Genomic DNA, 113314 nt, shown 5'->3' with positions numbered 1-113314 from the left:
AACTTTCTTCGGCCGCGAGGCGCTCGTCATGTTCTTTGGTGCGCCGCGCTCACCGAGTGCGGGGGAAGGGCACGGCTTGGACCTGCTCGTGTGCAGTGCACGCATAGCTGCATTGCACAATATTTGTTTTCCAAGTGGTCAAAAATCAGGCATAAAGCACACAGCTGATGCACATGGCGGTTCTCCTCCCAATACCGCCGCAGCAGCTGTTCCCCTCTGGAGGTTTATTGACCTTCACACCTTATGGGCCGCGGTCTTCCGTCGGCCCTTTTTTCTTTCTTGGCCGCACCTCTTTTCTCCGCTTGAACCGCTTCGCAGGCGCTGTTGATGTGACGCGCACCAATTGCGTTTCGGCAAAACGCGTTCTGTAATGCTCGCGTCCTGGAGCGGGGGAGGCAGAGCGCGTGGAACCGACACATCTGTTCGAGCTGGTGATTGGCATGTTTGTGGCGATCATCGCGCTGCACTATGTCGCCCACAGGCTCGGGTTGCCGCCTTCCGTGGCACTCCTGGCCGGCGGGGCGCTGCTCGCCTTCGTGCCGGGCCTGCCGACGATCGAGGTGGATCCCGACCTGGTGCTCGTCATCTTCCTGCCGCCGCTGCTGCTTGACGGCGCATGGACGATCGCTCTCGGCCGCCTGCGCCGTCATCTCATCGGCATCGCCTCGCTGGCGATCGGCGCGGTATTTTTCACCTGTGCCTTGGTCGCCATGGTCACGCACCTGCTGTTCCCCTCGCTCCCCTGGGCTGCCTGCGCGGCGCTTGGAGCGATCGTCTCACCGCCCGATGCGGTTTCGGCCCGCGCCGTGCTGCAGCGCGTGCGGCTGCCACGGCGGTTGCAGATCCTGCTCGAGGGAGAAAGCCTGCTCAACGACGCGAGCGGCCTCGTGCTTTTCCGCTTCGCGATTGCCGCCGGCGTTACCGGGGCCTTCAGCGCCAGCGAAGCGGTCGGCAGCTTTTTCGTGCTCGCCATCGGCGGTGCCCTTGTCGGTACCGCCATCGGCACGGCCTGGGTCGTGCTAGCGCGCCGTCTTGGCGACGAATACCTGATCATCGCTGCCACGGCCCTGCTTTCCTGGACCTCCTACCTGCTCGGCGAGTTTCTGCATGTTTCAGGCGTCATTGCCACGGTCACCACCGGCCTGATCGCCAGCTGGCACCAGCACACCGTGCTCACCGCGGCCACACGCATGCGCGGCTCGTCATTCTGGACCGTCATCGTCTTCCTGATGGAGGCTGCCGTCTTCATTCTGATCGGCCTGTCGCTGCGCGGCGTCGTCGAGCGTGGAGGCGGCTTCGGGGTCGTTACCGCCACCATGTGGTGGCCAATCCTTGTTATCCTCGTCGCGCTCTCCGTCGCGCGCTTTGCCTGGGTGTTCGGGTCGGATTTCGTCATCCGCCTCGGCAACGCCCTTGGCATGGAGCGCTATCGCCCGCTTGGCGCACGCGCGGCAACGGTTGTCTCCTGGGCGGGCGTCCGCGGCGTGGTCACGCTGGCCTTGGCCCTCAGCATACCGGAGGGCTTCCCGGGTCGCGACTTCATCCTGGTGACGTCCTTTGCCGTCATCCTGGGGACCGTGCTCGTCCAGGGCACCACGCTCGGGCGGGTGATCGCCTGGGCGGGGCTCGTCGAGCCACCATCGGAAAAGGCGCGCCTCAGCATGAGCCAGGCCGAGGCGGCAATGGCACAGGCACAACTCGTGACCATTCAGAGCCGGGCCTATGATGGTGCAGGCACCCTCATCCATCCGCAACTGCTCGACAGGTATCAGCGCCGGGCGGTGTCGATCGTCGACTATGCCGAGCGCACGGAACACTACACGCCCATTCTTCATGCCCACTTCGACGTCGTGCTCGAAGCGGTCGCAACCGGACGGCGCGAACTCATCCGGCTCCATCGCGCCGGCGAGATCGACGACGAGACACTGCATGAATTGGAACGGGACCTCGACCTTGAAGAATTGAGCGCGCTCGCCGCCAAGGCGTGAGGAGCACTCCCAGCGGGTCCGGGAACAAAGCCCGTCGGCTATTGCTGACGCTACTTTGTCTCAGGCGAACCGGATCGCGTTTCTGGCGCGGGCCTTGGCTGCTTCTTCTTCGCGATTGCGCGGCGGCTGCGACGTTTCCAGTGAATAGAGCAATTCCCGGGCGCAGGCCGCGATCGAATTGACGGCCTGCTCGAAGGCGGCCTCGTTGCGCTTGGCCGGTTTGGTCGTTCCGCTCAGTTTGCGCACGAACTGCAACGCGGCGTCATGGATCTCCGCGTCCGTAGCCGGCGGCTCGAAGTTGAACAGGGGTTTTATGTTGCGGCACATGACGGGCTCCCGGTCCTCTTCATCTCGCTCCTGTAGAGGCCCGGATCTTAATGCCCGTTTCTCATTGGCGGAAGACCTTTGCCGTCTCTCACCAGCATTCCGACCGTAGGGTGTCTCCTGACAGGCGGACCCGTCAGGAACTCCTGCCGTTCTGCGCCAGGCGCATGCCGGCTGCGCGTCCGCCGCTCGGCACCACGACGATCTGCTTGACCTTGCCCTGTTTGAAGGCGGTAAGGAAACGCGGGTAGTCGGCGAAGGCGACGCAGCCATGGGATTCCGCCCGCTTGCCGCGCAGCAGGTAGCTGTGGGTCAGGAAGCCGTCGCGGCCGTGCTTGTTCCTGCCGTCGATCGGCAGCATGCGGATCGCTTCGACCCCATGGAAGCGCGTCTCGCGCATCCTGAGATTATAGGTGTGCGGCGGGGTCGGCCCGGTCATCTTGACATCCACGTAGCGCGGATTGTCGGCCATCTTGCCGATGCCGGAATGGGCCTCAAGCACGCTGCCATCGGGCATGTAGACTTTGGCAGCGGTGATGTCGTAGACGGCGACGCCATTGCCGGCCTTGGCTCCACCGCCGAACATGTTTCGCAGCGCCTGGCCGAAGCCGGTGCCGGAGCTGTTCTCCGTCGGATCTTCCGGCCGCGCATAGGCAACCTTCGGCTTTGCCGGCGTTTCGCGTTCGTCGGCCTTTCCGGTCTCTTCGGCCTTAGGTGCAGCCTCGATTTCTGCCTGCCCGGTCGCAGGTTTCTCGGTCTCGGCAACCGGCTTCTGCGCTTGCTCGCTGCGCGGGCGGAACTGCGGCATGGGACCGATGGACGGCGTGTCCTCATGGCTCGGCAGGGCGGCCGTGTCGTCAGCCGTGTCCGGTTCCGGTTGTTCCGCGACATCGTCCTCGGCCGGCGCGGTCAGCACGGCGGAGAACGCGCTGTCTTCCACATGGCTCTGAGAGGGGGTGGCATAGGCGAGCTGGACCGCCGGCTTGTCGGCGAGACCGCCGGTCATCGGGGCGAAACGTTCCGATGCGGGCATGTTCATCGTCGCCGTCTGGTGGCGAGAGTGCGGGGAAGCGGAGGGGGCAGAATTGCTGGCGAGCTTTTCCGATGCCAATACCGCTTGCTTGACGGCCGCCGCAAGGCGTGCGCTCTTGCCGAGCATTTCGGCATCCCGCGGGAATTCAGGATCGCTGGCGAATCTCGCTTCGCTGGGCGTCAGGCTTGCGACGATCACCGGCTGCGCTGCGGCAGCAGCGACGAGCTTCGTCGCCTGGTTGACCCTGGCGTGCTTGTCCCAGGCGCGCTCTTTCGCCTTCTCGGCCAGATGAAGCTGCGGTTTGGGCAGCAGCCGGCCGGAGCCATGCGCGTAGGAACTGTTCATCGCGACCATGCCGACGAGCGACCACGCAGCCGCGCCGACAAGAGCGGTGCCGCAGCAAGTGATCAGCAATGGACGCAACAGACGATTCAGTGACTGTGGGCGAATGATCTTACTCAACTACGCAATTCAAGCCAGAAATTCACGCAAAAGGCCCTCAGGCCGGCGAGCGACCACCGCTGCGCGACTTCCGGATTGTCCCCTTCTTGACGACTGATGGACAAAAGATGGAGAAGTATGGTTAAATTTTGCTTTCCAGGCGGCGAAAATCAGCATTTTTTCAGCGCCCGTACGAAATTGCTGAGCGAGTCTGCCCGTAGAAGTCGCCGCAGTGCTTCAGGGTCGACCACTGCTTGCGAAATGGCCGAACAGGCCAAGCGCGGGTGGCGGCAATTGTCCGTCACTGCGGATGCACACCGACAGCCGGCGCACGGCCCATGTCTCCTGAAGGCGGATGATGGCGATCCGAGCCCGACGGCAGGCTCTGAGACCCCTCTTTTGAAGCAGAGGCATGGTTGAATGTGCCGGTCCCCGCGTCGCGCCGCTTATCCCGCTTTGGTCGGCAACCGGTAGATTTCGGTCTGCTCCGTCCGGCCGGAAAGGCAGTGTTTGCCAAGCGGTGTAAGGTCGGAGCGGTCTACGGTCAGGAAATCGACGGTTTCACCGCTCAGGAGCACGACGATCTCCTCGTTCGGCGCAACCGACTTGCCGAACTGCTCCATGCGGTTGCACACATTCACCGCATCGCCGACGATCGTATAGGCGGACCGCCCGCTCATGCCGATATTGCCCGAGACGACCGGACCGGAATGGACGCCGATGCGCACCCGCAGAGGAGCTAGACCCTGCCGGCGCCGGTCTGCATTGTCCTCGCCAACCGCAAGCGCGATGGCGCGGGCGGCGCGCATGGCGCGATCGGCATGATCCGGCTGGTCGTCGGGAGCGCCCCAAAATGCCATCACGCAATCGCCGATGAACTTGTCGATCGTGCCGCCCTCATCTTCGATGCATTGGCCGAGCAGATCGAAATGCCTATTCAGAAGTGCGGCGACTTCGGCAGCAGTGGTCTTTTCGGCGGTAGCGGTGAAATCGACCACATCGGTAAACATGATGGTCACCGTGCGCTGGCTCGAGACGAGATCGCCGCTTCCAAGGAGATGGCGCACCAGTTTCTTCGGCACGTAGGTTTCGAGCCAGCGCAGCCCGTTCAACATAGTATTGTAGGCCCGCGCCTGTTCGTTCAACTCGGTAAACAGGCTGCCGGGTAGGGGGTGAAGGGCCGCGAAGTCGAGCATGCCAACGGCGCGGACCTCGTGCGCCATGCTGGTGACCGGGCGAACGATCAGACGGCTGACGACCCATGCGATGACGATCGCAGCGAGAAGCACCACGAGGCCGGCTACGCCGGCACGCAGCAGGTCCGAAATCGGCTTCTCCAGCGATTCGATCGGCACCTCGACGCCGACGATGAGAGGAGCAGGTGCATAGCCGCTGATCTCGCGGGTGAGAATGACACGACCTTTGTCGCCCACCTCCACGACACGCGCCTCCAGTGCTGAATCATGGAAGGTCTCGGGTTCCCCGTCCCACAATGCGGCAAGGAACGGATCGCCAAGTTCGCCAAGCTTCGGCAGCCGGTGCTCTGCCGACAGCAGCGGATGGCCCGATGCCATCATGGGATGGGCCAGCACCTGATCGCGGCCATAAAGCACGAAGGGTGTCGTCCCGGGATTGGAGACGGCGATCTGGCGCAGGAAGTCCGAAATGGCGTCGACCGTGATCGTTGCCCTGAAGACCCCGGAAAACTGGTCGCCGACGCTTGCCGGCTGCTGCAGGTTTGTGACCGACGTGCGTATCGCTGGGTCCGGAACGAAGTAGACCGGTCCCCATTCGGCCTTGCCGCTACGGCGCGCCTCCTCGATCTCCGTGCGCTCGTTGTCGGTCCTGATGGTGTCGGCGAAGGAAAAGACGCCCTTCGACCCTTGAGTCACGCCGAAGATTTCGCCATTTGGCTTGACGAAGGAGAGCACCCGCACCTGCGGGGTCGCCGCGAGCGCGCCGGTCATGACGCGCTCCAGCGCCAGCGGGTCCGCCGGATCGAGGCGCCCGGCCCCGACTTCCTTTGCCAGGAAGGCCAACTGGTCCTCAACCGGGGCGAAGCGGCTACCGATTTTCGTCTGGACGGCGTCGAGGCCGAGATGGGCCGACTGGGCGAGCAATTCGCGGGTAGCACCCGCCGACATGTACCAGACGACGGAGAGGATGACGGCGGCGGTCAGTGCCACCAGTGCCGCCATCACGATCGCCAGCGTGCGTGACAGGGAGATGGTTCGCTTTCGTGTGTCGGCGTCGGCCGCCCCGGTCTTCTGCAAAGACATGTCCCAAGTTGGAAACGGCGCCACGTACGTCGTGGCACTCGTAAGGATGATGGTTCTTCTAACGATTCCCGCCCTTTTTCCAAGCAGACCGTGGTCCGGTTGGGCAGGAGAAGGCTGCGACGTCATGTGCATCGCAATGGAGCGCTTTTGTGACGACGGTGCTGACGGCAGCCACGCCCGACGGGCCGGAACGGCCCGGTTCCAGGGCGTTGCGGCGGAACGCGATCACTGATCCTCGGCGAGCCGCCGGCTGATGGGGGCAAACTCCGGCGTCGACTTGCGCGGCGTCGTGTCGCGCTCATTGGCTTCCATCTGCTGCCAATATTTCCAGCCGACGGTCTTGGTGCCGAGTTCGTAGTCCATGCCATCCCAGGCATCTTCCCGGAAGCTGTAGAAGGCCCAGTGCAGATCGTCCTTGTCGAGCGCGGTCAACACGTCCTCGAGATAGGTCTTGCAGCCCGACCAGCGGCGCATGCAGCCGAATTCGCCGGCGACCAGACGATCGAGCGGGATGCTCCTGTCCCTCGCCCATTGCACCGGCTTTGCGAGATAGCCGGCCATTCGCGCCCTGTCCCAGGTCTCTTCGCCTTCGCCAAAGGGCACCTTGCCCGGGTAGGCATAGGGCTTGTCGCGCTTGATGTTGGGCGCGCTCGTCGCCGCATAGGGTTCGTACATGTGAAAGCTGTAGAGCACCTTCTGGTCCGTAAGCCCCGATGGCCAGTAGGAAAAGGCATCGGCCGCCGCATACCAGCCGGCATCGGCCATAATGGGGGTTGCCGGATCGACTTCGCGGATGGCGTCGATGACGGTTTCGTAGAAGGCTTTGAGATCCGAAGCGCTGCCTTGTTTGCCGTCGTACCAGGCCTGCATCGCCTGCGGATCAGCGTGTTCGGCAAGGCCATTGTTCTTTTCTGGTGCTGGTTCGTTGACAATATTGTAGGCGGCGACGGCCGGATGGTCCTTCAGTTCACGGGCCAGATCCCGCCAGAAGCTTGCCGCCTGGTCCCACCAGGCCTTGTCTCGCCAAAGCCGGCCGTCGAATTTGTTGCCGTTGTTCTGGGCCCAGCGCATGCCTGGCAGAGACAGCGGCGCGATTACGACCTTGAGCCCGGCCTTGTCGGCGCGGTCGAGCGTCCCTCTCAGCGTTTCGAGATCGGCGGCCGGAATGCCCGCATACTTGTCCGCGTCGCCGATCAGGTAATCGCGTTTCGCCGGTTTCCACTTGTCGTAGGAAAGGCGTACCCAGGTGGCGCCGTAGCCTGCCAGCGCCTTGAAATACGCCTCGTCCGGCGGCAGCCGGTTGAAGCTGTTGCCGCCGTGCTGGGGCTTGTCCCAGAAGGTCATGAGATCGGCCGCGCCAGCCGACCCGGCGAGGCTGAAAGCGAAGAGGGTGGCGGCAATCAGGCGCATGAGATCTGTCCTTCGGGGCTCTCGTTTAAGTGCCGGTAACCTACTGGCGCATCGCATCGCCGGTGTTCCCCAGGGAACAGTGCGAGATTTTGTCGGCTTGCAACGGTTCGATCCCATGCCCGTCTCTCGACGCGACATGCGCCCGGCGCTTTATTGGGGGCGGCTGAATGTTTCGGCGAGAAAATCGAGGAACGCCCGGATCTTCGGGGCGACGTGCTGCCGGGAGGGGTAGATGGCGTAGAGCGTGGTTTCGACCGTATCCCAGTCGGAAAGTACGCGTTGCAGTCGACCGCTCTTCAGATCGTCCTCCACATAGGGGCGGGGTATCAGGCTCACCCCGAAGCCGGCGCGCAACGCATCGCGCACGGCAAGGCTTGATGTCACCGAATAGCGGGCCTTTACGGCCACCTTCTCTGTGCGGCTGCCCTTGCGAAACTCCCATAGGTCCGCATGTCCCGAGAGACTGAAGCGGATACAGTTGTGCGATTTCAGGTCGGTGGGATCCAGCGGTTTGCCGTGCGCCTCGAAGTAGGCGGGCGCCGAACAGAGGACATGCGGCATGACCGCGAGCTTCCTGGCGATCAGGCTGGAATCCTCCAGCTTGTCGCTGCCGCGTATGGCGAGATCGAACCCCTCCCGGACAATATCGACGCGCCTGTCGTCGAGATGAAGGTCGAGCTTGAGGTCCGGGTAGCGGGCCAGGAATTCGGGGATGACGGACGAAAGCCGCATCAGCGTCACGGTCATGGGAGCGGCGACGCGCAACGTCCCTCCCGGTGTCTGCCGCACGGGCGAGAGTGCTGCGTCGGCATCCTTTAGCGCATCCAGTCCGCGCACGACATGCTCCAGATAGAGCTTCCCCTCGTCCGTCAGCGCCATGCGTCGCGTGGTGCGGTTGATGAGCCGCGCGCCGACGCTGGCTTCGAGTTCGGCAACGTTCTTGCTGATCGCCGCCGGTGACAGGCCGAGCTTGCGCCCCGCCCCTGCGAAGCTGCCGAGTTCGGCCACGTGGCGGAAGACCTGGAGGGCGGTGTAGCGGTCCACGATAATTTTCCAATGGTGAATGATGTCTTGTGAAACGGCAATATTATCAATGCTAGGTGAATTCAATAGGGTCGCTCCGACAGATATTCGATCGGATCGGAAGAATGACACATCCCATGATCGCCCTCATCGAACAGCGCGTGTCTGCCAATCGGTTCGATGCGACCCACGAGCTGGCGGACGCCGAAATCGAGGACCTGGTGCGGCTCGCAACCCGCGCGCCAACGGCCTACAACCTTCAGAACTGGCGGTTCATCGCCGTGCGCACGCGCGAAGGAAAAGCCAGGCTGCGTAATGTGGCTCACGGGCAAGCCAAGGTCTCGGAAGCTGCCGTGACCTTCATCGTCTGCGGCCTGCTGCCCGATCACGAGACGCTGCCTGCAAGGCTGCGCCCCTCCGTCGACACCGGTTACATGCCAGGCGAAATGGTTTCCGGTTGGCAGGAGGCCGTGCGCGCCCAGTATGCCGACGCCAAGGTTGCCCGCGACGAGGCCGTGCGTTCGGCCAGTCTCGGCGCCGCGACCTTGATCTACGCTGCCGGGGCCTTGGGATTGGCGTCGGGCCCGATGGGCGGGTTCGATGCCGAGGGCGTCACCCGGGAGTTCGGCCTTGGGCCTGGCGAATTGCCGGCAATGCTTCTGGCGGTCGGCCGTGCCCTACCTGGAAACTGGCCGCAAAAGCCCCGCAGGCCGCTTGGCGAGGTTCTTCAATTCTCATGAAAACAGACGTTTCCGATATCGCCATCACTGCGATCGCCCCCGTCATCTGGGGCAGCACCTATATCGTTGCCACCGAATTCCTGCAGGGCTTCTCGCCGCTGACGGTCGCCCTGTTGCGGGCATTGCCGGCCGGGTTGCTGCTTCTCCTGATCGTCCGGCGATTGCCGCGCGGCATCTGGTGGTTTCGCGCCTTTGCGCTCGGCGCGCTCAACATCTCGATCTTTCTGAGCATGTTGTTCGTCGCCGCCTACCGTCTTCCGGGCGGTGTGGCGGCAACCGTCGCGGCGGTCCAGCCTTTGATCGTGGTTTTCATTGCAGCGCTCCTCCTGAAGGCGCCGATCCGTCCGGTCTCTCTTGTCGCTGCCATTGTCGGCATAGTCGGCGTCGCGCTGCTGGTGTTGACGCCGCAGGCCGCGCTGGACGAAATCGGCATTGCCGCCGGCCTCGCCGGTGCCGTTTCCATGGCCTTCGGCAACGTCCTGGCCAGAAAGTGGAAGTCTCCGGAATCGCTGCTCACATCCACGGCATGGCAGCTGACGGCGGGTGGCTTGCTGCTCGTTCCCGTCGCCCTTGCCTTTGAGCCGGCGGTCCCGTTGCCGACCGTTCCCAACCTGCTTACTCTCGCCTGGCTCAGCCTGATCGGCGCGGCGCTGACCTATGTTCTCTGGTTTCGCGGTATCGCGCGGCTGGAATCGGCGGCCGTGTCGGCCCTTCTCTTCCTGAGCCCGCTGACTGCGGGTTTTCTCGGATGGGTGTTCCTGGGGCAGTCCTTGAGTGTGCTTCAGATTGTCGGCGTCCTTCTGGTTATCGGCAGCATCTGGCTCAGCCAACGCATTTCCGCCCGATCGTAAGCGGCGAATTGGAAAACGACGATCCCGACCTATACTCCCTGGCATGCGGGGGGCGGGTGTTGTGAAAATCGGAGTGTTCGGCGCCGGCGCGGTCGGTGGTTTCGTCGGCGGATGCCTTTTGGCCGGTGGGGCCGAGGTGATCTTCGTCGGCCGGTCGGCGCGTGGTGCCGCTTGGCGGAAGGACGGGTTGCGCCTGACCGATCTGGATGGGCGTGACGACGTCGTCGCACCCGAGCGGGTCGCCTATTCCGATGCGGTTTCTTCGCTGGCGGACTGCGATCTCGTCCTCCTGACGGTCAAATCCGGGCAGACGGCGGGTGCCGCCACAGAGCTTTCCTCAGTGCTGCGCTCCGGTACGCCGGTCCTCAGTCTGCAGAACGGTGTGAGCAACAGCACCACGCTGCAGACCTTGCTGCCGTCCGCAAAGATCTTGCGCGGCATGGTTCCCTTCAATGTGACGGCCCCTGGGCCGGCCCATCTGCATCGTGCGACGGAAGGCAACATCGCAGTCGAGCACGACCCGCTGATGGCTGCCGCCGTGCCGCTCTTCGCGGCGGCGGGGTTGGCTCTCGACCTGCGGCGCGACATGGAAGAGGTGCAATGGGCAAAGCTGCTGATGAACCTCAACAATGCGATCAATGCGCTCTCCGGCTTGCCCCTGCGTGAGCAACTCCAGACGCATGGCTTTCGCCTCTGCCTGGCGCTTGCTCAGCGAGAAGCCCTGTCGCTACTGGCAGCTGAGGGACGTGTCCGGCCGGCGCGCCTGACACCGCTTCCATCAAACTGGCTGCCGTCCGTTCTGAGTTTGCCGGACGCCTTGTTCCGGATCATTGCCGGCCGCATGCTGAAGATCGATGCCACGGCGCGCTCCTCGATGGCCGACGACCTTGCCGCGGGCCGCTTTCCCGAAGTGGATTGGATCAACGGCGCGGTTGTCGCGCTCGCCAACAAGCTCGGCCGCCGGGCGCCGGTCAACGCGCGGCTTTGCACGCTGGTCAAGGAAGCGGCAACCTCCAGGCGGAGGGCATGGGAGGCAGATGCGCTGCTTGTCGAGCTCAGGCAGAGCGCAGGCTCAGGATAGAGCGGTACCGGCTAGCGTCTCGTGGGCACCGGGCGTCTTCACACAAAGCCGTTTGTCGCGTGCTAAAACTTGATTATAAAAAGCATGTATTGGTGCATGGGACCCGTTGAGCCTCGTCCAGCAGCCTGGCCCAGGGTGCACCTTCTAATGCCTCGTTGAAGCCGAGTTCTGAGCCTTTCGCCGATCCGCCACACGGCCGGGCGCCGATGCCGGGCCGTGTCATGTCAAATGTGACGAGGCGGCGTGCAGGGGCACCGCCATGGACCGGTCTCGTCAATTCAGCAGGCGCACCAGCGCCAGCGCGACGCCCGGGGACGCTGTGACGATGACCAGCCTCACGAGGTCGGCGATCACGAACGGCATCACGCCGCGGTAGGTCTGCGATATCGGCACGTCGGTCGCCAGCTTGTTGATGATGAAGACATTGAGGCCGATCGGCGGAGCCGAGAGGCCGATACCGACCACGATCAGCACGAGAATACCGAACCAGATGGCGACGTCGTCCGGTGGCATGCCGAGATCGAGCGTCATGACGATCGGGATGAAGACGGGGAGGGTGAGCAGGATCATCGCCAGTTCGTCCATGACGGCGCCGAGCACGATGTAGATCAACAGCATGCCGCAGACGACGGCGTAGGGCGGCAGCCCGGAGTCCCCGATCATCGAAGCCAGCATCATCGGCATCTGGGTCAGCGCGAGAAACGCGCCGAAGACCTCCGCCCCAAGGAGGATCAGGAAAATCATCCCGCTGGTCTCCGCCGTCTGCAACAGCGCGTTCTTCAGTGCGGCCGGGCTCAGCGTCCGTTGCAGCAGGCCGATCGCGAGCGTCATCGCGGCACCGACCGCTGCCCCTTCCGTCGGCGTGAACACCTCGCCATAGATGCCGCCGACGACCGTGACCGCAACGGCGGCGGCGGGAACGACTGCGAAATCCGCGGCGACAAGAAGCAGACCAAAGATCGCCAGCAATATCGCACCGACGGTACCGAGCGAACCCAACAGCCAGCCGACAGCACCGCCGACAAGCAAGACTAGCCCCAGTGGCCTTGCCCAGAACGGACGTTGCGCCTTTGCAACCTCGACGACCGTCACCGGCGGCGCGAGATGAGGCTTGCGCCGCACGACCACGGCGATGGCGATCAGATAGAACGCCGCAGCGAGCAATCCCGGCACCAGGGCGGCCTGGAACAGCTTGGCGATGTTCTGCTCGGCGGTGATTGCGTAGATCACCAGAATGACCGAGGGCGGTATGAGGATGCCGAGCGTGCCGCCGGCGGCGATCGTGCCGGTGCCAAGCCCGGCATCGACCCGCGCCCGGCGCAGTTCCGGCAGTGCCGCGCGTCCGAAGGTGGCCGTCGTCGCGACCGACGAGCCGCAGATCGCGCCGAAGCCGGTGCAAGCGGCAATCACCGCCATCGGCATTCCGCCCTTGAACCGCCCGAGCCTGCGCTCGGCGACCCGGAACATGGTTGCGGCGATGCCCGATTGCTCGGCAAGCGCGCCCATCAGGATGAAGAGCGGAATGACCGAAAGCGTGTAGCTGGCAAACTGGCTGTAAGTGTTGGTCTGCAGATAGTAGATCAGCGCGTGCGGCCCGGAGAGATAGGCATAGCCGGCGGCTCCGACCGCAAGCATGGCAAGCGCGATCGGCATTCTGATGGCGATCAGCACCAGCATCGCAGCGAAGCCCAGGCAGGCAATGGCAAAGCCGCTCATCGAGGGCCTCCGATCTTGAGAATGGCGACGGACAAGCCGATGACGGAGGCAAGCGCCGCCAGTACGGCGCAGGTCAGATAGACCGGCCAGATCGGCCAGGGCAGCTGGATCAACGTCGTTCCGTATTGCCGCGCCTCGAGGCCGCCGGTGAGAAGGCCCCAGGCGAAGAATGCCAGGCAGGCGGCCAGCACCAGGTCCCAGGCGCCGTCGATGACTCGGGTGACGCGTGCCGGAAGAGCGAGCGTGAAGGTATCGACGGCGATATGGCCGTTGCGCGCCTGGGTGTAGCCAAGGAACGAGAAGACCGCGACGCCGATCGCGACCTCCACCAGTTCGTAGTCGGCAGGAACCGGTCGATTGAAAAGCCAGCGCCCGAGCACACTGACCGTCACCAGTCCGGCCGCAAGGCAGATCAGCGTTCCGCCTATGAGTGCCAATCCCGCCGCGAGGCGTTCCAACCCGCGTCGGCGCGGCACATTCACCACGCCTTCGTACATTGCTTCTTCCGTCATCTTGGCCCCGAGCTCTTGAACGATCCGGTGCGCCCGAATTCAGGCGCACAAGGCTGGCAGCGCCTTTCAGGCGTTCGTGTATTTCTGCACGAGCCCCTGGGCGGCATTGATCAGCGCCTGGCCGTCGAGATCCTTGGCTTTCATGTCCTCGATCCACTTGTCGTGAACGGGCTTGGTCGCCGCGACCCACTTCGCCTTTTCGTCCTCGCTGATGGCACTGATCGTTCCGCTTCCGGATGCTTCGATCGAGGCACGCACTTCGGCCCCGACGCTGTCCCACATTTCGCCGGCTTTTTTGGCGAAGGTCATGCCGCTGTTGGCGTCCAGCACCGCCTTCAGTTCGGCCGGCAGCGCCTCATACTTGCCCTTGTTCATCGCCAGGAAGAAGGTCGCGGTGTAAAGCGTCGGCGAGCCCGGAATTTCCGTATGGAACTTGGTGAGTTCGTTCACCTTGATCGAGGGAACCACTTCCCACGGGATGACGCAGCCGTCGATCGCCCGCTGGGCCAGCGCTTCCGGTACCTGCGGAACGGGCATGCCGACTGGCGTTGCGCCCAGTGCCGCCAGCGCCTCGCCGGCAAGCCGGGTCGGATTGCGCAGCTTGAGGCCGGCCAGATCGGCGCTGGATTTCACTTCCTTGTTGGTGTGGATCAGTCCCTGGTCATGGGCCCAGAAGCACAGCAATTGCGTGTCGGCGGTTTCCTTCAGGACATGCGTCAGTCCGTATTCCTGGCAGGCCTGGGCGTTGATGGTGGCCTCTTTCGCGGCGACGAAAGGAAGTTCGAACACCTCGGTGGAGGGGAACCGTCCGGGTGTGTTGCCCGGTAGGGTCCAGACGATATCGACGACGCCGTTGGCCGCCTGATCGTAAAGCTGAGGCGGTTTGCCGCCGAGCTGCATCGCCGGAAAGATATCGACCTTGAGCGCACCCTTGCTCTGCTCCTCCAGGGTTTTGGCCCATGGAGTCAAGAGCCGCTGGTGGACGTTGGACGCCGGCGGCAGGAAATGGTGAAGCTTCAGCGTGACTGCGCTCTGCGCGTGCGCAGAACCAGTCCGCAAGACGAGAGGCGCCGCAAGCATGGCACCACCGGCTTTAATAAGGCTCCGTCGGTTCAGTATCATAGATCCCTCCCATTGATCCGTGTCGCTCCACCCGGAAAAAGGGCATGCCTTTGCCGCTTCACGTCAACTCAAATGACGGCGATCAGACGGTGATGCAGGCCCTCCTCGGCGGCTTGAATCTTCCTCTCGCTCCTCATCGGGAACATTCAATCCATTAACATGTTAAGTTTATTTTGAACCGACTGTCAAGCGACGTCGCGCGATGGGTCCGGGCGCATCTCGGGCCTTCCCCCGGGCCTTCCACGCCAAGGCTACGGCCTTGCACCTTGTCCGTCGGAAAGCAGCCGATCGCGTCTTGATCGACAACGTGACGTGTCCCCCACGCCGGTCGGTGCGGGGGACGATTGCTTGGGGGATCAACTCTTCACGCCGCCTCGCGAGAGGCCGTATCAATCATCATCGGACGTTGAGTTCGAGGAGGAATTGGACGAAGAGTTCGAGGAAGAATTGCTGGAGTTGCTTGAACTGGAGTTGCTCGGCGAATTGGAACTGCTGTTCGAGCTTGAGTTCGAACTCGAATTCGAGCTGGAGTTTCGCGAGGAGTTCGACGAGCTGTTGGAACTGCGGTTGGAGCTCCAGCTTCCGCGTCCGTCGTCGTTCCGGCCATAGCGCGCGTGGCTTGATTTGCCGTTTCCGGTCGCCTTCTGCAGGAAGCGGGTGACCGGGTCATCGGCAATAGCAGATGCCGGTGCTGCCGCGCCAACCGCCAGGAATGCACTCAGAACTGCGAGGACCTTTTTCATGACGTTCTCCGTTGTGGGGACAGTCTCGTTGACTGCAAGGGAGGAACGTCGGTCGCTTGCAGTTATTCCCAAGAAAACATAATTATTTCAATGTTATATTTAGTGAGCATTCGGGCATGGAGTACCGCCGCCGTCGCGTGATACAGCGACGTCGAAACGTCGTCGGCAGGCTGGCGTTACCGCTGCGCGCGAGCGAACTTCCTGTACCAGCCGTCCGAGGCGAGCGTCTTGCGCAGGATCGTCTTGCGAACATCCCCCTCCGTTGCACTTTCGCTGCGAATGTCCGCGTCGAGATCGGAAGCATCGCGGCGGAAGGGGATCACCTGGACGATCGGCGTGCAGCGCTCCAGCACATGCAGTCCGTCCCCGCCGGTGGCGAAGAACGGAAAATGGATCTCCGATTGGTAGCTGTCGGTATCGACGACGCCCGAGACGATCTCGAACACGCGGTTCGGCCGGTTGAGCGGCGGCACGAAGAGGCAGCTCCATCCGGGCGGTGTGTGAATGGTCCAGTAGTTGTGGAACTTGCACGGCGGCAGCGGCTCATGCGGATTGCCTGCCCCTAGTGGCTGGCGTGGTTGCTCACCATCGCCCGATCGAAATCCCAGCCGCAATCGACCCGCTGGCCGCCATCCGAGATTTCCATGCGCACCGTTGCGGCAAGCCCGATAACCCAGCCGGCTGCCATGGCGTCGAGGAAGGGCATGCAGCGTTTGACCGTGATGCCGCTGCTCGTCGGCGAAACATGGTTCGCATCGATGGCCGGCAGTTTCCGGAACCAGTCGGGCAGGGTGGTCTTGGCGCGGACGGGCGGCGGGATCACGCCTTCATCTTCCTTGCGGCAGAGAAAGGTCAAACGGGGTTGCGGCCTCTTCAGAAAGGCGAGTGCCATCGCAGTTCTCCTCATCACAGATGCAGGAGGAACGACGGAGCGCGGAACCTATTCCCGGCGTTTGAAGAAAAGGTCGTGGCAGCCATTGGGAGATGGGCCGGCCGGACCGATCCGACCCATGCAAAAGATCACGATGAAGTCCCGAGGCCAATCGCCGCCTTTTCGCGCGCTGAGTGACGTGATACCAAAATCGCAGAGGGATAACCGAAGCTCGCGCCCCGAAACCCCAGAATGTAGCTCGCCGTGATGCCGTGAAGGATTGCCGTCCTTCCGCGCAAGACGGCATTGCACGGGGATGGTGGCATGAACCCTCGCATATTCCTGCTGGCCCTCGCGACCTTCGCGACCGGGACCGCCGAAAACATCATCATCGGGATCCTCCCGGATGTCGGCGACGGCCTTGCCGTCTCTGTCGGCCTTGCGGGACAATTGACCGCGGCCTTTTCGGTGGCGTTCGCGCTCAGTGCACCGCTGGGGCAATTGCTGACGGTGCGCGTGGAGCGCAGGGCGATCTTCCTGTTTGCCCTTGTGCTGTTCGTCGCAAGCAACCTTGTGGCGGCGCTCAGCCCGAACTTCGCGGTGCTGCTCATCGCCCGCATCGCCATGGCTGCGGCGAGCGCGACCGTCTGTCTGGTCGCGACCATGCTGGCGGCGGAGCTGGCGGGGCCGGATAGGCGCGGCCGCGCCATCGGCATCATCTTCATGGGCATCAGCGGCTCGATGGTGTTGGGCGTGCCGGCCGGAATGGTGGTATCCGACCTCTTCGGCTGGCGAAGCGTATTCGCGGCGCTTGCCTTCTTCGCCCTGCTGATCCTCGTCGTCTGTTACACGAGCCTTGCACCTTCAGGCAGGCGGCGACAAGGCGTCTCCGGCTATCGGCAGCATCTGCGATCCTTGCCGCTCGTGGCCGGCCAGTTCGTCTCCATCTTGATGATCGGCGGCCATTTTTCCCTGTTCGCCTATCTCGCGCCCTACATCACCGATCGTGTCGGCCTCGGCCAAACGGAGCTCGTGCTGGCATTTGTCGCCTTCGGCGTGGCAGGCGTCAGCGGCGGCTATCTCAGCGGCTGGCTCGCGGATGCCGCGACGCCGCGCCGGGCGATCGTCATCACGCCTCTCGCCTATCTGCTGACCCTGCTGTTGCTGCCGCTTGCCTCATCGACGCCCTGGACCTTCATTGCCGTCATGATGGTGTGGGGCTGCATTAGTTGGATGATCTCGCCGGTGGTGCAGAGCTTTCTGATGGTGACCGGACCTGACGCGGCGGATGCCGGAATCAGCCTCAATCTTTCAGCCATGCATATCGGTGTCGCCCTCGGTACGGCCGTCGGTGGGGTCACGCTGGAGGCCGCGTCGTCGCAAGCGCTGCCGCTGGTAGGAGCTGCGGTGGCCGCCCTTGCGGTGGCGGCGAGCCTCGTGGCGGTGCGACAGCGCCCGAGCGCGAGCCATGGGCGCACCTACGACCGGCCCTGTTCCGAGCAAGTCGAGCCCGGTCGTTAGCCGGGCAGGGGCCGCTACAGAACTTCCAGAAATTCTTGAAAAAATTGCAGGTCCGACCTTGAACTGCGAAAATCGAGATCCCATTTCTCCGCCAACCCGCTGGTCCGGGCCCCTCTGGCGAGAGCTTCGGCACTCTTGCGATGTCGGACCTTATTCCGACAACATGTGCCGTTTGGGGACCCGTCTGTGGACTTTTCCTTCATGTCTGTAGTGTGGCTGGGAACGCCGCTCTGGATGTGGGCGAGCTTCTTCGCCCTCGTCATCGCTATCCTTTCGTTCGACCTCGGCATTCTCCATAAGGAGAACAAGGAGATCGGCGTTGCCGAAAGCGTCAAGCTTTCCGCCTTTTATATCGCGCTTGGCCTGACTTTCGGCGGCTGGGTGTGGTGGTATCTCGGCGCCGAGTCCGGCCTTGCCTACATGACCGGCTTTGTGGTCGAAAAGACGCTGGCGCTTGATAACGTCTTCGTCATCGCCCTCATCTTCTCCTTCTTCGCCGTTCCGCGCATTTACCAGCACCGGGTTCTCTTCTGGGGCATCCTTGGCGTTATCGTCCTGCGCGCCATCATGATCGGCGTCGGCGCGACGCTCGTTGCCGAATTTGCCTGGATTCTGTATTTCTTCGCAGCCTTCCTTGTCTTCACAGGCATCAAGATGCTGGTCATGAAGGAGGCCGAGCCTGACGTTTCCAACAACGCGCTGGTCCGCTTCATGCGAAGCCGCTTCAACGTCACCGAAGAGCATCATGGCGAGCGCTTCTTCGTGAAGCTCGTAAACCCCAAGACCGGCAGGATGACCTGGTTCATCACGCCCCTCTTCATGGCGCTGGTCATGGTCGAGGTGGCCGATGTGATCTTCGCTGTCGACTCGGTTCCCGCGATCTTCGCGATCACCACGGACCCCTTCATCGTCTACACGTCGAACATCTTCGCTATCCTCGGCCTGCGCGCTCTCTATTTCGCCCTTGCCGCGATGATCCACCGCTTCCGCTACCTGAAGCCTGCGCTCGCCGTCGTCCTGATCTTCATCGGCTCGAAGATCTTCGTCGCCGACCTCCTGGGGCTTGAGAAATTCCCGGCTGCTCTCTCGCTCGGCGTCACCTTCGCGATCATTGCCGCTGGCGTGGTCTGGAGCCTCGTGAAGACGCGCGAAGAACAACAGCCTGCCTAACCGCGGCGGTGGATCCCCAAGGATAGCGATGGCGGCGCTCCGTGAGGGGCGCCGCCTTTTTCAATGGAGTCAGTCACGGTCCGAGTTCGTGGACCCGTAGGGTCACTGTGCCTCGCAGGGCTTCTCCGGGTGCCAGCTGGACGAGGCCACCGCCTTCTGGCTGCCGGTGTGCGTTCGGTCGGTGGCTCATTGGCTCGAAGCAGAAGAAATCGGCGTCGGCGGATGGAGAATAGAGGACGAAGAAGCGCAAGCTCTCGTCCGCATCAAGCGAAAGCGCAAGGCCGCTTTCCGGCCATTCGACGCGCATCTTTCCATCCCAGCCGTCGAAGGCATTGTTCAGCCAGCCGGGCGGCAGCGGGGTGCCGGATGTGAAGTCCAATTCTTCCGGAACCGGCTTCACTGCGCCCGGCAGGTGGTTCTCCCGTTCCGTCCAATATCGCTCGGCGCGGGCAAAAAGGCGTGTTCCCGGCGTGCGCGGAAAATAGGGATGAAAGCCCAGTCCGTAGGGGAGCGTCTGCGCGGCCCGGCTGGTGACAGTGAGCGAAAGGATCACGTTTGCACCGTCGATCGTTATCGTCTGCAGCGTCTCATAAGCGAAGGGCGTGGCCGCGTCTGCCTCCTGGCTATAGCCGAGCGCCAGCGAATGACGGTCCTGGTGAAGGAGCGACCAGCGCTCAAGCCAGCCATCTCCATGTAGAACGAGCGGATCGGCCGTGTTGGGCGTGAGCATGTAACCGCGACCGTCGAAGTGGAAGCCATTGTCCTCGATGCGGTTGCCGAAGGGCACCAGCGGAAAGCATGCCTCGGCGCCGAGCGCCTGAGAAGCGAGACCCGGAGCCGGCGTCGGTGCGAGCACCGGAATACCGCGCCAGCGAGCCGAGAGAATGGCGCCGCCGAGCGGGCTCACCTCGACGGTGAGCCCCTCGTCGTTCTCCAGGAGGAGGACATCGCCCGCCATGCCGCTAACTGCGGCGGCCGGCAGCGGCCGAGCGCAGATTGTCGAGAAGGACGGCGAGCAGCAGGATCAGGCCGCGCACGACATACTGGTAGAAGGCCTGGATGTTGAGCAGGTTCATGACGTTCTCGGCAATACCCATGATCAGCACGCCGACGATCACGCCGGTCATTGCCGCTCGGCCGCCGGCAAGTGAGACGCCGCCGAGCACGCAGGCGGAGATCACCGAGAGCTCGAGCCCGGTTGCCGCATTCGGCTGGCCGGAGGTGATGCGCGAGGCGAGCAGCACACCGGCAACGGCGCAGACCAGGCCCTGCAGCGCGAAGATCCAGATGCGCATGTTGGAGACGTTGACGCCAGCCAGACGCGAGGCTTCCGGATTGCCGCCGATCGCCAGCGTGTTCTTGCCGAAGACGGTGCGGTTGAGCACAAAGCCGAAGACGAGAAAGAAGAAGCCCATCACCCAGATCGGCGTCGGGATGCCGAGGAACTTCGACAGCGCCAGCTGGTAAAAGCCCGGATCGTTGATGCCGACGGCGCGACCGTCGGACGCGATCAGCGCGAAACCGCGCACGATCTGCATCGTGGCAAGCGTCGTGATCAGCGCGTTGATGCGAAAATGCGCGATGACCACGCCGTTGACCAGGCCAACGAAGCCACCGCAGAGCAGCGCGGCAACGAGACCGATGAAGATCGAACCCGACGCGTTGGAAGCCATGACGGCGACCATGCCCGAGAAAGCGACGGTCGAGCCGACAGAGAGGTCGAAGTCACGCGAGGCGAGGCAGAACATCATCGTGCAGGCGACAATGCCGATGGTGACGACCGATTGCAGCAGGCCCAGCATGTTGCGCTCGGTCAGGAAGTTTGGAACCGTCAGCGCCACGATAGCGAAGGCGACGGCGAAGATGACGACCAGACCCTGTTCGCCGAGAAGAAGTTTTTTCAAGGAAGTCATGAGGGCTGAACCTGCTCGGTTGGAACATCGGGAAGGGCGGCGGCGAGGATGCGGCGTTCGTCGAAATCGGCGCGCGCGATATCGGCGGCGATCCGGCCCTGGCACATGACGAGAATACGGTCGGTGATGCCCATCACCTCGGGCAGCTCGCTGGAGATGACGACGATCGCCATGCCCTGAGCCGCGAGTTCATAGAGGATTTCGTAGATCTCCGACTTGGCGCCGACGTCGATGCCGCGCGTCGGCTCGTCAATGATGAGAACCCTTACGCCCTGTTCGGAGAGCCAGCGGCCGAGGATGACCTTCTGCTGGTTGCCGCCGGAGAGATTGATGATGTCCTGCTTGCGCGACGGCGTGCGCACCCGGAGCTTGGCGATGAACCGGTCGGCAAGCTCCGCCTCCTTCTTCAGGTCGAGGATGCCGAAGGGCGAGAAGTGCCGTCGCGACGAGATCGCCATGTTTTCTTCGATGCTGCGCCCCTGGACGATACCGTCGAACTTGCGATCCTCCGGGCACAGCACCATGCCGGCGCGGATCGATTGCGGCGGACTGTCGGCCGGCACGATCGTGCCATCGATGCTGACGGTTCCCTGGTTGCGCCTGTCCGCACCGTAGACCAGCCGGGTCATTTCGCTGCGGCCAGCGCCGATCAGGCCGAAGAAACCGAGGATTTCGCCGCACCGAACGGAAAAGCTTAGGGGTGTCTTCAGTTTCGGCCCCGAGATCGCTTCGACCCGCAGCCGTTCGGCGCCGAGGTCACGGGCCCGCCAGCCCCAGATGTTGGAGATCTCGCGCCCCACCATTTCGGCGATGATCTGGTCGCGGGTCACTTTGGAGATATCGGGATGATGGGCGGCAAGCTTGCCGTCGCGCAGCACCGTTAGGCTGTCGCAGAGCCGGAAGATTTCGTCGAGACGGTGGGAAACGTAGAGGATCACCGTGCCGTTTGAACGGAGGCGCTCGATGAGGGCAAAGAGGATTTCGCTTTCGCGCGAGGACAGCGACGATGTTGGCTCATCGAGCGCGATGACGCGCGCGTCGAGCATGACCGCCTTGGCGATCTCGACCATCTGGCGCTCGCCGATCGAGAGCGATGCGATCTTGGCCGACGGATCGACGTCGATGCCGATTTCCGCGAGTTTCTCGCCGACCATTCCGATCAGCCGGCGGCGGTCGATGACGCCGCCCTTGCCGGGGAAGTGGCCGAGCCAGAGGTTTTCGGCCACCGTCAGCTCAGGCACGAGCTGCAGTTCCTGATGGATGACGATCACACCGGCACGAAAGGCGTCGCGCACGGAACGATAGCTCTGCGCCTCGCCGTCGATGCGGATCTCTCCTTCGTCGGCGGCCTGGTCGCCGGATAGCAGACGAATGAGTGTCGACTTGCCGGCGCCGTTCTCGCCCATGAGCCCATGGACGGCACCCTTGCGCACGGAAAACGAGACATCCGACAGCGCCTGGACGCCGGGATAGCCCTTGGAGATCGATTGGAATTCGAGGAAGTCTTGCATATGCGGCTCCGATACGGAAAGCCCGGCAGCTGAGCCGCCGGGCCGATGGTGTCGCAAGCAGCGATTACTCGATGCCGAGATCCTTGCGCACCGCTTCGTAGTTGTCGCGAAGCGCAAGCTGGCCGGCCGTCAGGGTCAGCTTTTCCGGCTCCTTGCCGTTGGCGATCCACTCATACATGTTGAGCGCGGTCTCGTAGCCGTGACGCTTCGGCGAGATGATGACAGTGCCGAAGAAGCCGGTGGCCGAGGGCTTCTTGAATTCGTTGATGGCCGAATCCGCACCGCCGATGCCGACGCCAATCATGCTGTCGGCGGGAATGCCGACCGTCTCGGTCGCGCGCACGGCGCCAAGCACGGCTTCGTCATTGAGGCCGATTGCGACCCACTTCTTGATGCCGGCATTCTTGTTGAGCACGATCGTCGAGGCGTTGAGTGCGGCCTCGGTGTCAGTTTTTGCCTGCGGCGCGTCGAAGATGTTGGCTTCCGGGAAGCCGTTGGCCTTGAGCACCGAGAGCGCGCCTTCGACGCGGTCGACGGCGGTCGGGAGTTGGTCGTAGGAAACGCGGATCGCGCCGACGTCCTTCATGTCCCAGCCGCGCTTCTTGATCTCGTCGACGAGAGCCTGGCCGACGGCCTCGCCGATCTTCGTCGCTGAGATGCCCATGTGCGGCACGTCTTCGATCGGGCTGCCATCGGCATTGACCAGCCGGTCGTCGACGGTCATCAGCTTGAGTTCGTTGGCGGCAGCCTTGGCGACGATGCCGGGGCCAAGCTTGACGTCGGGCGTGCAGACGATGAAGCCCTGTGCGCCCTGGGCGCCGAGGTTGTCGATCGCCGACTGGACCTTCTCGCCGTCTTCGGCGCCGATCTTGACGAGCGTGAAGCCCTTTTCCTTGGCGGCGACGTCGGCGAACTTCCATTCGTCCTGGAACCACGGCTCTTCCGGCTGTTTGACGATGAAGCCGATCTTGACGTCGGCAGCAAAGGCCGAGGTGGCCGCAAACACGGCGACGGTACCAGCCAGAATGGCTGCCTTGATAAAGCGCATGATGTCTCTCCCTGGTGAACTGCCTCCTGCAGTGAGCATTTGTGTATGATGAATCATCATATTCGTCAATTGCCTTTGTATGATGAATGAGATAGTGATGTATAACGATAGCAACGAGCTTCGGCGCGTTGTCGCGTCCCGGCGTCTGCGTTAAGCAACGGTTGGGAGATGCGCAGGGGAGGAGATTGTGGTGGAGCAGCAGGAAGAGGGGAGCGGCATGGAAGAGCGCGGGCAGCGCCGCCCACGCGTCCAGAAGAACGTGACGCGAGCGATCGCCTCGGACATCTGCGCCGATGTCTTTCCTGTCGGCTCCTACCTGCCGCGTGAGAACGACCTTTGCGAACGCTATGGCGTCAGCCGGACCGTCATCCGTGAAACATTGAAGGTCCTTGAATCGAAGGGCATGGTCCGTGGCCGTTCGCGCGTGGGCACGATCGTCTGCAACAAGGACGATTGGAACATCCTCGATTCGCAGGTGCTTGAATGGATCGGCGAGCGCATCTTCGAGTTCGACCTGTTGAATTGTGTTCTGGAAGCGCGCCGGGCAATTGAGCCGGCTGCGGCGGAGTTTGCCGCCGAACGCGCGACCGTCCAGGAGATCGCCGATCTCGAGCGCGCCTGGCAGGCGATGCGCGACGGTGAGCGCGACGTCATTGGTTTCACCGATGCCGACGTTGCCTTTCACACCTGCCTGCTCAAGGCCAGCCACAACCAGGTGTTTCTGCAACTCGTCGGCATCATCCAGGCGGCGCTGAAGTTCTCGCTGCACGCCTCGAACGAAGTCGCCGAGCGCCGCGATGAAGCGATCGACATCCATGGCGAACTGGTCGAGGCGCTGCGCGTGCGCGACAAGGCGCGGGCGCGCGACTGTTCCATGCGCATGCTGGACCTTGCGGCACGTGACCTCAAGGTCGCCGTCGAACGTCACCGGCCCGCCCCGGCGCGCTGAAACCTTTCTCGGGCGGCCGTCGCCGCCTTGTTCCACCCAGCGGATATCGCACCATGAAGATCACCAAGCTCACCACCTATATCGTCCCGCCGCGTTGGCTGTTTCTGAAGATCGAGACCGACGAGGGTATCGTCGGCTGGGGCGAGCCGGTCGTCGAAGGGCGTGCCTTGACTGTCGAAGCCGCGGTCAACGAGCTCTCGGACTACCTGATCGGCAAGGATCCGCTGCTGATCGAGGATCATTGGCAGGTCATGTACCGCGGTGGCTTTTACCGCGGCGGCGCGGTTCACATGTCGGCGATTGCCGGCATCGACCAGGCGCTCTGGGACATCAAGGGCAAGGCCTATGGCCAGCCGATCCATGCGCTGCTCGGCGGTCAGGTGCGTGACCGCATCAAGGTCTATTCCTGGATCGGCGGCGACCGTCCGTCCGACGTCGCCAACAATGCGCGCGACGTGGTCGCCCGCGGCTTCAAGGCAATCAAGCTCAACGGCTGCGAGGAGATGCAGATCGTCGACACGTGGGAAAAGGTCGAAAAGGCAGTCGAGACGATCGCGACGATCCGTGAGGCGATCGGCCCGCATATCGGCATCGGCGTCGATTTCCATGGCCGGGTGCACCGGCCGATGGCCAAGGTGCTGGCGAAGGAACTGCAGCCTTTCAACCTGATGTTCATCGAGGAGCCGGTGCTTTCGGAAAACCGCGAGGCGCTGAAGGAAATCGCCAACCATTGCTCGACGCCGATTGCGCTTGGCGAGCGGCTCTATTCCCGCTGGGATTTCAAGTCGGTTCTGGCAGACGGTTATGTCGACATTCTGCAGCCCGACCTGTCGCATGCCGGCGGCATCACCGAGTGCCGCAAGATCGCGGCGATGGCCGAAGCCTATGACGTGGCACTGGCCCCGCATTGCCCGCTCGGGCCAATCGCGCTTGCCGCCTGCCTCCAGGTCGACGCCGTCAGCTACAACGCCTTCATCCAGGAGCAGAGCCTCGGCATCCACTACAACACGGGCAACGATATTCTCGATTACATCTCGAACAAGGAAGTCTTCCACTACGCTGATGGCTTCGTCTCGATCCCGCAAGGACCGGGCCTCGGCATCGAGGTGGACGAGCAGTACGTCATCGAACGCGCGAAGGAAGGCCATCGCTGGCGCAACCCGATCTGGCGCCATGCCGACGGCAGCGTCGCCGAGTGGTGAGGAGCACTGACATGGCGGGCCGTCTCGAAGGAAAACGCGTCGTCATCACTGGGGCGGCTCAAGGGATCGGCCTCGCCATCGCCGGGACCTTCCTCGCGGAAGGAGCAAGCCTTTTTCTCCTCGACCGCGACGGTGATCTGCTGGCGACCGAGGCCGAGCGGCTTCGCGCGTCGGGCGGAACGGTCGGCTACACCACGGCCGACATCGCGGATGCGGACGCCATCGAACGGGCCGTTGCCACGGCTAGCCGCGAGATCGGCCAGCCGAATGCGTTGGTCAACAATGCCGGCGTCAACGTGTTCTTCGAGCCCCTGAAACTCTCCGATGCCGACTGGCAGCGCTGTTTCGACATCAACCTCAAGGGCGCGTGGAACTGCAGCAAGGCCGTGCTGCCGGGCATGATCGCGGCCGGCGGTGGCGTCATCCTCAACATCGCCTCGACCCATGCCTTCACCATCATCCCGCACACATTCCCCTATCCGGTCGCCAAGCATGCGCTTCTCGGCATGACCAAGGCGCTCGGCCTCGAATATGCCGGGCAGGGGGTGCGGGTGAATGCACTGGCGCCTGGCTACGTGCGCACGCAAAAGGCCGTCGAATACTGGAACTCGTTTCCCGATCCGGTCGCCGCGGAAGCCGAAACGATGAAGCTCCATCCCGGCGGACGCATCGCCAGCCCGGAGGAGATCGCCAAGGCGGCGCTCTTCATGATTTCGGACGAATGCCCGTTCATGAACTCCACCTGCCTGACCGTGGATGGCGGCATGAGCGTGCTGCATCATCCCTGAGACGGCGGCCCATCTATTCGAGTTTGATGTGACCTCCGGCGCCCCTGCGTCGGAGGTTTTTCTTTGCGTTCGAACGTCGGCCTATCCGCTTGACCAATAATAACTCCGATTATATGAGAAATAAGAGGCGGCACCGAGTGAGGCTGTCGATGCGTCGGAGGGGCAAGTGACCAGGAAATTGCGATCGCAGCATTGGTTTGGCGGGCTGGACAAGGACGCGTTCATTCACCGTAGCTGGATGAAGAACAACGGATTGCCCGACGATGTCTTTGACGGCCGACCGGTGATCGGGATCTGCAACACCTTCTCGGAACTGACGCCCTGCAACGCGCATTTCCGGGGGCTGGTCGAGCACATCAAGGCGGGCGTGCTCGAGGCGGGCGGCCTGCCACTGGAATTTCCGGTGTTTTCCTGCGGCGAGTCCAATCTGCGCCCGACGGCAATGCTCTTCCGCAACCTCGCGTCGATGGATGTCGAGGAGGCGATCCGCGGCAATCCGATCGATGGCGTTGTGCTGATGGCGGGCTGCGACAAGACCACGCCCTCGCTTGTCATGGGGGCTGCTTCTTGTGACCAGCCTTCGATCGTCATTTCCGGTGGGCCGATGCTGAACGGCCGCCTCAAGGGCCGAACCATCGGTTCGGGCACCGATGTCTGGAAGTTCTCCGAGGATGTGCGGGCCGGCGTCATGTCGCAACAGGATTTCATGGCGGCCGAAAGCGCCATGTCGCGCTCGCCCGGGCACTGCATGACGATGGGTACCGCCTCTACCATGGCCTCCATGGTAGAGGCCCTCGGCCTTGCGCTTCCGGGCAATGCCGCCTGTCCGGCAGTTGATGCCGGGCGCGCGCGGCTGGCGCGGCTGACCGGGCGGCGGATCGTCCAGATGGTCGCCGAGGACCTGCGGTTGTCGAAGATCCTCACCCGTGACGCTTTCGCCAATGCCATCCGCGTCAATGGTGCGATCGGCGGTTCGACCAACGCGGTCGTGCACCTTCTGGCGATTGCCGGACGGATCGGCACGGAACTGTCGCTCGACGATTGGGACCGGTTCGGCCGCGATGTGCCGACCATCCTCAACCTGATGCCGTCAGGCCGCTACCTGATGGAAGACTTCCATTATGCCGGTGGACTGCCCGTGGTCATGAAAGAGATCGCGGGCCTCCTCAATCTCGATGCCTTGACGGTGACAGGACAAAGTGTCGGAACCAACATCGAAGGTGTCGAGAACGACAACGATGACGTCATCCTGCCCCTCGATCGCGCTTTGACACCGAGCGGCGGCATTGCGGTACTGCGCGGCAACCTTGCCCCAAAGGGCGCGATCATCAAGCCTTCCGCAGCAACGCCGGCTTTGATGCAGCACCGTGGCCGCGCCGTCGTGTTCGAGACGATCGATCACTACAAGGCGTGGATCGATGACCCGGACCTCGATATCGATGAAAGCTCGATCATGGTGCTGAAGAACTGCGGCCCGAAGGGCTATCCGGGCATGGCCGAGGTCGGCAACATGGCGCTGCCGCAGAAGCTACTGAAAAAGGGCGTGCGCGACATGATCAGGATTTCGGACGCGCGCATGTCGGGCACGGCCTTTGGAACGGTCGTTCTCCACACGGCGCCGGAAGCTGCGGTCGGCGGGACCCTCGCACTGGTACGGGACGGCGACTGGATCGAACTCGACGTTGCCGGCCGCCGCCTCCATCTCGACGTCAGCGACGAAGAGCTGGCGCTTCGACGGGCGGCGTGGACTCCGCCTGCACCGGATATGGTCGGCGGCTACCAGGGTCTTTATGTCGAGCGGGTCATGCAGGCCGACACCGGCGCGGACCTCGATTTCCTCATCGGCAGCCGCGGTCACGCGGTTCCTCGCGAGAGCCATTGAGGAGGCGGAAGTGAACGACTTTCGCATCGAAAGCCTCCATGGCATTCACGCCATCCTCTACGCGCTGTTTAACGAACAGGAACAGCTCGACCGCACTGCCATGCGGCTGCAGACGGAAATCTGTCTGCAAAGTGGGGTGCATGGTATGGCCGGGCTCGGACTTGCAACCGAAGCCTCCAAGCTCGACGAGGTCGAGCGCATGGCGATTATGGAATGGCTGGTCGAGGATACGGCCGGACGCGTGCCCGTCGCTTTGACGATCTTTGGGGCATCGGTTGAGGAACAGGTGCGCCAGGCGCGACACGCGACGGCGGTCGGCGCCGACTGGCTGATCCTTCAGCCGCCGATGGTCGGGCAGTATTCTGCCGCAGAGTACATTCGCTTTTTCGGACGCGTCGCCGACCGGACCGATCTGCCGCTCGCGATCCAGAATGCGCCGGCCCTGATGGGCCGTGGGCTGACGGCCGCCGATATCCGCGATCTCGTGCGTCAGCATCCGAACATCCGGCTGGTCAAGGGCGAAGGGCCGGTCGTGGATATCGCCCATCTGATCGAAGTGACCGAGGGACGGTTGCCCGTGTTCAACGGACGCGCGGGGCTGGAATTGCTGGAAAACCTGCGTATCGGTTGTCATGGCCTGATCCTGGCGCCGGACTCGATCGATTACGCCGTACGCGCCTACGAGTTCTTCGCGGATGGTTGGGACGAGCGCGCGGAAGAAGCCTATCGGCAGATGCTGCCGGGCGTGGTCTTCACCATGCAGGGCATCGAGACGCTGCTTTGCTACGGCAAACGTCTTTTCGGCGAGCGGGCGGGTATCGCAATCCACGATCGTTCGCCGGCTATGCGCCCGACCCAGATTGGTTTGGAGATGACCCGTCGCTATGCGGCCGCGATGGGTGGCTTTTCCTGACGGGGGCGACCGTCTATGAACGAAGCCGAGACGCATTTGGAGAGGGCGCATGAAGGCAATCGCTCGGGAGGATCGCGGTCTGCCGGCCCGCATTGCCGGCGATATCGGCCGCCGCATCACGCTCGGAGAGTTGAAGGTCGGCGATACCCTGCCGAAGGAAGCCGATATGCTGGCGACGCTCGGGGTCAGCCGCACGACGTTGCGCGAAGCGCTAAAGATCCTTTCGACCAAGGGCTTCATCGAGGCAAAACCCCGGCTTGGAACCCGCGTGCGCGCGGCGGAACATTGGAACACGCTCGATCCCGTCGTGCTCTCCTGGCAGGGCGATGCCGAAGACCAGGAGGCGCTTGCCGAAGAGCTGTTCGAAATCCGCCTGTCGATCGAACCGCTCGCCGCACGGCTTGCGGCAAGGCGCGGCTCGGCCGCCGAACATGCAGAGATACGCGCCGCCTTCCAGCGCATGGCGGAAGGGGGTGTGCGTGTCGAAGAGGCGATCGAGGCCGATATCGCCTTCCACCTGCAGATCTTCCAGGCGGCGCACAACCGCTTTCTGCTACCCGTCGCATCCGTCATCCGGGCAGCGCTGTCGATCAGCATTCCGAAGACGATGGCGGCTTCGGGTGGCTTCGGCCAGTCGCTGGCCCAGCATGAGGCGATCCTGTCAGCCATCGAAGCACGCGACGGCGAGACGGCGGCCGCTGCGGCCGAGACGTTGATCGCGGCGACCTACAGGCGCAATTTCGGGTAGACAAGCAGTCGGTTCGGAGGCCGAAGATCGCGGCCGCTAAACCCCCCTACTTCCACATGGACCGCATCCGGGCGCCGACGTCGATGCGGATCTGCTTGGCGCTGCGCTCGCCGGCGGCTGCCGAGACCTTCGGCCAGTTCGTCGTCTCGAAGAACTGCAGCAGCGTTGCTGGAATGAAACGGGTTCGCGACGCGTAGACGTGCCGGTCGCCTTGGCTGTTCTGGCCGTAAGTGAAGAACCTCTGCGGCGTCACCAGTGCGAGATGGTCGCGCGCCCGCGTCATGCCGACATAAAGCAGCCTTCGCTCCTCTTCGAGTTCGGCCGTCGTGCCGACGCCAAGGTCGGACGGGATGCAGCCGTCAACGACATTGAGCATGAAGACCGAACGCCATTCCTGTCCCTTGGCCGAATGTATGGTCGACAGGATCAGGTAGTCCTCGTCGAGCAGCGGCACGCCTGCCTGGTCGCTGGTGGCATCCGGAGGGTCGAGCGTCAGCTCGGTCAGGAAGCGTTCCCGGTTCTGGTAGCCGCCGGCAATCTGTTCGAGTTGCACGAGATCGGCCTTGCGCGTTTCGGCGTCTTCGTGGATGCGATCGAGGTGCGGTTCGTACCAGGCGCGCGCGGTCGCGATTTCCCCCGGCCATCCCGTTTCGGCCTTGCGCAGAGCGGACACGAGTTCGACGAAGCGTGCCCAATCCTCGCCGGTCTTGGGTGGCGCCGGGATTTCCGCGAGCGCTGCGAGCGGTTCCGGATCGGCGGCGATCGCGTCCAGGATCTTGCCTGCCGTCTGCGGGCCGATCCCGGGCAGCATCTGCAGCAGCCGGAAACCGGCGACGCGGTCACGCGGGTTCTGTGCGAAACGCAAGGTCGCCAGAAGATCCTTGACATGGGCGCTGTCGAGGAACTTGAGACCGCCAAACTTCACGAAGGGAATGTTGCGACGGGTGAGCTCGACCTCGAGCGTGCCGCTGTGGTTGGCGGAGCGAAACAGCACGGCTTGCTGCTTCAGCGCAATGCCGACCTCGCGATTGGCGAGAACCTGCTCGACGATGTAGGCGGCCTGATCCGCCTCGTCCTTGACGGTGACAAGCTGAGGGCGCTGTTCCGACTGCCTGTCGGTCCAGAGGTTCTTGGTGAACCGTTCCCGTGCAAGCCCGATGACGCCGTTGGCGGCAGCGAGAATCGGCTGGGTCGAGCGATAGTTTTGATCGAGTGTTATGACGTCGGCGGGCTCCGGCGAAAACGCATTCGGGAAATCGAGGATGTTGCGGACCGTCGCGGCCCGGAAGGAATAGATCGACTGGGCGTCGTCTCCGACGACGGTCAGGCCATGGCCCTCGGGTTTGAGCGACAGCAGGATCGAGGCCTGAAGGCGGTTCGTGTCCTGATACTCATCGACCAGGATGTGGTCGAAACGGCTGCTGATGTCCTGCGCCAATTCGGCATCGCAAACCATCTGGGCCCAGTAGAGGAGGAGATCGTCGTAGTCGAGCACGTTCTGCGCCTGCTTGGCCTCGACATAGCCGGCAAACAGTTCCTTCAATTGCTGTTCCCAGCTCACGGCCCAAGGATAGGCCGTCTTCAAGACGTCGATGATCGCGCTTTCCGAATTCACGACCCGCGAGTAGATCGCAAGGCACGTGCCCTTTGTCGGGAAGCGGCTTTCCATCTTGGAGAAACCGAGCTCGTGGCGGACGAGGTTCATGAGATCGGCGCTGTCTTCGCGGTCATGGATGGTGAAATCCGCGCCAAGGCCGATCTGTTCGGCATAGATCCTGAGAATCCGCGCACCGATCCCGTGGAACGTGCCGGCCCAGGAAAGCGCATCCGTCATGACGGCGGCATTGTCGCCGAGCACCTGGCGGCAGATGCGCCCGACCCGCCGCGTCATTTCCGCGGCGGCGCGGCGGGAAAAGGTCATCAGCAGAATGCGGCGCGGATCGGCGCCGTTGACGATCAGATGTCCCACCCTGTGGGCGAGCGTGTTCGTCTTACCCGAACCGGCACCGGCGATGATCAGCAGAGGGCGGCCGAGCTGGCCCTGCGGCAAGCCCACGCCGTGCACCACCGCCTCGCGCTGGCGGTCATTCAGTTTTTCGAGATAGGCGGCGCTCATACGTATCCAGGTGTTCTCGGCAAGATTTCCGAATTCTTCGTTCCGCGGCATCTGCTTGAAAGAATTCACGGATTCCGGGTCTCGGCATCTAAACCATTCGCGCGAAGCAAAAGGACTCGGAACAAAAATGGAACGTATCAGCTTCGATCGCCGCTGAAAACCCGGCAGGCCGGGCTTTCACCAGCCTGCGATGCCGCTCCGACAGATTGTGGTCAGAGCCGTGGACGGTGGGAATTTCGATCTCAGGAAGGAGATCCGGGATTATCGGTCACCGTCTTTGGAAATCTTCGCCCTGGCCCTCGGTGCGTCGAACAGGGCAAGCCATGTTGTCTAGATTGCCCGGGCCACGACCTGTGCGGCGACTGACACCAACAGGGTTGCCAGAGCGACGGCCGTGCCAAATCGCGCGATCTTGATGCGACGCCCGCGGGCGCCATCCCAATCATAACCCATCGTGCTCTCCCATAGGCATCATGCCATGCGTCCGATGGTGAGCAAACTTCGTAACAGGGGAGTAAATTTACGATTGCGACTTCTGCTGGTCGCCCTTTTGCCCCTGATGAGTGACAGACAGCATCTCCCGCGCGCCGGGCGCGCGGGAGTGGATTGCGCAGTTATACGCTCTTGCGCGTGACGAAGCGGGTTTCCAGATAGGCTTCGATCGCTTCGGAGCCGCCTTCGGTGCCGTAGCCGGAATCCTTGATGCCGCCGAAGGGCACTTCAGGCAAGGCCAGGCCGAGATGGTTGATGGAAATCATTCCGCTCTCGACTTCGCTCGCGAGGCGATGGGCGCTTCGCTCGGAGCCCGTGAAGGCGTAGGCGGCAAGTCCGAACGGCAGGCGATTGGCCTCGTTGATCGCCTCATCGAGATCGCCGAAGCGGTTGATGATGGAAACGGGGCCGAAGGGTTCGTCATTCATGATGCGGGCGCTGAGCGGCACGTCGGCAAGCACCGTCGGCTCGAAGAAATAGCCCCGGTTGCCGATACGATGGCCGCCGGTTGCCAGCCGGCCGCCATGTTCAACAGCGTCGGCGACCAGGCTTTCGATCGCCGGGATGCGCCGCTCGTTGGCCAACGGCCCCATGTCGATGCCGGTCTCAAGGCCGTTACCGACCTTGATCTTCCGCGATGCGGCGACGAAACCTTCAAGGAACTGATCCGCCACCCGTTCCTGCACCAGGAAGCGGGTCGGCGACACGCAGACCTGGCCGGCATTGCGATACTTGCTGCCGGACATGATCGCGACGGCCTGCCCGATGTCGGCGTCCGCGGTGACGATGACCGGGGCGTGGCCGCCGAGTTCCATCGTCGCGCGCTTCATGTGTTGGCCGGCGAGCGCCGCCAGGATCTTGCCGACCGGGGTCGAGCCGGTGAAGGACATCTTGCGGATCACCGGATGCGAGATCAGATACTCCGAGATGACCGCCGGCACGCCATAGACGAGGTTGACGACGCCTGCGGGAATGCCCGCATCGACGAAGCACCGGATCAGTTCGGCCGGCGACGCCGGTGTTTCCTCGGGCGCCTTGACGATGATCGAGCATCCGGTCGTCAACGCAGCGGACAGCTTGCGCACGACCTGGTTGATCGGGAAATTCCAGGGCGTGAACGCGGCGACCGGTCCGACGGGCAGCTTGACGGTCATCTGGGTGACGTCAGGCGCGCGCGGCGGAATGATCTGGCCATAGGCACGCTTTCCTTCCTCGGCAAACCACTCGATGATTTCGGCGGCGCTGAGGATTTCGCCCTTGGACTGGGCCAGCGGCTTGCCCTGTTCCCTTGTCATCAGCCAGGCGATGTCGCCGGCGCGCTCGCGAAGCAGGGTCGCTGCCGTTCGCATGATCTTTGCCCGATCGAAAGCCGAGGTTGCCCGCCAGACTTGGAAGCCTTTCTGGGCGGCGCTCAGCGCCTCATCCAGATCCGCCACTTCCGCCCAGGCCACCTGACCAATCGTTTCCTCTGTGGCAGGGTCGATGACGGGAACGGTCTTGCCCGTTCGCGCCGGCCGCCAGGTGCCGTCGATATGAAGGAGGATATCGGGATACTGGGTCATGGGGGAGCCTTTGAAGATTGACGTCTATCGCTTCGAGTGCAGGACGCGCCCGTGGGGAGTGCGAGGGAGCGCGATGTCGATCAGTTGGGCGCTTCCGCCAACAATATCAAGACGCGATTTGTCAGGAATACGCTTGCGCATCGTGGTCACACGCGAGCAAGCGCTCCGGCGACCGGATCGGCCGGCGAACATCGATCTATTTACGGGACCCGCATCAAGGCCGCGTCAGCAACATCGAGATGCCCTGTCCGACGCCGATGCACATGGCAGCGAGCGCACGCTTCGCTCCTTGCGCCTCAAGCTCCAAGGCCGCCGTCAGCGCCAGGCGCGCACCGGACATGCCAAGCGGATGCCCGAGCGCGATGGCGCCCCCGTTGGGATTGACGTGGGGCGCATCGTCGGCGAGCCCAAGCTGCCGCATGCAGGCGAGCGCTTGCGCCGCAAAAGCCTCGTTCAGTTCGACGATCTCGATGTCGCCGATGGCGAGGTTCAGACGCTCCAGCAGCCTGCGGGTCGAAGACACCGGGCCGATGCCCATGATGCGTGGTGGAACGCCTGCCGTTGCCATCCCCTCGACCCGGGCGAGCGGTTGGAGGCCATAGCGTTCGACCGCTTGGCCGGAAGCAAGGACGAGCGCGGCTGCGCCGTCGTTGACGCCGGAGGCATTACCGGCCGTCACCGTGCCGTTGGCGCGGAATGGCGTCGACAGACCGGCAAGCTTTTCGATCGTCGTCTCGCGCGGGTGTTCATCTTGCTCGACCCATGTCGTCTCGCCCTTGCGTCCCTTGATCGGATAGGGCGCGATTTCGCGGGCGAGACGCCCGCTCTTCTGTGCCGCCGCCGCGCGCGCCTGGCTGCGCAGCGCAAAACCGTCCTGGTCTTCGCGCGAAATGGAGAACTCGGCCGCGACGTTTTCTGCGGTCTCCGGCATGGAATCGATGCCGTATTGGGCTTTCATGACAGGATTGACGAAGCGCCAGCCGATCGTCGTGTCATGGATTTCAGTGCTGCGCTGGAACGGGCTTTCGGCCTTGGGCATGACGAAGGGCGCGCGTGACATGCTCTCGACGCCACCGGCGATGACGATCTCCGCTTCGCCCAGACGGATCGCGCGGGCGGCGTAACCGACCGCGTCCAGTCCCGACCCACAGAGCCGGTTGACCGTCGTTCCGGCAACCGTCTCCGGCAGCCCGGCGAGCAGGGCCGCCATGCGCGCGACATTGCGGTTGTCCTCGCCCGCCTGGTTCGCGCAGCCAAGAACAACCTCGTCGATTGCTTCGGCCGGAACGGACGAAACGCGCGCCAGCGCCTCGCGGATCGCATGGGCCGCAAGATCGTCCGGGCGGGCGCCCGAGAGCACGCCGCCGTAGCGACCGATGGGCGTGCGGACGCCGCCGACGATATAGGCTTCACCCATGGGCTTCGTCCTTGCCTTGCGCTGCGGCGAACATCGGCCCGCCCTTGTGAGCGGGAAAGCCGTAACCGTTGATCAGCACCAGATCGATATCGCCGGGACGGGCGGCAATGCCTTCGGCGAGCAGCGCCGTTCCCTCGTCGGCCATGGCCTTCAGAAGCCGGCTCAGGATCTCCTCCGCGGTGAATGCGCGTGGCGTGATGCGCTTCACTGCTCGTGCGGCTTCGATGACCGCTGTGACCTCGGGATCGACGGCCCGCTCGCCATCGGGATAGGCATACCAACCCCGACCACTCTTGCGACCGAGACGCCCCGCCTCGCAGAGCCGGTCGGCGATCTCGACGTAGCGTGCGGCAGGATCCCGTGTCGTGGCCTGGCGCTTGCGCCGCGCCCAGGCGATCTCGAGCCCGGTCATGTCATTGACAGCGAAGATGCCCATCGGAAAACCATAGGCCTCGAGCGCAGCGTCGATCTGCTCAGGCAGTGCGCCATCCTCCAGCATGAACTCCGCCTCGCGGCGGTAGGCGGAGAAAACGCGGTTGCCGATGAAACCTTCGGTGACGCCGCAGGCAACTGGCAACTTGCCGAGACGTTTCACAAAGGCAAGCGCGCTCGCCAGCACCTCGGGTGCCGTCTCGGCACAGTCGACCACTTCGACAAGCCGCATGACATTGGCGGGAGAGAAGAAGTGCAGACCGACCACCCGCGACGGAACGGCCGTCGCCGCGGCAATCACGTCGGGATCGAGGTAGCTGGTATTGGTGGCAAGAATGGCGCCGGGCGCGACGATGCCGTCGAGCCTTCGAAACAGGTCGGTCTTGATTGCCAAGTCGTCGAAGACAGCTTCGATCACCAGGTCGGCATTCGCGAGATCTCCGGCTTCGGCGGTCGTCTGCAGCCGCGTGAGGCAGTCGTCGCGGCCAGCCGCAGTCAGCCGCCCGGAGCGCACGGTCTTGTCGAGGGTTTCGGCAATACGTGCCCGCCCGCTGGCGGCGCCTTCTTCCGTCTGCTCCAGTGCGACCACGCGGTAGCCGGAGATCAAGGCGGAGACCGCGATGCCGGATCCCATCAGCCCGGTGCCGACCACTCCGACCGTCTCGATCCTGCGCAGCGATACCTTCTCGGTCCCCTCGACCTTGCCGGCGGCGCGCTCGGCAAAGAACACGTGCCGGAGGGCAACGGACTCCGTCGAATCACGCAAACGCAGGAAGGTCGCGCGCTCCTCGCTCAGTCCTTGCTTCAGGCCGAATTCGCCGGCTGCCTTGACGAGGCGCACCGCCTCGCCGGGCGCCGCTTGGCCGCGGGCTTTCGCCAGAACCTTCGCTTCTGCAGCGCTGATGGCGGAGGCGTCCGCCGGCGGCACGGCGATCATGCCTGTGCGGCGGAGCGGTCTGCCGGCCTGCTCCTGTACGAAAGCGAGCGCTACAAACACGGGATCGGTGGCAACGCTGTCGGCAAGGCCAAGCGTCACTGCTTCGGCCGCCTTGACGGGGCGCCCCGTGCCGATGAGATCGACCGCCGCGACCGTGCCGATGAGCCGCGGCAAACGTTGCGTCCCGCCGGCACCCGGAACGAGGCCGAGCTTGACTTCGGGAAGACCAAACGACGCCTTTTCGCTTGCGATACGGCCGTGGCAGGCGAGCGCCACTTCGCAGCCGCCGCCAAGCGCCGCGCCGTTGACGGCGGCGACGACCGGCTTGCCGAACGCCTCGATGCGCTCGATCACGTCAGGAAGTGTCGGTTGGACCGGCGGCTTGCCGAACTCCTTGATATCCGCTCCACCGATGAATGTGTTGCCGGCGCCGGTGATCACGGCGCCTGCGATCGCCGAGAGCTCTGCAGCATGGTCGAGCGCCGCCATCAGGCCGGACCGGACATGCGCGGAGAGCGCGTTTACGGGCGGGTTATCGATGGTGACGACCAGAACGTCGTCTTCGAGACGGGCGGAAACGCTCTCCGAAAAACGGATCTCGGTCATGTCGGGAGGCCTCAATCGGGAATGACGGCGGTGGCCTGGATCTCGATCTTGGCGCGGTCTTCGACCAGTGCCACCACCTGCATTGCCGCCATGGCCGGGAAATGCCGGCCGATGATGTCGCGATAGGCCTGGCCGATGCCGCGCAGGTTGCCGACATATTCCTGCTTGTCGGTGAAGTACCAGGTCATCGTGGTGATGTGCTGTGGCTCCGCGCCGCCGGCTGCAAGCACCGCGACGACGTTCTTCAGCGTCTGACGCACCTGCTCGACGAAATCGTCCGTTTCGAACTCGGATTGCGCGTTCCAACCGATCTGACCGCCAACGAAAACGGTACGGCCCGTTGCAGCCACGCCGTTGGCGTAGCCGATGGGCTTTGCCCAGCCTTCAGGTTGCAGGATGGTGTGCATCGGTCGTCTCCAGATGTTGTGTCAGAGCGGCGCGGATGTCGTCCGGCCACGGCAATGAGGCGTGATTGTCGAGCGAGGTGGCGACGACCCGTTGCTTCGCGGTCCAGAGCACCGTGTCCCTTGCCAAGACCGTGTGTTCCATGTCGAGCGATGACCGACCGACGCTGCGGACCGTAAGCGCGAATTCAAGATCGTCGCCCTGGAAGCCCGGACGCGAGAAGGTGAGATCGAGCCGGACCGTCGGTACGCCGATCCGCCGCTCGTCGTTCATCGTCTTCCAGGGAAAGCCGAGTGACGCGAAGAAGTCCTCCGTCACCCCAACGAGAATGTTGAGGTAGGACGGGAAGTAGGCGATCCCCGAGGGGTCGCAGTCTCCGAAGCGCAGCGGTCTCTTGGCCCTGAACATGGATTCCGCCCTCAGTTTGCGAAAGCGGCGATGCCGGTGATGGCGCGACCGAGGATCAGTGCGTGGATGTCATGCGTGCCCTCATAGGTGTTGACCACTTCGAGGTTGACGAGGTGACGGGCCACCGGAAACTCGTCCGAAATGCCGTTGCCGCCGAGCATGTCGCGCGCGGTTCGGGCGATCTCCAGCGCCTTGCCGCAGGAATTGCGCTTGAGGATCGATGTCAGTTCGACCGGCGGGTTGCCCTCGTCCTTCATGCGTCCGAGGCGCAGGCAGCCCTGCAGGCCAAGGGCAATCTCGGTCGCCATGTCCGCGAGCTTCTTCTGGATCAGCTGGTTGGCGGCAAGCGGCCGGCCGAACTGCTTGCGGTCGATGACGTATTGCCGTGCCGTCTCATAGCAGGATTCCGCCGCACCAAGGGCGCCCCAGGCGATGCCGAAGCGCGCGGAGTTGAGGCAGGTGAACGGCCCCTTTAGCCCGGCGACCTCAGGCAGCATGTTTTCAGCAGGAACGAAAACCTCGTCCATGACGATCTGGCCGGTGATCGATGCCCGGAGCCCCACCTTGCCGTGGATGGCCGGGGCGCTGAGCCCCTTCCAGCCCTTCTCGAGGATGAAGCCGCGGATCAGACCGTCAGGCGTCTTCGCCCAGACGATGAAGACGTCGGCGATCGGCGCGTTGGAGATCCAGGTCTTCGATCCTGAGAGCTGGTAGCCGCCGTCGAGCTTGCTGGCCTTGGTGATCATCGAGCCCGGATCGGAACCATGATCGGGCTCGGTAAGGCCGAAGCAGCCGATCTTCGTGCCGGCAATCAGGCCCGGCAGGTATTTGCGCTTCTGGTCCTCGCTGCCGAAGGTGTAGATCGGCACGATCACCAGTGACGACTGTACGCTCATCATCGAGCGGTAGCCGCTGTCGATGCGTTCGATCTCACGGGCAATCAGGCCGTAGGAGACGTAGTTGAGGCCGGCGCCGCCGTATTCCTCGGAGACCATGGGACCGAGCAGGCCGAGCTCGCCCATCTCGGCGAAAATCGACGGATCGGTCTTTTCGTGCCGGAAGGCCTCCTGGACGCGAGGCGCAAGCCGGTCTTCGGCATAGCTTTGGGCGGTGTGCCGCACCATGCGTTCTTCTTCGGTCAACTGCGCATCCAGATTGAACGGATCCTGCCAGTCGAATGACGCCTTCGAACCATGCATGTTCGACATCCCCTCGTTATCGTCCCGTGCCCTTCATCAGCTCGCGGCCGATGATGAGCTTTTGAACTTCAGTCGCGCCCTCGTAGATCCGCAGTGCCCGGATCTCGCGATAGAGCCGCTCGGTGATTTCGCCGACGCGCACGCCGCGGCCGCCGAAGAGCTGCAGCGCCTGGTCGATGACCCATTGCGCGTTCTCCGTCGCCGTCATCTTCGCCATGGCTGCTTCCCGCGTGGTCGGCCGCTTCTGCACGTCGCGCTGCCATGCGGTACGGCAGGTCAGCAGCGCGGCAGCGTCGATCGCCGTTGCCATCTCGCCGAGCGTGCTTTGTGCCGTCGGCAGGTCGGCAAGCGTCGCGCCGAACATCTTGCGGTTCCTCGCATGGGACACCGCTTCGTCGAGGGCGCGACGGGCAAAGCCGATCGCGGCGGCAGCGACGGACGGTCGGAAGATGTCGAGCGTGCGCATGGCGATCTTGAAACCTTCGCCGGGGGACCCAAGAAGCTGCGACTCCGGGATGCGGCAATTGTCGAAGCGAAGCCGGGCGAGCGGATGGGGGGCTATCGTCTCGATGCGTTCGGCGATCGTGAAGCCTGGTGTGTCGGCGAAAACCACGAAGGCGGAAATGCCGCGGGTACCCGGCGCCTCGCCGGTGCGGGCGAATACCGTGTAGACGTCGGCGATGCCGCCGTTCGAAATCCAGGTCTTTTCGCCGTCGAGCACGAAATGGTCGCCATCGCGGCGCGCCGCACAGGCCATCGCCGCAACATCCGATCCCGCATCGGGTTCGGAAAGCGCAAAGGCGGAGATCCACTCTCCGCCGGCGACCTTTGGCAGAACTGCCTGCTTCAGCGCCTCGGACCCGGAAAGGCTGATCGCGCCGGTGCCGAGCCCCTGCATGGCGAAGGCGAAGTCGGCAAGGCCGTCCGCATAGGCAAGCGTCTCGCGGATGAGGCACAGCGATCGGCTGTCGATCTCGTCGCTGGCACCGCCGAATGCCTTCGGCACGCAATGGCGAAGCGTGCCTGCAGCGCCGAGCGCTGCTACCAGATGTTTGCAGGCGGCATCGACTTCAGAGTGATCGATTTCGCCGAGCCCGCCACGGGCTACGAAGCCATCCAGCTCAGCGGCAAGGTAACGGTGGCTGTCGTCGAAGAACGGCCAATCAAGATGGTCGCGGGTCGGCTGCCGCAGGGCCGTCTCGTGGGAACCCATGCTCAGTTCCCCTTGAATTCCGGCTTTGCCTTTGCGGCGAAGGCCTCGAAGGCACGGCGGAAATCGCCGGTCGCCATGCAGATCGCCTGGGCCTGGGCTTCCGCTTCAATCAGCTGGTCGATGCCCATCGCCCATTCCTGGTCGAGCATCTTCTTGGTCATCGCATGGGCGAACCAGGGACCGTCGGCGATGGTCCGTGCGAACTTCTGCGCCTCGGCCAGCAGCGACGGACGCTCGTGCAGAGCATTGTAGAAGCCCCAGGCATGGCCTTCGGTTGCGGTCATCACCCGGCCGGTAAAAAGCAGCTCGGCTGCGCGGCCCTGGCCGATGATGCGAGGAAGAATGCCGCAGGCGCCCATGTCGGCACCGGCGAGCCCGACGCGGGTGAAAAGAAACGCCGTCTTTGCTTCCGGCGTTGCCAGACGGAAATCCGAGGCCATTGTCAGGATGGCGCCGGCACCGGCGCAGATGCCGTCGACGGCGGCGACGACGGGCTGCGGGCAGGCGCGGATCTGGCGAACCAGTTCGCCGGTCATGCGGGTGAAATCGAGCAGATCGGGCATCGACATGTGCGTCAGTGGCTCGATGATCTCGAAGACATCTCCGCCGGAGGAGAAGTTGTCGCCGGCGCCGGTCAGTACCACGGCGCGCACGTCGCTGGCGCGGGCAAGCGACCGGAAGAGATCGCAAAGCTCCTCGTAGCTTTCGAAGGTCAGCGGGTTCTTCTTTTCCGGACGATTGAGCGTTATCGTCGCGACCCGGCCGTCGGCGTCCGTTTCAAACAGGAAGTGCTTGGCCCTATGATCCCTAAAGGCGCGCTTCTTGGCCTGCATCGGGTTTGTCATCTCTATCCTCCGAGAACTTCGCCGCCGGCAACGGCGACCGCTTGTCCGGTGATTGCGGTCGCTCGTTCCGACACCAGCCAGGAGACGGTGTGAGCGACCTCTTCTGGTGTCACCAGGCGCCCTTGCGGATTGGAGCGCGCGAGGCTGGCGCGCGCTTCCTCGCGCGAGCGGCCGGTCTTTTCGCTGATCGTATCAAGCGCGCCATCGATCAGCGGTGTGTCGGTGAAGCCCGGGCAGACGGCATTGACGGTCACGTCGGTTCGCGCCAACTCGAGCGCCAGCGCCCGCGTCAGGCCGACGACCCCGTGCTTCGATGCGCAATAGGCGGAAACGTAGGCGTAGCCGGTAAGGCCCGCGGTGCTTGCGACATTGACGATTCGGCCGTTACCGGCGCGGCGCACCGAGGCAAGGGCTGCTTGCGTGACAAGATAGACGCCCGTCAGATTGATGGAGAGCACACGCTGCCAAAGCGCGAAGTCGGTCTTCTCGAACGGCGCCGACGGCGCTTCGCCGGCACAGTTGACGAGAACGGCGATGTCTCCGCTCTTCGCAATCGCAGCCGCGATGCCTTGATCGACCGCTTCCGGATCGGTCACGTCAAACCCGGCGCAAACGTGTGCCTCGCCCCCAGACGCGACGATTTCCCCTCGCACGGCTTCGAGCGGTGCTGCGCGGCGCCCGGCGAGGCTGACGACATGGCCGTCGGCGGCAAGCGCCAGCGCGATCGCCTTGCCGATGCCGCTGCCGGCACCTGTGACGAGGGCGTGTCTTCTGCTCATGGCTTGCCTGCCGTCGTTGCGGCGCGCGCCAGATTGTTCACATATTGCGCGCGGGCGGAGTGGTACTGCTTCGGCCAGGGCTGTTCGTCATAGCCGATCTTTGCCGCCTCATGCATGACGAAGGAGGGGTCGGCCAGATGCGGGCGGGCAATCGCGCAAAGGTCGGCACGACCGGCGGCGATGATGGAGTTGGCGTGATCGGCTTCGGAGATCGCCCCGACTGCGATGGTCGGCACCTGGATCTCGTTGCGGATCTTGTCGGAAAACGGCGTCTGGAACAGCCGGCCGTAGACGGGCCTTTCCTCCTTCACCACCTGGCCGGAGGAGCAGTCGATCATGTCGGCGCCGGCTTCCTTGAACAGCCGTGCGAAGATCGCAGCGTCCTCTGGCGTGTTGCCGCCCTCGTGCCAGTCATGGGTCGAAAGTCGCACCGACATCGGCCTGTCCTCGGGCCAGACCTTGCGGACTGCATGGAACACCTCGAGCGGGAAGCGGGCGCGATCGGCATGGTCGCCGCCATATTCGTCCGTGCGAAGATTGGTGAGCGGCGACAGGAAGCTCGACAGCAGGTAGCCGTGCGCGACGTGCAGTTCCAGAATGTCGAAGCCGAGATCACGAGCGCGTTCGGTGGCCTGAACGAAGTCGGCAAGGACGCGGTCCATGTCGGCACGGGTCATTTCGCGCGGCGTGTCCGAATGCTTGAGATAGGGCAGGGCGGACGCCGAAATCAGCGGCCAGCCGCCTTCGCTCAAGGGCTGGTCGATTCCTTCCCAGGCGAGCTTGGTCGCGCCCTTGCGGCCGGCGTGGCCGAGCTGGATGCCGATCTTGGCGGGTGTCTGCTGGTGCACGAAGTCGACAATACGCTTGAAAGCCTGTGTCTGCTCGTCGTTCCAGAGCCCGAGGCAGCCGGGCGTGATGCGGGCGTCGGCCGATACGCACGTCATCTCCGGGAAGACGAGAGCGGCCCCGCCCATGGCGCGCGCGCCGAGATGCACAAGGTGGAAATCATTCGGCACGCCATCGGTCGCCGAATACATCGCCATCGGCGAAACCACGATGCGGTTCTTCAGCGTCAGGCCGCGCAGCTTGAACGGCGTGAACATCGGCGGCGGGACCGCACCGTTCGCCGCAGGCGCCACACCGGCGCGCTCGGCGAACCAGCGCTCGAAGCCTTCGAGCCAGTCCTTGTCGCGCAGGCGGAGGTTCTCATGACTGATGCGCTGCGAGCGGGTCAGCATCGAATACATGAACTGCTCGGGCTCCAACGTATCGGCATAGCGCGTGCCGACCACTTCGAACCATTCCATGGCGTTGCGCGCCGCGTTCTGGATGCGAGCAACGTCGACGCGACGCACCTCTTCATAGGCCGCGAGTACGGCGGGGATGTTTGCCCTGTCGTGGCCGAGAATATCGAACTGGCGGGTAAGCTCGATGGCATCGTCGATCGCGAGCTTGGTGCCCGAGCCGATCGCGAAATGGGCTGTATGGGCACTGTCGCCCATCAATACGACGTGGCTGCGGCCGTTGAAGTGGCTCCACTTCTCGCAGATCAGCCGGCCGAAATTCAGCCAGGCGGAGCCACGCAGGTGCCGTGCGTTGGTCATCAGTCTGTGGCCGTCGAGCGTCCCGGCGAAAAGCTTCTCGCAGAAGGCGATCGACTGCTCCTGGTCCATCTGGTCGAGGCCGTGAGCCCGGAAGACGTCATCGGTGGTCTCGACGATGAAGGTCGAGGTGTTTTCGTCGAAGCGGTAGATGTGAGCCTGGAACCAGCCGTGCTCGGTGCGCTGGAAGTCGAAGGTGAAGGCGTCGAATTGTTTGTTCGTACCGAGCCAGACATAGCGGTTCGGCCTGATGACCATGTCGGGCCGGAAGACGTCGGCGTACTTGTTGCGGATCCTGGAGTTGACGCCATCGGAGGCGATGATCAGATCCGCATCGGCGAATTGCTCGTCGCTGTCGACATCCTGCTCGAACACCAGTTCGACGCCGAGTTCGATGCAGCGCTCCTGGAGGATGTTGAGCATCTTCTTGCGGCCGATGCCGACGAAGCCGTGGCCGGTCGTCCTGATCTTGCGACCCTTGAAGACCAGTTCGATATCGTCCCAGTGATTGAACGAGATCTCGATCGCCTCGGCGGTTTCCGGGTCCCATTGCCGCATCGACTGCATGGTCTGATCCGAGAACACGACGCCCCAGCCGAAGGTGTCGAAGGCGCGGTTCCGCTCGACCACGGTTACGTGATGTTCCGGGTGCTGGCGCTTCATCAGCAGCGCGAAATAGAGCCCGGCTGGCCCGCCACCGATACAGACGATCCGCATGTCGTTCTCCTCCCGAGTTCCGGCTGCGTGTGTCGCCGTCGAGATGCCGTTGGCCGTCATCCCGGACTGCTCGGAACAAGGTGGACTCGTTCGGGAGAAATTTCAAGCTTAAAATTGTTTTTGGCGAACGCGATGCCTATTGGCGTGCTTAAGCGACGGCGCGTGGACGCCACGCCGTTTCAAGGTTCTGGCAAAAGGGAAACGGGGTTGCGCCTCAGGAGTTGCGGGCCAGTGAGGCGATAATCGATCGCTTGAGCTTGGCAAGCTCATCCATCAGCACGCCACCGTCCTGCGGTGAAACACCCGCGAACAGGTCGGAGATCCAATCGGCATGCGTTGCTGCCATCTTCTCGAATTCGGAGCGACCGAACGGGGTGAGCGCGATGATCTGCACGCGGCGATCCGTGGGGAGCGTCGTACGGCTGATGTGGCCGCTTTCGGTCAAACGCTCGACCAGCACCGTGATGTTGCCGGGCGAAACCATCATGCGTTTCGAGACTTCGCCGAGCACCATGCCGTCGGGCGCGCGCTCGAGTTGGGCCATCAGGTCGAAGCGCGGCAAGGTCGAATCGAATTCTTCCCGAAGCCGGCGACGGATCTCGCTCTCGACCAGTGTCGAACAGGTCAGCAGGCGCAGCCAGAGCCTGAGCTCGGCGCGGTGATCGCCCGGAGCTTCGAGGGCCTTGGTTTCGCCATCCACCCATTCCGGCGAAGTATCGAACTTGTCTTCACCCATCATTCCCACCGTCCGCCTCTAACCCTGCGCCGCAAATCGGCAGGCTCTTCCCACTTTGCTTTTAAAGGCCTTTGCGGTTCTTGGACAGGCTGTCACGGGTCGTCATTTGGACGCAAGCCCGGGCGCAGTCTGACGGGCGGAAGGCGTAGCGCGACCGCTGTCCTCGGATTGAACATAGACATTGACGGTAAAGCCGATGTGGTCGGCCATCAGCACCCTGGCGCGCTCGATATCGCGGTCGAGTGCCGCCTCCATGAGCTCGGTGTGATGCTCGATCGCCATGGCGTCCTGCAAGGCCGCGACGGCTTCCTCATACCCCTCGCTCATGCCGGCGGCCGCCCTCATCGTCGGGGCCAGGCTCAAGAAACGATGGTGGCGGCGGAGCTGGTCTGAGATTGTCGCCTGGAAGCGCGCGAGCCAGTTCGATCTCGCCGCGCTGATCAGCGCGGTATGGAAAGCCGCGTGTTTCTCATCCCACTCGTCGACCTCGCTCTCGGAGAAGCGCTCGACGGAAACCTTGCAGCGGGACAGCCGGTAATGTGCGGTTACAACGGCGGACTCCCATGTGCTGTCGCCGTGCTCGATCGACTCGACCAGCAGCGGTATTTCCACCGCGAGGCGCGCGCGGGTGAGATCATCCAGTTCCTCGCGTGAAACCGGAGCGACGGCAAAGCCGCGATTGCTGATTGCCGTGACGAGGCCCTCTGCCTCCAGCCGCGACAGCGCTTCGCGCAGCGGCGTCCAGCCGATCCCATAGCTCTCGCGCAGCACGCTCAGCTTCATCGGCGCACCGGGCTTCAGCCGCGTCGCCAGAATGTCGCGTCGCAGCAACCGGTAGGCCGATTCCGTTTTGGTCGACTGTTCGTGGTCTTGCATCCCGTTCCCTTAGCGCCCGCATCGGATCGACACAAATATATATAGTTCTGCGTTGAAGTTGAAAATATATATATTTGTTTGACAACACGACCAACCGGCCGCATGATCCGCGCACGCCGCCGAGGAGGGCGGTAACGCTCGTCAAATTCTGGGAGGGATGTATGAGCAAAAGCACTTGGCTTTCGGGATTGGTTGTCGCCGGCGCAATGGCATGGGGACTGGGAACGGCTGCCGCTGATCCGATCCGCATCGGCATCGCCAATTTCGGCGAGCATCCGCAATTGAGCGCGTCGATCGCCGGCTTCAAGAAGGCGCTGGCCGAAAACGGCTTCGTCGAGGGGACCGACGTCGTCTACACCGAGAGCCACACCAATTTCGACGCCTCGCTCGTTCCGCAGATGATTGCCAAGTTGCAGGCCGAACAGCCGAAGCTGATCTACACGATCACCACCCCTGTTTCGCAGATCGCCAAGAAGGCACTTGCCGGCTCCGGCATTCCGGTCGTCTTTTCCGCCGTCACCGATCCGGTTGCCGCCAAGCTGGTGCCGTCCTGGGAGGCCGGTGACGAGGGCATGACCGGCGCGACCGACCTTCAAGACGTGGCGGCCGTGATGGCCTTTACGCGCAAGCTTTTGCCGGAAGCCAAGCGCTTCGGCGTACCCTATAACCCGGGCGAGGCGAACGACACGGCGCTGCTCGACAAGATCAAGGAAGCGGCACCTGCTGCGGGCTTCGAGGTCGTCGCCGTCGGTGTCGACAACGTCAACGACATCCAGCAGCGTATCGCCTCGTTCGCCGGCAAGGCCGACGTGATCTACACGCCCGCATCCAACCTGCTCCAGCCGGCGATCGGCGCCGTCTCGGCCGCGGCACGCCAGGCGCAGATCCCGATCGTCAATTCCGACGACGGTGCGGTGCGTGACGGTGTCGTGCCGGCAAGCTTTGCGGTCAACTACGAACAGGTCGGCGTCAATGCCGGCAAGATCGCAGCCCAGATCCTCAACGGCGCGGACCCGAAGACCATCGCGCCTTCGCGCCCGAGCTATGAAGATCATGCGCCGCTGATCTCGAAGAAGGCGACGGCCGCCTTCGGCATCGAAGTGCCGGCTGCGCTCGCGAACGAGTGCGATTGCGTCGTCGACTGATCTCCGGTCGATCTCGATCAAGTGACGGCGTCGGGAGCGCCGTCACTTTATGAGTGTTAAGGGGAGAGCCAATGCTGGAAATCAGATCGGCCCGCAAGGTATTCTACAAGGGACAGGCGGACGAAAAGGTCGCGCTCGACGGCCTCGATCTTCGTCTTGCGACAGGCGAATTCGGCGTCGTCATCGGTTCGAACGGCGCCGGCAAGAGCAGTATGCTCAACGCCATCTCGGGCGCGCTGGTGCTCGATAGCGGCCAGGTCGTCATCAATGGCGACGACGTGACGGCCATGCCAGTGCACAAGCGCGCCATGCGGCTTGCCCGCGTCTTCCAGGACCCGATGCGCGGCACCGCCGCCAGCATGACGGTCGCCGAAAACATGCTTCTCGCCGAGCTACGCAGCAACAAGCGCACGCTGCGCCGCGGGCTCAATGCGACGCGGCTTGCCACCTATAAGGAACGGCTGTCGCTGCTTGGGCTTGGCCTCGAAAACCGTCTGGACACGCGGGTGGAGCTTCTGTCCGGCGGACAGCGGCAATCGCTGTCGCTGATCATGGCAGTCGGCGGTGAGCCGGAACTGCTGCTGCTCGACGAACACACCGCGGCCCTTGATCCGCGCACCGCAGATATCGTCATGCAGGCGACGATCCGTGCGGTCGAAGCCCTGAAGCTGACGACGCTGATGGTGACGCACAACATGCAGCACGCGGTGGATTTCGGCCACAAGGTCATCATGCTCGATGCCGGGCGCGTCCGCCTCGAAATCGACGGCAAGGAAAAGGCCCAGACGACCGTGCCTGATCTGATCGGCCACTTCTCCGTCAAAACCGACCGCATGTTCCTGGCGAGCTGACGATCATGGATATTCTTCAAAACACTATCGCGAGCTTTGTCTCGCTCGTTCCGGTCACTCTGGCGCAGAGCCTGATCCTCGCCTTCGTCGTGCTCGGGATCATGATCCCGTTCCGCATGCTGAGCTTTCCGGACCTCACCAGTGAAGGCGCGTTCCCGCTCGGCGGTTGCGTCTGCGGCGTGCTGATGGCGGCCGGTATGTCGCCGCTTGCGGCGATCGCCATTGCGCTTGTTGCCGGATTCGTTGCCGGCTGCTGCACGGCGTTCATCCATCTGAGATTCCGGATCCACACGCTGCTCGCTGGCATCCTGATGATGACGATGCTCTATTCGATCAACCTCAGGATCATGGGCCGCTCGAACCTTTCGGTCTTCGGTGCGCCGACGGTGTTCGACTGGACGCCGGGGCTGCAGCCGGGCTTCCCGGCCAGCAAGATCGTTGTCGCCGGGCTGATCGCGATCGTCGTGTTCATCCTGCTCTATCATTTCTTCCGCACTGAGAAGGGCACGGCCGTTCGTGCCGTCGGCGCCAATCCTGATATGGCCGAAGCCCAAGGCATCAATGTCTGGCTGGCGACGATCGGCGGCGTTGGTCTCGCCGGCGCGTTTTCGGCGGGCAGCGGCGCGCTGATGGTACAGTCGCAGGGCTTTGCCGACGTCAACATGGGCCTCGGCATCCTGATCAACGGCCTTGCGGCGCTGATGATCGGCGAAGCGATCGTCGGCAAGCAGAGCGTGCTGCGCCAGCTCGCCGCCCCCTTCGTCGGCGCGATCGTCTACTACCAGCTCGTCTCCTTCTGCCTGGCCGCCGGCATGCCGCCGCCGGACCTGAAACTTGCGACCGGCCTCTTCGTTCTCGCCATGCTGGCTCTTCCGAGCCTCAAGCGAAGCCGCGGGCCGGCACCCGCCCGCGAAACCGTCCGCGAATAAATGAGGACCACCTTCATGAATGCAGTTCCTGATTTTGCTGCCATCGAGGCCATGGATGTGGCCGATGTGCTCAGCCCGATGCGCGAGCGTTTCATCCTGCCGCCGGACCTCATCTATCTCGACGGCAACTCGCTCGGGGTGGCTTCGACCGCCGCCTTCGACGAACTTCGCAAGGCCGCGACCGAGGAATGGGGGCAGGACCTCATCCGCAGCTGGAACACAGCCGGCTGGTTCGAGATGCCGTTGGCGCTCGGCGACCAAGTCGGGCGGCTGATTGGTGCGGCTGCCGGCCAGACCGTCGTCTGTGATACGACGTCGATCAACATCTACAAGGCCCTGCACGCGGCCATGGCGCTCCGGCCCGACCGGTCGGTGATCGTCAGCGAAGGCGGGAGCTTCCCGACGGATCTCTACATGGCCGAAGGTGTGGTCTCGACGCGTCCGGGCGCCTCGCTGCGCCTCGAAGGGGTCGATGCGCCTGCAATCGAGGACCTGATCGACGGCAGCGTTGCCGTGGTTCTGGTCAACCACGTGAACTACAAGTCAGGCGAACTGCGCGACATGGCGGCGCTGACGCGCAAGGCACATGAGCATGGCGCACTGGTCATCTGGGACCTCTGCCATACGGCCGGCGCCCTGCCGGTTGATCTCGACGGCGCGAATGTCGATTTCGCCGTCGGCTGCACTTACAAATACCTGAACGGTGGCCCGGGCTCGCCCGCCTTCATCTATGCCGCGACCCGTCATCACGGCGATCTCCGCCAGCCGCTCACCGGCTGGTGGGGCCATGCGCGGCCCTTCGCCTTCGAAAAGCACTATGCCGCCGGCGAGGGCATCCGTCGTTTCCTCTGCGGCACGCAGCCGATCCTGTCGCTGCGGGCGCTGAAGGGCGCGCTCGATGTCTGGAACGAGGTCGACATGAACCAGTTGCGCGAAAAGAGCATCCGGCTCACCGATCTCTTCATCACGCTCGTCGAGGCGAAATGCGGTGCTTACGGTCTGGAACTCGAGAGCCCGCGTGACGGGGTGAAACGCGGAAGTCAGGTTTCGTTCAGCCATCCGAACAGCTACGAGATCATGCAGGCTCTCATTGCCCGTGGCGTCATCGGCGATTTCCGCGCGCCCACGACGATGCGCTTCGGCTTCACGCCGCTTTATGTGAGCTATGCCGACGTTTGGCGGGCGGTCGAAATCCTCGAAGAGATCCTGCGCACGGGCGCTTGGCAGGACGCGCGCTTTGCCGTCCGCGCGGCCGTGACCTGATCTGACCTCAGGCGAAAATGCACTTGCTGCGGGCGCTCAGTCGCCCGTGGCCGCTCAGAAGCTCAGAACTGCGCTTCGCGGGGCTGACGTTGGACGAGCCTCAGCAGGAGAGTTCGCAATGATGAGCGTACCACACCGCCCGACACCGCTGGAAATCGCCGAGGCTCGCGCCCGCATCGCACCCCATTTCGCGCGCACGCCGCTAGTGAGGCTGGACCTTGGGTTTCCAGACCGGCAGATCTTTCTGAAGCTGGAGACGCTTTCTCCGATCGGCGCCTTCAAGCTCCGTCCGGCGCTGAACGGCGTTTTGTCGCGTGATCCCGCGGCCCTGCGGCACGGTGTGGCCGTCACCAGTTCCGGCAACATGGCCTATGGCATGGCCTGGGCCGCGCGCCTCGTCGGCGTGCCGATGGTTGCCTACATGTATCGCGGCGCGCCGCAAACCAAGATCGACGGCGTGCGCGCGCTTGGTGGCGAGGTGCGCTTCATCAGCGCCGAGACCTGGTGGGACTACATCACCGACGCAGACCGCCCGGATGCGCCCGAACTGCTGATCAATCCAGTGACCGATCAGGCCGTGCTTGCCGGCAACGGCTCGATCGGCATGGAAATCGTCGAGGATCTGCCCGATGCCGATGTTGTGCTCACCCCCTATGGCGGCGGCAGCATGACGACCGGGGTCGCGAGCGCGGTCAAATCCATTTCCGACCGTTGCCGTGTCTTTGCGGTCGAAGATGACAGCGCCGCCCCTGTTTCGGCGGCCTTGGTCGCTGGCCAAATCGTGACGATCGAAACCCGCCCCTCCTTTATCAAGAGCATCGGCGCGCCATCGCTGGTGCCTCAGATCTGGCCGGTGGTCCGAGACCTGATCGATGGGGCGATTGCTATCAGCCCGGGGCAGGTGACCGAAGCGATGCGGCTTCTCTTCAAGAAGGCGAAGATCGTTGCCGAAGGCGCTGGTGCCGCCTCGCTTGCCGCCGCAATCGCGCGACCGGATCTCAAGGGAAACATCGTCTGCGTGGTCTCGGGCGGCAACATCGACGCGGCTGCCTATGCCGCTGTGCTCGGCGGTGGCATTCCCTCAGCCTGAGCGACCGATCAAACGCCGAGATAGCGATCCTGGAGTTCTGGCGTCAGCGCAAGCGGCGCTCCCTCAAACACCGTCGCACCCTTTTCCAGGACGAAGCAGCGGTCGGCAACGGGCAGGAGTTCCGAAAGCGTCTTGTCGACGACGAGGATCGACTGCCCTGCCGCCTTCAGAATGCGGATCGCCGACCAGATATCCTGGCGAATGACCGGCGCCAGCCCCTCCGTTGCCTCGTCGAGAATGAGCAGGCTGGGATTGGTCATCAAGGCCCGGCCGATCGCAAGCATCTGCTGCTCCCCGCCCGAAAGCGTGTTGGCATATTGATCGCGCCGCTCGCCGAGGCGAGGGAAGAGCGCGGTCACTTTCTCGAAGGTCCATTCGTTGCCGCGAGCCGTGGCGACGAGGTTCTCCATGACGGTGAGATTGGGAAAGCAGCGCCGTCCTTCAGGAACGAGACCGAGGCCGAGCCTTGCAATCCGGTGCGGACGCAGGCCGGAGATGGTCTTGCCGGCGAAGCTGATCGCGCCTGCGCGCGGCCGCACGAGGCCGAGGATCGAGTTGATCGTCGTCGTCTTGCCCATGCCGTTGCGGCCCATGAGCGCGACCACCTCGCCCTCGCGCACATCGAGATTGACGCCGAAGAGCGCCTGGGACGCGCCGTAGAAGGTTTCGAGGCCCTTGAGTTCGAGCAGGCTCACGCGGCTTCTCCCAGATAGGCGCGGCGCACGTCCGGATCGCTGCGGATTTCATCGACCGTGCCGGACGCGATAATGCGGCCATAGACGAGCACGGATATGCGATCGGCGAGTGCAAAGACCGCATCCATGTCGTGTTCCACCAGCAGCATCGGCGCTTCGTGGCGCAAACCGTCGAGGAACGTCGTCAGCCGCTTCGAGCCTTCCGGCCCCATGCCGGCCATCGGTTCGTCGAACAGAAAGGCTTTCGGTGACAGCGCCAGCGCGATGGCGATTTCGAGTTGCCGACGCTCACCGTGCGAAAGTTCCGCCGCCGGCACATGGGCGCGGGCGGCGAGGTCCACGCGCTCCAGCATCGCCATTGCCGGCTCGGTCAGTTCCTTGTCGTTGCTGACCTGGCGAAAGAAGCGGAAGCTGCTGCCCTGGCGCGCCTGCACTGCCAGCATGACGTTGCGAAGTGCCGAGAACTCCTGCGCCAGCGAAGAGATCTGGAAGCTGCGCGCCAGACCGAGCCGGGCGCGGGCCGCCATGTCGAGGATGCCGATATCCTGGCCGAGAAAGCGGATCGTGCCGCTGTCGGCCTTGAGTGAACCGGCGATCTGATGGATCAGCGTGCTCTTGCCGGCGCCATTCGGGCCGATCAGGGCGTGGATCTGTCCCGAACGAAGGTCGAGGCTGACCCCATCGGTGGCCTTGAGCGCACCGAAGGATTTGCGCAGATCGCGGATTTCGAGAACGGGCTCAGACATGGCGCGGCTTTCCGGAGAGCAGGCCCAGCAATCCGCCGCGGGCAAACAGCACGATGCCGAGCAGAATGAGGCCGAGGAAGAACTGCCAGCGCTCGGTGATGCCGCCGAGCACATATTCGAAGAAGACGAAGATCATCGCGCCGGCGACGGGTCCGAACAGCCGCCCCTTGCCGCCGAGGATGATCAGCACGATCAGTTCGCCCGACATGTGCCAGGAGAGCATCGAGGGGCCAACGAAGCGGTTGAGGTCGGCATAGAGCGCACCGGCAAGTCCGGTGATCATGGCCGAGACGGCAAAGGCGACGAGCCGGATGTTGAAGGGCGCGATGCCGACGGCTGCAAGGCGCGTGCCGTTCTGTCTCGCCGCCTGCAGCGCGCTGCCGAAGCGCGAACCCTCGACCACGCGAAAGAGGAGAAGTGCGGCCACGAGTGCTATGTAGCAGATCAGGAAATAGGGCAGTGGCTTGGCGGTGTTGACGCCGGGAAAGGCGTTGCGCATCGACAGCGACAGGCCATCTTCGCCGCCATAGGCGGGCCAGGAAATCGCGAAATAGTAGATCATCTGCGCAAAGGCGAGCGTGATCATGATGAAATAGACGCCTGATGTGCGCAGGCTGATGGCACCGATCGGCAGCGCGATGAGGCCGGCGACGGCCACGGCCGCTATCCAGATGAGCGGCATCGACGTCGTTGCCGGAACGCCGGCAAACAGCGGCTCGCCGTTGAAGGCGTGGGTGGCGAGGATGCCGGCGACATAGCCGCCGAGCCCGAAGAAGGCTGCGTGGCCGAAGGACAGCAGCCCACCGAGCCCGAGCGCGAGATTGAGGCCGACGGCGGCGAGCGCGAGCACGACGACGCGGGTCGCGAGCGTTACGTAAAAGAGTTCACCCATGCCGGCGGCGACCAGGGGCACGCCGAGGAGCAGAAGAGCAAGCAGCAGGTTGACGGTGGTTTCGCGGCTCATCTTGACCTCACGACTGTGCCGCAAACAGGCCGCTCGGCCTGAAGGCGAGAATGAGGGCCATGACCACATAGATCAGCATCGAGGCGAGCGCTGCGCCGATCGTGGTGGCCTGCGACGCCGGCATGGTGAGCGCCAGCAGCGAAGGCAGCAGGAAGCGGCCCATCGTGTCGACGACGCCGACGATGACAGCGCCGACAAGCGCGCCCTTGATCGAACCGATGCCGCCGATGACGATGACGACAAAGGCGAGGATGAGGACCGGTTCGCCCATGCCGACCTGGACCGATTGCAATGCGCCGACGAGGGCGCCGGCAAGACCCGCGAGTGCCGCGCCGAGCGCAAAGACGACCGTGTAGAGCGTGCCGATATCGACGCCGAGCGCCCCGATCATCTCGCGATCGGATTCGCCGGCGCGGATGCGCATGCCGAGCCGCGTTCTTGCGATCAGCAGGTAAAGACCGACAGCCACCGCGATGCCGACACCGATGATCGCCAGGCGATAAAGCTGATATTGGCCGCCGCCCGGAAGCGGCACCGCACCCTGCAGCACGGGCGGTATGTCGAGGTAGAGCGGGAATGAGCCGAAGAGCCAGCGCGATCCTTCCGACAGGATCAGGATCAGCGCGAAGGTGGCGAGCACCTGGTCGAGATGATCGCGGTCGTAAAGCCTGCGGATGACGGCAACCTCGATGATCGCACCGACGCCGGCTGCAGCCGTGAGGCTGGCGATCAGCCCGATCCAGAAGGAACCGGTGGCTGCCGCGACCGTGGCACAGGCGAAGGCGCCGATCATGTAGAGCGAGCCGTGGGCAAGATTGATCAGGCCCATGACGCCGAAAATCAGCGTCAGGCCGGCGGCCATCAGAAACAGCATCACACCGAGCTGGAGCCCGTTGAGCAGTTGTTCGATCAGGAGTGCGGTGAACAAGAGACCGGTCCAAGCTTCATGTCGGGAGGACGTGGATCATCGACCGGATGCCGGCGTCAGGCCGGGCATCCGGTCGATGACGGGTGCAGGGCACTACATGCTGCACTTGTCGGCGTAGGCGTCCTTGTGGTCTTCGAAGGCGGTGGCGATGATCTTGTTGGTCAGCACGCCATCGTCTTCCTTCACAACCTCGCGAACGTAGATGTTCTGGATCGGGTGGTTGTTGTTGTTGAAGCTGAACTTGCCGCGCACCGACTGGAAGTCGGCCGCCTTGAGGGCTGCGCGGAAGGCGTCCTTGTCCTTGACATCAGCCTTGGACAGAGCGGCGAGGATCAGGTTTGCCGTATCCCAGCTCTGTGCCGCATAGATCGACGGCAGGCGCTTGTACTCGGCCTTGAAGGCTTCGACGAACTTCTTGTTGGCTTCGTTGTCGAGGTCCTTCGACCAGGTCGCGGAATTCTTGACGCCAAGGGCGGCATCGCCGATCGCCGGCAGAACGTCCTGGCTGAAGGAGAAGCCCGGGCCCATGACCGGGATGTTCACGCCCGACTGGGCATATTGCTTCATGAAGGCGATGCCCATGCCGCCCGGCAGGAAGAAGTAGACCGTGTCGGCGCCGGACGCGCGGATCTGGGCGATTTCGGCGGCATAATCGGTCTGGCCCACCTGCGTGTAGATCTCGCCGGCAAGCGCCCCCTTGTAGTAGCGCTTGAAGCCGGTCAGTGCGTCCTTGCCGGCCGGATAGTTGGGCGCGAGGATGAAGGCGTTCTTGTAGTCCTTGTTGGAGTATTGCCCCATCGCTTCGTGGAAATTGTCGTTCTGGTAGGCGACGTTGAAATAGTTCGGATTGCAGTTGGCACCGGCAAGTGCGGAGGGACCGGCGTTCGGCGAGAGATAGATCACGTCCTGCGCCACCGTGTTTGGCACGACGGCCATGGCGAGATTCGACCAGATGATGCCGGTCATCAGGTCGACCTTGTCGCCCTGGATCATCTTCTCGGCGATCTGGACCGCAAGTTCCGGCTTCTGGGCGTCGTCCTCGATCACCAGTTCAACGTCCTTGTTGCCCGACTGCTTGATCGCCAGGGTGAAGGCGTCGCGCATGTCGATGCCGAGACCGGCGCCGCCGCCCGAGAGCGTGGTGATGACGCCGATCTTTACTGGCTCGGCATGGGCAAGGCTTGACGTCGCGAGCGAGAGGCCAAGAAGGCTCGCTGCCAGAATGCGGTTCATGCTGTTCTCCTCTTTATAGGTTCCCTTATGAGTTGTGTTCTATCAGAGACCCGTGCGCACGTGCCAGAGCTCGGGGAAGAGTTCCACTTCGAGCATCTTCTTCAGATAGGACGCGCCGGATGTTCCCCCGGTTCCGCGCTTCATGCCGATGATGCGCTCGACGGTCGTGACGTGATTGAAGCGCCATCGACGGAAGTAGTCCTCGAAATCGACCAGCTTCTCGGCGAGTTCGTAGAGCATCCAGTAGCGTTCGGGATCGCGGTAGACCGTCTGCCAGGCGGCAAAGACCTTGTCACTTTCCGTGCGCGTTTCGCGCCAGTCGGTCTTGTCAGCTTCCTCGCCAACGTCGAAGCCATTGCGCGAAAGCAGCCGGATCGCTTCGTCGTAGAGCGACGGCGCGGAAAGGATCGCTTCCAGCTTCTCCATGATGTCGGGACGGTGCGCATGCGGCCCGAGCATCGCGACGTTGCGGTTGCCGGCGAGGAATTCGATCGCGCGGTACTGCCACGACTGGAAGCCCGAGGATTGGCCGAGCGATTCGCGGAACGTGGTGTATTCGCTTGGTGTCATCGTGCGCAGCACGTCCCAGGCGCTGTTTAACTGCTCGAAGATGCGGGCGACGCGGGTCAGCATCTTGAACGCAGGTTCCAGCCGGTCGTCGCGGATCGAGCGCACTGCCGCGTTGATCTCGTGCAGCGCGAGCTTCATCCAGAGCTCCGACGTCTGGTGCTGGATGATGAACAGCATCTCGTCATGGGCCTTGGAAAGCGGCTCCTGTGCGTCCAGCACCTTTTCCAGCATCAGGTAGTCGCTGTAGGACATGCGTCCCTTGAACGACATCTGGGCGCCTTCTTTCGAAGGATCGTATGATTTGCTCATATCTCAGTTCTCCGACCGCAATCGGAACCGCTGGATCTTGCCCGTGGCTGTCTTGGGCAGGCTGTCCAGGAATTTGACCGATCGCGGATATTTGTAGGGCGCGATCGTCGCCTTCACATGATCCTGCAGACGCTTGATCGTCGCGTCGTCCGCGGAAACGCCAGATATCAGAACGACATAGGCTTCGACAATCTGGCCGCGGTCGGCATCGGGTGCGCCGACGACGGCGCATTCGGCGACCTCGGGATGGGCGATCAGGGCGGCCTCGACCTCGGGGCCGGCGATGTTGTAGCCGGCGGTGACGATCATGTCGTCCGAACGGGCGGCAAAATGGAAGAAGCCGTCATCGTCCTGGTAGAAGGCGTCGCCGGTCAGGTTCCAGCCGTCACGGACATAATCACGCTGGCGAGCGTCGGCCATGTAGCGGCAGCCGGTCGGGCCGCGCACCGCAAGCTTACCGATCGTACCGCGGGGTACCTCCCGCATCTCGTCATCGACGATCCGGGCCTCGTAGCCGCCGACCGGCTTGCCGGTCGAGGCCGCCTTGCGGTCCTCGAAGCGGTTGGAAATGAAGATGTGCAGCATCTCGGTCGCGCCAATGCCGTCGAGGATCGGCTTGCCGGTCTTTGCCGTCCATTCCTCGAAGACGGGACCAGGCAATGTTTCGCCCGCCGAGATCGCGACGCGGAGCGACGAAAGGTCGGCGCCGTTGTCCATCGCCTTCATCATCGCCTTGTACGCTGTGGGAGCAGTAAACGAGATCGTCGCCTTATACTTCTCGATGATCTCCACCATGTTGGCGGGCGTTGCGTGCTCAAGCAGCGTTGCAGCCGCCCCGAAGCGCAAGGGGAAGATCGCAAGGCCGCCGAGGCCGAAGGTGAAGGCGAGCGGCGGCGAGCCGACGAAGACGTCGTCGGGGGTAACGCCAAGCACTTCGCGCGCATAACCGTCGGCAATCGCGAGCAGGTCGCGGTGAAAGTGCATGGTCGCCTTCGGGACCCCTGTCGTGCCCGAAGTGAAACCGAGCAGTGCCACGTCGTCGCGACCCGTCTTTACCGCCTCGAAGACCACCGACTTGTCGAGCGCGATCCGGTCGAGTTCGGCGTCATGGTTCGCAGTGCCGTCGAAGCTCACGACCTGCTTCAGGTAGCGGCTGTCCTTGGCGCAGGCGATCATCTCGTCCATCAGGCGCGTGTCGCAGAGCGCAAGGCTGATCTCCGCCTTGTCGACGATCTTGGCCAACTCGCCAGCTCGAAGCATCGGCATGGTATTGACGACTACGGCGCCGGCCTTGGTTGCCGCCAGCCAGCAGGCGACCATGGCTGGATTGTTGGCGGAGCGGATGAGCAAACGGTGGCCAGGCTTCACGCCATAGTTCTCGACGAGTGCGTGGGCGAGCCGGTTCGTCCAGTCGGACAGCTCCTTGTAGGTTCGTCGGCGCCCGTTGCCGATCAGCGCGGTATGGTCGCCAAAACCCTTGGCCACCATGGCATCCGTCAGTTCGACGGCGGCGTTGAGATGGTCCGGGTAGTCGAAACCTTCGAGACGGAATTCCGGCCATTCTTCGGTTGGCGGCAGATGGTCGCGTGTGAATGTATCGACGTGCGAAGTCGGTCCAAGCATGTGGCGGCTGTTCCCTTGTTCAGTTTCTGCCCGTTGCCCAGGCATTTTCAAAGCCGGCTAAAGTTCTTGTAGTCGCGCGGAGCCCTACCGTGCGAACGGGCGCAAGCATGGTCCCATCGTCGCCGATGGGGCATGCCGTCGCTATGGCGGCTCCAGTGATGGTGATGGGCACAGCGAGACCTCCACTTCTCGGCTGAACATGGGGCAGCATCGCACCAGTCCAAAATTATTTCAAGCCTAAAGTTTTTTTGAATGACACATTGCGTTTCTCGATGAGGCAGGCGATTTCTATGCTTGGGGGAGACATCGAAGAGAGGATTGCATCGATGCTGGAACACCGTGTTTCCGATTGGAACGACGCCTATGCCAATGGCGTGAACATTGCGCGGGGCGACCGGTGGCCTGAGGCATGGGTCGGACCGGCCGAGGCATTCCGTGGTGCCCTTTCGGCGTCCGGTCTGGCGAAGCTCGACCTTGCCTATGGCGAGCGATCCAGAAATCGCATGGACCTTTTCTTCCCCGATGGCGCGGCCAAAGGCCTGGTCGTCTTTGTGCACGGTGGTTTCTGGCTGCAGCTCGACAAGAGCTTCTGGTCGCATCTTGCCGCGGGTGCCGTCGCCAGCGGCTATGCCGTTGCCATGCCGTCCTACACGCTCTGCCCGGAGATCCGCATCACCGGGATCGTCGGGGAGGTCGCCGCGGCAATCGGTGAGGCAGCGAAGCTGGTCGACGGGCCGCTGATGCTGACCGGCCATTCGGCTGGCGGTCATCTCGTCAGCCGGATGATCACGGCGACCGCGCCGCTCTCGCCGGATGTCCAGGCGCGGATCCGTAACGTCGTCTCGATCTCGGGCGTGCACGACCTGCGACCGATCATGTCGACCGGGATGAACGAGAAGCTCGCGATCGACGAGGCGGAGGCGCTTTCGCAAAGCCCGGCGCTGCTGCGGCCGATGCGCGATGCCCGCATCACCTGCTGGGTCGGTGGCGGCGAGCGCGCGGAGTTCCTGCGCCAGAACGATTTGCTTGCCAATATCTGGACCGGGCTGGGTGCGACCACGGCGACCGTCGTCGAACCGGATCGGCACCACTTCAACGTCATCGATGGCCTTGCCGACGCCGGGCATCCGCTGACGCGAACCCTGCTTTCGGTGTGAAGCGCTATGCCGAACCAAGGGATGATGGTGGCGAATTCCGCTCACCCCGGGCTCTCCCGCGCCATAACACCCTAGGGTTATTGGCATAGCCCCCGGTTTCCCCGACGCTTCCGGTCAGCTCGTTGGAGGAGGGGAACATGACACAAAACATTAAACTCGATCGAACCCTTGGCCTGTGGTCGGTGGTGCTGTTCGGGCTTGCCTATATGACGCCGATGATCGTGTTCGGCACGTTCGGGGCGCTGGCTTCGGCGAGCCAGGGCACGACGGCGATGGCCTATTTCATCGCGGCGCTCGCGATCTTCCTGACAGCCGTGAGCTACGGCATCATGGCGAAGGTCTATCCGGTCGCCGGGTCCGCCTACACCTACGCCCGCAAGTCGCTGAATTCCGGCGCCGGCTTCCTCGTCGGCTGGGCCGTGCTGCTCGACTATTTCTTCCTGCCGATGGTGATCTGGCTGATCGGCGCCGCCTATCTGGGCTCTGCCTTCCCGGCTGTTCCGGCCTGGCTTTGGATCGTCGGTTTCATCGTTCTGACAACGGCGGTAAATGTCATCGGCATCGCTTTCGCCAACCGGGTGAACGTCGTGCTGATGCTCGTGCAGCTCACCGTGTTGATCGCTTTCGTTGCACTCGCGGCGCGCTATGTCGTTGCCATCAATGGCGTCGGTGGGCTTGCGTCGGTGCGGCCATTCTTCGAAGCGAATGTGCCGTTCAGCGCTTCGGTCGCCGGCGCGGCGATCGCGGCCTACTCTTTCCTCGGCTTCGATGCCGTCTCGACCCTGACGGAGGAGACGCGCGACCCGACCCGCACGATGCCGAAGGCGATCATGATCATCGCGGTGATCGGCGGGATCATCTTCACGGGCTCGGCCTATGTCACGCAACTCGCCCATCCCGGCGGCGAATTTACCTCTATCGATTCTGCTGCGACGGAAATCGCCCTCATGATCGGCGGCGACCTCTTCGTGACCCTGTTTCTCGCCACGCTGGTGGTGGCCCAGTTCACCTCGGGCCTTGCGGCACAGGCGAGTGTCGGGCGGCTGCTTTTCGCCATGGGCCGCGACGGCGTGTTGCCGGCAGGGATATTCGGCAAGCTGCATGAGAAATGGCGCACGCCGGTGTTTAACCTCGTGCTCGTCGGCATCGTCGGCCTGCTCGCGCTCACACTCGACGTGACGACTTCGACGTCCTTCATCAACTTCGGCGCGTTCCTTGCTTTCACCGCCGTCAACATCTCGGTCATCGCGCTCTATCTGCAGGACAATGCAATCGTGCGGCCGCTCGGCGCGCTGCTGGGACTTGTCGTTCCAGCCGTCGGCGCAGTGTGCGACCTGTTCCTGCTGTGGAATCTCGATGGCCACGCCAAGCTTCTGGGCATCATCTGGCTGGCCATTGGGGTGTGCTATCTCGCCTATCTCACCCGGTTCTTCCAGTCGGCACCGCCGGAAGTCGAGTTCGTCGAATGATCAGCGGCGGCTGAGGAACAGATGGAAGAGCTCCGCCTGGCTGGAAATGGTGAGCTTGGCATAGGCCTGGCGACGATGGACCTTGACCGTGTTCGGCGAAAGGCCGAGCGTCGCGGCGATGGAGTAGGTCGAGTGACCCTTGAGGATCAGGGTGACGATCTCCAGCTCCCGTTTCGAAAGCAACGGGTGGCTGATCGTCGCTGCGGCATCGTCCTCCTCCCGCGGCGGGTCGAACCGTGCGCGCCAGTGCCGTTCGGCGAGTGCCCGGACGACTGGCGCCGCACTTTCCAGCCGGGCGATGTCGCGGCGGGAGAAGGCGGGCACGTCGCCGATACGCGAAAGCGACAGCACCGCATCGACTTCCGGAAGCTTCAGAATGAAGCCGATCTCGTCGACGATGCCGGTTGCCTGGTAGTGGCGGCGAAAGTACTCCGTCTCGGTGAAGCGGTCCGGCGCCAAGCGTCGCATCACCAGGACGCCGCCGTCGAGTTTTGCGTTGCGGACGGCATCGTAGAACGGGTCGAGGATATAGGCGCCGGCAAGGTAGTGGTCGACGATGGTGATGCGGTCGCCGACGATGCGATCGTTGTGGAGATCGAAGGCCTTGCCCCCTGGCGAATAGGCAAAGCCGTTCATCATCTCGAAGGAGACGAGTTGCCGAAGCGCACGCTCCAGAGCCTCCGGAAAGCCGGGTTCACCGAGGTTTTCTACGGCCTCTGCGAGCCCGGCATTCCAATCATCGATATAGGCACTCGCCCCACCGGATCTTGCTGCCACATCCATTCCCCACCTGTCGAAGACAAGACCTAGCACGGAGTCCGCAGTCATGCAGACGGTTTCTCGCGCCCTTGCGCCCACGCACCCGCTCGATCTGCCCGCAACGGAGATCGCGGCCGGCATCCGCGCCCGCCATTTTTCCGCCGAAGCGGTCGTTGCCGAATCCTTGCGCCGCGCGAAGGTCGTCAACCAATCGCTGAACGCGTTCACGCTGCTTCGCGAGGAGGCAGCGCTTGCATCCGCCCGGGCGGCTGACGCACTTGTTGCGACCGGCGGCAACGCGCCCGTTCTTCTCGGCGTCCCCTTTGCCGCCAAGGACTTGACGCCGACAAAGGGCGATCTCACCACGCTCGGCTCCTGGACGCGCGAAGATTGGGTTCCGGCGGAGACGGCGCTATGCATCGAGCGGCTGGAGGCTGCCGGCGCGATCCTCATCGGCAAGACGACGACGCCGGAATTCGCCCATTCGAGTTTCACCGCCAGCCCGCGATGGGGCGTGACCCGCAATCCCTGGAACTCGGAGCGAACCTCCGGCGGTTCCTCCGGTGGCTCGGCGGTCGCCGTCGCCACCGGCGTCGTCCCTTTCGCCGAAGGCACGGACATGGGCGGGTCGGTGCGCATTCCCGCAGCACTTTCGGGCGCCGTCGGCTTCAAGCCCAGCCTTGGGCGCATTCCGATGACGATCCTGCCCAGCGTCTTCGACAACATATCGCATTTCGGCCCACTGGCGCGGACCGTCGGCGATGCCGTCGCCTTCATGGCCGCGGCTGCCGGCCCGGATGATGCGGATATCGCCTCGGTGCCACTCTCCTTCGCGGCCGACCGGGCAAAGACAGGCTCACTTGCGGGCTGCCGCTTTGCCCTTTCGCTGGATCTTGGCTACTACAGCGTCGATGCCTCCGTGCAGGCTGCGATCCTTGCGGCGGTCGACCAGCTTCGTGCGGCCGGAGCCACGGTGGAACCCGTGGACATCGGCTGGTCCCGCGCCGTCAACGACCAGTGGTACGACCTCTGGTGCGTGTTCATGGCCGCATTCTTCGGCGAGGCGATCGATGGCTACCGCGCGCGCATGGACCCGATCGTGGTCGAACTCATCGAACGCGGACTGGGCATGAATGCTGCAGTCTACAAGCGGGTGGAGCTGCTCCGGACCGCGATGTGGCGTGACCTCGCCTTCATCCTTGCCCGCTACGATGCACTGCTCTGCCCGACGTGCGCGGTCACGGCCCCCTCGGCCGACGCGGACGACAACGACTACGTTGCCGATACGCCGGACGGGCGTTTTCGTGGGCTCGACATGACCTGCCCATTCAACCTGTTGCCGCAGTGCCCGGCTCTCTCAGTGCCTGCTGGTCTGGCCGACAACGGCCTGCCGGTTGGCCTTCAGATCGTCGGTCGCCGCTATGGCGATGAAGAGGTGCTGTCTATCGGTGGCGCCATGGAACGCGTGTTGCAAGCCTCGGGTCTCGCCGTCGGCCGCGCGGAGCGGTGGCGCTGGTAACGTGGGTGCCGCTGAGGATCGACCGACTCCGGCCCGTCAAAGCAGCAGGAGTTTCTTCAGCACCGAAAAGACCTCCTTGTAGGGCAGCCTGGTTGCGCCGGCGACCGCAAAGGGAATGAGTGCGGCAGCCGCGACAGGCACGACCGCGCCTCGGCTGATCAGCACCGACGAGAGCTTGTTGGTCGTATCGTAGAGCTTGCTCGGGTCCGCCAGCTCTTCGTCCGGTTCGGGGGTCGCGTCGGCGAGCACGTTGCGGCCGAGCACCTTGCGTTCGGCCGCCCGGTGAAAGCGCGTTGCCTGCACGCCGAGCATCAGCAGCCCCGCCTCCTTCAGGCGCGCCAGCGGTTTGGAAAAGGCCGACAGGGGATAGGCAAAGAAGGCAATCACGATCGCGAGCCAACCGCTCATGATCATGCTGAAGGTCGTCATCGACAGGGATTCCTGCAGCAGGTGCTTCATGACTGCCGCGGCGATCGCCGCGCTCATGCCGAAGACGAAGAAGACATAGGCGTTTGGATATTGCGACAGGAAGCCAAGCCCGCCCTTGCCATCGGGATGGGCGGCGACAAGGCGAAGTTCCAGTCCAGCGATCTTGCGTAGTAATTGCGCCCAGACGAAATGTCGCCAGACGCCACGCAGGAACAGGAACACGAAGAGCGGTAGGCTGATGCAGATCGACCACCAGCCCGCAGCCGTAATCCTGTTGCCGTCGGCCGAATGCTGCACGGCCCAGAACGAGATGTCGGCGGTGTGAAAATTCGCGAAGGAAAGCAGGGCAGCGACGCCGGCCAGCGCCAGACAAACGAGCTCCGCGAGCCGCGAGTCGCGCCGCTTGAGCGCGACCGAGACAGCATGCGCGGCTGCCGGCATCGACGTTGGAGCAATGAGAGGCGCGCGAGCGAACTGTCCGAGCTTGGTGCGCAAGCCTCGTTCGACCTGTTGCTCGGCGAGCACGAAGGCGGCGATGGCAACGAAGAACTTTGCCCAGGCACCCGGATCGGCAAGGTAGGCGCCCTGCTCATGGTCGAGCGAGAGGCTCTGCGGCAGTCCGAGGAAAAACGGTCCGCCCCAGGCAAGGGCGACGAAGATGAGCGCCCGCTTGCCGGACTGCAGCGCATTCGCATGCAGCAGCTTCAGTCGGGCCTGAAGTTCGTAGAACGGCCCGCCGTGCGACGCGAGGAACTCGGCAATTTTCGACTGGCGCGCTGCAGGGTTGGTGTCGGCCGCATCGCCGCCGGTTGACTTCTCCATGGGTGCCGTTCCAGTCATGGCCGTCGTCCTCAAAAAGCTGACATATCGTTCGCATCGAGGTAGCCGCCCGTCGCGGAGCGGGGCGCTTGTCCGGTATAGATCCAGGCTGCAGGTGGGCCGTCCCGGTGATCTCTCCGGTCGCGGTAAATCAACTTGGCCAGCGGTTGCAGTCAGCTCTGGTTACAGCCCCTGGACAATGCCTCCGCTGAGCCTGAGGCGTCAAGCTCGACCTGCCCGTCGCGCATGAGACAGCGAAGGGAGTGCCTCAGAAATTCACCAGAAGACGTGCCCGCCCGGCGCTCGACTGAACGCCGTCTGCGAATTCGCCCATGTAGGTGAGCGCCAGCCAGGCCGTTTCGGAAATCCTGGCGGAAAGGCCCGCCTCCACCACCAGAGCATCGCGCGGCAAGGGCACGCCGGCGATCGTGAAGAAGCCGGGGTCGGCAAAGGCGAGGCGGGCTGAAGGCGACAGGTCGCCGGCGGCGTGCCGCCAACCCAGCATGCCGGAGAGTTCGACGGGCACTTCGGTCGCCGGAAGGTCTGCCCACCAGCGAATGCCGATCGTCGACAGGGCCAAGGCGTCCGAGGCTTCGTCTGCCGACAACCTGGCCGGGCCGCCCAATTCTCGAAAATCGTCGGTATCCAGATGGACATAGGCAAGGTTCGCGAACGGCTGAAGCTTGAGCTGGTCGGCCTGTAGCGTCCAGGAAAGATCCGCGAAGACCTGCGCCGTGTCGCTCTCGTAGTCGGCCCGCAGCCGATCGGAGAATTGCCCGAAAGAGATGTTGCGAACGGTCGCGACTTCGTTGCGGGAATAGATCGCGCCGCCTGTGAGGGTGAGCGGCCCGCCTTCACCGGTGAGATAAAGGCCGGCATGGTATGAATCGACAGTGGCTTGCGGCTGCGTGGTCAGATGGCTGTAGCCGAGGATGCCACCGAGGCGCCAATCGTCAGAAATCTCCGCATCGGCGCCAAACACCACGCCCGCGACATGAGCGTCGACACCTGCTGCATTGCCATCGCCGGACAGCCGGTTTGTCGCCCCGTAAGCCGCGGTCCAGAATACGTCATCGTCCGTCAAGGTGTGGCTCGCGCCGGCGGCCGTTGTCCGCGCGAGAACGGCCTCCCGCGGCAACCGGCTTTCCCACAAGAGTTCGCTCTTGAGGGAAGCATGCACCTCGCCGGTCAACTGCGAAAAGGCACGGCCGGCCGTTTTGGCATCCAAGGACAGCACCGCCAGAGCGAGCGGGTCCGTTGCGCTCAGGGCTTCGGCTGCCTCGGCGGCTGCTCGGCTATTCGCCGTCTCAGCCAGTTCCGCGAAGGAAACGTCGTTGCGGTCAAGCCGGAGGTCGATGCTCGTCGGGCCGTAGCTGAGCATCGGCGACAGGAACGCGAAGTTGCTAGTAACTTGATCGAAGGTGCCGGTGACGCTGCCGGCAGTCAGGATCCTGTAGTCGGTCGTCGGGGCATAGCTGCCGCTGCCGGCAAGAACGTCCAGCCGGCCCCCCTCTACGGAGACCGCACCGGAGGCAGCGAGGCGATCCGAAAGGCCGGTTGCATCCACGTCCAGCTGGTAGACCGAGCCCGAGCGGAACGTCACGTCTCCATTGACCGTGGCAACCGCAATGCCCGGGCCAGGCGAAAGCACCCCATCTGCACCGACCGTCAAGCCGCCGACCACGCCGGTGCCGGATAGCAGGCCGCTGTCAAACACATCGATGCGACCCGAGATCGTGCCGTTATTGATTAGCGCCCCGCCGCTGACGGTTGCCGTGCCGCTGATCGTGCCGGTGTTGGCGAACCGGCCATCGCTGATGGTCAGCGAGGCGATCGTTCCGTCGTTGGAGGCGGTGCCGGCCGTCGTCACCCGTCCGGCGCTGGCGCCGCTGTTGTTGGTAAAGGTGCCCGCAGCGCCGATCTCAACGTCCCCAAGCACGGCATTGTTGACGACCGTGCCGCCGGCGACCGTGGTCATGCCGGTGACCTTGCCGTCGCCATTGTTGGTGAAATGACCCGCCTGGTTGTCCAGGGACGCGATGGTGCCGGCGTTCGAGACTGTGCCGGCATTTCTGACGTTTCCGGCCGTTGCGCCGTTGTTGTTGACGAAGGCAGCCGCGGCCGCGACGTCCGCGTCGGTCACGACGAAGTTGTTGGTGACGGTTCCACCGGCGACCGTCGTTTTCCCGGTTATGGTGCCGCCGGCATTGTTGGCGAAATTGCCCGCCGTGTTCGTCAGGGCGGCGATCGTTCCCGCGTTCGATGCGGCGCCGGCGTTCGTGACCGCGCCGGCGCTGGCGCCTGTCGTGTTCGTAAACGTGCTGCCTTGGCCGACGGCGACGGTGCCGAGGGTCGCATTGTTGGTAACGCTGCCGCCCGCTACCGTCGTTGCGCCCGTGACCTCCCCACCGAAATTGTTGGTGAAGTTTCCGGCGTCGTTCTGAACGGAAGCAATGGTCCCGGCATTCGATACGGTGCCCGAGTTACTGACATGCCCGGCCGTGGCGCCGTTGTTGTTGACGAAGGCGGCTGCGGCCGCAACGTCTGCGTCGGTCACAACGAAGTTGTTGGTGACGGTTCCGCCGGCAACCGTCGTTTTGCCGGTAATGGTGCCGCCGGTGTTGTTGGTGAAATTTCCGGCGGTGTTCGAAAGCGAGCCGATCGTCCCGGCGTTGGAGGCGGTGCCGGCATTGGTGGTGGCGCCGGTGACGGCGCCGCTGTTGTTGACGAATGTCCCGCCGGAGGAAACGTCGACGTCGCCAGTCTGCCCATTGTTCGTGAGTGATGTGGCGGCGCCGACAACGGCGCTGTCCAGCGTTCCGTTCACGGAGACATTTCCGTTGTTCAGCGTCAGTCTTCCGTTGAGATCGCCGTCGACCGACAGGTTGCCGCCATTCAGCTCGACGTTGGAATTCAGTGCGCCACCCGCGTTGATGCTGATGCTGCCCGCGTTGAGCGTGCTGCCGTTGGTGACGGTCAGCGCACCGGTATTGGTGATCGTGACATTGCCGCCGTCCACGTCGAGCGTACGGATCTCGGATCCATTGGTAACCTGCGGTGAACCATTGTCCACTTCCGCAGCATCTGCGGAGCCGGGCAAGGCGGGAGACCAGTTGGAGCCGTTGCTGAACTCATTGTCGGCGCTACCTGTCCAGACGGACTGGGCAAGCGACGGCACGGTCAAGGCGAACGAGGCCAATGCCGTGAAAAGGCCGAGACGTCGGGAGAGTACCGCAAGCGGTGTTTTTCGCATCGATGGTACCGGTGCTAACGAACGCTCGCGAATCAGCCAGCGGTATTGGTAGCTCTCGCTATCTGAGCATGGTTAACGAATTGCTACCACCGCTTGCTTTTCAGCCACGGATCTCGACCTCAGCATCTGAATTAATCAAATTAAATCAATATATTGGCTATGGTTGTTCTGAGGTGCTCCGCGAATGCGAACCGCGAAGCCGCCGATCGCGCGAGGGGTGGCCATCTCGCGCTGCTTGGCCAGAGAGCCATGCCGTGACTGGGCGTCAGCGAATGAAGATCAGCGCCATGCCGAGGACGACGAGGGTAGCGCCGGCCCAGGCGCCGGCGGCAGGCCGTTCGCCTGTCCTCAGCCACAGCATCGGCAGGATCATGACCGGTGAGGTCGCCGACAATGTCGATACGATGCCCACCTTGCCGCCCGAGAGCGCGAAGAGCAGCAATGTCATTCCCATGCCAAGAGCCAGCACCCCGGTCAGCGCGGTCATTGCGGCAACCTTCAAGGTCAGCGGTGCCCTCGGCTTGACCGAAGGAATGGGCAACTGGAGCAGGATGCTCAGACAGAAGGCCGCAATCCCGACGCGCAGCATGGAGGCGACGAATGGATCTATGCCGGCGGCCATGACCGGGCGCACGATGATCGAGCCGATCGCCTGGCCCGTGGCGGCGCCGAGACCGAGCAGCACGCCGATCCACAGCGGCCCCTTGACCTTTTCCCATTCATGCATCTGCGCCCGGCGCTTGCCGAACAGAATGGCGAGGAAGACGCCGGCGGCCGTCAGTGCGATGCCCGCGACGGCTGTTGGCGACAGCGCCTCGCCAAGCACCAGCCAGCCGAGAAAGGCGGCGATCGGCGCGTTGAGAGCGAAGAGGATGCCGGAACGGCGCGGACCGAGCCGGTTGAGCGCGGCGAAGAGCAGCGTGTCGCCGATGAAAATGCCGATCAAGCCAGACAAAAGCAGCGGCGTGACGCTTGTGGCATCCAGCTCACGCCACGACCCGGTGGCGAGCACATAGATTGCCAGAAGTCCGGTGACGAAGATCTGCCGAAGGCGGTTGAAGGCGGGTGCGCCGAGATGGCCGGCCGGTCCGGCCGAGATCAACCCCGTCAGGGCCCAGCAGGTGGCGGCCCCAAGCGCGGCGAGTTCATGAATTGGCATGATGTTCCGATCGGTAGACTGCGGCCCCGAAGGAGCTCTCCTCGGCCTCCGTTAAAGCTTGAGCGAGCGGCATTCGTCCAGCGCTTTTTCCGCCGCATCAACAGGGCGCTTCGGGCCGGGCGGCAGAGAGTGAAGCAGGGTTGATCACGGTCGTCTTGCGCCAACAGGCGATCGGTCCAAGGGCCCAGGCACTGACGTTGATTCCGAATGAATTTTTCAGCACTTTTCTCCTGGTGATTGGCGCGCCTGAAGCCGGCTGCCGTCAGGTTTGGACATCAAGGGAATCCGCCATGAAAAAGCTCCTGATCGCCCTGCTGGTCTTCGGCGCGCTTGCGGCCGCTGGCGGCGTCAGCCTCGGCTATCTGTCGCGACGGGAGGCAACGGTGCCGATCGAAAAGACCTACGGTCCTGATCCGGTCCTGGTCGAACCGAAGGTGGAGCTCGTGCCGTCCGTCAGTGTCGCGGCAGCCACGCCCTGGCCTGCGGGCACGATGCCAACGGCTGCGCCGGGCCTTGCCGTCAAGCAGTTTGCAGGCGATCTCGATCATCCCCGCTGGCTGCACGTGTTGCCGAATGGCGATGTGCTGGTCGCTGAAAGCAATGCGCCGCCCCAACCCGATCCCGGCTTTTCAGTGCGGGCCTTTGCTGCCCAGCTTATCCAGGGCCGGGCTGGCGCGCGAAGTCAGAGCGCCAATCGCATTTCGCTGTTGCGCGATGCGGACGGCGACGGCGTGGCGGAAACGAAGACGCCCTTCATCACCGGGCTCAATTCGCCTTTCGGCATGACATTACTCGGCGACAAGCTCTACGTCGCCAATGCCGATGCGATCGTTGCCTTCCCCTACCAGGAAGGCGCAACCGAAATTGCGACGCCCGCGGAAAAGATCGTCGACCTGCCGGCAGGCCGCAACCACCACTGGACGAAGGATGTCATCGCCAGCCTGGACGGGTCGAAGCTCTATGTCACGGTCGGCTCCAATTCCAATGTCGGTGAGAACGGCATGGAAGAGGAAAAGGGACGTGCCGCCGTGCACGAGATCGACCTTGCCACCCGGCAGATGCGGCAATTCGCATCCGGGCTTCGCAATCCCAACGGCCTCTCATGGCAGCCGGATAGCGGTGAACTGTGGGTCGCCGTCAACGAGCGCGACGAGCTCGGGCCCGACCTCGTTCCCGACTACATGACCTCGGTCAAGGACGGCGCCTTCTATGGCTGGCCCTATAGTTGGTACGGGCAGCACGTCGACGAGCGGGTCAAACCGCAGGCCCCGGAACTCGTGGCGCGCGCGATCAAGCCGGACTATGCGCTCGGTCCGCATACCGCCTCGCTCGGCCTGACCTTCAACACCGGCGACCTGTTTGGGCCGGAGATGAAGAATGGCGCCTTCGTAGGCCAACATGGTTCGTGGAACCGGATCCCGCGTAGCGGCTACAAGGTCATCTTCGTGCCCTTCGCCAACGGCAAGCCGTCCGGCCCGCCGTGGGATATCCTGACGGGTTTCCTGACAGACGACGGCAAGGCGCTGGGTCGGCCGGTCGGCGTTGCCATTTCCCGTGATGGCGCGCTGCTCGTCGCCGACGATGTCGGAAACAAGGTGTGGTGGGTGGCGCCCGCACCGTGAGCGATCTGGCGGCGCTGGGCCAACGGAATTAACGTGCAGCTAATTGGTTGCGTGTTTGTCTGTAGCCCGTATACTTGCAACCAAGTCGTTGCACGAAAGGAAAGCGTCATGAGCTCATTCGATCGTATCGAGAAGGCAATCCTGCTGCGTGCGCCGATCGAACGCGTATGGCGGGCGATAACCGATGTCTCGGAATTCGGGCAGTGGTTCGGGGTAAAGCTGAACGAGCCGTTTGCTCCGGGGCGAGCCGTAACCGGCTCCTTTGCGGGAGAGTTCAACGCGGAGAATATCGCCGCGTACCAGGCTTCGATCGGTCTCGAGCCGGCACCGATCCGCCAGCCCGAACCGAATGCCGTCTTTTGCACCGTAGAGCAGATGGATGCGCCGCGGCTTTTCAGCTTCCGCTGGATCCCCTACGGCCTTGATGCCGAATGCGATCCGGCGCGGGAGCCGACCACGCTCGTCGAATTCCGGCTGGAAGCGGTTGGCGGCGACACGCGAGTGACGGTCACGGAATCGGGCTTTGAAGGCGTGCCGGCGCATCGGCGCAAGCGCGCATTTCTCATGAATGACGGCGGCTGGAGCGCCCAGATTGAAAACATCAAGCGTCATGTCGAACACGCCTGAGCGGGAACTGGCAAGCCTGTTTGCCGCACTTGGCGATGCGACCCGCCTCGCTCTGGTCACGCGGCTTCTGGCGGCCGGTGCCCTCTCGGCAACCGCACTGTCCGAGGGGCAGGCGATCACCCGGCAGGCGATCGTGAAGCATCTGCAGGTGCTGGTATCGGCAAAGCTGGTGGTGCACGAGCGTCAGGGCAAGGAGGTCCTTTACGCGGTCGATCCGCGCCGCCTCGAGGAGGCGCGCGCGTTTCTGGGTGCGATCGCGGAGGGCTGGGACAAGGCGCTCGGACGGCTCAAGTCGCTTGTCGAGGCGCCGTGATGCTACTTCGGCCCTGACGGCCGGATCAACGTGCCTGCGGCAGCCTGGATAACCTTCCCGGTGATCCCTCGTTTTAAGGAGAAACAGCGCTGCGGCTGCGTTTCGAAGGTTTTCCCGATAGGCGAGCCTGTTTCGCGCCGATCAAGGCCAAGGGTCCCGCACTTGGGTCAATGCTCGCACGTGTCCGTGATCGGTCCAATCCACCCCTCGTGAAGGGTTGAAATCGAAGCGCCCCGCTACAGTTGGTTTCTTTTGGTCGCCGGGCGTTGGACCGCGGATTTGCGATCGCAGCCTTCAGCGGCGGTCACGGTCGATTGCTCACCGGGACCCGGGGTGCAGACATGAGGCAGAGTGCGTCCGGCGTAGATAGCTCCTGGATCAAGAAGGCGGATGAACTGGCGGCTCTGTTTCAGTTCACGGATGCGCTCTATCGTGCCAATTCGCTCGCCGACATTTTCGATGCCACGTTCGATGCGATCGAGCGAGCCTTGCGCTGCAGCCGCGCCTCCATCCTGCTTTTCGACCCTACGGGGGTGATGCGTTTCGTCGCCTCGCGCGGGCTCTCCGAAAGCTATCGCCGGGCTGTCGACGGGCACTCGCCGTGGAGGCCCGGTGATCGCGAGGCCACCCCGATCTTCGTCAGCGACATAGAGCTTGCCGAAGAGCCCCGGGCGCTCAAGGATACCATACGGGGCGAGGGGATCCGCTCGCTCGCCTTCATTCCCTTGACCGCCAACGGCGTGGTCATCGGAAAGTTCATGACCTACCGCGAAGTGGTGCACGTCTTCACGGAGGAGGAGGCCGTCCTCTGTCTGACGATCGCTCGGCAATTGGGCTTCAGCATCGAGCGCAGACGGATCGAGGAGGCGCACCAGCGTGCCGAGGAGGGATTTCGCCGCAGCAACGAGCGGCTGCGGATCATCCTCGGCAGCGCCAGCGAGTATGCAATCATCACGCTTGACGGTGCCGGACGGATCGCAAGCTGGAACAGTGGCGCCGAACGGCTGCTCGGTTATCGCGAGACCGAGATTCTCGGTCAGCCGGGCGGCATCTTCTTCAGCCCGCAGGACCGCGCTTCGGACGTCCCCGAGCAGGAAATGCGAACGGCGCGCAAGGAGGGTCGCGCGGCCAACGAGCGCTGGCACTATCGCAAGGATGGATCCCGCTTCTGGGGCTCCGGGGTGATGCTTCCCGTCGAGGAGAGCGGACCGGACCGCTACCTCAAGATCTTCAGGGATCGAACCGAGGAGCGCGGGGCAGAAAAACGCCAGAAGCTGCTGATCGGTGAGCTCAACCATCGTGTGAAGAACACGCTGGCAACGGTGCAGTCCCTTGCCGAACAGACACTGAAGAGTGCGGATACGCCGGAGGCCTTTGCCGAAGCGTTCAACAGCCGACTGCTTGCTCTTGCCCGGGCGCATGACCTGCTGACCCGCGAGGCATGGCAGGCGGTCTACCTGAACGACATCGCCCAGGCGGTTCTCGCAGCCTGGCTCGAAGACGGGCGCGTGGCTCTCCACGGACCTTCGGTCCGCATCAGCCCGAAACAAGCCCTCGCCCTTTCGATGGCGTTCAACGAGTTGCTGACCAATGCGATCAAATACGGTTCTCTATCGAGCCCCCGAGGCCGTGTTGCATTGTCATGGCAATGTAGCGACCTGTGTTCGATCCGGTGGGAAGAGCGCGGAGGACCGCCGGCATCGCACCCTCAGCGCCAGGGTTTCGGGCTGCGCGTCCTCAATCGCGGCCTCGCCAGTGAGCTGGGACACCCAGTCGATCTCCGGTTCGGACCAAAAGGTGTCACCTGTACGATCGGGACGGACTTCGTCGACGGTGAGCGTGCCGGCATGGACGACAGGGGGGAATGACCATGTCTGGGACATTGGTGGGACGCCGGATACTTGTCGTCGAAGACGAGATGCTGGTGGCCATGTCGATCGAGGACACCTTGGTCGATGCCGGCGGCGAAGTGATTGGTCCAGCGTCAACGGTCGCGCGGGCATTGGGATTGCTGCAGGAGGAGACGAAAATCGACGCCGTCGTGCTCGACATGAATCTCCAGGGGCACAGCGGGCTCCCGGTCGCGGACGCATGTGATGAAAGAGCGATTCCCTTTCTCGTATTGAGCGGCTACGGCGACACGGCCCTGAGTGGTACGCACCATGCTGCCCCGATCCTTTCCAAGCCTTTCGCGAGTGCGGTGCTGGTGAAGACACTCACGACGCTGTTCGATGGCAAATGCTCGTGACGGGTCGGGGCGGCCCGGTTTCTGACGTCCGTATCGATCGCGTACAGCCGGGATAAGGAACCGCATTTCATCCCGTGGAGTTTGTTCTTTGGACCCAAATGCGTTGGGTGGCCCAATGTGTCGAGTGGATTGTGATCATGAACGCGGAACGCTGGACTCATATTTGCGTCGACATGCAGCGAATGTTCAGCGAGGAGAGGCCGCGGCAAGTGGACTGGATGGCGACAATCGCCGACCAGGTGTTGGAGGTTGCTAGCCGCTTTCCGGATCGTACCGTCTTCACCCGGTTCGTCCCGCCACATTCGCCGGCGGAAATGCCGGGCATGTGGCGGCCCTATTATGAAAAATGGCCGATGATGACCGCGACGCGGCTCGATCCGGGCCTGATCGATCTCCTTCATCCCCTGCAGCGCCTGGTGCCGCCCGCCCGTGTTCTCGACAAGCGCACCTATTCACCCTGGTTAAGCGGCAAGCTCGAAAACCTGCTCGCTCATCAGGACGTCGGAACGATCGTGGTGACCGGCGGCGAGACGGATGTCTGCGTCCTTGCGACGGCGCTCGGAGCGATCGATCTTGGCTACAGGGTGATCCTGTTGAAGGACGCAGTCTGCAGCTCGGTCGATCAGACCCACAATGCTGCGCTCGACTTTCTTGGTAATCGCTTCTCGATTCAAGTGACGATCGCGACGACCGAGGATTGGCTTTCGCTGGCGCGGACCTAGACGGCGCCCGTTCGGGGCGCCTTTCCGGGCCCACCTCAGCGCCGCATTCAAGCCATGCTTGGTTCCCTTTCCGGCGATGTCCGGCTGGCCATCAGGCCCACGAGACCGACGCCGATGATCGCCGCCGCATAGATGTCGGTCGTGAGTTGGTAGCCCACAGCCTTCGCCAGGAAGCCGGCCAGAATTGCCGGCAGACTGAACGCCAGATAGCTCTGGATGTAGATGGTGGACAGCAACCCGGCGCGCTCCTCGGCTTTTGCCAGCGGCATGACCGAGCCGAGCGTGGCAAGGAAGCTCGTGCCGAAACCTATGCCGGTGAGAAGCGTGCCGGCGATCAGGATGGGGACATAGGCGAGATGCGTTCCGGCGACCACAGTCAGCATGCCGAAGGTCGTGCTCAAGACGCCGAAGGTCAGGTTTGCCTGCGGGTGGCGCGCACGCCGAAGGAAGACGCCGAACGCACCGGCAGCCATCAGCGCCGCGACCACGGCACCCCCGGTGAGCGGGTTCTTGCTTCCCGTGGTGGCGGCCACAAGCGAGGGGACGAGCGAGAGGTAGAACCCTCCAAGCGCCCAGTTCGCGACGTTTACGGGAGTGACGAGCGCCAGCGGCCGTTTGGCGCGCTGCGGAATGGCAATCCGCGGCATGAGCGAGGACAGCGCTCCGGGGCGGCGCGAGCCGGTTTCCGGTATCAGCCAGATCGCCGCCGCCTGGACTATGAAGCCGACGAACAGCAGCACATAGACGAGATGCAGCGGATAGGGGCCATACTGGATCAGCGCGCTGGTGCCAAGCGCCCCGACCGCCAGGCCGATCAACGGTGAGAGCGAGTTGACCAGCTGCCCTCGGGCGTGGTCGACATCGACGAGCGCCGCGCCGATCGAAGCGCCGGCAACGCCGGTCGCAAGACCCTGCACGATGCGTGCTGCGATCAGCCAGTCGGTTCCATCTGCAAGGACGAACAGGGCCATTGCCGCCATCTCGACGAGCAGTGCGCCGAAGATCACCGGCTTGCGCCCGAGATGATCCGAGATCGAACCGGCGATCAGCAATGCCATGAGAAGTGCGAAGGCATAGACCGCAAAAATGACGGTCATCTCCACCGGGCTGGCGGCGAAGTTCTCCTGGTAGAAGCGGTAGAGCGGGGTTGGGGCCGAGGAGGCGCCGAAGAATGTCGCGAGCGTAACGGCGTAGAAGGCAATGGGACTTGCCGGGCGAGCGCTCTCTCTGGATTCGGAGGAGGAAGACATCTATATAACCCTTAAAGCTAAATCGTTGCGTTTGGCAGATTTAGGTGTGCTTCATCATAAAAGCAAATTATTTGCTTTTATGCTGTTGTGAGAATTTCTGAAGCATCGGCCGCGCGGCCGAAGAAAGACGGGGTTGAAGCGAATGGCGACAAAGGAAGGCCCACGGCCCGGCGGACGCAGCGCCCGGGTTCAGGCATCGGTTCACAAGGCCGTGCAGACCTTGCTGGCGACACTCGAGCGCACCGAGGTCACGGTTCCGCTGATCGCGGCGGAAGCGGGTGTTACGCCTTCGACGATCTATCGCCGCTGGGGCGACCTGCAGGAATTGCTCGCAGACGTCGCGGTCGAGCGGCTGCGCCCCGACATGGTGCCGGTCGATACCGGACGTTTTGGCAGTGACCTGATGGCCTGGGCTGAACAGTATGCCGAGGAAATGTCCTCGGGGCCGGGTCGCGAAATGATCCGTGACGTGCTGGCGGCGCAGGATGGCAACGGCGCCTACCAATGCTGCAACTTCACCAGACAGCAGATCGAAGTTATAGCAGAACGCGCCGAGGCGCGTGGCGAAGTCTTTCCGGATGTCGAGACCGTCATGGACGGCGTCGTCGCGCCGATCATGTACCGGATCCTCTTTGGCGGTGCGCCGGATGCGGCGCATGTCGAGCGTCTGGTGACGGCGTCGCTGACTGTGAAACCGGCGTTGTAAAGAAGCCTTTCGCCTACTTCACGGCGCCATGGGCAAGTCCGCTGACCAGATAGCGCTGCATGAACAGCGCGATCAGGTAGACCGGCGCGATGCCCGCGAGCGAGGCCGCGGCCATCTGGCCGAAATTGACCAGCCTGTCGCCCTGGAAGAGCGAAATCCCGACCGGCAACGTTCGCGTGGCATCGGAGAAGGTGAAGGCGGAGGCGAAGAGGAACTCGTTGTAGGCGAGCACCGTGACGATGATGAAGGTCGCGACGATGCCGGGCGCAATGATCGGCGTCACGATCTGCAGCAGTATGCGGAACGGTCCCGCTCCGTCGATGGCGGCCGCCTGTTCGATCTCGAGCGGCATCCGGCGCAGGAAGGGTGTCAGCAGCCAGAAGGCGACGGGCACGTTGGCGAGCCCGTAAACCAGAACCAGGCCGGCGCGCGTATCGAGCAGGCCGCTCGTCTTCAAAAGGAAGAACAGCGGGATCAGCGCCACGATTGGCGGCGCCATGTAACTCGAGAGCGTCACGTCCGAGAGCCATTGACCGCCGATCTTCAGCCGCAGGACCGCGTAGGCCGAAGGCAGCGTGAGCGCGATGGTGAGCAACCCCGCAAGCAGCGACACGGTTACGGAATTCACGATGAAGCCGACGACATTGGCCGCCTCGAAGGCCGCCGGCCAATTGGCAAGCGTTGGCGTCGTCGGCCAGAAGGAGCCGTTCAGCACGTCGTCCTTCGTCTTCAGGGAAACGGCGATAAGATAGAGGATGGGCAGGGCGAAAAAGCCGATGATCGGCGCCGTCGCCAGGCCCAGCCAGAGATGGCGTGCGGCAAGCCTCATATCTCGCGTCTCTCGAACCGTTGGTGCATGCGCACGACCGGCAGCGTCGCCAGACCGATGACCAGCGCATAGATAATCGTCTCTGCGGCCGCCCGACCGACATCGAACTGCTCTATCGCCCGGCGATAGATGGAAAATCCGGCGGATGTCGTCGCAAAGCCCGGTCCGCCGAAGGTGAGGATGTAGACGAGGTCGAAGAGCTTGAACGAGAGGATCAGCTTCAAGAGATAGATCGACGAGAGCGGTGCGGCGACGAGCGGCAGCGTGATGTGCCAGAAGCGCTGCCAGGCATTCGCGCCGTCGACAAGCGCCGCTTCGTGGACGCCCTCGGGGATCGTCGAAAGCGCCGCGAAGCAGAGAATGACGATGAAGGGCGTCCATTGCCAGAGATCGGCGACGGCAATCGCCAGCCAGGCCAACAGGGGGTGGCCAAGAAAGGAAATCGGCTGGGAGATCACGCCGTAGTTGATCAACGTGCCGTTCAACAGCCCGCCCGCCGGCGCGAAGATCAATTTCCAGGCGATACCGACCATGACGGGCGGGGTCATCAGAGGCAGCAGCACGAGGCTCATCAGGAAGCGGCCGCCTTTCAAGAGCGACGCGAACAGCAGCGCGATCAGGAAACCCAGTGCAAGTTGCAGCAGCGACGTCGACAGCGCATAGGCGACGCTTCTGCCGATTGCCGAAAGGAAGATCGGATCCTGAAGCGCGGTTGCGAAATGCTTGACGCCGACGAAACCGCGAAACGGCTTTCCAAGCGTGCTCTTGCTGAAGGCGAGCCCCAGCAGGAAAACCGTCGGGTAGAGCGTCGTGACGGCCAGAGCGAACACGACGGGAGCGATCCACAATGCACGGCCGAAGCGGACCCATAGAACGTCTCGGCGCGCAGTATGTCGGCTCGCGTCTGGCCCAAGGGCGTCGAGGGTGAAGGCGGTCATGCGGCCTCTGCCAGAGCCGGCCGTGTCGGCCCGCTGCCGGCCCGCGTGGCGACCAGCATGTCCTCGATGTCATCGAGATCACCGGCGGTGAGCGTGACGGTTGCCGCTTCGATCCAGCCGTCGATATGCGTCGGTTGGCGTGCCCCGATGATCGCGCCGGTGACACCGGGCCAGGAAAGCGCCCAGGCGGCCGCGATCGCGGCAACGGTCGTGTTGTGCCGCGCGGCGATGGGCCTCAGTCCTTCGGCGAATGCGAGATTGCGGTGCAGAGCCTCGCCGGAAAACTCCTCGTCGCGCGACCGCCAGTCGTTCGTCGGAAGCGCCCGGGCGCGGGCCGGCGTGAAGGCGCCGGTAAGCAGGCCGGATTGCAGCGGACTGTAGGCGATGACGCCGCTGCCATGCGTCTGCACCCAGGGCAGCTCGTTCTCGGCAAATGCGCGTTTGATCGCGGAAAAGGGAGGCTGCACCACGTCCACGGGAGCGACCGCGGCAGCGCGCTCCAGCAGGTCCCGGTCATGGTTCGAAAGCCCGATCGCCCGGACCTTGCCCTCCTTCTTGAGGTCGGCAAAGGTTGCCCAATAGTCTTCGACCGGCGTGCCGTCATTGGTCGGCCAATGCATCTGATAGAGGTCGATGACCTCGACGCCCAGCCGCTTCAGGGAGGCCTCCACCTCGCGGCGCAGCGATTTGGTATTGCCGATGCGGGCCGGAAGAGCGTTGCGGTTGTCCGGATCCCAGACCAGTCCCGCCTTGGTGAAGATCAGCGGGCGCTCGGATTGCGGTATCGTCGAGAGCGCTTCACGAACGATCTCCTCGGAATGACCGAGGCCGTAGACGGGTGCCGTATCGATCCAGTTGATGCCGCGCTCGACCGCATGGCGGATGGCTGCGATAGACTGGCTGTCGTCCTGGCTTCCCCAGCCCCATCCCCAATCGGGGCCGCCGATCGCCCAGGCGCCGAAGCCGACGGGCGTGATGTCGAAGCCGGTACGGCCGAGCCTGCGCTTCGGCAAGGTTTCCGTGGTCATGATCTTTTACCTTTGATGAGAGGAGGGGGCGCCGCCGGGAGGAAGCGAGCGCCCCCAGGGAGCAATCAGCCGTTGGTCTCGATAATCTCGGTCCAGGCCTGGTGGGCATCGGCGATCGCCTGTTCTGCGCTCTTGGTGCCGGCAAGCGCCAGCGCCAGCTCGTCGGTCAGGGCGTTTTCGAGCTTCGGCGCATAGACGGCTGTCGGCCAGGCGAGGCTGTTTTCCAAGGCGCCGTCGTCGAGCAGCGGCTGCACGAGCGGCTGGAACGCCTTGAACTTCTCCGACTTCAGGCCCGACTGGCGGTCCGGGTCGATGCCGGAGCCGGTCAGCGCCAGCAGTTGCTCGTGATAGTCCTTGCTGGTGGCGAGCTTGATCAGGTCCCAGGCGACATCCTTGTTCTTGGAGCCGCTGGTAATCGCAAAGCCGAAACCGGCGTTGAAGGCGAGGCGCGGGGTCGTGTTGCTGCCGCCGGTCGGAATGCGGGCCACACCCCATTTGTCGACGATCTTCGAGCCCTTGGGATCCTGGGCATAGCCGCCAAGATCGGTCCAGAAATCGATCTGCGCCGCCTTGCCGTTGAGGAAGGCGGGAAGCCCCTCTTCGAAACGTGTCTCGAGCGGGGTAGGCAGCGCATGGGGGGCGGAGGCGAGCAGCGACTTCAGGGCCTCGACGGCCTCGGCACTGTCGAGTGCGGAGGTGCCGTCCGGCTTCAGGAAGTTGCCGCCGAAGCCGGTCAGCCGGTTCGCATAGGTCGAGAGGATGATGACCGGGATCTTGGCGCCCAGAACGGCCGCGCCATAGATGCCGTTCTTCGCCTCGGCCTCGGTGATCACCCTGGCGTTCTCGTTGTATTCGTCCCAGGTGGAGGGTGCCTTCAGGCCATAGCGATCGAACAGTTCTCGGTTGTAGAACAGCAGGTGGCTGTCGCCGTCATAGGGCAGGCCATAGCGGCGGCCGTCATGGAGCGTGTACTGGTCGTAGATGGTCTGGATGAAATCATCCGGCTGGATCTCGGCCTTGTCGCGCGCGATGAGGTCGGTCACGTCCTCGATCACGCCGTCTTCGGCAAGCTGACCCTTGTAGGTGTAGAAATAGTCGATGACGTCGAACTGGTTGGCGCCCGATTGCACGTCGAGCGTCGCCTTGACGCTGACCTGGTCGTAGGGCACCGCCGTGACATTAACCTTGGCGCCGGTCAGCTTCTCGAAGTCCTCGGCGATCTTCTTGCCGGTGACGACATGCGGCTGGATGATCAGGAGATTGATCGTGCGCCCGGCGTACTTGTTGCCGGAGGCAAGGGCCGTCGACGAGGCAAGCGGTGCGATGAAGGGCAGGGCACCCGCGGCGGCAAGCGATTTCAGCACGCTGCGGCGGCGATAGGCCTGGCCGAAAATGGAACTGGACATGGGATCCTCCGTCGAGATCTGAGTTCTGGCGGTCGGCGCGCGCCATCCTCTCGGGCAGTGGTCTGCGCCGTGCGACCTTGCTTCAGCATCATGGGGGAGAAGAGAATTTTGATATACATGTAATACATATATTTTATGGATTATATGGGAACGATTTTGCTGCGGCGAGCCATCGGTCGGGGTAGGAATTTCTCAGGCGCCCCGATCGCCGCATCGGTGCTTTTGGAAAGCCGAAAAGCGCTTCCGTCGGCGCGGTCGGGCGATCGGGGAACGGAACGCGCCAAACCGTGGAGACAGCGGAGGAAGCCGATTGGACCCAGGCGGTCAGACGCTCAAGGCCCAATCGCAATTGTCATACTTCGAATACGTCCTCGAACGATTCCGGGAAGCTCTGGCGGGCAACCTTCTCATTGATGACGAGCAACGCTTCATAGGACACGGGATCGAAATCCTTGTCGACCGGTAGCACCTCGCGTCCGAACAGGAGGTTCAGCCGGGCGGCATCGAGATTGCCGCGCTCGAACGGTTCCGCACCGAAATGATGCCAGAGAGCGTGGAGGAAGGCCGCATCGATGCGGTGCGCCCCAGATCCCGGCCGGGCATGGCGAGGCAGCGCCTTGATCGGCGTTGCCCCCTTGGGATTGGCCCGACGGATGACGAACTGGATGCCCGTGCCCGGCATGGCGTAGGGAAAACCCCGATGTTTCGTCATATCAGCCAGCTTGGCCATTCTGTTCTCCTTACGCGGTCTGCTTCTCGACGATCTTGTCCTCAGTCTTCGTGTCGAAGTCGGAGGCGTCGTGACGCTCATGCAGTTGCTCGGCCGGATCGCCGCTCAGACGGTTGACCATGCGGCCGCGCTTGACCGCCGGGCGGGCGGCAATTTCGGCCGTCCAGCGCTGGATGTGCTCGTAGCTCTGGACCTCGAGGAAGGTACCGGCGTCGCCATAGACCTGGCCAAGTGCCAGGTTGCCGTACCAGGGCCAGGTGGCCATGTCGGCAATGGTGTATTCGGAGCCGGCCAGGAACCGGTTGTTGGCGAGATGGCGGTCGAGCACGTCGAGCTGGCGCTTCACTTCCATGGCATAGCGGTCGATGGCGTATTTGATCTGCATCGGCGCATAGGCGTAGAAATGCCCAAAACCGCCACCGAGGAAGGGGGCCGAGCCCATCTGCCAGAACAGCCAGTTCAAGGTTTCCGTGCGGGCGCGAAGCTCGCTCGGCAGGAAGGCGCCGAATTTCTCGGCGAGATAGGTGAGGATGGAGGCCGACTCGAAGACGCGGACCGGCTCGCCGCCGCCCTTCGGCTGATGGTCGGTCAGCGCCGGGATCTTGGAGTTGGGGTTGATGTCGACGAAGCCGGATCCGAACTGGTCGCCATTGCCGATCCGGATTGGCCAGGCGTCATATTCGGCACCCGAATGGCCCGCAGCCAGCAACTCTTCGAGCATGATCGTGACTTTCACGCCATTCGGTGTCGCGAGCGAATAGAGCTGCAACGGGTGCTTGCCAACCGGCAGGTCCTTGTCGTGCGTCGGCCCGGCGATCGGGCGGTTGATGCTGGCAAATGCGCCGCCGTTGCCCTTGTCCCAGGTCCAGACCTTGGGAACTTGGTAGCCGGCAGGGAAATTGTCAGCAGGGGATTTTTCGGTCATGAAATCTGTCCTTGTCGTCTAACGGGCAATCCAACAGGCAAGCAACGTCACAAAACATCCGATGTCGGCCAGCTGCTTCGCGCAGTTCTATACCGTCCTTTCGGTGCCGGCCAGAAAAACGGTTTCACTTCGTGCACGCTCGATAGCAAGCAAGTCTCGGCGATGAGCGACTTTTTCGACTTGCAAATGTCCGCTTCGGTCGGCGGCCAGCAGCGGTGGTCAATCGGCCACCGCGGCGGAGCGTCAACCGCGCCGTGCCGCCTCGATGGCCGCCACGTCGATTTTCCGCATGTCCATCATCGCCTCGAACGCACGCTTGGCTTCGCCGCCGCCGGCCGCCAGCGCTTCCATCAGGATGCGCGGCGTGATCTGCCAGGAGATCCCCCATTTGTCCTTGCACCAGCCGCATGCGCTCTCTTCGCCGCCATTGTTGACGATGGCGTTCCAGTAGCGGTCGGTCTCTTCCTGATCGTCAGTGGCGATCTGGAACGAGAAGGCCTCGCTGTGCTTGAACATCGGGCCACCGTTGAGCCCGAGGCAGGCGACCCCGGCAACGGTGAACTCCACCGTCAGCACGTCGCCCTCCTTGCCGGACGGGTAGTCGCCAGGCGCCCGGTGCACGGCCGTCACTCGACTGTCCGGAAAGACCTCCGCGTAGAACCGCGCGGCGGCTTCGGCGTCCTTGTCGTACCAGAGGCAGATCGTGTTCTTTGCCATAACCTTGCTCCTTTCGTGCTGAAGGCTTTGCGCCCTCTCCATCAGGTCTCCTACGAAATAGGTAGCAGCCCGGCTTTCTCCACCCCGAAGGTGCTAGTGCGCTTTGTCGAGCGCACATGGTGACGACCTCGTCGCTTCGCGGGTTGTGTGTATGTGTTCGACAGCTGTGCCATCAGTTGGAAAGTCGCGCTGCAATTCCTAGATGTGCGGCTCGATGTTCGCGCCGGGCGTGACGGCCAGCGCATGCTTCAAAGGAATATAAATGAATCAGATGGATGGAACGATTGCTGTGGTCACCGGTGCAGGCCGTGGCCTCGGAGCGGCGCTGGCTTACACGCTGGCCGAAGCCGGTTGCGATCTCGTGCTTTGCGGGCGCAGCGCAAATGGGCTTCAAGACGTGGCACAGGCGATCACTCAAAATCTGGGAAGGCGTGTGCAAACGGTCGAGCTCGATCTTTCCGATGCGGACAGCGTGGCGGCAGCGGTTGCCCGCATCAAGACGGAAAACGCCCATGTCGACATCCTCGTCAACAACGGTGCGATGTGGCTCGAGGACAGCCCGGTTGACCATTCAGCCGATGAGGTGTTCGGCGTCGTCAATGCGGCGGTAACCGGAACGTTCCTGTTGACCCAGGGCCTGCTGCCGCTGCTCGATCAATCTGCCCGGCCCGATATCGTCACCATCGGTTCGATCAGCGGTCTGCCGAATGCGTCGCTGCAGACGGTATCCGTGCCGTTCTATGCCGCCAAGAGAGCACAAGCCGCGCTGGCCGATGGCCTGCGCCAGAAACTGGCCGGCACGCCTGTGCGCTCGATCGTGGTGCATCCTCCCTACCTCGATGACGTCTCGCCCCTCGCCGCGGGAGGGTGGCAGGAGGCGGGCAAGCGCAGGAAAGGCGAAGCGGCGACGAACCGTGACGTCTGCGATGCGGTGCTGTTTGCCTTGACACGTCCCCGGCACGTGACACTGTCGATCACGGTCGATGCCGACGAAGGCGGCCTCTTCCCACCGAGAACGATCTGATTTTGGTCGCTGCTTATCGTCTATGCTTGTGGACGATAAGTCTCAGCGCAGCCAGCTACAGCGGTAGCGTCCACATGGATACATCCATGGCATCAACCATGGAGAAACCGACATGCACACTATCGCTGAACCGATCTTCACCGCGGGCTTTCCGCTCGGCAGCTCCGCCGGACTGGTCACTGCGTTCGAATGGCTTGGCCAACCCTTCCGCCTTACCCGCGTCGACATGCTCGGTGAAATGCGCACCGAGGCCTATCAGCGGCTGAACGGCCGGGTCGAAACGCCTGTGTTGGTCACCGACGAAGGGAACGTCCTCACCGAAACGATGGCCATCGCGCTGTGGCTCGAGGGGCGGGACCACGAGCGCCGCATCAGCTTTACGCCCGGATCCCACGAAGCTGATCGGATGCATCAGTTCATCGCCTTCCTCAACACCGGCTTCACCGGTGCGTTCTTCCCCATGTGGGTGGCACTGGAGGCGGAAGAGGCTACGGAGGACTATCGCGAGACGCTGCGCGCCTTTGGTCGCGAATTCGTCGCCAAGCGCCATGCGCAGCTCGAGTCGATGATGGGCGACAGCGACTATCTGCTGGGCGACCGGCCAACGCTGGCCGATGCTGTTTTCGTTGGCGTCGCACGCTGGGTGGATTTTCACGAGGCGATCGAGCCTGAGGACTATGTGCGGAACTACCCGCGCATCCACGCGCTGCGCAAACGCATCGAGGCCGATCCCGCCTTCCGCTTCGCGCTGGCGATCGAGGACGGAACGCCGGCGTCCGGCAACGGCGCGATGAAAGGGCTCGTTCCGCTTGAGGACGTATTGCGTTTGACCGGCGCGTTTTGATCCGATGGGGGTGCGCGCCGACGAGCGCGGCGCGCACCGCGCTACCGTCAGATACGCCGCGCGAAATCGATGATCGCGTCGCTCACGAGGCCCGGACGCTCCTGCGGGAGCCAATGACCGCTGTCGGGCACGACGATATTGCCCTTGAGTTGGGGGACGAGCGTGGGCATTGCATCGATGATGCCTCGCATCCCAGGGATGCTGAGCCCGGTGTCCCGCTCGCCGACCATGAACAGGGCCGGCACGCCGACTTTCACACCGGCAAGCGATGCTTGCAGTTGCCAGTTGCGATCCAGGTTGCGGTAGTAGTTCAGGCCACCGCGAAAGCCGGAGTGGGTGAAAGCCTGCGCATAGGCTTCGAGGTCGGCTGCCGTCAGCCAATCCGGCATTTGCTGAGGATCGGGAAGGGCTGCGAGCAGTCCGTCGCGCCGCGAAACCATCCCGAATGGATTCGGCGTCTGGTCGCCGACTTGCCGCGGACCGGCTTCGCCCGAGGCCGCGAAGAGGATCTTGCGCAGCGTCTGTCGAATGTCCCGTTCCAGTTCGGCCTCGGCGATACTGGGTTCCTGAAAATAGAGCGCGTAAAGTTGCGACTCGTCGGTCTGCGGAAAGATGCGGGTCGGCGGTATAGGCGGCGGGGCCATCATCGGCACGCTGATCGCGACCACGCCGCGGAAGCGATCCGGCCGCATCTGTGCCGCCTGCCACGCGACCGTCGCGCCCCAGTCGTTGCCGACGATGAGGGCAGTCTCTGCGCCGAGTACGTCCAGGAGCGCGACCATATCCCCGACGACATGAAACAGGGTGTATTCGTCGATCGCCGTGGGGCTATCCGTGTGTCCATATCCGCGCATATCCGGCGCCACCGCGCGAAATCCGGCCTTGGCCAGCGCCGCTATCTGACGACGCCAGGCATGGGCCGTTTCCGGAAAGCCGTGGCAGAAGAGGACGAGTGGCCCTTCGCCCTCTTCGATGACATTCATCCGGATTGTTCTTGTCTCGATGGTGCGAGCAGGCATTTTCGGTCCTTCCGCTCTTGATATTGTGTCTCGGTTGGCGCTCGGCCCGGCGCGGGACGGCCATGCGGCTGCCAACAGACCGGCCAACATCGTTCGTCTTCGCATTCCAGGGCCCTTGATTCCGTAATTATCTAAGTTACAGAATTGGATGAGGTCAAGTATACGTAACATTAAAAGTTACGCATTGAGGTAGGTGCATGAAACGAGACAGCCGGCTGGCAAGGATGATCCACGTGCTCATCCATATGGGGCTCCTGGGTGGTCGGGAGACGTCGGAAACCATCGCCAAGATGCTGAACACCAATCCGGTGGTCGTGCGCCGCACGATGGCGGCCTTGAAGCGCAAGGGCGTGGTGGATTCAGAGGGAGGGCGCGGCGGCGGATGGGTGCTGTTGCGGCCGCTGGACGATCTGACGGTCCTTGATATCCAGAAAGCCCTGGATGAAGGCGAGGTTCTGGCCGCCGGCGTTTCGGAAGATCATCCCACCTGTCCGGTGGAGCGGGCGGCGAATGCCGCCCTGGTGCAGGCGTTCGACCGGGCGGAGTGCACTTTGCTGGACGAGTTCGCAAAGCTCAGGCTGTCGATCATCGCCGAGCATGCCCTGTCTGCCGAACGGCAGGTGATCCCGCCTCAAGATGGAAGAGATAATGACGGAAAACGGCGCTGAGAACCTGTGCGTCGTATGGCGCGGTGACTTCACGAATGCCGAGTTGAACGTGCTACATGCCGAGTGTTTCGAACACGCGCTTGCCGATGACGATTGGTGGAAACAGGTGAACACCTTCAGCCTCGGCTGGGTTTGCCTTCGTCTCCAGGGAAAGCTTGCCGGCTTCGTCAATGTCGCCTGGGACGGCGGGGTGCACGCCTTTCTGCTCGATACCATGGTAGCCGCGCCGTGGCGGCGAAAGGGTTACGCGCGAGGGCTTGTCGAAGAGGCGGTGGCAAACGCGAAGCTGTCGGGCTGCGAATGGCTGCATGTCGACTTCGAGCCGCATCTTCGCGACTTTTACTATGAGGCCTGCCGCTTCGCGCCCACCGATGCCGGCCTGATCCGCCTTCGCTAGGAATCGCCAATGCGCGCATCGGCCGGGGCTTCCGTTGCGCATTAAAGATGAGTAAAGAATGAAGGAATTAGATCGAGGCGCGGCCTCTGATTTCCCCGAGCATTGGTCAATTGATGACGTACCAGCCACGGATGCAGAACAAGATCTCCGGCTTCAAGGTCCTCGGCGGCTTGCACCGCCGTGAATGGAACGGGATCATCGCCGACGTCTGGGATGTCGAATGCGAGGCGCGGGCGGGCGGTCACTATGTGTCGGATGATCCGCGCATGTTCATTGTGCTCGATGCCCAAGGCGGGAGCCGCTGCAACGTCAAGCTTTCGCCCGGCGGGCCCGGGACCGTGCAGAACTATCGCGAACAAGGCCTTTCCTATATCCCGGCGGGTATGGAGATCTGGGCCGATGTCGACGATGTGCACTACATCCGCCACCTCGATCTGCACTTCAATCTCGATGTCCTCAGCCGACGGCTGATGGAAGACCTCGACGCCAGCCGTTGCGACGCGCCTCGGCTGATGTTTCATGATGAGCGTTTCCTGCAGCTCGCCCGGCTTATCGCTGAAGAGTGCCTCAATCCGCAACCGCTGCACGATCTCTACGGTGATGGCCTCACAGTGGCGCTGTTCATCGACCTGATGAAGCTCAACCGCGCCGATCCGCGCAGGCGCAGTCCGCTGGCCGCATGGCAGATGCGCCGCGTGGCCGACTACATCGAAGAACACTTCGGTCGCAACATTCGGCTCGAGGAGTTGGCGGCGCTGGCGGGGTTGTCGCAATCGCATTTCAGCCACGCGTTCAAGGTCTCGACCGGCATGGCGCCGCATCAATGGCAGACGAATGCGCGCGTCGAACGGGCCAAACAACTCTTGCTCACGAACGACGCGTCGCTGACGGCGATCGCCGTTGAGACCGGATTTTCGGATCAGGCGCACTTCACCCGGGTCTTCCGCAAGGTCGTCGGCACCACGCCGGCGCAATGGAGGCGAAGCCGATTGGCTTGAGCAAACCGCCTCGGGCGTGGGCGATTCTTCGCTGTGAATAGCCCAGGATCGTTCAATTATCGCGGATCGCTCCAAGCGTCGGCATTATAGTTGATATAAACACTCATCTTATCTGAGGTTTTTAAACGCTGCGTATCGCCCCGGGGATTGGCGCGATGGGCGGCACGGGGCGATGAAGAGATGATGGTGCGTGGCAGGGCCGCAGGTTTGGCCGAATGGTTGGCAGGCGGGGTAGCGGGCATTGCAATTCTGGCGGCGGGCGCCGCGATGGCGCAGGACGCGCCGGCGACCCGGCTGGAGAAGATCGAGGCTCAGGCCGGTGCGACCACCGTCGACGCGACCGGTCCGGTCCAGGGTTACGTCGCCAAGGCCACGACCACCGGCTCGAAGTCTGCCACCCCGATCAACGAAATTCCCCAGTCCGTATCGGTCATCGGTCGCGACGAACTGGACGATCGCGGCGTCGTCAACAAGATCGACGAGGCGCTTCGTTATACGCCCGGCGTGATGGCCGAGCCCTTCGGCGTCGATCCGGACACCGACTGGTTCTACATCCGCGGCTTCGATGCCACGCAGACCGGCGTTTTCCTCGACGGCCTCAACCTCTTTTCCTATGGTTTCGGCGGTTTCCAGATCGATCCGTTCATGCTGGAGCGCGTCGAGGTGCTGAAGGGACCGGCGTCGGTGCTCTATGGCGGCGCCAATCCGGGCGGCATCGTCAGCCTCATCAGCAAGCGGCCGAGTGATGAAACCTCGACCTACGTGGAAACCGGCATCAACAACAACGGCAATGCCTTCCTCGGCATCGACGTGAACCGCCCGTTGGACGATGCGATCAACTACCGCGTCACCGGCAAGGTCTCCGGTGGCAACAACTACACCGACCATTCGGAAGACCTGCGCGGCTTCATCTTGCCGCAGATCACCTATCAGCCCGACGATGCGACCAGCCTGACGGTCTACGGTCTGCTCCAGGGCCTTGATCAGGTCCATACCGGTGGCGGCTTCCTGCCCTATGTCGGTACGGTCGTCGATGCGCCCTTCGGCAAGATCGATCGCAAGGCCTTCTTCGGTGAACCGGCAATCGATACCGGCACCTATGTGCAGCAGATGCTCGGCTACGAGTTCAAGCACGAATTCGACAGCGGTTGGCAGTTCAGCCAGAACCTGCGCTATGGTCATCTCTACAAGCACGAGAACGGCCCGTACACCTACGGCTATTACGATCCGAGCCTGCCGTTCCCGGTTTCGCCGACGCCGGCAACGCCCGACAACCTGCTCTATCGCCTTGGCTTCGAGGCGACCTCCAAGGTCGATACCTTCGGCGTCGACAATCGGCTTGAGGGCGAATTCGAGACCGGCGCGCTGGATCATACGCTGCTGGTCGGTATCGACTACAAGCTCTTCCGCCTGGATCACGTGCAGGCGTCGTCTGCGGGAACGCCGATCAGCGCCACGGATCCGGTCTATGGCGCGCCGCAGCCGGCCAACGCCATCTATATCAACCAGGTGATCACCCAGCAGCAGCTTGGCGTCTATGCCCAGGACCAGATCCGCTTCGGCGACGGTTGGCTCGTTACGCTCAATGGCCGCTACGACTACGTCGACACCAAGACCGACAACGGTCCCACCTTCTGGGCTCCGACGCAGAACTCGAGCTTCGACTACAGCGAAGGCGCCGTCAGCGGTCGCGCCGGGCTTGCCTATGAATTCGACAATGGCCTGACCCCCTATGTCAGCGTCGCCACCTTCTTCAATCCGATCGTGGCGGTGACGGCGACCGGCAACACCAAGCCTGAGGAGGGCGAGCAGTTCGAGGCCGGCGTCAAATACGAGCCGACCTTCTTCGATGGCGTGCTGACGGCGTCCATCTACCAACTGACCAAACGCAATGCCCTCGTCACCGATCCGCTGACGAGCATTTCCACCCAGACCGGCGAGGTGCGCTCCCGCGGCATCGAGCTCGAGGGCAAGGTCAATCTCAACGAAAGCTGGAAGGTGATCGCCGGCCTCGACTTCATGGACATCGAGGTGACCGAGGATGCGAACCGGACGCTGGTCGGCAAGTCGCCCTATCTCGCTCCCGATGCGCAGGCCTCATTGTGGGTCGACTACACCGTGCAGCAGGGCGCGCTCGAGGGCGTCAGCTTCGGTGCCGGCGTTCGCTACCGTGGCGAAAGCTGGGCGGACAAGGAGAACACGGCGAAGGTGCCCACCTCGACGGTGTTCGATGCCGGGCTGCGCTATGAACAGGATGGCTGGGGCGCCGCTCTCAACGTCACCAATTTGTTCGACAAGGAATATGTGAGCGGCTGCAGCGGCGTGCTCGTCTGCGGTTACGGCGACGCCCGGACCGTCACGCTCAAGCTCAGCAAGACCTGGTAGTTTGAACCATTGGGCGGGGCCGGAGCGAACCGGCCCGGGGCCACTTTAGGGACGGGCTAAACTCGCTTCTGCGCTTCCACCACTGTCGAGGGAACGGCGCGGCTGCCTCAAGAGGCACCATTGCCCTCCAGCCGAGCCAACCACTCCGATCCGATCCGGTAGCGGCGCAAGACCGTGGCCGGGTCTTCCGCGTCGAGCCGCGAGCAAATGCGGTAGACTTCAAGCGTTTCGGCATCCATCAAACCGCGTTGGTAGAAGAACATCGCGGCCGCGTATCGGGCGCGGCCGGACCATTCCTGCCCGGCCGGCAACCTGATCATCTCCCAGTGTCGTTTCGTCTCATCGTCCATGCTCGTACTCTCAGAAGCGGCCCGGCGGGTTGGCCGAGCGGCGGTCGAGCTTGACGAAGGGCCGGGCGACGACGCGCGCCCGCTTCATCAGCTTCTGGTATTGCAGCTCCCGCAGAGCATAGATCTCCACCCAGAGGTCGTCTACGACGCGGCTGCCGAACGGGCGCGAAAGGCTGGCAATGGCGATGTTGCGCTTGGCAAGCGGCGACCAGATGGCGGCCGTCACCAGGCCGACTTCCTTCTTGCCACGGTGATAGACGATTGCGCCCTCGGCCGGAATGTTGCCCTCGATCTCAAGGCCGACGAGCACATGCTTCAGCGTGTTCCTCTCGCGTGCTCGGAAGATGGCGTCGCGCCCGTTGAAGAAGGGCTTTTCCGCATCCACCAGCCAGTCGAGGCCGATCTCGTCAGGCAAGCGTTCGCGGTCCGCCCGAAGGGCCGCCTCGGCCGTGATGAAATCGGCATTGGCAACGATGAACCCTGCTTCGACGCGGGCGCGGTTGAGTGCGTCATAGCCGATCGCCTTCAGGCCGAAACCAGTGCCGGCTGCCCATAGACGGTCCCAGAGGCTCAGCGCCCGCTTGGCGTCGACAAAGAGTTCGTAGCCGAGATCGCCGGTAAAGCCGGTGCGTGAGATCGTCACCGTGCCATCGAGATGCGAGAAGTCCGAGAGCTGGAACGGTTTTAGACCCTCGACGCCGGCAAAGCCCGCGGCTTCGAGGACAGCAAAGGATGTTGGCCCCTGCAGCGCGACCGCGGCGATCTCGCTGGTCTCCTCGACGATCTCGACGGAAAATCCGCCGGCGCTGTCGAGAAGCCAAGGGAGATGCCGCTCCTGGCAGCAGAGCCGAAAATCGTCCCGTCCGAGGCGAAACAGCGTGCCGTCGTCGAGCACGTGGCCGTGGTCGTCGCACCAGGCCGTGTAGTGCACGCGGTTAATTCCGAGCTTGGCGACGTTGCGCAGCGTCAGCCGGTTGAGATAGCGCTCAGCATCTGCGCCGCGGATGCGGTATTTCACCATCGGCGAGATGTCGAACAGCGCCGCCGTCGAACGGATCGCGAAATATTCGAGCTCGGTGTCGAAGATCGAATGCGGCGCCTTGTAGCCTGCCCAGCTGTACCAGTCGTTGGTTTCGCTGAGCGCAGCAAGGCGCTGGTGAAACGGTGTTTCCAGCCGGGGCATCAGGATATGGCCTTGGGCTGCGCGGCGAAGGGCGGTCAGATGCATCATCATGCGCGTTTCTCCGAAAGGACCTGGCGGGCGGCAAGCAGCCCGGGCAGGCCGGAAATGCCGCCGCCCGGATGTGCGCCGGCGCTGGCGAGATAGAGGCCCTTGAGCGGCGTCGAGTAGCCCGATGCGGCATTGACGGGACGGTTGACGAGCAACTGATCTGCCTGGAGTTCGCCGTGGTGCCAATGCCCGCCCGGCAGGTTGTAGCGTTCTTCGATATCGACGGGTGTCAGCAAGCTCGTCCCCAGAATGCTGCCGTTGATGCCAGGGGCGTAGGCTTCCAGAGTATCGAGCACGATTTTCTGAAAGGCCGGCTTGCCCTTGTCCCAGCCGTCGGCAAGCGCATAGGGCGCAAACTCGACAAGCGCCGACAGCGTACAGCCGCCGGAAAGCGCCAGCGACGGATCGGCAAGGCTCGGAAGCGTGATCTCCATCACCGGATCCTTGGAGAACTGACCGTACTTCGCCGGATTGAAGGCCTCTTCGACATGGTCGACCGATCGGGCGATCACCAGCCGGCCGCTGAGATCGGCGGCGGCAACACCGGAGAACTCCGGAACGCGGTCGAGCGCGAGATCGAGCTTGGCGACGTTGCCCTTCGAGCGGATGTTGCCGATGGCGCGGCGGAAGCCGGTGCCGATCTCGGCCGGATCCGTAAGGTCCAGGAAGGTCGCCTTTGGATGGATCGCCGAGACGATGGCGCCCGCCTCAAGCGTTTCGCCGGAGGAAAGGACGATGCCGGTTGCGCGTCCGCGATCGGCGATGATGCGTGCCACCCGCGCACCGGTCCTGACCGTGACGCCGGCCTGCATCGCCGCGGCCTCGAAGGCGGCAGCCGCCGAGCGTCCGCCGCTGTTGGCCACCAGCTGGGCGCCGGTCACGCCCTGCATCTCGCCGGTCAGCCGATAGTAGAGACCAAGCAAGGAGGTCGGCGAACGGGGCCCGAGGTGGATGCCGAGCGTCGCGTCGAAGGCAAGCAGCGCCTTCAGCCGGTCGTCGGTCAGATATTCCTCGACGGTATCGGCGACGTTCATCAGCAACATGCGCAGGAAGTCGCGGCTTTCCTCACGCCCCTTGCGCAAGAGCCCGAGGCCGGCGCTGGCGAGTGTTGCAAGGTCGGCAAGCGCCAGCTCGCCGATTTCCGGCGGGCGCCGCCTGAGGAAACGCTTCAGGATGGCGGCCTGGAACACCAGCTTGCCCCGCAGGTCCTGGAAGCGTTTCGCCTCCTCTTGCGATACCCCATCGATCGCTTCGCCATAGCCGCCGCGCAGCACCGCATGTTGCCCGGTCGGCGACAGCACCACGGTCGGTGCGGCTTCGCTTCGCTTGTTGTGAAGTGAAAGGGCTGCCGCCACTTCCGGATCGAGCCGGTTGAAGATGTGGGCAAGGCCGGGGCTGGCGTAGCCGGGATGGAAAGAATAGCCGCGCGCGGCACCGCCGAGCGTGTCGCCGGCTTCCACGAGCAGGACCCTGCGGCCCGAGCGGGCGAGGAAGGTGGCGGCGGTCAGGCCATTGTGGCCGCCGCCGATGACGATGGCATCAAATGACGTCATGGGCCGGGCTCATCTTGTTTGAGGGGGTGTGGCGGAGGTCACGCAGGATTTCGGCGGCGGCATTGCGGCCGGGTGCTCCCATGACGCCGCCGCCCGGATGGGTGGACGAGCCGCAGATGTAAAGCCCGCGCACGGGGCTGCGATATTGCGCGTAGCCGGGGACCGGCCGATTGAACAGCAGCTGGTCGAAGGTCAGCTCGCCCTGGAAGATGTTGCCTTCCGTCAGCCCCACCTCCTGTTCGATCTCGCGCGGCGTGCGCACTTCCATGTGCAGGATGCGCTCGCGGAAACCCGGCGAATAGTCGCTGATCTGCTTGATCACGGTTTCGGCGAAGGCGTCACGGTCAGCGTCGGTCCAGTCGTTGCCTCCTACCTTCGGCGGACAGTACTGAACGAAGCAGGAGACAAAGTGCTTGCCGGGTGGTGCCATCGTCGGATCGAGCGTTGTCGGGATCATCATGTCGACGAAGGGGTCGGCCGACCAGCGCCCGGCCTTCCAGTCGTCGTAGGCGCGCTCCATGCGCTCGACGCTGTCGGTGAAGTGCAGGTCGCCGCGAATACAGGAGGAGCCGGCCGGCAGTGCCGGGAATTCCGGCAGGCTGTCGAGGGCAATATTCACCTTGCCTGAGGAGCCGCGCATCTTGAAGTGGCGGACACGGTGGACGAAGCGTTGCGGCAGGGCATCCTCGTCGACGAGCTTCAGGAAGGTGCGCTTGACGTCGGCATTGGAGACGACGAGTTTGCCGAGCACCTCTTCGCCATTGGCAAGCACTGCGCCGGAAGCGCGGCCGCTGCGGGTCAGCACCTTGGCGACATCGGCGCCGGTGCGGATCGTGCCGCCGGACGCTTGGAACGAAGAGGCGAGTGCCTTGGTGACGGCACCCATGCCGCCGCGAGCATAGCCCCAGGCGCCGACCGAACCGTCGACCTCGCCCATGTAGTGGTGCAGCAGCACGTAGGCAGTCCCCGGCGACATCGGCCCAAGTGCGGTGCCGATAATGCCCGAAAGTGCAAGATAGGCCTTGATCACATCGGTCTCGAAATATTCGTCGAGAAAGTCGGCGATCGACATGGTCCAGAAGCGCAAGGTCGCCGCCATTTCGGCCGCTGAGAAATCACCGAACTTCCTGGCAAGATAGATGAGTTCGGAAATGTCGCGCGGCTTGAAGCTGAACGGGTCGGGGGCCGTGCGCATCAACAACGGCTGGATGAAGCGGCACTGGCGGGTGACGTCGCGGGCGTAGCGCTCATAGGCCTCGGCGTCGCGCCTGGAATAGCGGGCGAACTCGCGGCGATGGGAATCGTGGTCGCGATAGGAGGCCAGATAGTCGCCATCGCGGGTAAGGACCGCGCCGCCCTCGTAGGAGATCACCTGCAGCCCATGTTTCGGCAGCTCGAGATCGCGCATGATTTCCGGCCGGAACAGCGAGCAGACATAGGAACAGTTCGAATAAAGGAAGCCCGGCGTCAGTTCGCGGCTGGTCGCGGCACCCCCGACCCAGTCGTTCTTTTCAAGGACGACGACATTCAGTCCGGCGCGCTGCAAATAGCAGGCGGCGACCAGGCCGTTATGCCCTCCTCCGATCATCACCACGTCGTATTTCGTCATGTGGCTCCCCTTGTCGTTGATCAAAAAATGACACGGAAAGCAGAATGTTGTCCATATATTTTGAATGAGCGTTCAGCAAATATGTTGCAATCCTCTGATAATGCGATAGGATTTTTAGCAAGAGTTGATATGGCAGGAGCTTGGATGTCGTCGGTCGATCGAGAAACGGGACACGCCGTCGAATACGACGATACGGCCATCCGTTTCCTGGAAGTCCTCTGGGGTGAGGGATACCTTTCGCCTGGCGGTCCCGAGGAGGTCGATCGTGTACTTGGCGGTCTCGATCTTGTGGGCAAGCGCATCCTTGATCTCGGCTGCGGCGCCGGCGGCGTGACGCTGCATATCGCCAGGACTTATCATCCGCTGGGCATCTCCGGTTTCGACGTCGAGGCGCCGGTGATTGCACATGCAAGGGAGGCTGCCGAGCGCGCGGGCATTGCCGGCGTTTCCTTCGTCCAGGCGCCGCCCGGCCCGTTGCCTTTCGTTGACGGCAGTTTCGATGTCGTCTTTTCCAAGGATGCGCTCGTCCATGTGCCCGACAAGCGGTCGCTCTTTCGCGAAATTTACCGCGTGCTTTCGCCCGGTGGTGTCTTTGCCGCTTCCGATTGGCTGATCGCCCATGACGACGAACCGTCAGACGATATGAAGTCCTATCTCGCGGCCGAGGGCTTAAGCTTCGGAATGGCGTCGGCCGGGGCCTATCTGGCCGCAATGGCGGAGGCAGGCTTCGTGCAAACGCGCGCCGAAAACCGCAACGACTGGTATCGCGAAGTGGCGCGGCAGGAACTTTCACGGCTGCAGGGAGGGCTGCATTCGGCCGCAGTCGCAGCGGTCGGCGAGGCCTATGTAACCAAGAATGTCCGGACCTGGACTGCCATGCAGAAGGTGCTTGACAGTGGTGAGCATTGTCCCACTCATCTGCGTGGCATCAAGCCGATGCGGCGCGGAGCATGATATGCACCTGCGTCTGAAGAAGAACGAGACGGCGGTACGGATGAAACTCACCCCTGAAGTGCAGGAAGCGGTCGAAAGCGAAAAGCGCGGACGCAAGGCGTCGAAAGAGACCCGGCGGCAACAACTGATCGAAGCGACGATCGATTCGCTTGCGAAGCGCGGCTATTCTGAAACGACGCTGGCCGACGTCGCCGATGGCGCCGGCCTGTCGCGCGGCATCGTCAACTTCCATTTCGAGAGCAAGGAAAAACTGCTGATCGCCACGCTGCAATATATGGCGGACGAATATGCCGCCAATTGGGGCGCGGCGCTGGAAAAGGCTGGCGACAAGGCGGCAGCGCAACTCTGGGCACTCGTTGCCTGCGATTTCGATCGCAAGATCTGCACCAAGCGCAAGCTTGCGGCCTGGTGCGCCTTTTGGGGCGAGGCGAAGTCGCGGCCGACCTATCAGGCGCTCTGCGGTGCGCGCGACGTCAAATACCAGGAGATCTTCCTGGCGCTTTGCCAGAGGCTCAAGGACGAGGGTGGCTACGCCTACGAGCCCGAGGGCATGACGCTGGCGCTCTGCGCATCGATGGAAGGGCTGTGGCTGCGGCTGATGATGGGCGACGGTCTGACGCGCGAAAAGGCGCATGCGGCGGCTGTCGAATATCTGCTCGTCGCCTTCCCCGAGCATTTCACCCGGGAAGGGCCGAAATAGGGAACGATAACGCCGGAATGGCCGAATAGAGGAGGTTGGCATGACATTGGTGAACGCGTGCAGGCAATTCTTGGGAGGCGCCTTCATCGCCTCGCTTGTCTCAACCACCGCCTTGCCGGCGCTTGCCGCAGACAACCTCACGATCTTCGACTGGTCCGGCTACGAGGATCCGGCCTTCCATCCGTCCTACACCGCCAAGCATGGAGACGAGCCGGATTTCAGCTTCTTCGGCGACGAGGAAGAGGCCTTCCAGAAATTGCGCTCCGGCTTCAAGGCCGATCTCGCGCATCCCTGTTCGCAAAGTGTTGCCAAATGGCGCGAGGCGGGGCTGATCGAGCCGCTCGACACCTCGAAGCTCACCTATTGGAACGACGTCGATCCCGGCATCGCCGCGATGAAGGGGCTGATGACGACGCCCGATGGCAAGGCCTGGATGCTGCCTTTCGAATGGGGCAACACCGTGCTCACCTACCGCACCGATACGGTGAAGGAAGATGAGGTCAAGTCGCTCAAGGCCTTTGCCGATCCGAAGTTCAAGGACCGGGTTTCGATCGGCGACAATGTCGACGATGCCTATGCGCTCGCAAGCCTCGCCATCGGCGTCAAGGACTGGACGACGATGACCGACGAGCAGTTCAAGCAGGCGTCGGATTTCCTGCGCGAAGTGCACAAGAACGTCCGCCTCTACTGGACCGACAACACCGACCTGAGCCAGGCGATCGCCAGCGGCGAGGTCGATCTCGCCTGGGCCTGGAACGAGACCGCGACGACGCTGCAGGCCGATGGCGTTCCCGCAGCGATCAAGAAGGACACGACCGAGGGGCTTTCGACCTGGGTTTGCGGCTATGTCCGGCTCAAGGGCGCGACAGCGCCGGTTGACGAGCAGTATGATTTCCTGAACTCGATCACCGATCCGGCGATCACCCCCTACATCGTCGAATCCTGGGGCTATGGCCATGCGAACGCCCGCGGCATGGCGCAGGTCGATCCGAAGATCCTCGCCGACAAGGGTTATGCCGACGTGTCGAAGTTCCTGGCCAACACGCTGTTCCAGTCACCGATGCCGGTCGAATTGCGCCAGCGCATGATCGCGGAGTTCGAGAAGATCAAATCGGGTTATTGAGCCGGAGTTTGGCGAGCCGTGGTTCACGGCTCGCCTCAATCTTGTCAGTCGGCAACGGCGACCAGCGCGTCGGGATCGTAGGCGAGCCGCACCGTATCGCCGACCGGAATATCGTCGGCGCCGAAATTGTTGGTTTCGGAAACCGAGAGTGGCTGCTCGAGGCCGGGAATATCGACGATCAGATGGGTGATTTCCCCGAAATAGTGTCGATCGACCACCTTGCCTGCGACCTCGAAGTCAGAGCGGGCCTCGTCCCAGAGGACCCTTAGCCGTTCCGGCCGGATGCCGATCGTCGCCGCGCCGTTGCGGGCGACGAAGCCGAGCGGCTTGTCGACCGTGACGCCGCCGAAGCGCGGGGTCTCGACGGAGATGCGTGTCGCGGTCTCATTGGTCACGCGCGCCTTCATGAAATTCATGCCGCCGAGAAAATCGGCGACCTGCCGGGTGTTGGGCCGCTGGTAGATTTCCTTCGGCGTCGCAACCTGCGCGATGCGGCCGCCGAACATCACGGCGATGCGGTCGGAAAGCGCCAGCGCCTCGTATTGATCGTGGGTGACGAGGATGAAGGTAATGCCGACGGCGCGCTGCAGCGTGCGCAGCTCCACCTGCATTTCCTCGCGCAGCTTCTTGTCGAGCGCCGACAACGGCTCGTCGAGGAGCAGCACCTTCGGGCGCATCACCAGGGCGCGCGCCAGCGCCACGCGCTGGCGCTGGCCGCCTGACAGTTCATGCGCCCGGCGCTTGCCGAGATGGCCGAGCCGCACCTGCTCTAGCGCGGCCACGACGCGTCGCCGCTCCTCGGAAGCATCGAGCTTTAGCCGCTTCAGGCCATAGGCCACATTTTCCTCGACATCGAGATGCGGGAAGATCGCGTAGTTCTGGAAGACCATGTTGGTCGGTCGGCGGTTCGGCGGCACGCCGATCACCGATTGCCCGTCGATGCGGATATCTCCTTCGGTCGGCGTGTCGAAACCGGCGATCGAGCGCAGAAGTGTGGTCTTGCCGCAGCCGGAGGGGCCGAGCAGCGAGAAGAACTCGCCGGCGGCTATGTCGAGCGAGACGTTGTCGAGCGCCTTGTAGATCCCGTAGAACTTGTTGACGCCATCGATCGCGATCATCGGTTTATCAGGCATGCTGCGCTCCCTGTGCCCTGAGCCTGTGTTCGGCGCGGCGGCGAATGAATTCCGAAAGAGTGAGAAGCAGGATCGAGATCAGGAGCATCAAACTGCCAAGCGCCAGCACGCCCGGTAGCTTGGCGGCGAAGCGCAGCTGGCCCCAGATATAGACCGGTAGCGTCGGCTCGGTGCCCGAGAGGAAGAAGGCGAGGATGAATTCGTCGAGCGACACCGTGAACGATACCAGCAGGCTCGAGATGATCGCCGGCGCGACCACCGGCAAGGTCACCCGACGGAAGGTGCCGATCGCCGTTTCGCCGAGATCGAGAGAGGCTTCTTCCAGCGAACGGTCGAAGCCGTCGAAGCCGGAAATCAGGACCGACATGGCATAGGGCAGGCAGAAGATCACCTGCCCGAGGATCACGGTGACCAATGAAAGCTCCAGGCCGAGCTGCAAGAGGACCATCAGCAGCGACACCGCCACGATGATCTCGGGCAGAAACAGCGGTGCCATGATGAGACCGGTCGCCGGCTTCTTGCCGCGGAAGCGATAGCGGGTCAGCGCGCGAGCCGCACAGATGCCGAGAACGGTGCTGAGGATCGCAACCGATATGCCGACGATCAGGCTGTTGCGGGCCGCTTCCAGCATCGCCGAATTGCCCCAGAGCGACGCGTACCATTTGGCGGTGAAGCCTGCGAGCGGGAAGGTCGTGGTCGAGGCGTTGTTGAACGAGAAGATCGGCAGAAGCAGGATCGGGAAATAGAGGAAGAGCAGGTAGAGGCCGACATAAGCGGGTAACCAGCGGGACTTCGGAATGCCGTGACGACCACTCATTTCGTCAACCTCACCAGCAGCTTGAGCATCAGAACGACAAGCCCGGCTATCGCCGAGACGACCACCATGGTCGTCACGGACAGGGCGGCGCCGAGCGGCCAGTTGGCGCCCTTGCCGAACTGCGCCTGGATGGCGGTTGCGATCATCACCCCGTCCTTGCCGCCGACGAGCTTCGGCGTGACGTAGTCGCCGACGGTCGGGATCATCACGATCAGGAAGGCGGAGATGACGCCAGGCAAGGATAGCGGCAGTGTGACGCGCAGGAAGCTCATCAGCTTGTTGTCGCCGAGATCGTGCGCCGCTTCGATCAGTGAGCGGTCGACCTTCTCCAGCGACACGTAGATCGGCAGGATCGCAAACGCCGCCCAGCTATGGACGAGCGTGATGACGACGGCATTGGAATTGTAGAGCAACGTCGTCAGTGGCTTGTCGATGAGGCCGATCGACAGAAGCCCGGTATTCATCACGCCGCCATAGCCGAGAATGACCTTCCACGACATGACGCGCAGCAGATAGCTCGTCCAGCAAGGCACGGTGATCAGGAACAGCCAGAGGTTTTTGTGTACCCCGCCATGGAAGGAGATGAACCAGGCGATCGGGTAGGAAACCGTGACGGTGACAACGCTCACGACCAGCGAGATGACCAGCGAGCGGAGGAGCAGGTCCTGGTAGATCGGCTCGCCAAGCGCGGTACGGTAATTCTGAAGGGTAAAGGTGCGGTCGATCGTCAGATAGTCCTGGGTCCAGAAACTGTAGGCGATGACGATCAGGACGGGCAGGAAGAGCAGGGCAAGCGCGTAAAGCAGTGTCGGCGAGATGAGGGCGAGGCCGCTGGCCTCTTCGCTGGCGATCCAGCGCGTTCGGCTTTTCGGCGGGTCTGCGGGCCGATCCTCCATCCCTGTGTCTGACAGAACCGCCATCAGCATGCCCTCGCGCAGTGCGTCGAGCGTGGACACTGGAAATGCAGCGATCGCTTCATTCAATCCATCCCGTGGCGGTATCCGCCTTCTCGTGTTCCCTGATTTAGCAAAACGCAAATCGGGATTGAACGCAAGCGGAATTTCTGCAATATTGATTGAACGGCCATTCAATAAAATGAAAGTTTATCGATTGATATCATGTGATTGAGTGGCTTTTATCGTCAGATATTAGGGGAGATTTCGTGATGGCTGCGAAGCGCGATCTGGCAGATATGCACAATGAAGGGGCCGACGAACCCTCTGAACTGGCGGCACGGCATCTCGTCCAGCCATGGCCGGTTGCCGGCAGCATCGGCGCCGAATCGCGCGGGGCGATCGAAAGCGGCGACGGGATCTACGTGACCGACGGCGAGGGACGCCGCCTGATCGACGGCCCCGCCGGTATGTGGTGCGTCAATGTCGGGCATCGCCGGGCAGAACTCGCTCAGGTGCTGCACGACCAGGCACTGGTGCTTTCCTACAATTCACCTTGGTACACGACGAGCACGCCCTCGGTAGAGCTCGCCGAAAGGCTTGCCGGTCATGCGCCCGGCGATCTTGGCCATGTGTTCTACACGACCGGCGGATCCTCGGCGGTCGAGACGGCGCTGCGGTTCATGCAGTTCATGAACAATGTGCGCGGTCGGCCCGAGAAAAAGTTGATCGTCTCGCGCCAGGGCGGCTATCACGGCTCGACCTATCTCTCGGCCTCGCTGAATGGACGCCCGCGCGATCACGACTGGATGGACAGCGCCTCCGATCAGGTGATCAAGCTCACCTGTCCCAATCCGTTCCGCCGCCCGGCGGGCCAATCCGAGGCGGAGTTCTGCGACTTCCTCGTTGCCGAATTCCGGGCCGTCATCGAAGAGCGCGGTGCCGAGAAGATCGGTGCCTTCATTGCCGAACCGGTCATGGCGTCCGGCGGCGTCATCGTTCCGCCCGCTGGCTACCTTCAGCGCATGCGGGCGCTCTGCGCCGAATACGATATCCTCTTCATTGCCGACGAGGTGGTGACGGCCTTTGGCCGGCTTGGTGAGGTCTTCGCCTCGAAAACCGTCTTCTCGATCGAGCCTGACATGATCACCTTCGCCAAGGGGGTGACGTCAGGCTATTTCCCGCTCGGCGGGGTGATGATCTCGTCGCAACTCCTCGAAACGCTGCGGCAGTCGAACCATCCCGACGCGATGTTCGCCCACGGCCTCACCTATTCCAGCCACCCGATCGGCTGCGCGGTGGCGCTCAAGAATCTCGACATTCTGGAAGATGGGCTGCTCGACCATGCCCGCTCGATCTCCGGGCATTTCCAGCAGGCGCTGAAGCGGCTCGAAGACTTGCCGCTTGTCGGCGAGGTGCGTGGTCTCGGGCTGATGGCCTGTGTCGAGTGCGTGGCCGACCGCGTCAGCAACAATCCGCTGACGCTCGATCTCGAGGTGGGCAAACGCATCGACCGGCACTGCCAGGAGCTTGGTCTGCTCGTCCGGCCGCTGATCAACATGTGCGTGATGTCGCCGCCGCTGACGATCACTGCCGGCCAGATCGACGAGTTGGCCAGTATCCTCGACGTCAGCATTCGCAGGACCATGGACGAACTCGTGCGCGAGGGACTCTGGAGGGGCTGAGAGCACAACATTTCAGAGCGGGATGAGGAAAGCCGCACGCACTTTTCCTGACCCCGCTCTCTCCAGAAATGCCTCGGCCCCGCCAGCATTCCCCGGCAGGGCCGATTTCAGGGGCCGGACAATCTCCGGCCCTTCTTTTTGTTTTGGCTTAGCGCGCCGCCATCGATGCATTGACGGCAGCGATCTCCTCTTCACGTGGCGCTTGATCGAGCGTCATGACCGGCAGCACGGCACGCAGATGGTCGTGGTGGGTGCGCACGCCATATTCGAGGTCGGACAGATAGAAGCCACCGAAGGCTTTCGAGGTCATCGATTCGTTCGACCAGATCGTCAGCTGCACGTCTTCGGCCTGCGTGTCGCGGTCGATGCGGAAGGCCAGGTAGCGGGCGAGCCGCTGCTGGCGCGTCTCGTTGGGATAGCGATAGATCGCGCCGCGCAACAGCGTCTTGCCGGTCGAAAGCGGAAACTCCTGATAGAACTGCACGCTCTCCGGCGTCACCGCAATGACCGCATTCGGGAACAGGCCAAAATAGATCCAGGCCTTGCGCAGCCGCTCAGGCAGATGCGTCGCTTCCGGCGCAACCTTGACGTATTGCTTGACGCTCCAGCGGCGGCCGGCATGCGGGTTGTAGGTCGCAAAAGAGCGGCAGAGACCGTTGACAAAGGGCTCGTCGTAGTAGGTTGAGCCATAGAGATCCTGCAGCGCCGGGTGTGCCATGGCGACGTGGTAGCCTTCATTGTCCACGTCGCGCACCGATTTCCAGTTGACGGGGCTCTCATGGGTCCAGATGCCCTCCGTCGGTACCAGCGCCTCGGTCCCATACTGGCCGAGCTCTTCGGCGAAAGGCTGCATCAGCTCGGCGACTGAAGGCTGCGGACCCGGGCGGAAGCGGATGAAGACAAAGCCCATCCACACCTCCAGTTCAAGCGGGATCAGCCCGAAGGCCTGCTTGTCGAGCGGCGGGAAGGAGCGCGGGCGCGCCGCCCCGCGCAGCGTTCCGTCGAGATTGTAGACCCAGCCGTGAAACGGACAGACGAGTGCGTTGCGGCAAGTGCCCTTGTCGTCGGCGACGACCCGCGAGCCGCGATGGCGGCAGATGTTGTGGAAGCCGCGGATGGTGCCGTCCTGGCCGCGCAGGATCAGGGCCCGCTCGCCGACGACGTCCATGGTGACGTAGTTGCCCGGTTCCGGCACGTCGGAGACGTGACAGGCGATCTGCCAATGCTGCCGAAAGACGTGCTCCTTCTCCAGTTCGAGCAGGGTGTTGCTGTGATAGCACCATCCGGGCAGCCCACGGCGATCCCAGTTGTTCGGAACGGAAATGTCGCGGACCAGTTCGTTCATCACGGTCTCCATTTTTGCTGAACGTTCATTCAATATAGCTGATTTTTGGAATGAAGGGAAGCCTCGCGGGCGGAGGTGACCCGGCGCTCTGCCGGGTGCTGTCGGCTGGTAGCCCCGGCGATGGTCGCGCAGCGTGCCGTGCGCGGTTGCCTCCGCGCAGAACTTTCGGGCAGCCGGAACGCGGTGTGAAGGCGGACTCTGCTGTCGAGGTCGCATCTTGTTGGCGACGGTAAGCGTCCCTATAGAAAGGGGGCTGTTGGGGTTGATCGCTAGAGAGGCGGCAAAGGTAACTCGATGACTGCCCATATTCGTCCCGTACCCCTCGAAAAGTCCTATCGGCTGTTGAACCACGGTCCGACGGTGCTGGTTTCAGCCCGTCACGGCGGGGTGGAGGACGTGATGGCTGCGGCCTGGGCTTGCGCGCTCGACTATGATCCGCCGAAGCTCACGGTGGTGCTCGACAGCGCCACCCGCACTCGCGGCCTGGTGGAGGAGGCGGGTGTCTTTGTTATTCAGGTGCCGACTGCGTTGCAGGCGAAACTGACCCATGCAGTCGGCACGACGAGCCTCAACGACGACCCGGACAAGCTTCACAGGGCTGGCGTGGAACTCTTCGAGATGCCGGAGCATGGCCTGCCCTTCGTTGCCGGGTGTTCCGCCTGGCTGGTCTGCCGAATAATCCCCGAGCAGTCCATTCAAAGCCGCTATGATCTGTTCGTAGCCGAAGTCGTTGCAGCCTGGGCGGACGACCGCGTGTTTCGCGGCGGGCGCTGGATATTCGAGGCTGCCGATCCGGCGCTGCGCAGCCTGCACCACGTCGCTGGTGGCCACTTCTACGCCATCGGCGACGCGATCGACGTATCCTCTGGGTAGCTGACCGTTCTCTCCGGCTGACAGGAACCGCAGGCTGATCGGGCATTTGACAACGCATACCCAATTGGCTATACGTCATCACATAGCCAATTGGGTATGAGACATGTCGCAGTTGCAGGATGCGGTATTCCGGGCGCTCGCCGATCCCACACGCCGTGGGCTCTTCGAGCATCTCTGCCGCCAAGGAGATACGACGGTCGTCGGATTGCTGGCTGATGCCGGCGTTTCGCAGCCGGTCGTCTCCAAACATCTGAAGATCCTGAAGGCGGCGGGCCTCGTGCACGATCGGCATGAAGGCCGTTACACCTATTACAGTGCCAAGCGCGAAGCGCTTGCGACCCTGGTTGACTGGACGACGGAGATGGCCGGCTTCTGGCAGGACCGCTTCGACGATCTCGATGATTTGCTGAAGAGAATGGATCAATGACCGAAACAACTGAAACAACACGCTCTGTCGTGGTCGAACGCGAATTTGCCCATGCACCGGAAAAGCTCTGGCGCGCGCTGACCCAGCCCCATCTGATTGCCGAATGGCTGATGCGGAACGATTTCGTGCCCGAAGTGGGCCGCCGATTCACGCTCTCGGCCGATTGGGGACAGGTCGACTGCAAAGTCGAGACGATCGAGAAGGATCGCTCGCTTGCCTATCGCTGGGACACCAAGGATCTCTCGAGCGTCGTCACCTGGACGCTTGTTCCGACTGCCGGCGGGACCAGCTTGCGCATGGAGCAACGCGGCTTCAAGGCGGAACAGAAGTCTTATTACCAGGGCGCAACCGTCGGGTGGCGACGCTTTATCGACCAACTGGCCGAGGTGGTCGCAAAGCTCGACTGATAACGCCGGGCTTCAGGACCGTTCTCAAACAACGAGGTGCCAGACATGACCTCTCTTATCCGGACGATCCATCGCTGGACGTCACTGCTTTTCTCCCTGGCCGTTGCGGCGATCTTTGCCGGCATGGCGCTGACGACGCTTCCTGAATGGGTCTACCTCATGCCGCTGCCGCCACTGGCCGTGCTTGTGCCGACCGGTCTCTATCTCTTCGCGCTTCCCTACATGGGCACGCGGCGGGGCAGGGTGCAGGCGGCCGAGTAGAGCGTACGGCCAGGAAGGCTATTCAGCGAGAATGGCCGGGTTGGCGAAGCGCTTGCGATACTCCGCCGGTGTCACGCCGACATGGCGCACGAACGCACGCCGCAGCGTATCGGCATCGGCAAAGCCGCAGCGGGCGGCGACCTGCTTGGGGGCAGCGTTCTCCCCTTCGATAAGACGGCGCGCGGCATTGACGCGCGCCTCCTCTACCCAGCTTGCTGGCGTGATGCCGACTTCGCTGCGAAACAGCCGGGAGAAGTGACGCGGGCTGATCTCCATCCGATGCGCGAGGCTGGCCACGCTGTGATTAAGGGCCGGGTGGGCCGCAATCCAGCGCTGCAGTTCCTGAAGGGCGGAGCGGCCGGCCGGTACGGCCTCGCCTTTGCGGCTGAACTGCATCTGCCCACCGGGCCGCTTGAAGAACATCACCAGCTGGCTCGCCACGCGCTTGGCGATCTCATCGCCAAGGTCCTCCTCGACCAGTGCCAGCGCCAGGTCGAGCCCTGCGGTCACGCCGGCGGCCGTGCGCACCGGCCCGTCGCTGACGTGGATCGCATCCTTGTCGACGGTCACATCGGGAAAACGCCGCACGAACTCTGCCACCACAGCCCAGTGCGTGGTCACGCGCCGCCCGGCCAGCAGGCCAGCGGCTGCGAGGAAAAAGGCGCCGCTGCAGACCGATCCGTAGCGCCGCACTGTTGGCGCCCGCTGTCGCAGCCAGTCGAGAACGACCCCATCGGCGGGAACCTCCATCGCATTGGGACATCCGGCGACAAGCAATGTGTCGATCGCATCATCAAAGTCGCGGCCGATGACGCGGTCCGGCATCAACCGGACGCCGGACGAACTGCGCAGCGGTCCTGGCTCCGCGGCCGCGACGAGGAGGTGATAGGCTTCGCGGCCGACCTGCGCGTTCGCTTCGGCAAAGACATCCAGCGGACCCGAGACGTCGAGAAGCTGTACGCCGGGCAGCGCCACCATCACGATCGTCCTCGCCCTCACACGCATCTGCGTCCGCCTTGATCTGGATTTGTCCGTTTTTCACGTTTAACGTCGATTGCAGACATAATAGGTGGTTTCTATCCTGTTGGCGAGTAGAAAGCGCAGGAGAAAACAATGCCGCTCATCGCCAAAGACGCAGCCATTCCCGATAGCAAGCTGGCCAGAGAAATTACCGAGTATATTCGCGACACCGAAACGGAGCTGCTCTTCAACCACTCGAGCCGCGTCTACCATTTCGGTGCGCTCGCCGGCATCCATCGCGGTCTGACCTTTGATCGCGAACTGCTCTATGCCGGTGCGATGTTCCACGATATCGGCCTGATACCGAGCCACAGCAGCAAGCATGAGCGTTTCGAAGTCGACGGCGCCCATGCCGCCCGCGACTTTCTGCGCAGCCATGGCATTTCGGAAGAGGACGCCTACACGGTCTGGACGGCGATTGCGCTCCACACGACGCCCGGCGTGCCCGAACACATGCATCCGGTCGTGGCGCTCGTGACCGCCGGCGTCGAGATGGACGTGCTCGGTCTCACCTACAAGCAATATTCCGACGCCGAGCGCGAAGCGGTCGTCGGCGCCTTCCCTCGCACCGCCGAGTTCAAGGAGGATATCATCCAGGCCTTCTACGACGGCATCAAGCACAAGCCCGACACCACCTTCGGCAACGTCAAGGCCGATGTCATCGCCGACAAGGAACCGCACTTCCACCGCGGCAATTTCTGCAGCGTGATCCGCTGCTCGCACTGGCATGGCTGAGGCGTCCAGGGCACGGGGCTGCCGCATCCCCTGCGGCAGCCCCGTGCCCGTCAGCCTATTCCAGGAGGCTATCGATCAGCGCTCGCGTGGCGGCGGACAGGTTGCGATGCGGCGGATAGATGAGGGAGAAGGGACGCGACCGGCCACCCAATTCCGGAAGAAGCTCGACCAGGCTCCCCCGCGCCAGGCGATCACGCACGACGAAGTCATAGGTCTGGCAAACGCCAAGTCCGGCTTCTGCCAGCGAGACGGTGCCGAGCACATCATCCTCGACATGGATGGGACCCTGCGGCACCCAGTCGAGGTCATTCCCGTCGACCCGGAACAGCCAAGGCCCGGGACGGCCGGTTCTCGGCATGATGAATGGCAGGCACGTATGTGCCGCAAGATCGCCGATCGATCGCGGCAGCCCGCGCCGCGCCACATAGACGGGAGATGCCACCAACCTTAACGGTGCATCCTCGATCTTTCGCCCGATCATGCCGCTATCGGGAAGTTGACCAAGTCGTATGGCGAGGTCGTAGCCTTCTGCGACGAGATCGACGTTGCGGTTGGCCACCGACAATTCGACGATGACGGACGGGTGCTTCATCGCAAAGCGTGTCAGCTTTTCCGGCAGGCGGAAATGACCGTAGGTGGTTGAAACGCTGAGGCGGACCCGACCGGCCAGAATGCCGGTGCCCTGAACGGCCCGCTCGGCCTGGTCGATCGCCTCGAAGGCCGCGCGAACCTGTTCCAGATAGGTGCGTCCCGCTTCGGTGAGGCTGATGCGCCGCGTTGTTCGCCGCACCAGCTGCGTGCCGAGTTTCGTTTCCAGCCTGGTAATTGCCCGGCTCAGCACGGAAGGCGTCGTGCCAAGCGCCACGGCCCCGGCCGTCATCGACCCCCTGTCGATCACCGTGATGAAAGCCTCGACATCGGCGAGGTGATCGAAGCGGCGCATTTTTGCCTTTCAAGACCAAATCATTTCCTTGGAAGTGAATTTATCGCCGAAATCGGAGATAATAAACAGGCGTCATCAGCAACGCCCGCGACGTCGGGCCCGTTCCAAAAAGGGAAGTGATGATGACGGAGACAGCCTCGACAACCGGAAAACCCGTGCTTTTCGTTCTCACCAGCCATGGCACCAAGGGCGAGGGCGGCCAGCCGACCGGCTTCTATCTCGGCGAGGTCACGCACCCGCTGGCCGTGCTCGATGCGGCCGGGATTTCCGTCGAATTCGCGTCGATCAAAGGGGGCGAGCCGCCGGTCGACGGTCTCGATCTCGAAGACAAGATCAACCAGCGCTACTGGAACGACGAAGCATTTCGTACGGCGATCCGTACGACCGCCAAGCTCGATGACGTCGAACCCTCGCGCTACGCCGCGATCTTCTTCGCCGGCGGCCACGGCGCCATGTGGGATCTGCCGCAAAGCGGCGCGGTTGACCGGGTGACCCGATCGATCTTCGAGGCGGGCGGTCCCGTTGCGGCGGTGTGCCATGGCCCGGCGGCGCTCGTAAACGTCAAGCTTTCCGACGGCAGTTACCTCGTGTCCGGGCGCGATGTCAGCGCCTTCACCGATGCGGAAGAGCGCGCCGTCGGTCACGACAGAACCGTGCCTTTCCTGCTTGCCAGCACGCTCGTCGAGCGCGGCGCCCGGCATCACCCGGGACCGGACTGGACGTCGAAGGTCATCGTCGACGGCCGATTGATCACCGGCCAGAATCCGCAGTCCGCCACGGGCGTCGGCGAGGCGCTGCGCGACGTTCTTATCGCCTGAAAACCCCAATTGCAGGAGGTGGTGAGACCTCCATTCGGAGACATGAAAATGAAAATTCTGATGAACCTGGCAGCCACGATGGCAATCGTCCTCGGCGCCACGCACGCGAATGCCGGCAATATCCTGGTCGTGCTTTCGGATGAAAACAGGCTGGACCTCAAGGATGGCAAGGTCTTCGAGACCGGCTTCTACCTCAACGAATTGATGCAGCCGGTAAAGGCGTTCCTGGACGCCGGCCATGAGGTAACCTTTGCGACGCCGAAGGGCATGGCGCCCAGCGTCGACCGCACATCGATCGACAAGATGTATTTCGGCGGCGATGAAGCGGCGATGCGGGAAAGCGAAGCGCTGCTCGGCAAGTTGAAGATCACCTTGCCGGCCGAGACACCGGTTATCAGCCTGTCGCGGGTGGAACAGATCGGCTACGACCAATTCGATGCGGTCTATGTTCCGGGCGGCCATGCGCCGATGCAGGATCTGCTTGTCGACGAGGACCTCGGCCAGTTGCTTCGGCATTTCCACGTGAGCGGCAAGACGACCGCCTTGATGTGCCACGGGCCGATCGCACTTCTGTCGACACTGTCCGAGCCGGTCGCGTTTACCGGCGAGCTGGCAGCGGGTCGTCAGGCTGCTGCCGATACGGACTGGATCTATGCCGGCTACCGGATGACTGTCTTCAGCAATGGCGAGGAAGAAATGGCCAAGCCGCTGCTGAAGGGCGGCGAGATGAAGTTCTATCCGCAGGATGCACTCACCCTCGCCGGCGGCGCGATCGCCAACGGCGACACGCCCTTCCAGCCGAACATGATCGTCGACCGCGAGCTGATCACCGGCCAGAATCCGGCGAGCGCCATGGACGTGGCGGCAGAGATCCTGAAGCGCGTGCAATAGTCTCTTATCCTCTGGGCGGCCCACGGGGCTCACGGAAAATTCGTTTGCGAATTAAGTCTATGCAATGCATAGGTTTTCGATCGCCTTCACGAGGTTGCTCCGAGGTCGCCCATGCCCATTGCAAGTCTTGCCATGTATGTCAGTCCGCCGCCGCTGAAGGATGCGACGCGGCAGTTCTGGGAGGCGCTGGCGGAGCGTCTTCGCGCCGTGGGGCTCGATGCGCCCACCGCTCTAGAGGAAGATATGCGTTATGATGAAGCCTGGCTTCGTCCCGACCTCCTGTTCGGCCAGACCTGCGGCTATCCCTATGTCCAGCGCCTGCGCGGCCAGGTGCAACTGGTGGCGACTCCTGTCTACGGACTGCCGGGTTGCGACGGTCCGCTCAAATGCAGTTTCATCATCGTGAATGCCAAGTCCTCTGCGCGTTCGATCGAAGATCTGCGGGGGGCACGCGCAGCGATCAATGATCCCGGCAGCAATTCCGGCTACAACCTGTTCCGAGCCTCCGTGGCGCCCTATGCGATTGACGGCCGGTTCTTCTCGCAGGTGTTGCAGACCGGCGCCCATGTGGCGAGCATCGACGCGGTTTCGAGCGGGGTCGCCGACATCGCGGCGATCGATTGCGTGACCTTCGGCAACACCTTGCGCTTCGACCCGGATCGCGTCGCCGGCGTGCGCATCCTTTCGGAAACGAAAAGAGGGCCGGGCCTGCCGTTCATCACCGCGGCATCGACGCCGGCAAAGGACCTGGTGCTGCTACGCCGCGTGATTGCGGAAACCATTGCCGATCCGGCGCTGGCCGCGGTCTGCGATACGCTATCGCTGCGCGGCATCAGCCTGCTTGGAGACAGCGACTACGAGGCCCTGGCGGCGCTCGATCGCGATGCCGCCGGTCAGGGGTACCCGGCGATCGCCTGACGGTTCACCAACAGTGCTTCACGGCGCCCCGTTGTGAACCGAGGAGCGACGGCGAAGCTATAGAATATAAATTACATAGAATAAATATTTTACGGGTATGGGCTTTGGCGCAACCAGTATTCCCGTTCGCGTGGCTTCGCCGCAAAGCCATGCGGCGCGTTTCCACTGGCCGGCTTTTTATATTGGCGATTGAAATTAATCGCCTTTTTCCAGCCGGAGACCCCATGTCGACTGATGCGCTGCCTCCACAATCGAATCTATCTGCAATAGCCCGCGTGGAATGGCAGACCGTTGCTCTGGCCCTCGTCATCTATGGCGGTTTCCTCGCTCTGACCTGGTTCTGGCAGGTGCTTCCCATTGCCGTCGTGATCGGCCTGGGCGGCTGGCTGATTGCCTGGCACGGGTCGCTGCAGCATGAGGTCATTCACGGGCACCCGACGCGCAATCAACGCATCAATGATGCGATCGGCTGGCCGCCGCTTTCGCTTTGGTTGCCCTATGCGATCTATCTGGAAGGCCACCTCGTCCACCATCGCGACGAACATCTGACGGATCCGATCGAGGATCCGGAGTCCTCCTACTTCACCCGAGCCGCCTGGGAAAGTATGGGCAAGGTAGGGCGGAAGCTCGCCGAATGGAACACGACTTTGCTCGGCCGGCTGACGCTTGGTCCGCTCGTCATGATCCTGAGCTTTCTCGCGCAGGAGCTGGTCCTGATCGTGCGCGGTGACCGACAGCGGGCAAGGATCTGGCTCGCGCACGCGGCAGGTATTGCCGTCGTTCTCGTCTGGGTGGTGGCAATCTGCGGCATGCCGCTCTGGATCTATCTCTTCGGCTTCGTCTATGTCGGTGCGGCACTGACCAGGCTTCGCTCCTATGCGGAACATCGTTATGCCGGTCACCATGATGAGCGGACCGCGATCGTCGAAGGCACACCGCTCTTCGGCCTGCTGTTTCTCTACAACAACCTGCATGTGCTGCATCACCAGCGGCCGGGCGTTCCCTGGTATCAGATCCCGGCGCTCTATCGCCGGCACAGGAATGTGCTGCTGACGATCAACGGGGGCCTCGTCTATCGCGGCTACCTCGATGTGGCCCGTCGCTTCCTTTTGAAGCCCCACGACGATCCGCGCCATCCGCAGCATCTCTGATGTGACGAGCGCGTGGTGCCAAGGGCGGCAGTCCCGAAGCCTTATGCCGTTCGCCCGTAGCGCGACCGGTGATGGGCGACGAAGGCGCGCACGGCTGCCGAGCCTTCGACCTTGCGGTAGGCGACCGCGAGGTCCGAGGTGACGCGGTTTCGCGCCAGTGAAACATAGCGCACGCCGGGAAGCTGCAGGCATTGCAGCGACTGCGGCACGAGCGCGATGCCGAGCCCCACGGCGACCATGCTCATGATGGTGGTGAAATCCCGCCCGGTCGCGCTGACCTTTGGTGCGATCCCGGCGTCTTTGCAGGCGTCGAGCGTGTTGGAGTGGAAGCCGACATCGGCGGGTTGGCGTGGCGTTATGAAGGTCTGGTCCGAGAGCGCTGCGAGATCGATCGCATGCTGGGCGGCAAGCGGATGGGCCTCCGGCAGCGCCACCACCAATGGCTCGCGCAGCACGGCGGTCGTCGTCAGACCGGGCGGGATCGGCGCCGGCGGGCGGATGTAGCCGAAGTCGAGCTCGCCTTCCGAGATCATCGTGAGCTGCTGGCGCATTTCGATCTCGACAAGCTGAAGCTCGATGTCGGGAAATTCCTGCCGGAAGGCCGTCAGAGATTCCGTCAGCACGCCCGAATAGGCGGCCGAAGCAACATAGCCGATCGATATTCTGCCTGTCTGGCCCCGGCCGACGCGTTGCAGTTCCGACAGCGCGAGGTCGGCCTGGGCGACGATCTTTCTGGCTTCGTCAAACAGCAACTGCCCGGAGAGCGTCAGCTGCACGGAACGTTTCGCGCGGTTCAGCAGCGGGATGCCGACCAGGCTTTCCAGATTGAGGATCTGCTGGCTGAGGCCGGGTTGGGCAATGCCGAGCCGGGCGGCGGCCCGTTCGAAGTTCTTCTCCTCCACGAGGGCGATGAAATAGCGCAGGTGCCGAAGTTCGAAGCTCGCGGCGCGTGGCGATTTTGGAGCCGGCATGAGGTCTCGCAATGCAATAACTTAAAACGATGCTGTGGACGCATATCACAAGTGATAGTTCTGAAAAATCCCGTGCCGAG

Annotated in this window: 104 protein-coding genes and 1 pseudogene; 47 read left to right on the top strand and 58 right to left on the bottom strand. The window is 63.2% G+C overall.

From position 1 onward, the window contains the following. Positions 1-404 precede the first annotated feature (404 nt). On the top strand, positions 405-1988 hold the full coding sequence (locus PWG15_RS31175; protein WP_275025448.1) for a Na+/H+ antiporter: 1584 nt from the start codon (positions 405-407) through the stop codon (positions 1986-1988). Between the two features lie 60 nt (positions 1989-2048). On the opposite strand, the gene PWG15_RS31170 is transcribed toward PWG15_RS31175, so the two are convergent. The 5 genes from PWG15_RS31170 to PWG15_RS31150 all read right to left on the bottom strand — a co-directional run bounded on the left by PWG15_RS31170 (position 2049) and on the right by PWG15_RS31150 (position 8519). Beyond that, complete coding sequence (locus tag PWG15_RS31170; RefSeq protein ID WP_275025447.1) at positions 2049-2315, bottom strand: DUF2277 domain-containing protein; 267 nt, start codon at positions 2313-2315, stop codon at positions 2049-2051. Positions 2316-2448: 133 nt separating this feature from the next. Next, entirely contained in the window at positions 2449-3768 is a 1320-nt protein-coding gene (locus PWG15_RS31165) for a tlde1 domain-containing protein (RefSeq protein WP_275025446.1), read from the bottom strand. A gap of 464 nt (positions 3769-4232) precedes the next feature. Further along, entirely contained in the window at positions 4233-6059 is a 1827-nt protein-coding gene (locus PWG15_RS31160) for an adenylate/guanylate cyclase domain-containing protein (RefSeq protein ID WP_275025444.1), read from the bottom strand. 231 nt (positions 6060-6290) lie between these two features. Beyond that, on the bottom strand, positions 6291-7475 hold the full coding sequence (locus PWG15_RS31155) for a glycoside hydrolase family 5 protein (protein WP_275025443.1): 1185 nt from the start codon (positions 7473-7475) through the stop codon (positions 6291-6293). Positions 7476-7625: 150 nt separating this feature from the next. Then, positions 7626-8519, bottom strand: coding sequence for a LysR family transcriptional regulator (locus tag PWG15_RS31150; protein WP_275025442.1), 894 nt, complete (start codon positions 8517-8519; stop codon positions 7626-7628). A 104-nt stretch (positions 8520-8623) separates the two neighbouring features. Here PWG15_RS31150 and PWG15_RS31145 point away from each other — a divergent pair, with 104 nt between their 5' ends. The 3 genes from PWG15_RS31145 to PWG15_RS31135 are packed head-to-tail and all read left to right on the top strand — an operon-like array spanning position 8624 to position 11170. Then, entirely contained in the window at positions 8624-9238 is a 615-nt protein-coding gene (locus PWG15_RS31145; RefSeq protein ID WP_275025441.1) for a nitroreductase family protein, read from the top strand. Then, on the top strand, positions 9235-10089 hold the full coding sequence (locus PWG15_RS31140; protein WP_275025440.1) for an EamA family transporter: 855 nt from the start codon (positions 9235-9237) through the stop codon (positions 10087-10089). The genes PWG15_RS31145 and PWG15_RS31140 overlap by 4 nt, the downstream gene beginning before the upstream one ends. Positions 10090-10132: 43 nt before the next feature. Next, positions 10133-11170 carry a 2-dehydropantoate 2-reductase gene (locus tag PWG15_RS31135; protein ID WP_275025439.1) on the top strand — a complete coding sequence of 346 codons (1038 nt, stop codon included), beginning with the start codon at positions 10133-10135 and terminating at the stop codon, positions 11168-11170. 273 nt (positions 11171-11443) lie between these two features. Here the strand turns inward: PWG15_RS31135 and PWG15_RS31130 are convergent, their stop codons facing one another. The 3 genes from PWG15_RS31130 to PWG15_RS31120 form a co-directional block, all read right to left on the bottom strand. Beyond that, positions 11444-12886, bottom strand: coding sequence for a TRAP transporter large permease (locus PWG15_RS31130; RefSeq protein ID WP_275025438.1), 1443 nt, complete (start codon positions 12884-12886; stop codon positions 11444-11446). Next, positions 12883-13398: a TRAP transporter small permease gene (locus PWG15_RS31125; protein WP_275025437.1), complete on the bottom strand. Its 516-nt coding sequence runs from the start codon at positions 13396-13398 to the stop codon at positions 12883-12885. The genes PWG15_RS31130 and PWG15_RS31125 overlap by 4 nt, the downstream gene beginning before the upstream one ends. Before the next feature lie 66 nt (positions 13399-13464). Next, positions 13465-14478 (bottom strand): TRAP transporter substrate-binding protein, encoded by a 1014-nt coding sequence (locus PWG15_RS31120; RefSeq protein WP_275025436.1) that lies wholly within the window; start codon positions 14476-14478, stop codon positions 13465-13467. Between the two features lie 390 nt (positions 14479-14868). On the opposite strand from PWG15_RS31120, the gene PWG15_RS31115 reads away from it, so the two are divergent. Beyond that, positions 14869-15129 carry a hypothetical protein gene (locus PWG15_RS31115; RefSeq protein ID WP_275025435.1) on the top strand — a complete coding sequence of 87 codons (261 nt, stop codon included), beginning with the start codon at positions 14869-14871 and terminating at the stop codon, positions 15127-15129. A gap of 310 nt (positions 15130-15439) precedes the next feature. Here PWG15_RS31115 and PWG15_RS31110 read toward each other — a convergent pair. Next, positions 15440-16155: pseudogene (locus tag PWG15_RS31110) on the bottom strand (DUF6065 family protein). Between the two features lie 303 nt (positions 16156-16458). Between PWG15_RS31110 and PWG15_RS31105 the strand changes: the two are divergent. Both PWG15_RS31105 and PWG15_RS31100 read left to right on the top strand, forming a co-directional pair. Continuing rightward, positions 16459-17655: an MFS transporter gene (locus PWG15_RS31105; protein WP_275025434.1), complete on the top strand. Its 1197-nt coding sequence runs from the start codon at positions 16459-16461 to the stop codon at positions 17653-17655. A 201-nt stretch (positions 17656-17856) separates the two neighbouring features. Then, a complete protein-coding gene (locus tag PWG15_RS31100; RefSeq protein WP_425536792.1) occupies positions 17857-18825 on the top strand; it encodes a TerC family protein in 969 nt (322 codons plus the stop codon). 73 nt (positions 18826-18898) lie between these two features. Here PWG15_RS31100 and PWG15_RS31095 read toward each other — a convergent pair whose 3' ends face one another. The 4 genes from PWG15_RS31095 to PWG15_RS31080 form a co-directional block, all read right to left on the bottom strand. Beyond that, positions 18899-19783: an aldose 1-epimerase gene (locus tag PWG15_RS31095; protein WP_275025431.1), complete on the bottom strand. Its 885-nt coding sequence runs from the start codon at positions 19781-19783 to the stop codon at positions 18899-18901. Positions 19784-19787: 4 nt separating this feature from the next. Then, complete coding sequence (araH, locus tag PWG15_RS31090) at positions 19788-20738, bottom strand: L-arabinose ABC transporter permease AraH (RefSeq protein WP_275025430.1); 951 nt, start codon at positions 20736-20738, stop codon at positions 19788-19790. After that, a complete protein-coding gene (gene araG, locus PWG15_RS31085; RefSeq protein WP_275025429.1) occupies positions 20735-22249 on the bottom strand; it encodes an L-arabinose ABC transporter ATP-binding protein AraG in 1515 nt (504 codons plus the stop codon). The genes araH and araG overlap by 4 nt, the downstream gene beginning before the upstream one ends. 64 nt (positions 22250-22313) lie before the next feature. Then, entirely contained in the window at positions 22314-23297 is a 984-nt protein-coding gene (locus PWG15_RS31080) for an arabinose ABC transporter substrate-binding protein (RefSeq protein ID WP_275025428.1), read from the bottom strand. A gap of 217 nt (positions 23298-23514) precedes the next feature. Here PWG15_RS31080 and PWG15_RS31075 point away from each other — a divergent pair, with 217 nt between their 5' ends. From PWG15_RS31075 to PWG15_RS31050, 6 genes are all read left to right on the top strand, one after another. Further along, on the top strand, positions 23515-24246 hold the full coding sequence (locus PWG15_RS31075; RefSeq protein ID WP_275027278.1) for a FadR/GntR family transcriptional regulator: 732 nt from the start codon (positions 23515-23517) through the stop codon (positions 24244-24246). 53 nt (positions 24247-24299) lie between these two features. Further along, positions 24300-25448 (top strand): galactonate dehydratase, encoded by a 1149-nt coding sequence (gene dgoD / locus PWG15_RS31070; protein WP_275025427.1) that lies wholly within the window; start codon positions 24300-24302, stop codon positions 25446-25448. 11 nt (positions 25449-25459) lie between these two features. After that, positions 25460-26236: an SDR family oxidoreductase gene (locus tag PWG15_RS31065; RefSeq protein WP_275025425.1), complete on the top strand. Its 777-nt coding sequence runs from the start codon at positions 25460-25462 to the stop codon at positions 26234-26236. Positions 26237-26402: 166 nt separating this feature from the next. Continuing rightward, a complete protein-coding gene (locus PWG15_RS31060; protein ID WP_275025424.1) occupies positions 26403-28118 on the top strand; it encodes an IlvD/Edd family dehydratase in 1716 nt (571 codons plus the stop codon). 10 nt (positions 28119-28128) lie between these two features. After that, positions 28129-29031: a dihydrodipicolinate synthase family protein gene (locus PWG15_RS31055; protein ID WP_275025423.1), complete on the top strand. Its 903-nt coding sequence runs from the start codon at positions 28129-28131 to the stop codon at positions 29029-29031. A 49-nt stretch (positions 29032-29080) separates the two neighbouring features. Continuing rightward, positions 29081-29779, top strand: coding sequence for a FadR/GntR family transcriptional regulator (locus PWG15_RS31050; protein ID WP_275025421.1), 699 nt, complete (start codon positions 29081-29083; stop codon positions 29777-29779). A gap of 46 nt (positions 29780-29825) precedes the next feature. Here the strand turns inward: PWG15_RS31050 and PWG15_RS31045 are convergent, their stop codons facing one another. The 14 genes from PWG15_RS31045 to PWG15_RS30980 all read right to left on the bottom strand — a co-directional run bounded on the left by PWG15_RS31045 (position 29826) and on the right by PWG15_RS30980 (position 46120). After that, the gene (locus tag PWG15_RS31045) at positions 29826-31895 is read right to left on the bottom strand and encodes an ATP-dependent helicase (protein WP_275027277.1); all 2070 of its coding nucleotides are present in this window, start codon (positions 31893-31895) and stop codon (positions 29826-29828) included. Positions 31896-32225: 330 nt separating this feature from the next. Then, a complete protein-coding gene (locus PWG15_RS31040) occupies positions 32226-32348 on the bottom strand; it encodes a hypothetical protein (protein ID WP_275025420.1) in 123 nt (40 codons plus the stop codon). Between the two features lie 161 nt (positions 32349-32509). Beyond that, complete coding sequence (locus tag PWG15_RS31035; RefSeq protein ID WP_275025419.1) at positions 32510-33949, bottom strand: NAD-dependent succinate-semialdehyde dehydrogenase; 1440 nt, start codon at positions 33947-33949, stop codon at positions 32510-32512. A 214-nt stretch (positions 33950-34163) separates the two neighbouring features. Next, positions 34164-35366, bottom strand: a complete 1203-nt coding sequence (gene pcaF, locus PWG15_RS31030; protein WP_275025418.1) for a 3-oxoadipyl-CoA thiolase — start codon at positions 35364-35366, stop codon at positions 34164-34166. Then, positions 35359-37341 (bottom strand): 3-hydroxyacyl-CoA dehydrogenase NAD-binding domain-containing protein, encoded by a 1983-nt coding sequence (locus PWG15_RS31025; protein WP_275025417.1) that lies wholly within the window; start codon positions 37339-37341, stop codon positions 35359-35361. The genes pcaF and PWG15_RS31025 overlap by 8 nt, the downstream gene beginning before the upstream one ends. An 11-nt stretch (positions 37342-37352) precedes the next feature. Then, on the bottom strand, positions 37353-37748 hold the full coding sequence (locus tag PWG15_RS31020; protein WP_275025416.1) for a RidA family protein: 396 nt from the start codon (positions 37746-37748) through the stop codon (positions 37353-37355). Further along, on the bottom strand, positions 37726-38154 hold the full coding sequence (locus tag PWG15_RS31015; protein WP_275025415.1) for an acyl-CoA thioesterase: 429 nt from the start codon (positions 38152-38154) through the stop codon (positions 37726-37728). Before PWG15_RS31015 ends, PWG15_RS31020 begins: the two co-directional genes overlap by 23 nt. Positions 38155-38165: 11 nt before the next feature. Further along, positions 38166-39353, bottom strand: a complete 1188-nt coding sequence (locus PWG15_RS31010; RefSeq protein WP_275025414.1) for an acyl-CoA dehydrogenase — start codon at positions 39351-39353, stop codon at positions 38166-38168. A gap of 16 nt (positions 39354-39369) precedes the next feature. Further along, entirely contained in the window at positions 39370-40566 is a 1197-nt protein-coding gene (locus PWG15_RS31005; RefSeq protein WP_275025413.1) for an acyl-CoA dehydrogenase family protein, read from the bottom strand. Positions 40567-40568: 2 nt separating this feature from the next. Further along, positions 40569-41411 carry an enoyl-CoA hydratase family protein gene (locus tag PWG15_RS31000; RefSeq protein WP_275025412.1) on the bottom strand — a complete coding sequence of 281 codons (843 nt, stop codon included), beginning with the start codon at positions 41409-41411 and terminating at the stop codon, positions 40569-40571. 2 nt (positions 41412-41413) lie between these two features. After that, positions 41414-42190, bottom strand: a complete 777-nt coding sequence (locus PWG15_RS30995) for an SDR family NAD(P)-dependent oxidoreductase (protein WP_275025411.1) — start codon at positions 42188-42190, stop codon at positions 41414-41416. After that, positions 42187-44508 (bottom strand): bifunctional salicylyl-CoA 5-hydroxylase/oxidoreductase, encoded by a 2322-nt coding sequence (locus PWG15_RS30990; RefSeq protein WP_275025409.1) that lies wholly within the window; start codon positions 44506-44508, stop codon positions 42187-42189. Before PWG15_RS30990 ends, PWG15_RS30995 begins: the two co-directional genes overlap by 4 nt. A 214-nt stretch (positions 44509-44722) precedes the next feature. Continuing rightward, positions 44723-45247: a MarR family winged helix-turn-helix transcriptional regulator gene (locus PWG15_RS30985; RefSeq protein WP_275025407.1), complete on the bottom strand. Its 525-nt coding sequence runs from the start codon at positions 45245-45247 to the stop codon at positions 44723-44725. A 99-nt stretch (positions 45248-45346) separates the two neighbouring features. Beyond that, positions 45347-46120 carry a GntR family transcriptional regulator gene (locus PWG15_RS30980; protein WP_275025405.1) on the bottom strand — a complete coding sequence of 258 codons (774 nt, stop codon included), beginning with the start codon at positions 46118-46120 and terminating at the stop codon, positions 45347-45349. A gap of 161 nt (positions 46121-46281) precedes the next feature. On the opposite strand from PWG15_RS30980, the gene PWG15_RS30975 reads away from it, so the two are divergent. The 5 genes from PWG15_RS30975 (at position 46282) to PWG15_RS30955 (ending at position 51398) form a co-directional block, all read left to right on the top strand. Next, positions 46282-47265 (top strand): ABC transporter substrate-binding protein, encoded by a 984-nt coding sequence (locus PWG15_RS30975; protein WP_275025404.1) that lies wholly within the window; start codon positions 46282-46284, stop codon positions 47263-47265. Between the two features lie 71 nt (positions 47266-47336). Then, the gene (locus PWG15_RS30970; RefSeq protein WP_275025403.1) at positions 47337-48116 is read left to right on the top strand and encodes an ABC transporter ATP-binding protein; all 780 of its coding nucleotides are present in this window, start codon (positions 47337-47339) and stop codon (positions 48114-48116) included. Between the two features lie 5 nt (positions 48117-48121). Beyond that, positions 48122-49045, top strand: coding sequence for an ABC transporter permease (locus tag PWG15_RS30965; RefSeq protein WP_275025401.1), 924 nt, complete (start codon positions 48122-48124; stop codon positions 49043-49045). A gap of 15 nt (positions 49046-49060) precedes the next feature. Then, positions 49061-50308: a kynureninase gene (gene kynU, locus PWG15_RS30960; RefSeq protein ID WP_275025400.1), complete on the top strand. Its 1248-nt coding sequence runs from the start codon at positions 49061-49063 to the stop codon at positions 50306-50308. 118 nt (positions 50309-50426) lie between these two features. Then, positions 50427-51398, top strand: a complete 972-nt coding sequence (locus PWG15_RS30955; RefSeq protein WP_275025399.1) for a threonine ammonia-lyase — start codon at positions 50427-50429, stop codon at positions 51396-51398. Positions 51399-51406: 8 nt separating this feature from the next. Here PWG15_RS30955 and PWG15_RS30950 read toward each other — a convergent pair whose 3' ends face one another. The 7 genes from PWG15_RS30950 to PWG15_RS30920 form a co-directional block, all read right to left on the bottom strand. Continuing rightward, positions 51407-52093 carry an ABC transporter ATP-binding protein gene (locus tag PWG15_RS30950; protein WP_275025397.1) on the bottom strand — a complete coding sequence of 229 codons (687 nt, stop codon included), beginning with the start codon at positions 52091-52093 and terminating at the stop codon, positions 51407-51409. After that, positions 52090-52839 carry an ABC transporter ATP-binding protein gene (locus PWG15_RS30945; protein ID WP_275025396.1) on the bottom strand — a complete coding sequence of 250 codons (750 nt, stop codon included), beginning with the start codon at positions 52837-52839 and terminating at the stop codon, positions 52090-52092. The genes PWG15_RS30950 and PWG15_RS30945 overlap by 4 nt, the downstream gene beginning before the upstream one ends. After that, a complete protein-coding gene (locus tag PWG15_RS30940; protein WP_275025394.1) occupies positions 52832-53803 on the bottom strand; it encodes a branched-chain amino acid ABC transporter permease in 972 nt (323 codons plus the stop codon). Before PWG15_RS30940 ends, PWG15_RS30945 begins: the two co-directional genes overlap by 8 nt. Positions 53804-53810: 7 nt before the next feature. After that, positions 53811-54731, bottom strand: coding sequence for a branched-chain amino acid ABC transporter permease (locus PWG15_RS30935; protein WP_275025393.1), 921 nt, complete (start codon positions 54729-54731; stop codon positions 53811-53813). Positions 54732-54824: 93 nt separating this feature from the next. Continuing rightward, positions 54825-55964, bottom strand: coding sequence for an ABC transporter substrate-binding protein (locus tag PWG15_RS30930; RefSeq protein WP_275025392.1), 1140 nt, complete (start codon positions 55962-55964; stop codon positions 54825-54827). 42 nt (positions 55965-56006) lie between these two features. Then, positions 56007-56843 (bottom strand): tryptophan 2,3-dioxygenase, encoded by an 837-nt coding sequence (gene kynA / locus PWG15_RS30925; RefSeq protein WP_275025391.1) that lies wholly within the window; start codon positions 56841-56843, stop codon positions 56007-56009. 3 nt (positions 56844-56846) lie between these two features. Beyond that, positions 56847-58466: a benzoate-CoA ligase family protein gene (locus PWG15_RS30920; RefSeq protein WP_275025390.1), complete on the bottom strand. Its 1620-nt coding sequence runs from the start codon at positions 58464-58466 to the stop codon at positions 56847-56849. A gap of 326 nt (positions 58467-58792) precedes the next feature. Between PWG15_RS30920 and PWG15_RS30915 the strand changes: the two genes are divergently transcribed. Both PWG15_RS30915 and PWG15_RS30910 read left to right on the top strand, forming a co-directional pair. Next, entirely contained in the window at positions 58793-59623 is an 831-nt protein-coding gene (locus tag PWG15_RS30915) for a hormone-sensitive lipase (RefSeq protein ID WP_275025389.1), read from the top strand. 137 nt (positions 59624-59760) lie between these two features. Further along, positions 59761-61092, top strand: coding sequence for an APC family permease (locus PWG15_RS30910; RefSeq protein WP_275025388.1), 1332 nt, complete (start codon positions 59761-59763; stop codon positions 61090-61092). Here PWG15_RS30910 and PWG15_RS30905 read toward each other — a convergent pair whose 3' ends face one another. Next, positions 61093-61920 carry a helix-turn-helix transcriptional regulator gene (locus PWG15_RS30905; RefSeq protein WP_275025387.1) on the bottom strand — a complete coding sequence of 276 codons (828 nt, stop codon included), beginning with the start codon at positions 61918-61920 and terminating at the stop codon, positions 61093-61095. On the opposite strand from PWG15_RS30905, the gene PWG15_RS30900 reads away from it, so the two are divergent. After that, entirely contained in the window at positions 61919-63370 is a 1452-nt protein-coding gene (locus PWG15_RS30900) for an amidase (protein ID WP_275025386.1), read from the top strand. The genes PWG15_RS30905 and PWG15_RS30900 overlap by 2 nt on opposite strands. Before the next feature lie 36 nt (positions 63371-63406). Here the strand turns inward: PWG15_RS30900 and PWG15_RS30895 are convergent, their stop codons facing one another. From PWG15_RS30895 to PWG15_RS30885, 3 genes are all read right to left on the bottom strand, one after another. Next, complete coding sequence (locus PWG15_RS30895) at positions 63407-64621, bottom strand: hypothetical protein (protein WP_275025385.1); 1215 nt, start codon at positions 64619-64621, stop codon at positions 63407-63409. A gap of 265 nt (positions 64622-64886) precedes the next feature. Beyond that, positions 64887-67871 (bottom strand): autotransporter outer membrane beta-barrel domain-containing protein, encoded by a 2985-nt coding sequence (locus tag PWG15_RS30890; RefSeq protein ID WP_275025384.1) that lies wholly within the window; start codon positions 67869-67871, stop codon positions 64887-64889. 265 nt (positions 67872-68136) lie between these two features. After that, positions 68137-69030, bottom strand: coding sequence for a DMT family transporter (locus tag PWG15_RS30885; protein ID WP_275025381.1), 894 nt, complete (start codon positions 69028-69030; stop codon positions 68137-68139). A 290-nt stretch (positions 69031-69320) separates the two neighbouring features. Between PWG15_RS30885 and PWG15_RS30880 the strand changes: the two genes are divergently transcribed. The 6 genes from PWG15_RS30880 to PWG15_RS30855 all read left to right on the top strand — a co-directional run bounded on the left by PWG15_RS30880 (position 69321) and on the right by PWG15_RS30855 (position 74562). After that, positions 69321-70652, top strand: a complete 1332-nt coding sequence (locus PWG15_RS30880; RefSeq protein ID WP_275025379.1) for a PQQ-dependent sugar dehydrogenase — start codon at positions 69321-69323, stop codon at positions 70650-70652. 108 nt (positions 70653-70760) lie between these two features. After that, entirely contained in the window at positions 70761-71279 is a 519-nt protein-coding gene (locus PWG15_RS30875) for an SRPBCC family protein (RefSeq protein WP_275025377.1), read from the top strand. Beyond that, positions 71263-71592 (top strand): ArsR/SmtB family transcription factor, encoded by a 330-nt coding sequence (locus PWG15_RS30870; RefSeq protein ID WP_275025374.1) that lies wholly within the window; start codon positions 71263-71265, stop codon positions 71590-71592. The genes PWG15_RS30875 and PWG15_RS30870 overlap by 17 nt, the downstream gene beginning before the upstream one ends. 341 nt (positions 71593-71933) lie before the next feature. Further along, a complete protein-coding gene (locus PWG15_RS30865; protein ID WP_275025373.1) occupies positions 71934-73460 on the top strand; it encodes a sensor histidine kinase in 1527 nt (508 codons plus the stop codon). Beyond that, positions 73457-73840 carry a response regulator gene (locus tag PWG15_RS30860; protein ID WP_275025372.1) on the top strand — a complete coding sequence of 128 codons (384 nt, stop codon included), beginning with the start codon at positions 73457-73459 and terminating at the stop codon, positions 73838-73840. Before PWG15_RS30865 ends, PWG15_RS30860 begins: the two co-directional genes overlap by 4 nt. A 137-nt stretch (positions 73841-73977) precedes the next feature. Beyond that, positions 73978-74562: a cysteine hydrolase family protein gene (locus PWG15_RS30855; protein ID WP_275025371.1), complete on the top strand. Its 585-nt coding sequence runs from the start codon at positions 73978-73980 to the stop codon at positions 74560-74562. A gap of 47 nt (positions 74563-74609) precedes the next feature. Here PWG15_RS30855 and PWG15_RS30850 read toward each other — a convergent pair whose 3' ends face one another. Beyond that, positions 74610-75812 carry an MFS transporter gene (locus PWG15_RS30850; protein ID WP_275025370.1) on the bottom strand — a complete coding sequence of 401 codons (1203 nt, stop codon included), beginning with the start codon at positions 75810-75812 and terminating at the stop codon, positions 74610-74612. Between the two features lie 142 nt (positions 75813-75954). Between PWG15_RS30850 and PWG15_RS30845 the strand changes: the two genes are divergently transcribed. After that, entirely contained in the window at positions 75955-76518 is a 564-nt protein-coding gene (locus PWG15_RS30845) for a TetR/AcrR family transcriptional regulator (RefSeq protein ID WP_275025368.1), read from the top strand. A gap of 13 nt (positions 76519-76531) precedes the next feature. Here PWG15_RS30845 and PWG15_RS30840 read toward each other — a convergent pair whose 3' ends face one another. The 7 genes from PWG15_RS30840 to PWG15_RS30810 form a co-directional block, all read right to left on the bottom strand. Next, positions 76532-77347: a carbohydrate ABC transporter permease gene (locus PWG15_RS30840; protein WP_275025367.1), complete on the bottom strand. Its 816-nt coding sequence runs from the start codon at positions 77345-77347 to the stop codon at positions 76532-76534. Then, complete coding sequence (locus PWG15_RS30835; protein ID WP_275025366.1) at positions 77344-78285, bottom strand: carbohydrate ABC transporter permease; 942 nt, start codon at positions 78283-78285, stop codon at positions 77344-77346. The genes PWG15_RS30840 and PWG15_RS30835 overlap by 4 nt, the downstream gene beginning before the upstream one ends. Beyond that, positions 78282-79313: an aldo/keto reductase gene (locus PWG15_RS30830; protein WP_275025365.1), complete on the bottom strand. Its 1032-nt coding sequence runs from the start codon at positions 79311-79313 to the stop codon at positions 78282-78284. Before PWG15_RS30830 ends, PWG15_RS30835 begins: the two co-directional genes overlap by 4 nt. Before the next feature lie 65 nt (positions 79314-79378). Then, positions 79379-80719 carry an ABC transporter substrate-binding protein gene (locus PWG15_RS30825; RefSeq protein WP_275025364.1) on the bottom strand — a complete coding sequence of 447 codons (1341 nt, stop codon included), beginning with the start codon at positions 80717-80719 and terminating at the stop codon, positions 79379-79381. 352 nt (positions 80720-81071) lie between these two features. Continuing rightward, positions 81072-81449, bottom strand: coding sequence for a hypothetical protein (locus tag PWG15_RS30820; protein WP_113538495.1), 378 nt, complete (start codon positions 81447-81449; stop codon positions 81072-81074). 10 nt (positions 81450-81459) lie between these two features. Next, complete coding sequence (yghU, locus tag PWG15_RS30815; protein WP_275025363.1) at positions 81460-82374, bottom strand: glutathione-dependent disulfide-bond oxidoreductase; 915 nt, start codon at positions 82372-82374, stop codon at positions 81460-81462. 243 nt (positions 82375-82617) lie between these two features. Then, complete coding sequence (locus PWG15_RS30810) at positions 82618-83091, bottom strand: VOC family protein (RefSeq protein WP_275025362.1); 474 nt, start codon at positions 83089-83091, stop codon at positions 82618-82620. A 262-nt stretch (positions 83092-83353) separates the two neighbouring features. Here PWG15_RS30810 and PWG15_RS30805 point away from each other — a divergent pair, with 262 nt between their 5' ends. Both PWG15_RS30805 and PWG15_RS30800 read left to right on the top strand, forming a co-directional pair. After that, positions 83354-84115 carry an SDR family NAD(P)-dependent oxidoreductase gene (locus PWG15_RS30805; protein ID WP_275025360.1) on the top strand — a complete coding sequence of 254 codons (762 nt, stop codon included), beginning with the start codon at positions 83354-83356 and terminating at the stop codon, positions 84113-84115. A gap of 112 nt (positions 84116-84227) precedes the next feature. Continuing rightward, positions 84228-84959 carry a glutathione S-transferase family protein gene (locus PWG15_RS30800; RefSeq protein ID WP_275025359.1) on the top strand — a complete coding sequence of 244 codons (732 nt, stop codon included), beginning with the start codon at positions 84228-84230 and terminating at the stop codon, positions 84957-84959. Positions 84960-85006: 47 nt separating this feature from the next. Here the strand turns inward: PWG15_RS30800 and PWG15_RS30795 are convergent, their stop codons facing one another. Next, positions 85007-85978 (bottom strand): alpha/beta fold hydrolase, encoded by a 972-nt coding sequence (locus tag PWG15_RS30795; RefSeq protein WP_275027276.1) that lies wholly within the window; start codon positions 85976-85978, stop codon positions 85007-85009. Positions 85979-86175: 197 nt separating this feature from the next. On the opposite strand from PWG15_RS30795, the gene PWG15_RS30790 reads away from it, so the two are divergent. The 4 genes from PWG15_RS30790 (at position 86176) to PWG15_RS30775 (ending at position 90426) form a co-directional block, all read left to right on the top strand. Further along, positions 86176-86646, top strand: a complete 471-nt coding sequence (locus PWG15_RS30790; protein WP_275025358.1) for an Rrf2 family transcriptional regulator — start codon at positions 86176-86178, stop codon at positions 86644-86646. Beyond that, the gene (locus PWG15_RS30785; protein WP_275025356.1) at positions 86627-87043 is read left to right on the top strand and encodes a GNAT family N-acetyltransferase; all 417 of its coding nucleotides are present in this window, start codon (positions 86627-86629) and stop codon (positions 87041-87043) included. Before PWG15_RS30790 ends, PWG15_RS30785 begins: the two co-directional genes overlap by 20 nt. A 113-nt stretch (positions 87044-87156) precedes the next feature. Further along, positions 87157-88041 (top strand): helix-turn-helix domain-containing protein, encoded by an 885-nt coding sequence (locus tag PWG15_RS30780; protein ID WP_275025355.1) that lies wholly within the window; start codon positions 87157-87159, stop codon positions 88039-88041. Positions 88042-88221: 180 nt separating this feature from the next. After that, on the top strand, positions 88222-90426 hold the full coding sequence (locus tag PWG15_RS30775; RefSeq protein WP_425536791.1) for a TonB-dependent siderophore receptor: 2205 nt from the start codon (positions 88222-88224) through the stop codon (positions 90424-90426). Between the two features lie 107 nt (positions 90427-90533). On the opposite strand, the gene PWG15_RS30770 is transcribed toward PWG15_RS30775, so the two are convergent. Genes PWG15_RS30770 through PWG15_RS30755 form a run of 4 tightly spaced genes read right to left on the bottom strand, consistent with a single transcriptional unit; the run spans position 90534 to position 95169 of the window. Further along, the gene (locus PWG15_RS30770) at positions 90534-90776 is read right to left on the bottom strand and encodes a hypothetical protein (protein WP_275025352.1); all 243 of its coding nucleotides are present in this window, start codon (positions 90774-90776) and stop codon (positions 90534-90536) included. Positions 90777-90786: 10 nt separating this feature from the next. Next, entirely contained in the window at positions 90787-92010 is a 1224-nt protein-coding gene (locus PWG15_RS30765; protein WP_425536790.1) for an aminomethyl transferase family protein, read from the bottom strand. Then, entirely contained in the window at positions 92007-93560 is a 1554-nt protein-coding gene (locus tag PWG15_RS30760; RefSeq protein ID WP_275025350.1) for a phytoene desaturase family protein, read from the bottom strand. The genes PWG15_RS30765 and PWG15_RS30760 overlap by 4 nt, the downstream gene beginning before the upstream one ends. After that, complete coding sequence (locus tag PWG15_RS30755) at positions 93547-95169, bottom strand: phytoene desaturase family protein (RefSeq protein WP_275025349.1); 1623 nt, start codon at positions 95167-95169, stop codon at positions 93547-93549. Before PWG15_RS30755 ends, PWG15_RS30760 begins: the two co-directional genes overlap by 14 nt. 144 nt (positions 95170-95313) lie before the next feature. On the opposite strand from PWG15_RS30755, the gene PWG15_RS30750 reads away from it, so the two are divergent. Genes PWG15_RS30750 through PWG15_RS30740 form a run of 3 tightly spaced genes read left to right on the top strand, consistent with a single transcriptional unit; the run spans position 95314 to position 97946 of the window. Continuing rightward, a complete protein-coding gene (locus PWG15_RS30750) occupies positions 95314-96123 on the top strand; it encodes a methyltransferase domain-containing protein (protein WP_275025348.1) in 810 nt (269 codons plus the stop codon). 40 nt (positions 96124-96163) lie between these two features. Next, positions 96164-96823 carry a TetR family transcriptional regulator C-terminal domain-containing protein gene (locus tag PWG15_RS30745; RefSeq protein ID WP_275027274.1) on the top strand — a complete coding sequence of 220 codons (660 nt, stop codon included), beginning with the start codon at positions 96164-96166 and terminating at the stop codon, positions 96821-96823. Between the two features lie 40 nt (positions 96824-96863). After that, entirely contained in the window at positions 96864-97946 is a 1083-nt protein-coding gene (locus tag PWG15_RS30740; protein WP_275025347.1) for an extracellular solute-binding protein, read from the top strand. Positions 97947-97990: 44 nt separating this feature from the next. On the opposite strand, the gene PWG15_RS30735 is transcribed toward PWG15_RS30740, so the two are convergent. Genes PWG15_RS30735 through PWG15_RS30725 form a run of 3 tightly spaced genes read right to left on the bottom strand, consistent with a single transcriptional unit; the run spans position 97991 to position 100792 of the window. Next, positions 97991-99064 carry an ABC transporter ATP-binding protein gene (locus PWG15_RS30735; RefSeq protein ID WP_275027273.1) on the bottom strand — a complete coding sequence of 358 codons (1074 nt, stop codon included), beginning with the start codon at positions 99062-99064 and terminating at the stop codon, positions 97991-97993. Positions 99065-99071: 7 nt separating this feature from the next. Continuing rightward, positions 99072-99896, bottom strand: a complete 825-nt coding sequence (locus PWG15_RS30730) for an ABC transporter permease (RefSeq protein WP_275025346.1) — start codon at positions 99894-99896, stop codon at positions 99072-99074. Continuing rightward, positions 99893-100792, bottom strand: a complete 900-nt coding sequence (locus PWG15_RS30725; protein WP_275027272.1) for an ABC transporter permease — start codon at positions 100790-100792, stop codon at positions 99893-99895. The genes PWG15_RS30730 and PWG15_RS30725 overlap by 4 nt, the downstream gene beginning before the upstream one ends. A 269-nt stretch (positions 100793-101061) precedes the next feature. Here PWG15_RS30725 and PWG15_RS30720 point away from each other — a divergent pair, with 269 nt between their 5' ends. Beyond that, positions 101062-102474 (top strand): aminotransferase, encoded by a 1413-nt coding sequence (locus PWG15_RS30720; RefSeq protein ID WP_275025345.1) that lies wholly within the window; start codon positions 101062-101064, stop codon positions 102472-102474. A gap of 148 nt (positions 102475-102622) precedes the next feature. On the opposite strand, the gene PWG15_RS30715 is transcribed toward PWG15_RS30720, so the two are convergent. Then, a complete protein-coding gene (locus tag PWG15_RS30715; protein WP_275025344.1) occupies positions 102623-103819 on the bottom strand; it encodes an aromatic ring-hydroxylating oxygenase subunit alpha in 1197 nt (398 codons plus the stop codon). 294 nt (positions 103820-104113) lie between these two features. Between PWG15_RS30715 and PWG15_RS30710 the strand changes: the two genes are divergently transcribed. The 4 genes from PWG15_RS30710 (at position 104114) to PWG15_RS30695 (ending at position 105787) form a co-directional block, all read left to right on the top strand. Then, positions 104114-104692: a flavin reductase family protein gene (locus tag PWG15_RS30710; protein ID WP_275025343.1), complete on the top strand. Its 579-nt coding sequence runs from the start codon at positions 104114-104116 to the stop codon at positions 104690-104692. A gap of 103 nt (positions 104693-104795) precedes the next feature. Next, complete coding sequence (locus PWG15_RS30705) at positions 104796-105119, top strand: ArsR/SmtB family transcription factor (RefSeq protein ID WP_113539146.1); 324 nt, start codon at positions 104796-104798, stop codon at positions 105117-105119. Next, positions 105116-105526 carry an SRPBCC family protein gene (locus PWG15_RS30700; protein ID WP_275025342.1) on the top strand — a complete coding sequence of 137 codons (411 nt, stop codon included), beginning with the start codon at positions 105116-105118 and terminating at the stop codon, positions 105524-105526. Before PWG15_RS30705 ends, PWG15_RS30700 begins: the two co-directional genes overlap by 4 nt. A gap of 45 nt (positions 105527-105571) precedes the next feature. Beyond that, positions 105572-105787, top strand: a complete 216-nt coding sequence (locus tag PWG15_RS30695) for a hypothetical protein (protein ID WP_275025341.1) — start codon at positions 105572-105574, stop codon at positions 105785-105787. Between the two features lie 18 nt (positions 105788-105805). Here PWG15_RS30695 and PWG15_RS30690 read toward each other — a convergent pair whose 3' ends face one another. After that, positions 105806-106765 carry a GlxA family transcriptional regulator gene (locus PWG15_RS30690; protein WP_275025340.1) on the bottom strand — a complete coding sequence of 320 codons (960 nt, stop codon included), beginning with the start codon at positions 106763-106765 and terminating at the stop codon, positions 105806-105808. Between the two features lie 135 nt (positions 106766-106900). Between PWG15_RS30690 and PWG15_RS30685 the strand changes: the two genes are divergently transcribed. Continuing rightward, positions 106901-107542 (top strand): HD domain-containing protein, encoded by a 642-nt coding sequence (locus PWG15_RS30685; protein WP_275025339.1) that lies wholly within the window; start codon positions 106901-106903, stop codon positions 107540-107542. Between the two features lie 55 nt (positions 107543-107597). On the opposite strand, the gene PWG15_RS30680 is transcribed toward PWG15_RS30685, so the two are convergent. After that, entirely contained in the window at positions 107598-108485 is an 888-nt protein-coding gene (locus tag PWG15_RS30680) for a LysR family transcriptional regulator (RefSeq protein WP_275025337.1), read from the bottom strand. Positions 108486-108607: 122 nt separating this feature from the next. Between PWG15_RS30680 and PWG15_RS30675 the strand changes: the two genes are divergently transcribed. From PWG15_RS30675 to PWG15_RS30660, 4 genes are all read left to right on the top strand, one after another. Further along, positions 108608-109303 carry a type 1 glutamine amidotransferase domain-containing protein gene (locus tag PWG15_RS30675; RefSeq protein ID WP_275025336.1) on the top strand — a complete coding sequence of 232 codons (696 nt, stop codon included), beginning with the start codon at positions 108608-108610 and terminating at the stop codon, positions 109301-109303. 48 nt (positions 109304-109351) lie between these two features. Then, positions 109352-110194 carry a type 1 glutamine amidotransferase domain-containing protein gene (locus PWG15_RS30670; RefSeq protein WP_425536789.1) on the top strand — a complete coding sequence of 281 codons (843 nt, stop codon included), beginning with the start codon at positions 109352-109354 and terminating at the stop codon, positions 110192-110194. A gap of 111 nt (positions 110195-110305) precedes the next feature. Continuing rightward, complete coding sequence (locus tag PWG15_RS30665) at positions 110306-111112, top strand: phosphate/phosphite/phosphonate ABC transporter substrate-binding protein (protein ID WP_275025335.1); 807 nt, start codon at positions 110306-110308, stop codon at positions 111110-111112. A 224-nt stretch (positions 111113-111336) separates the two neighbouring features. Next, positions 111337-112263: a fatty acid desaturase gene (locus PWG15_RS30660; RefSeq protein ID WP_275025334.1), complete on the top strand. Its 927-nt coding sequence runs from the start codon at positions 111337-111339 to the stop codon at positions 112261-112263. Between the two features lie 41 nt (positions 112264-112304). Here the strand turns inward: PWG15_RS30660 and PWG15_RS30655 are convergent, their stop codons facing one another. Further along, on the bottom strand, positions 112305-113234 hold the full coding sequence (locus tag PWG15_RS30655; protein ID WP_275025333.1) for a LysR family transcriptional regulator: 930 nt from the start codon (positions 113232-113234) through the stop codon (positions 112305-112307). Positions 113235-113314: the final 80 nt, after the last annotated feature.

Origin of the sequence: Ensifer adhaerens, assembly GCF_028993555.1 — a bacterium.
GTDB lineage: Bacteria > Pseudomonadota > Alphaproteobacteria > Rhizobiales > Rhizobiaceae > Ensifer > Ensifer adhaerens_I.
This window is presented reverse-complemented; position numbering and strand designations above follow the sequence as displayed.

Bases quoted from the DNA above. Each gene is read 5' to 3' on its own strand.
- PWG15_RS31170 (WP_275025447.1), bottom strand. From the start codon at position 2,315: ATGTGCCGCAACATAAAACCCCTGTTCAACTTCGAGCCGCCGGCTACG.
- PWG15_RS31155 (WP_275025443.1), bottom strand. From the start codon at position 7,475: ATGCGCCTGATTGCCGCCACCCTCTTCGCTTTCAGCCTCGCCGGGTCG.
- PWG15_RS31145 (WP_275025441.1), top strand. From the start codon at position 8,624: ATGACACATCCCATGATCGCCCTCATCGAACAGCGCGTGTCTGCCAAT.
- PWG15_RS31140 (WP_275025440.1), top strand. From the start codon at position 9,235: ATGAAAACAGACGTTTCCGATATCGCCATCACTGCGATCGCCCCCGTC.
- PWG15_RS31135 (WP_275025439.1), top strand. From the start codon at position 10,133: ATGCGGGGGGCGGGTGTTGTGAAAATCGGAGTGTTCGGCGCCGGCGCG.
- PWG15_RS31130 (WP_275025438.1), bottom strand. From the start codon at position 12,886: ATGAGCGGCTTTGCCATTGCCTGCCTGGGCTTCGCTGCGATGCTGGTG.
- PWG15_RS31125 (WP_275025437.1), bottom strand. From the start codon at position 13,398: ATGACGGAAGAAGCAATGTACGAAGGCGTGGTGAATGTGCCGCGCCGA.
- PWG15_RS31120 (WP_275025436.1), bottom strand. From the start codon at position 14,478: ATGCTTGCGGCGCCTCTCGTCTTGCGGACTGGTTCTGCGCACGCGCAG.
- PWG15_RS31105 (WP_275025434.1), top strand. From the start codon at position 16,459: ATGAACCCTCGCATATTCCTGCTGGCCCTCGCGACCTTCGCGACCGGG.
- PWG15_RS31100 (WP_425536792.1), top strand. From the start codon at position 17,857: ATGTCTGTAGTGTGGCTGGGAACGCCGCTCTGGATGTGGGCGAGCTTC.
- PWG15_RS31095 (WP_275025431.1), bottom strand. From the start codon at position 19,783: ATGGCGGGCGATGTCCTCCTCCTGGAGAACGACGAGGGGCTCACCGTC.
- araH (WP_275025430.1), bottom strand. From the start codon at position 20,738: ATGACTTCCTTGAAAAAACTTCTTCTCGGCGAACAGGGTCTGGTCGTC.
- araG (WP_275025429.1), bottom strand. From the start codon at position 22,249: ATGCAAGACTTCCTCGAATTCCAATCGATCTCCAAGGGCTATCCCGGC.
- PWG15_RS31080 (WP_275025428.1), bottom strand. From the start codon at position 23,297: ATGCGCTTTATCAAGGCAGCCATTCTGGCTGGTACCGTCGCCGTGTTT.
- PWG15_RS31075 (WP_275027278.1), top strand. From the start codon at position 23,515: ATGGAAGAGCGCGGGCAGCGCCGCCCACGCGTCCAGAAGAACGTGACG.
- dgoD (WP_275025427.1), top strand. From the start codon at position 24,300: ATGAAGATCACCAAGCTCACCACCTATATCGTCCCGCCGCGTTGGCTG.
- PWG15_RS31065 (WP_275025425.1), top strand. From the start codon at position 25,460: ATGGCGGGCCGTCTCGAAGGAAAACGCGTCGTCATCACTGGGGCGGCT.
- PWG15_RS31050 (WP_275025421.1), top strand. From the start codon at position 29,081: ATGAAGGCAATCGCTCGGGAGGATCGCGGTCTGCCGGCCCGCATTGCC.
- PWG15_RS31045 (WP_275027277.1), bottom strand. From the start codon at position 31,895: ATGAGCGCCGCCTATCTCGAAAAACTGAATGACCGCCAGCGCGAGGCG.
- PWG15_RS31040 (WP_275025420.1), bottom strand. From the start codon at position 32,348: ATGGGTTATGATTGGGATGGCGCCCGCGGGCGTCGCATCAAGATCGCG.
- PWG15_RS31035 (WP_275025419.1), bottom strand. From the start codon at position 33,949: ATGACCCAGTATCCCGATATCCTCCTTCATATCGACGGCACCTGGCGG.
- pcaF (WP_275025418.1), bottom strand. From the start codon at position 35,366: ATGGGTGAAGCCTATATCGTCGGCGGCGTCCGCACGCCCATCGGTCGC.
- PWG15_RS31025 (WP_275025417.1), bottom strand. From the start codon at position 37,341: ATGACCGAGATCCGTTTTTCGGAGAGCGTTTCCGCCCGTCTCGAAGAC.
- PWG15_RS31020 (WP_275025416.1), bottom strand. From the start codon at position 37,748: ATGCACACCATCCTGCAACCTGAAGGCTGGGCAAAGCCCATCGGCTAC.
- PWG15_RS31015 (WP_275025415.1), bottom strand. From the start codon at position 38,154: ATGTTCAGGGCCAAGAGACCGCTGCGCTTCGGAGACTGCGACCCCTCG.
- PWG15_RS31010 (WP_275025414.1), bottom strand. From the start codon at position 39,353: ATGCATGGTTCGAAGGCGTCATTCGACTGGCAGGATCCGTTCAATCTG.
- PWG15_RS31005 (WP_275025413.1), bottom strand. From the start codon at position 40,566: ATGGGTTCCCACGAGACGGCCCTGCGGCAGCCGACCCGCGACCATCTT.
- PWG15_RS31000 (WP_275025412.1), bottom strand. From the start codon at position 41,411: ATGACAAACCCGATGCAGGCCAAGAAGCGCGCCTTTAGGGATCATAGG.
- PWG15_RS30995 (WP_275025411.1), bottom strand. From the start codon at position 42,190: ATGAGCAGAAGACACGCCCTCGTCACAGGTGCCGGCAGCGGCATCGGC.
- PWG15_RS30990 (WP_275025409.1), bottom strand. From the start codon at position 44,508: ATGCGGATCGTCTGTATCGGTGGCGGGCCAGCCGGGCTCTATTTCGCG.
- PWG15_RS30985 (WP_275025407.1), bottom strand. From the start codon at position 45,247: ATGATGGGTGAAGACAAGTTCGATACTTCGCCGGAATGGGTGGATGGC.
- PWG15_RS30980 (WP_275025405.1), bottom strand. From the start codon at position 46,120: ATGCAAGACCACGAACAGTCGACCAAAACGGAATCGGCCTACCGGTTG.
- PWG15_RS30975 (WP_275025404.1), top strand. From the start codon at position 46,282: ATGAGCAAAAGCACTTGGCTTTCGGGATTGGTTGTCGCCGGCGCAATG.
- PWG15_RS30970 (WP_275025403.1), top strand. From the start codon at position 47,337: ATGCTGGAAATCAGATCGGCCCGCAAGGTATTCTACAAGGGACAGGCG.
- PWG15_RS30965 (WP_275025401.1), top strand. From the start codon at position 48,122: ATGGATATTCTTCAAAACACTATCGCGAGCTTTGTCTCGCTCGTTCCG.
- kynU (WP_275025400.1), top strand. From the start codon at position 49,061: ATGAATGCAGTTCCTGATTTTGCTGCCATCGAGGCCATGGATGTGGCC.
- PWG15_RS30955 (WP_275025399.1), top strand. From the start codon at position 50,427: ATGATGAGCGTACCACACCGCCCGACACCGCTGGAAATCGCCGAGGCT.
- PWG15_RS30945 (WP_275025396.1), bottom strand. From the start codon at position 52,839: ATGTCTGAGCCCGTTCTCGAAATCCGCGATCTGCGCAAATCCTTCGGT.
- PWG15_RS30940 (WP_275025394.1), bottom strand. From the start codon at position 53,803: ATGAGCCGCGAAACCACCGTCAACCTGCTGCTTGCTCTTCTGCTCCTC.
- PWG15_RS30930 (WP_275025392.1), bottom strand. From the start codon at position 55,964: ATGAACCGCATTCTGGCAGCGAGCCTTCTTGGCCTCTCGCTCGCGACG.
- kynA (WP_275025391.1), bottom strand. From the start codon at position 56,843: ATGAGCAAATCATACGATCCTTCGAAAGAAGGCGCCCAGATGTCGTTC.
- PWG15_RS30920 (WP_275025390.1), bottom strand. From the start codon at position 58,466: ATGCTTGGACCGACTTCGCACGTCGATACATTCACACGCGACCATCTG.
- PWG15_RS30915 (WP_275025389.1), top strand. From the start codon at position 58,793: ATGCTGGAACACCGTGTTTCCGATTGGAACGACGCCTATGCCAATGGC.
- PWG15_RS30910 (WP_275025388.1), top strand. From the start codon at position 59,761: ATGACACAAAACATTAAACTCGATCGAACCCTTGGCCTGTGGTCGGTG.
- PWG15_RS30900 (WP_275025386.1), top strand. From the start codon at position 61,919: ATGCAGACGGTTTCTCGCGCCCTTGCGCCCACGCACCCGCTCGATCTG.
- PWG15_RS30905 (WP_275025387.1), bottom strand. From the start codon at position 61,920: ATGACTGCGGACTCCGTGCTAGGTCTTGTCTTCGACAGGTGGGGAATG.
- PWG15_RS30895 (WP_275025385.1), bottom strand. From the start codon at position 64,621: ATGGAGAAGTCAACCGGCGGCGATGCGGCCGACACCAACCCTGCAGCG.
- PWG15_RS30890 (WP_275025384.1), bottom strand. From the start codon at position 67,871: ATGCGAAAAACACCGCTTGCGGTACTCTCCCGACGTCTCGGCCTTTTC.
- PWG15_RS30885 (WP_275025381.1), bottom strand. From the start codon at position 69,030: ATGCCAATTCATGAACTCGCCGCGCTTGGGGCCGCCACCTGCTGGGCC.
- PWG15_RS30880 (WP_275025379.1), top strand. From the start codon at position 69,321: ATGAAAAAGCTCCTGATCGCCCTGCTGGTCTTCGGCGCGCTTGCGGCC.
- PWG15_RS30875 (WP_275025377.1), top strand. From the start codon at position 70,761: ATGAGCTCATTCGATCGTATCGAGAAGGCAATCCTGCTGCGTGCGCCG.
- PWG15_RS30870 (WP_275025374.1), top strand. From the start codon at position 71,263: ATGTCGAACACGCCTGAGCGGGAACTGGCAAGCCTGTTTGCCGCACTT.
- PWG15_RS30865 (WP_275025373.1), top strand. From the start codon at position 71,934: ATGAGGCAGAGTGCGTCCGGCGTAGATAGCTCCTGGATCAAGAAGGCG.
- PWG15_RS30860 (WP_275025372.1), top strand. From the start codon at position 73,457: ATGACCATGTCTGGGACATTGGTGGGACGCCGGATACTTGTCGTCGAA.
- PWG15_RS30855 (WP_275025371.1), top strand. From the start codon at position 73,978: ATGAACGCGGAACGCTGGACTCATATTTGCGTCGACATGCAGCGAATG.
- PWG15_RS30850 (WP_275025370.1), bottom strand. From the start codon at position 75,812: ATGTCTTCCTCCTCCGAATCCAGAGAGAGCGCTCGCCCGGCAAGTCCC.
- PWG15_RS30845 (WP_275025368.1), top strand. From the start codon at position 75,955: ATGGCGACAAAGGAAGGCCCACGGCCCGGCGGACGCAGCGCCCGGGTT.
- PWG15_RS30840 (WP_275025367.1), bottom strand. From the start codon at position 77,347: ATGAGGCTTGCCGCACGCCATCTCTGGCTGGGCCTGGCGACGGCGCCG.
- PWG15_RS30835 (WP_275025366.1), bottom strand. From the start codon at position 78,285: ATGACCGCCTTCACCCTCGACGCCCTTGGGCCAGACGCGAGCCGACAT.
- PWG15_RS30830 (WP_275025365.1), bottom strand. From the start codon at position 79,313: ATGACCACGGAAACCTTGCCGAAGCGCAGGCTCGGCCGTACCGGCTTC.
- PWG15_RS30825 (WP_275025364.1), bottom strand. From the start codon at position 80,719: ATGTCCAGTTCCATTTTCGGCCAGGCCTATCGCCGCCGCAGCGTGCTG.
- PWG15_RS30820 (WP_113538495.1), bottom strand. From the start codon at position 81,449: ATGGCCAAGCTGGCTGATATGACGAAACATCGGGGTTTTCCCTACGCC.
- yghU (WP_275025363.1), bottom strand. From the start codon at position 82,374: ATGACCGAAAAATCCCCTGCTGACAATTTCCCTGCCGGCTACCAAGTT.
- PWG15_RS30810 (WP_275025362.1), bottom strand. From the start codon at position 83,091: ATGGCAAAGAACACGATCTGCCTCTGGTACGACAAGGACGCCGAAGCC.
- PWG15_RS30805 (WP_275025360.1), top strand. From the start codon at position 83,354: ATGAATCAGATGGATGGAACGATTGCTGTGGTCACCGGTGCAGGCCGT.
- PWG15_RS30800 (WP_275025359.1), top strand. From the start codon at position 84,228: ATGCACACTATCGCTGAACCGATCTTCACCGCGGGCTTTCCGCTCGGC.
- PWG15_RS30795 (WP_275027276.1), bottom strand. From the start codon at position 85,978: ATGCCTGCTCGCACCATCGAGACAAGAACAATCCGGATGAATGTCATC.
- PWG15_RS30790 (WP_275025358.1), top strand. From the start codon at position 86,176: ATGAAACGAGACAGCCGGCTGGCAAGGATGATCCACGTGCTCATCCAT.
- PWG15_RS30785 (WP_275025356.1), top strand. From the start codon at position 86,627: ATGACGGAAAACGGCGCTGAGAACCTGTGCGTCGTATGGCGCGGTGAC.
- PWG15_RS30780 (WP_275025355.1), top strand. From the start codon at position 87,157: ATGACGTACCAGCCACGGATGCAGAACAAGATCTCCGGCTTCAAGGTC.
- PWG15_RS30775 (WP_425536791.1), top strand. From the start codon at position 88,222: ATGATGGTGCGTGGCAGGGCCGCAGGTTTGGCCGAATGGTTGGCAGGC.
- PWG15_RS30770 (WP_275025352.1), bottom strand. From the start codon at position 90,776: ATGGACGATGAGACGAAACGACACTGGGAGATGATCAGGTTGCCGGCC.
- PWG15_RS30765 (WP_425536790.1), bottom strand. From the start codon at position 92,010: ATGATGATGCATCTGACCGCCCTTCGCCGCGCAGCCCAAGGCCATATC.
- PWG15_RS30760 (WP_275025350.1), bottom strand. From the start codon at position 93,560: ATGACGTCATTTGATGCCATCGTCATCGGCGGCGGCCACAATGGCCTG.
- PWG15_RS30755 (WP_275025349.1), bottom strand. From the start codon at position 95,169: ATGACGAAATACGACGTGGTGATGATCGGAGGAGGGCATAACGGCCTG.
- PWG15_RS30750 (WP_275025348.1), top strand. From the start codon at position 95,314: ATGTCGTCGGTCGATCGAGAAACGGGACACGCCGTCGAATACGACGAT.
- PWG15_RS30745 (WP_275027274.1), top strand. From the start codon at position 96,164: ATGAAACTCACCCCTGAAGTGCAGGAAGCGGTCGAAAGCGAAAAGCGC.
- PWG15_RS30740 (WP_275025347.1), top strand. From the start codon at position 96,864: ATGACATTGGTGAACGCGTGCAGGCAATTCTTGGGAGGCGCCTTCATC.
- PWG15_RS30735 (WP_275027273.1), bottom strand. From the start codon at position 99,064: ATGATCGCGATCGATGGCGTCAACAAGTTCTACGGGATCTACAAGGCG.
- PWG15_RS30730 (WP_275025346.1), bottom strand. From the start codon at position 99,896: ATGAGTGGTCGTCACGGCATTCCGAAGTCCCGCTGGTTACCCGCTTAT.
- PWG15_RS30725 (WP_275027272.1), bottom strand. From the start codon at position 100,792: ATGGAGGATCGGCCCGCAGACCCGCCGAAAAGCCGAACGCGCTGGATC.
- PWG15_RS30720 (WP_275025345.1), top strand. From the start codon at position 101,062: ATGGCTGCGAAGCGCGATCTGGCAGATATGCACAATGAAGGGGCCGAC.
- PWG15_RS30715 (WP_275025344.1), bottom strand. From the start codon at position 103,819: ATGAACGAACTGGTCCGCGACATTTCCGTTCCGAACAACTGGGATCGC.
- PWG15_RS30710 (WP_275025343.1), top strand. From the start codon at position 104,114: ATGACTGCCCATATTCGTCCCGTACCCCTCGAAAAGTCCTATCGGCTG.
- PWG15_RS30705 (WP_113539146.1), top strand. From the start codon at position 104,796: ATGTCGCAGTTGCAGGATGCGGTATTCCGGGCGCTCGCCGATCCCACA.
- PWG15_RS30700 (WP_275025342.1), top strand. From the start codon at position 105,116: ATGACCGAAACAACTGAAACAACACGCTCTGTCGTGGTCGAACGCGAA.
- PWG15_RS30695 (WP_275025341.1), top strand. From the start codon at position 105,572: ATGACCTCTCTTATCCGGACGATCCATCGCTGGACGTCACTGCTTTTC.
- PWG15_RS30690 (WP_275025340.1), bottom strand. From the start codon at position 106,765: ATGGTGGCGCTGCCCGGCGTACAGCTTCTCGACGTCTCGGGTCCGCTG.
- PWG15_RS30685 (WP_275025339.1), top strand. From the start codon at position 106,901: ATGCCGCTCATCGCCAAAGACGCAGCCATTCCCGATAGCAAGCTGGCC.
- PWG15_RS30680 (WP_275025337.1), bottom strand. From the start codon at position 108,485: ATGCGCCGCTTCGATCACCTCGCCGATGTCGAGGCTTTCATCACGGTG.
- PWG15_RS30675 (WP_275025336.1), top strand. From the start codon at position 108,608: ATGACGGAGACAGCCTCGACAACCGGAAAACCCGTGCTTTTCGTTCTC.
- PWG15_RS30670 (WP_425536789.1), top strand. From the start codon at position 109,352: ATGAAAATTCTGATGAACCTGGCAGCCACGATGGCAATCGTCCTCGGC.
- PWG15_RS30665 (WP_275025335.1), top strand. From the start codon at position 110,306: ATGCCCATTGCAAGTCTTGCCATGTATGTCAGTCCGCCGCCGCTGAAG.
- PWG15_RS30660 (WP_275025334.1), top strand. From the start codon at position 111,337: ATGTCGACTGATGCGCTGCCTCCACAATCGAATCTATCTGCAATAGCC.
- PWG15_RS30655 (WP_275025333.1), bottom strand. From the start codon at position 113,234: ATGCCGGCTCCAAAATCGCCACGCGCCGCGAGCTTCGAACTTCGGCAC.